Source organism: Mycobacterium sp. WMMD1722 (assembly GCF_049315205.1).
In the GTDB taxonomy this organism is placed as follows: Bacteria; Actinomycetota; Actinomycetes; order Mycobacteriales; family Mycobacteriaceae; genus Mycobacterium.
The window spans coordinates 3,591,242-3,705,680 of the sequence record NZ_CP186056.1 but is presented as its reverse complement, the minus strand read 5'-3'; the positions used below and the strand labels follow the sequence as shown (position 1 = coordinate 3,705,680).

Sequence of the window (114,439 nt, the reverse complement as noted above, 5' to 3'; positions counted from 1 at the left end):
ACTCTGCACACGATAGCGAGGGAACCCTCACCACGCCAAGGCCAATAGGACGGCGCGAGTGACGCTTTGCGAAGCGTGAGGGTGACAGATGAGGTGGACCACCGTCGTGGTGGTCCGGGAAAGACGCGCTGGCACAAGATCAGTCGTCTCCGACGCGTCTCGGTTCGCGACCATGCGGCACGAGTGACGTCGCCAGGCCGGCGACAGCCACGTCCACGGCCGCGTCGAGCCTGGACTGCGGCGCTTTAGCCGCGGCATTCACCGCAAGCCCCTGTCCGATCGTCACGGCGAACCCCGCCAGCGCCGCGGTATCGATGTCTGACGCATCGTCAGCCGCTGCGAGCGCTTCGGCGATGGCGTCCTCGATACCCTTGCGATACTCGGCGAGCAGCTGCGGAATGCGCGCGTTGTTCGGCCCGCAGGAGATGCCGCCTTGAATGGATAAGCACCCCAGCACATTCCCGGCACGCACAGCCCTGGCGGTGTCACGCAGATACGCCTCGAGGATGTCATAAACGCGGGATCTCGACAGCACCTGACGCAGATGCTCGTGGTAGCACTGGCCGTAACGCTCTAGGGCACGGACGAAGAGTTCCTCTTTACTTCCGAACACGGCATACAGGCTCGGCTTGTTGATGCCCATGGCCTCGGTGAGTTCGGCCAGTGACGCACCTTCATAGCCGAGACGCCAGAAAACGTCGATGGCCCGATCGAGCGCCTGACCCTCGTCGAATGAGCGTGGCCGGCCTCCCGGGTGCCGTTGCTCTGCGCCCATGCGGACCATTCTATCGCCGGACGCCGGCCGGCCTACCAAGCGGTACAAAACTGGTATGGTCGGGCGCAACCGTTTGGTACAAAACTGGAGGACTGAATGTCGGACCTGACCGGAAAGACCGCCCTGGTCACTGGAGCCACCTCCGGGATCGGCCTCGCCGGAGCACGGGCGCTCGCGAAGCAAGGGGCCTATGTCTGCCTAGTCGGGCGTCGCCAAGACGCGCTCGACGAAGCCGTCTCCTCCATCGGCCCTGCTCAGTCTCAGGCCATACGCGCCGACGTGACCGAGCAGGCCGATCTCGACCGTATGGCGGCGACCATCGAAGCGACGGGACGGCGGCTGGACATCGTCTTTGCCAATGCGGGCATCAACGAGTTCGCGACCTTGGGCAATCTCACCTGGGGGCATCACAGGAAGATCTTCGACACCAACGTCGGCGGTGTGATCTTCGCTGTGCAGTCCGCCCTTCCGCTGCTCAGCGACGGCGCGTCGATCATCCTGTGCGGCTCCAACGGCGACGTGAAAGCTGCCCCCGGAGCCAGCGTCTACGCGGCATCCAAGGCCGCTCTCCGATCCCTGGCCAGAAGCTGGGCCGCGGAAGTCGTCGACCGCAAGATCCGCGTCAACGTCGTCGCCCCGGGTCTCACGGAGACACCGGGCCTGACCGACCTCTTCTCCGGGTCCGACGACGCCCTGGCCGACTTGACCGCCACGGTGCCCATGAAGCGCCGCGCGCGCCCAGAGGAGATCGGTAGCGTGGTCGCCTTCTTGGCCTCCGACGCGAGTTCCTTCATGACCGGCTCAGAGGTCTACGTCGACGGTGGCGTCAGTCAGTTCTGACACCGCGTCTCGGTGCACTTACCGCCCTACTCGAACGAGTTCTCAGGAGTATCTGATGTCAGGAATCGCCGATAAGGCCGTCCGCCACTGGTTGGTCACCGGAGGGTCGAGCGGTCTGGGCCGCCGTCTCGTTGAACACGTGTTACGGCAGGGAGATCGGGTCACCGCGACCGTGCGTCGCGCCGGCGCGTTGAGCGACCTGGCGGAGGAGTTCGGCGGCCGCCTGAGTGAACAAGTTCTCGATCTCACCCGGCTCGACGACGTCGACCAGGTGATCCACCGGCTGATTGCCACCGATCCGGTGGACGTGGCGGTCAACAACGCTGGTTTTGCCGTGGTCGGCGCTGCGGAGGAGATGAGCGTGGAGCAGATCCGTGGGCAGCTGGACGTCATGTTTATGGCGCCGCTGCTCATCACGCACGCCCTTCTGACGCCGATGCGCGAGCAAGGTGGCGGCCGGATCATTCAGATCTCCAGCATGGGCGGTCAAGTCGCCATTCCCACGCACAGCTCCTACCACGCCGCGAAGTGGGGTCTGGAGGGGTTCACCGAGAGCGTCAATCAGGAGGTGTCCGGATTCGACGTTCACTTGACGTTGGTCGAACCCGGCGGTACACGAACGGGTTTCAAGAACAATCTGACATTCGCCTCCGAGTTGGGCGTGTATCGCGGCACTCCGGTGGATCAGGTCAGACGCCAGCTCCAGGACGCCGATGCGAACGCCATGGCCGGCGACCCGGACAAGATCGCCGCCGTGGTCTTCGACACCACCCGTCAGAACCGCCCGCCGCTGCGTCTGACCCTCGGCCAGGATTCCTACGACGCCGTACACGCGGCATTGACTGGCCGTTTGGCCGCTTTGGAGGAGCAGCGCGCGGTGGCTGAGTCGGTCAGCTTCGGCCGCTGAGCTTGGTGATCGGCCAGGCCGGAGACCGCGTCCCGAACCTCAGCGCAGCGTTGCGGCGGCTGCACCGAGTCGACGCAATGCCTGGTGGCTGAGTTCGGTGAGTGTGTGCGGATTGTCCGGCTGCAGCCAGTCCCGGTAGGCGGCATTCATTGCCAGGGCGCCGATTTCAGCGGCCAGGCCTGCGATGGGCTCGCTCACGCCGCGCCGGCCCAGCGACTGGGCCATCGCGGCGGTCAGCGCGGCTCTCTTCAGCAGTTCGCGCTCTTGGAGATCGGTCTTGCCGTCGATGATGACTTGACGCTTGGCGAGGACGTCTCGCCGTTCTTCTCCCAGCTCCGCGGCGAACGCCGCAAGTGCGGCGCTGATCGCCTCGAGCGGCTTCGCGGACGGGGGCGCACTGGCGATCGCATTGGCGAACACTTGGCGATGAGCATCTTGTCCACCGAACAGAATCTCGCGCTTGTCGGCGAAATGGCGGAAGAACGTCCTCTTCGTCAGGCCCGCGCGCTGCGCAATCTCGGTGATGGTCACGCGGTCATATCCCCGCTCGAGGAAGAGATCTACCGCGGCTGCCACGAGCCGCTCCGGCGCGTGGGGCTCCCACCGACTCATTCCTCCACCTTAAGCCGCATGCGGAGGTGATGACACCGAGTGCCGTCATATCGTAGAGTGATGGCACCTGGTGTCATGCTCGCAGTATTGGTCGACTCGACAGGATTTGATATGACGAACTTCCGCAGTACGTACGGCCGATACGCCGTGGTGACGGGGGCTTCCTCGGGTATCGGAGAGGAATTCGCGCGTCAGCTGGCAGGCGCAGGCGTCGACCTTGTTCTGGTGGCACGTCGAAAGGACCGGCTCGAGGCGTTGGCCGCCGAGCTCTCCCGCGTGCACGGCGTCACCGTCGAACCCGTTGTCCTAGACCTCCTTAACGATGGTGCGGTCGATGAACTCTTGCGCCAGGTGCACGATCTCGATGTCGGGATGGTCATCGCGAATGCCGGTGTCTCGTCCGTCGGACCGTTCCTGCAGCATTCATCGGCCGAAGAGGTCGACGTTCTCACCTTGGACGGGGCCGTGCCGTTGCAGCTGGCGCATGGATTCGGGCGGCGATTCGCGCAGCGCGGCCGCGGAGCGATTGTGTTGGTGTCCTCGACGATCGCCGGCAGCGCCGTGCCCTATCTGGCCAATTACGCCGCGGTGAAGGCCTACGTCTTGTCGCTGGGTCAGGCGCTCAATTACGAACTGAAGAAGGATGGTGTCGACGTGCTCGTGGTGTCCCCGGGCCCCACGCGGACACCGGGGCATGACAACGCGGGAATCGATGTGCGTGGAGTGCCGCTGATGGCACCCGAACAGGTTGTCCGGGCAGCGCTGCGCAGCCTCGGCATCCGAGCACATGTGATACCTGGCGCCACGAACGCCGCCATGGACCTCGTCGGCAAGTTCCTCATGCCGCGATGGCTGTCGGTCAGGTTCTACGGCAGTCTGTTCGGTCGTGCGCTGACCCGGGACGCGGCATGAGCGGTCCAGTGCTCGAGAATCGTCGGAAACCACACGGAGGCCCGAAGGTTCAGGCGATGGCACTCGGTGCTACGGGGGGCGCACAGTGCGCGCGGTCCGGATAGGAGCCTTCGGCGGATCCGAGGTGCTCGACGTGCATAACGTCGTCGAGCCGCATGCCGGTCCGGGACACGTCAGGGTCCGAGTGCGCGCCGTCGGGCTGAACCCAATGGACTGCGCGTTGACCTCGAACCAGGCCGTGGCGCAGGCAATGGGCGTCTCGCTGCCGTCGGGCTTCGGCTGTGACTACGCGGGTGTCGTCGACGAGGTGGGAGACGATGTCGACGCGGTGAGCGTCGGAGACCGGGTATTCGGCGCGGTGATCGCCAGAACGGCGGCCGACTGGGTGGTTATGCAGCCTGGTGTGGACTCGTTGCTGCGCACTCCTGCCGGTGTTGACGACGAGGTCGCGGCCACACTCTGCGTTGCCGGCAGTACCGCGGATGCTGCGTTGCGCGTGATCGGTGTGGGGCCCGGGGACACGGTGCTGATCGGCGGCGCCGCTGGAGGTGTCGGCGTATTCGCCGTGCAGTTGGCCGTGCTCGCCGGTGCACGCGTCATCGGGACCGCTTCGGGATCGACCTTTGGCTTTTTGCGAGGGCTGGGAGCCGAACCCGTCGCCTACGGCGACGGCATGGTCGCGCGTGTTCGGGCGATCGCCCCGCAGGGGGTCAGCGCGGCGGTGTCTCTGGTGGGTACCGACACCATTGGTGCGGCCTTGGAGCTTGGAGTGGCGCCGCAACGAATCTCATCGATCGCCGCCGGGCCGAACCCACCACGCGGCGTACGGGCCACCGGCGCGACGGAGGCGACCCCTGGTGCTGTCGACCGCATCGCCGCCCTGGTCGCCGCGGGGCGTCTCACCGTCCCCATCGCCGCAACCTATCCCTTCGAACGAATCCGGGACGCGCTCGACGAGCAGCGCACCGGCCACGTTCACGGCAAGGTCGTGGTTCGCTTCTGACATGCACAGCGTCGCGCGACACACCGCGGCGCCCGGTGCGACGCCGCGATCAACGCAGCGGTACGGGTGCTGGCGCAACCTCACGGGTCACGCTCACCGGCATTGACTGCCGGAAGCCGGCGCGCCATGTTAGAAGCATGTCAACAGGCGTGCGGAAGCCGACCCCTACAGATCTGTTGGAGGACACCGGGTCCGGTTTGGACTACGGCACCAATCCGGTAGGCATGCTGTCGGACATCACCCCGAACGACAGATTCTTCATTCGCAGTCACGCACCGACACCCGAGATCGAGGCGCGGAGCTGGGCGCTGCGGATCGAGGGTGACGGAATCCGGCATGCCGTCGAGTACAGCTACGACGATTTGACCACCGCGTTCCCGGTCGTGTCGGTGGTGCGAACCCTCGAATGCGCGGGCAACCGGCGCGTGCTCTTCGGCGACGAGATCGGACGGACCTTCGACGGCACCCAGTGGGGACGATCAGCGATCAGCACCGCCGAGTGGACCGGCGTCCGTCTGCGTGACCTCCTGGAACCGGCTCACCTCACCGAGCACGCCCGGGACGTGATGCCCGAATCCCTGGACGCCATTCGGGCGCGCCGGCCGCTGCCGTTGGTGAAGGCATTGGCGGACGACACCGTGGTGGCGTTCGCGATGAACGGCGAGCCGCTACCTCCCGATCACGGCTACCCGGCCCGCCTGATCGTCTCGGGGTGGCTGGGCGCAGCGAGCATCAAATGGCTGGGCCGCATCGAGGTCTCCACCACTGCTCTCTTCACACCGTGGAACACCGAAGATTACGTCCTGATCGGGCCCGACTACCCAGCGGTCGGGCCGGCCCATGGCCGGCCGATCACCGAACCGGCGCTGTCGAGTCTGGTCGAGTTGCCCTGGCCCGCCGTTCTGAGTCCGGGGCCGCACCTGATCCGGGGCAGGGCCTACGCCGGTGAAGGCCGGGTGGTGGCGGTGGAATACCGAATAGACGACGGACCCTGGCAGGAGGCGGACCTGACCTCACCCGGGGCACCCGGCGTATGGGCGCGCTGGCAGCTGCGTTGGGACGTCGAACCCGGAGACCACGAGTTGCGGGTGCGTGCCCGCGACGACCGCGGTCGCGTGCAACCGGATTCCACGCCGCCCAATGAGCTCGGCTACAACCACCAATCCGTTCTGGCGCACCCCATTCGGGGCGTGGCCATCACTCGGCCGCCGCGCTGAGTGTCTCCATCTGTTCGGTAGTCAACTGCACGTCGGCGGCCATGTTCTCCTCGAGATGCGTACGGCATGATGTGCAACGCCGGGAGTATCGAATCTGCTCATGGGTTCTCCGCTCACCGGACGTCGCTCGTGGCCTCATCCAACGGTGGACACCCATCGCGAGCCGGCACAAGCGTGGTTTCGTCAGGTGAAACCGAGGGGATGAGCGGTGTACGGGTAGCTCGTCACATCAATGGCTCGGGGGTGAACGTGACGTCGACGCCACCCACGGTCATCGTCACCTGCCCCTCGATCACCATGACCTGCGCCGTGACTCGTCGATCGACGGTTTCAGCCAGCTGCTGCACCGGTTCGTGGGGTATGCGCAGTACCGACAGGTTCGGCAGCCCCGCCACTTTGGGGCCGACGGTGCGCCACCAGGTGGCCACTCCGGTGGCGAATGGGAACATTCGCACCTGTTCGGCCTGGCCGGCCGCCTTGCCCAAGACGCGTTCGTCGGGTTGGCCGACGTTGATCCACTCCAGGATCCGGCCCGTATAGTCGGCCAACCGCAGGTCCGGTACGCCCGGGGTGGACAGGCCCGCGCCGAATGCCAACTCACCGTCGACGTCGCCGAGCCGGTGTGCACGCAACCCGAACGCCAACAATCGCACCACCATCCGCTCATCGGTCTCGCTGGGATGACGGGCCACGGTCAGCGAGTGATCGGCGTAGTAGCCATGATCGACATCGGAGACGCCGAGTTCGACTTTGAACACCGTTGCAGAAAGGGCCACGTCCTAGTGTCCACCCGGGTGCTGTGCCCGGATCAGTCGGGTTGCCATCACGTCTCGCCGGCAGGGCCGTACGCATTCACCCAGGCCATCTGCCAAGCTGCTCGGCAGCGATTGACGGAGGAGGACGATGTCGGCACCACAGGACGCAGCCGTGCTTGAAACCCGGGGTGCGCATTCGCCGGCTCGCGCATGGACCGCGGTCGTGGTGCTCGCCGCCGTCGGCACCCTCAACTACGTCGACCGCTTCCTGCCGGGCGTACTGGCCGAGCCCATCAAGCAGGATCTGGCGCTGTCCGACACCGCGATCGGCGTCATCAACGGGTTCGGTTTCCTCGTCGTGTACGCGGTGGTGGGCATTCTGATCGCACGGATCGCCGACCGCGGCCTGTTCGGCGCAGTCATCGCCGGATGTCTGGCGTTGTGGGGCTCGATGACCATGTTGGGTGGTGCGGTCCAGTCCGGTCTACAGCTCGCGCTGACCCGGGTCGGTGTTGCCATCGGCGAAGCGGGCAGCACACCGGCAGCACATGCGTATGTGGCGCGCAATTTCGTCGCGGACAAACGGTCGGCGCCGCTGGCGGTCACCACCATGGCGATTCCGCTCGCCAGTGCCGCGAGCCTGCTCGGCGGCGGTCTGCTCGCCGAAAACTTGGGCTGGCGGGCGGCTTTCGTGGTCATGGGTGCCATCAGCATTCTTCTGGCACCGTTGGTGCTGGGGGTGGTCGGCAGCCGGCAGAGCCTGCCCGCCCCGCCACCGCGGCGCGCCGCCGCACTGAACTGGTGGGATCTCCTGCGCAAGCCCAGCTTCCTTGCCATGGTGGCCGGTACTGCGCTGGTGTCGGCGGCCGGCTACTCCCTGACCACCTTCGCCCCCGCCTTCCTGATCCGCACCCAGGGGATGTCGCTCGGGGAGGTCGGTATCGAGTACGGGCTTGCTACGGGCGTTCTTGGGGTCCTCGGACTGCTGATCGTGGGGCGGATCGCCGACCGGCTGGCCGCCCGCGATCCGCGCTGGTTGTTGTGGATCGTGGTCATTCTGATCGCGACGCTGCTGCCGGCGTCCGCACTGGCGTTCATCGTCGAGAAACGCATCTGGTGTGTGTTGCTTCTGGCCTTGGCCTACGTCATCGGCATCGCCTATCTGGCGCCGTCCATTGCGGCAATTCAACGTCTGGTGCTTCCAGAGCAGCGGGCGACGGCGTCGGCCATCTTCCTGTTCTTCAACGCGACCCTGGGTGCGGTAGGGCCGTTCCTGACCGGGGTGATCAGTGATTCACTCACGGGTGAACTGGGCCCACAGGCCCTGGGACGTGCATTGCTGCTCCTGGTGCCGACCATGCAGCTCGCGGCGATCGGCTGTTACGCGCTTGCCGCGCAGCGCTATCGGCGGGACATCGTCGCCGAGACCTGAGTGGTCCGCCGTGGCTGAAGTGCTCGAGAAACACCTGCAACGCCGGTGGCATCTGCCCGTACAACCCGTCATGCACCGTGAAGTCGCCGTACGGCCGGCCGCGCGAGTAGCGTCAAACGTATGGCCGAACGTCTCACCGTCACCGACGCGGTCGATCTGGCCCGGGATCAAAGCGGGCTGGCATCGGTCGCGACCACGCGTGCGGACGGGACGATCCAGGCATCCGTCGTCAACGTCGGCCTGCTCGCCCATCCGGCGACCGGCGAGCAGGTCCTGGCGTTCGTGAGTCCCGGTGGGGCACACAAACTCAGGTTCCTGCGCGCCCGCCCTCAGGTGGCGATCACGTTTCGGCACGGCTGGCGCTGGGCCACCGTGGAGGGGCGCGCCGAGATCGCTGGGCCGGATGATCCGCAACCCTGGCTCGATGCAGAGAATCTCCGCATCGTGCGCCGCGATGTCTTCACCGCCGCCGGCGGCACACACGATGACTGGGATGAGTACGACCGGGTGATGGACGCCGAGAAACGCGCCGTGGTGCTCGTCGCCATCGACCGTGTGTACGGAAACTGACGGATTTCGCCGTCAGCGCAAACCTTCTCAGGCTTTCCGCGGTCCTGCTCTCAGTGCGATCTCAGCAGGAAACGGACGATGGTGAACATGACGACACCTCCGGGGTACCGCCCCGTGCCGCCCACTTCCCACGGCTGGTCCCATCCGCACTACGCGCCTGCACCCCCGCGACCGCCGGTGCGGACACCCCGACGCGGGCCGCTGATCGCCGCTGCCGCCGCGCTCGCCGTGGTGAGTGGCGGCACCGGAGCCGCCGCAGCGCTGGCCGTCGGCGACACCCATCCACCCGCGGCCGTCAACTCCCCGGTCGGTGCGTCGCCCGGACTGCAAGCCGGCGCGACCCGTCCGGTGGGCTCGGTGGAGAAGGTGGCTGCCAAGGTGATGCCCAGCGTCGTGCAGCTGTCGGTCAAGCAGGGAGACCACGGTGGTGAAGGTTCCGGTGTGGTGCTCAGCCAGGACGGTCTGATCCTCACCAACAACCACGTTGTTGCCGAAGCCGCCGGCGATCCCTCCGGCGTCACGGCCAGTGTCCGGTTCTCTGATGGCCGTTCAGCGCCCTTCTCCGTGGTCGGCACCGATCCGACCGGGGACCTGGCGGTGGTGCGGGCCCAAGGTGTCTCGGGGCTGACACCGATAGCCATCGGATCGTCGAAAGACGTCGAGGTCGGGGAACCGGTGGTGGCCATCGGCTCTCCGCTGGGCCTGCAGGGCACCGTGACCTCCGGCATCATCAGCGCACTCAATCGACCGGTGTCGGCCGGCGACGGTTCCGGCGGTGACGTCTCGGTGATCGAGGCGCTGCAGACCGACGCGGCCATCAACCCCGGCAACTCCGGCGGCGCGCTGGTCAACATGGAGGGCGAATTGATCGGCGTGAACTCAGCCATCGCCAGCCTGGGCGGAGCCTCGAACTCGGGTGGCGGACAACCCGGTTCCATTGGCCTGGGCTTCGCCATTCCGTCCGATCAGGCCCAGCGCATCGCGAACGAGCTGGTGTCCACCGGTACCGCCAGCCACGGCTCACTGGGCGTGCAGCTCAGCGCCGATGCAGCCGACGGTGCCACCGTCGCCGGCGTCGCGGCGGGCGGTCCTGCGGCCGAGGCCGGAGTGCCGACGGGTGCGCTGGTGACCAAGGTCGACGATCAGGTGATCGACGGATCCGAGGCGCTGGTCGCCGCCATCCGTTCCCGGGCGCCGGGTGACACGGTGTCGCTGACCTACCTCGACGGGGCGGGCGCCGCCAAGACCGCTCAGGTCACGCTCGGAAAGGCGGAACCGGTCACCGCTCGGGAACAGTAGGCGTTTCACCGCTCGGTCATCGGCAGCTCTTGGGTCGCCGCCCACGACGCGAGCAACGCGAGACCGTCGGCCGACGGAGTACCCGCGGCCGCGGTGTAGACGTTCAGGCGCAGATGGGGTTCTGCGGGCAGCTCGAGGGTCTCGACGTCCAGATCCAGTTGGCCCACGACGGGATGGCGGACCCGCTTACGGCCGGACCGGTGCAGCCGCACGTCCTGAGACGCCCACCGTTGCCGGAACAGCTCACTGCGCGTGGACAACTCGCCGACCAGAGCGATGAGCTCCTCGTCGTGTGGATTACGGCCCGCTTCCATGCGGAGTTTCGCGGCGGCGTCGCGGACGATCTGGTCGTAGTCGACGAAGAAGTCCTTCGCGGCCTCGGGTTGCAGATACACGAAGCGCGCGGTGTTCGCGGGTCGTCGTGGATCGGCCAGCACCGGCGAGTACAGCGCGCGAGCAAGCTGATTCATCGCCAGCACGTCGTATCGGCCGTTGCAGATCCAGGCCGGCGCATCAGCGATGGCGTCGAGCACCTGCTGCAGCGTCGGGCGCACCGCTGCGGCCGGCTTGGGTCGACGCGGGCTGCTGGGCGCTGCCGACCGGCGGGCGAGGTGGAACAGGTGATCGCGCTCGGCTTCGTCGAGCTGCAGGGCGGCGGCCAATGCGTCGAGCACACCGTCGGAGGCGCCGGCGAGGCTGCCGCGCTCCATGCGCACGTAATAGTCGACCGACACCCCGGCCAGGAGCGCCACTTCTTCACGACGGAGCCCTTTGACCCGGCGGTTGGTGCCATAGGCGGTCAGCCCCGCCTGCTCGGGGGCGATGCGGGCGCGACGCGAGCCGAGGAACTCCCGGATCTCGGCGCGCAGATCCGTCGTGGCCATCCCCCCACCGTAGGTGGGACGCGCCGGCCGAGGGAGGTACTGCTGGTACCCCGACCGCCGGCGGTCCCGCCGCTCACGTCCCCGACGCGGTCGTGGCGATACCGCCGTCGACCGGGACGATCGCGCCGGTCAGGTACGAACCGGCCCGGCTGGCCAGGAATACCGCGACACCGGCCATATCGTCGTCGCGGCCGAGCCGGCGCAGCGGCGCCGACTCGATGATGGCGTCGCCCATGGCTTCGATGGCCGACGCCATCATCTGCGACGGGAACGGCCCCGGCGCCACCGCGTTCACCGTGACGTGGTGCGGGCCCAGTTCCCTGGCGAGAACTCTGGTGAGTTGATGCAGCGCCGCTTTACTGCTCGCATACGAATAGTTGGGCGACTGGGCGACGTGGATGGCGGCGATGCTGCCGATGTTGATGATCCGCGCGGGATCATCAGCGCTACCCGCCCGGCGCAGCGCCGGAAGGAGCGCCTGGACCAGCCAGAACGGCGATTTGAGGTTGACATCGAGAACGGCGTCCCAGGCCTCCTCGGGGAACGTCGCCAGCGGTTCGCGCCACATGGCGCCGGCGTCGTTGACCAGGATGTCGAGGCGCTGCGAGTCCGACGTCACGAGCCCGGCGAGGCGTTGGCACTCGGCGTGGCTGGACAGGTCGGCCGGAATCGCGTCGACATCGCCGTAGCTCGCCAAGTGTTGCTGGGTCTGCGCGCACGCGTCGGCACTGCGCGAGCTGATGGTGACGCGGGCGCCGGCCTGCAGCAGACCGCGGGCGATCATCCGCCCGATGCCCCTACTGCCACCGGTGACCAGCGCATGTTTGCCGGTCAGGTCGAAAAGGCCAGTGTGCGAGGTGAAATCGTTGTGGTCCATCGTCACCAGGTTGGCAGGACGACCGGAGCGCGGGGAGACCCTGACGATACCGGTACCCGCAGAGCCACCCCGGTTGCGGACGCTCGAACGTCACGCTGCGGCGTCGATCGCCTTGATGGTGATGGTGAACGGGCCCTGCTGTTTGTCGAGGATGTACACCGATATCTGGTCGATGCTCGACGGGTCGAGCGTTCTCGGCGCGTCCGGTGCCGGCGCCAGCCGCATGCCCACCGGTTCGAAGCTCGCGACGGGTAGTTCGTATATCCGCTCCACGGCGGCGTCGGTGGAGAAGCGCTGGATGTAGGACCATGCCTGCTCGGCGACGCCGACCTTCAACAGATAGGTCTTACCGTCGCCGACGGCACGCACGCGTAGTGCGGTGGCCCCTGCCGCCCGTTGTCCGATACCCGGATCCTGTGGGCTCTGGGCCGAGGCGAATCCACCGTTGTTCGCCAGCGAAACCGTTCCGGAGAACACCAGATCACCATCGCCGAACGTGACGCTCGAGGTGGACGTACCGCCCATGACGGGGTCGTTGACCGTCGTCCAGGCGGCCACCTCGCGGGCATCGGTGAGGTCGACGAGGTTCTCGCCGGCGGGAGCCGACCGAGCGTCGCCACACGACACCGCGGCGAGCGTCGAGCACGCGGCGACGATCGTCACCGGCAATCGTATCGACATCAACAGCGGCCCGGACCATCGGTCATCTCGCGGCTGCGCATGGGCATACCGTCGATCACGGCATAGACGGTGTGGAGGTCCGGTACATCGTCGATGCGCAACTTCTCGCCACCGTCCTTACCGATCAACACTGCTGTGAAGGCGCTGTCGTCGATCGCGTACCGGTCCTTCAACCGACGTGACTGGTCGGCGCTGAGCGCACGACCGTCGAGGGTGCTGGTTCCCTCGGTCACCACCACACCGATCACCATGTCGCGATCGTCCACGTCGCATCGGTCGACCTCGATGCGGTTCAGCGTCTCCGCGAGCCGGGGGTCGCGGTCGGTCGGCGCGAACAGCAGCAGCGGACGGCGCTGCCAGAGGTAATCGTCGAGTTCGGTGGCCGCCGCGGTCGCTGGCCCGAGGGCGCCGCCCGAGACCAGGACGGCGAGGAGGAACGCCAGGTGGGCAACGCCGCGGGTGAGGGCCATAGTACTTCTCGAGCTTACCGACCCGCGCCCGGCCGGCGGCCGTCGTCGCGTCCGGGACCGCCGTGGCCACGCTGCTACAGTCGACGGGTTGCCGCCACCGATACGAACGCAGTCCATGAAACGCCGTAGTGCCAGCTCCGCCCCAGAATCCTCCTCGGCGGCCGCTCTTCCCCCGCTCGACATCGTCGGCTCGGACATCCTCCCCCCGGTCGATCCCCGTACTCGCCGACTCTTCGGCGTGCTCGAACGGTGGGCTCCCGTGATCGGGTCGCGCTGGGCGGTGGAGTTGTGGTGCACCCCGCCGGTCATCGAGTCGAATCTGAAAATGCCTCCCGGGGTGGCTGCGGGCAGACCGATCGACGCCCACTGGGGCGGTCACCGCGTCGTCGGTGAGGAATGGGGTGAGGGGCCTCCGATCTATCTCGTGCACGGCTGGGGCGGTCGGCGGCCGCATCTGGCGATGTTCGTCAAACCCCTTGTCCAAGCGGGCTTTCGCGTCGTCGCCTTCGATTTGCCCAGCCACAACGAATCCGATCCGGGTGCACTGGCACCGGGGCGCACGACCCTGGTCGAATGTGCCGAGGCGGTCGCGGCCATGATCGCCGCGCACGGGGCCGCCCACGCCGTGGTGGCGCACTCGCTCGGGGCGAATGCGACAGCGTTGGCGGCCGCCCGTGGCGCCCGCGTCGGCCGGTTGGTGTTCCTCGCACCGATGGGTGAATTCCCGCTCTACCTGGATCTGTTCGCGGCCCGGCACGGGTTCGGCCGGCGCATCCGCAAAGGCCTGCACCGCCGCCTGGAGAAGCGCATCGGCATGCGGTTATCCGACACGAACCTGACCAACCTGGGACGCCGGGCCGGGTACCCGCCCCTGCTCGTCATCCACGACCCGGACGATCCGGACAGCCCCTGGGCGGCTAGCGAGCAGGTGGTCGCGGCATGGACCGGTGCGCGCCTGCTCACCACAAAGGGATTGGGTCGGCTGGCTCATTACCGGATGCTGCGCCATCGACCGGCCATCACTGCCGGCGTCGAGTTCATCGGTCAACCCGCCGCCGGCGACTGAACGTCGTCGGTCCTCGGGTCACCGCACACTGCGAGGTCCGAGCAGGTCACCTCGGACACTGCCGTGGACGGTGCGCGTCGCTACCAGGCACCAGGTGCCGAGCAGGCACACGTACCCGATGGCAGCGGCGATGCGCAGCGCCGGCAGGCCGGTGTGCACCGCCAACTGGGTGGTCCCGGTGACGAAGGTGCCGACCGGGAATGTCAGGCTCCACCACGTCAAGGCGAACGGCATGCCGCGGCGCAGCGTCCGAATGGTGAGGGACGTGGCCAGCACGATCCACAGCACGGCGAATCCCCATACCGGAACGCCGAAGAGCACGGCGAAGATCTGCAAGCCGTTGGCCACCTGCGGATCGACGGCCGCTGCGGCGTTGCCGCCCAGCAGCCCGGCAGCGGTGATGGATTGGCCTAGGGGGCCGAGCACGATCCACAGGGTGGCTACCCGCGCGGTGCCAGAGGTGCCGTAGTGGACGAGCCTGCTCCAGATCATCGTGGTGATGATCAAGGCGGCGATCATCGACAGACCGAACATCGCGAAACAGGCGTACAGCATCGTGGCCCGGCCGGTGTCGGTGCCGATGTGCGGAATCAGCAGGGCCCCCGTCGCAGCGGACACCATCGGCGGCACCACCGGCATGAGCCAGCCACCGAAGGCGGCGTCCGGGCCGACGTCGTGCTGGGTGACCATCAGGAACGGGATGGTCGCCGCGGTGAACAGTCCGCCTGCCGTGCCCAGGATCCACAGTGTCCAATCCAGACGCAGCGCCGCGTCCGCGCCGATGACGTCACCGCCCACCAGCAGTGCCCCGGCGCCGACGGTGAGCAGCGCCATCGGTGCCGCACCGTAAAAGTGCGCCATCTGGGCGTTGTGCGCGTGGCTGCGCGCGACGGTGGGATGACGTAGCCAGAACGAGCCGACCAGCACGACCAGTACCGCGAGCATCGCTGCGGCGAGGACCCAGACCACCTCGGCGAAGCCGCGTAGGCCCGGCGCCTGAAGCGGCAGGCCGGCGGCGGCGGTGGCGACGATCCCGGTACCCATGACCGAGGCGAACCAGTTAGGGCCCACATGGTGAAGCCGGCGGCGCGAGGGGGCGAGAACCGGGGCGGTCTCGGGCGCCGCGATGGCGGACTGCTGCATGATTGTCACGTTACGGAGCTCATGAACTGCAAATTAGTGCTCGAGACACAACCAAAGTTTGTGAGTTGATCACTGCCTGCGGTGGCGGCGCACCGCGGCGATGTGGCTCAGCAGGTCGCGTACCGCCCCCGCGGGGGGAGTGCTGGCGCCCACCCACACCGCCCGCAGCGCGCGGTGCAGCTCGAGGTCGGCGACCGGCACGACGCGCAGGCGGCCGAGCTCGAGATCGTCGGCGACGGCCAGCTTGCTCAGCACCGCCGGACCGGCTTGGGCGAGCACCGCGGCGCGGACGGCAGCGGCGCTGGACAGCTCCAGCGCGGGCGGTGCCTGCTGAGCGTGGATACTGCGGTTGAGCGCCGCAGTCAGGAATTCCCTTGTACCCGAACCCTTCTCGCGCGTCACCAAAGCGGTGGCGGCCAGTTCCTCGGCGGTGATGGGTTGCGGTCGGCGGGCCCACCGGTGCGTCGGCGGTACCACGAGGACCAGCTCGTCGTGCGCGACAGTGGTGCTGCGCAACTGGCGAGGCACCCCGGGGCTCTCCACGAAGCCCAGATCGGCGTGGTCATCGCGGATGGCCGAGATGACCTGCTCGCTGTTGGCCGCGGTGAGGATCACCTCGGCCGGCGCTGCGTGCTGCCGGGTGACGCTGTCGCGCCAGCTGACCAACCAGCGGGGCAGCAGCTGTTCGGCGATCGTCAGGCTCGCGGTGATGCGCAACCGGGTCTTGCTGTCGTCGCGCAGGCTGGCCATGCCCGCATCCACCTCGTGCGCGACGCTGAGCAGGCGATCGGCCCACTGTGCGGCCACCGCGCCCGAGGGGGTCAGGCGGGAGCCGGTCTTGGTGCGGATGACCAGCCGCACACCGGTCTGCCGCTCCAGGGCAGCGACACGGGCGGATACAGCCTGCTGAGTGAGCCCACACTCGCGTCCGGCGCCACTCAAGCTGCCGGTTCGGGCGATCGCGAGGAGGACCTCCAACGATCTGAGGTCGGGCATTCTCCCGCTGAGCTGCACACGGCTGACCTTAAGGCCGTCGCGGCGTCGTTGTGGCCAGGTGGGCCTAGCAGCGGACGACGCACGCAACCTGGGTGCAGTCCACCCAGGATCCCCGGCGTCCGGGCGACTAGCGTCGACGGCACAGCGTCCGCGGCGACGAACCGTCCATCGCAGAGGATCAGTGATGAAGCGAACCGCTCTCGGTGGTCTCGAGGTGTCAGCCCAGGGTCTGGGCTGCATGGGGATGAGCGAGTACTACGGGGCGACCGATTGGGACACCAGCATCGCCACCATCGGCCACGCGATCGACGTGGGTGTCACCTTCTTCGACACCGCCGACCAGTACGGCTCGGGCCACAACGAGGTGCTGCTGGGCCGCGGGATCGCCGGACGGCGCGACGCCGTTCAGATCGCCACGAAGTTCGGCATCGACCGCAGCGGTGGTGACGACGCCCGGGTCCACCGGGGCGACCCGCCCTACGTCAAGCGGTCCTGCGATGCCTCGCTGCTGCGGTTGGGTGTCGATCACATCGATCTGTACTACCTGCACCGACCGCCGCAGAACGCCGAGATCGAGGACACCGTGGGCGCGATGGCCGAGCTGGTGCAGGCAGGCAAAGTGCGGTATCTCGGTCTCAGCGAGGTCAGCGCCGAACTGCTGCGCCGCTCCCACGCCGTGCATCCGATCGCCGCCGTGCAGAGCGAATACTCGCTGTGGACCCGGGAGGTCGAGGAGGTGACCCCGGTGATGGCCGAGTTGGGGATCGGCCTGGTCCCCTACGCACCGCTGGGGCGGGGATTCCTCACCGGCACGGTGCAGACGGCGACGTTGGATCCCAACGACTTTCGCGCCCGCAATCCCCGCTTCACCGGAGACGCCGGGCGCGACAACCAGGTCATCGCCGACACGGTCCGCGCCGTCGCCGAGCGGCTCGACGTGCTGCCGGCGCAGGTCGCCCTGGCCTGGGTGTACGCCCAGGCGCCGCGATTGGGTGTGCCGGTGGTGCCGATTCCGGGGACCCGGCGCAGCGACCGGCTCGATCAGAACGTCGCGTCACTGGCGGTCGAACTGGACGCCGACACGCTGGCGCAGCTGCAGCCGCTGAGCGACCTGGTGGCCGGCGGCCGCTACGGGAACCGGGGGGTGCGCTGAGACATCGCCGAGGCGATGGCGTGCGGTCAGCCCAGGAGCGGAATGCGCCGCGCCGTCAGGGTGTCGAGCCGAGCCTGCATCGCCGTGCGCACACGCTCTGCGAGATCCTCGGGGGATTCCTCGGCAGCGGGCACGATCTGAGGCAGCACTGCGGTGACCAGTTTGGTGGGCAACGGCAGATACGGCAGCAGGCCGACCACGCCGAAGCTCAAACCCCACGGTACGGACAGACTGATCGGAAGAGCTTTGACGCGGAGCGATTTCCGTAGTCGGAGCGCCCGGGCCGTGGCCTGCCCGTCGCTGAGCACGAGCAGAGACTCGCCTGTCCCGGCCGTCACCACGGGCACGATCGGAACCCCATGTTGCTGTGCCAGCCGGGCGAAGCCGGCTCCGTGGAATTTGATGAGATTGCGGTCGCGCCATGACTTCCCGGCGTCGACGTCGCCGCCGGGAAAGACCAGGACGTTGTGCCCGGCCTGGAACGCCTCGTCGGCAGCGGCTGGGCTGCCCGGTACCCCGCCCAATCGTTCGACCAGCGAACCGACCCCCAGCGTCCACGCGATCTGATGGACCATCGCGGTGGTGGGCCGGGCCACACCCGCCGCCTGACGCGCCGCGACGAAGGCCCCGACGTTGAGGTCGATGACCCCGCCGAAGCCGTGATTGCATACGAAGAGCACCGGTGTGTCGGGCACCGGCGCGTCGACGTGAATGTCGTGGCGGTGGTAGACGCGCAGGTAAGTCTGTATCGCTGTCGACAGCCAACCTGGTGGATCGATCTCAGGCTGCTCTGTCATGCCGGACGCCGGTAACGGTCCCACTGGCTCTGTCGCTGCTGGTGTGGCGGCGCGCCGATGCGCATTCAGACTCCTCGGCTCGGACACATGGTGTGCGAACGCTACCAAGAACGAATCCGCCCGTGGCCGGGAAGCGTTCAGTCGCTCGGAGTCGGTGGCGTCGTGCTCGCGCCCGGTCGGCAATAGGGGCTCACCGGATATCGAGTGCGGCGCGGACGATGCTGTCGGCGTCGATGCCGTGATGGCGATACACGGCGTCCAGATCGCCGACCTGTCCGAAGGTGCTGACCCCCAAGGATGCGTTGCGCACCCGGTTGATCGTCGCCAGGAAGGTCAGCGTGTGGGGATGCCCGTCGAGAACGGTGACCATCGGTGCAGCGCGTTCGGCGGGGAAGACCTGGTCGAGGATCCAGGACGACGCCCCGACGAGTCCGCCACGGGCCTGGAGTGCGCGGAAAAGCAGGTCTGGGCTCGTCACACAGACGACTTCGGCATCCACACCCATGTCGGCGAGCCGATCGGCGGCCTCGACGGCCTCGCTGACGATGGCGCCCATCGCCACGAGGCAGACCGCCGGCGCCACGCGGTGTCGCAATGTGTAGGCCCCGGCAATCACCTGTCGGCGACGCCGATCACGCGCCGCGGGGTCGGTGGGGATGTCCGCCAGCGCTTGCCGGATGGGCCGGGTCGACAGCCGCAGATAGGACGACGTGCCGTCGGGACGACCCAGCTGGCTGAGGCAGTGCAGCAGGATCCACTCGACCTCGGCCGCGAAGGCCGGCTCGTAACTGGTACAGCCGGGCTGCTCCAGGCCGATGGACGGCGTCTTGATGGACTGGTGCGCACCGCCCTCGGCGGCCAGGGTGACCCCCGACGGGGTGCCGACCAGGATGGATTGGCCACCGGCGTAGATGCCGAATGACCATGGCTCCAGGGCGCGTTCGACGAACGGGTCATAGAGGACTCCGATAGGGAACAGGGGTTGACCCCACCGGCTCCAGGTGGCTCCCAGTTCACCGAGCAAGCCCACGAGATTGACCTCGGCGATGCCGAGCTCCATGTGTTGCCCGGTCGGCCGCTCCCGCCAGTGCATGAGGGTGTCGGCGTCATCAGCGAACCAGTCGGGGCGTTCGGAAGGTGACCACACGCTGACTTTGTTCAGCCATCCGGCGAGGTTGGTGCTGGAGCTGACGTCCGGACTCACGGTGACGACGCGTCGAGCCACCTCGGGGGCCTGGCGGGTCAGATCGAGCAGCGTCCGGCCCAGCGCACTCTGCGTATTCGACACCGCCGGGGGAGTGCGGCCGAGATCGGCCGGCACCTGCGGCGGCGTGACGGCGTGAAAATCATTGCGCCGCAACCGTTCGGCGGTCCGTAGGCAGAGCCACCCGGGCGATGAGTCGGGATCGAAACGCCGGAAGGGCTGCTGCGGATCCTCGCCGAGCGCACCGGCGAGTTGCGCGAACTGCTCATCGGTCAGCAGCGAGGAGTGATTCTGCGGGTGACCCTGAATGGGCAGTCCGTAACCCTTGATCGTGTACGCGAGAATGACCGTCGGTCGCGAGTCGTCGATCTGACGGTAGGCCTCCTGCAGGGCGGTGATGTCGTGGCCGCCGAGGTTGCCGATGGCCTGCAGCAGCGTGGCGTCGGGCAGATCGGCGATGAACTCCGCCACGGCGGCGGCCGTGGTGCCGTCGCCCGGAAGACGGGAGCGCAGGTCTGTTGCAGAACAGCGCAGCAGTCGTTGATATTCGGGGTTGGGCATGGTCAGGATCCGGGTGCGCAGGGCGTCGCCGCCGGGGCGGCGGAACAACCCTTCGAGCAGGGCTCCGAATCTCACCGTCAAGACCTGCCATCCCGCTGCACCGAACATGTCGTGCAACCGGCCGGCGGCGATGTGGGGTACCACCCGATCCAGCGACTGGCGGTTCATGTCGACGATCCAGACGATCTCGCCCAGCTCCTGCACCGTGGGATCCATGACGGCTTCCCAGATCGCACCCTCATCCAGTTCGGCATCGCCGACCAGGGAGTACTGGCGGCCGGTCCCGGCGCCGCCGAATACGGTGTCGACATAGCGCCGCGCAAAGGTGGCCCACAGTGGCGCGGTCGCACCGATTCCGACCGATCCGGTGGAGTAGTCGACGGGGTCGGGATCTTTGGTGCGACTGGGGTAGCTCTGCAGACCGTGGAATTCCCGCAATGTGGTCATGTAGTGCTCATCGAGGGCGCCGAGCAGGTAGTTGATGCTGTGCAGCACCGGTGAAGCGTGCGGTTTGACCGATACCCGGTCCCCGGCTTCGAGCTGATCGAAATACAGCGAGGTCATGATGCCGACCATCGACGCTGACGAGGCCTGATGGCCCCCCACCTTCAACCCGGTCGGATTGGGGCGAATGCGGTTGGCGTGGTGCACCATTGCTGTCGACAGCCACAGCACGCGCTTGGCGATCACGTCCAGATCCGACACGTCGGCGCGATCCTTCTCACGGGCAACGGGCTCCGGTGGGTGAGCAATCGTCACGGCGTGTCACCTGTCCTTCGGGTTACGCGGAATGTTGATCGACATCGGCGCGCGCATGTGGATAGACGTCCACCCAGACGCCGTCGACGAATGCCCGCAGCCGGTCGGCATCGCGCGGACCGGTGCGGGTGCGCCACACCACGTGGCCGTCGGGGCGCACCACGACCGCACCCTGCTCGCCGACTTCGAGGAGTTCGTGGACCCGACGGGTCTCGCCGGTGGAGGCCGTCAGGGCCACCATGACCAGCGGTACCGCCAGCGGCGTGCGGGCGAGAGCTTCCGACCAGCCCTGCGGATCGGCGGTGAAGAGCGTCAGACCTCTGCGCGCGACGGCGTCGTGGGTCGACATCTCCGCGTCGCCGTCTCCGCAGATGGTCGCGTGCGGCAGGCGTGCACCGGGATGGGTGGTGGGGTGGTAGAGGCCGACATCCCCGTCCGGGCAGCGGCCCTCGACGTCGTCGATCAACGGGCTGCTGTAGGTGTAGCCGAACTCCAGGCCGCTGGCCACGAAGTGCTCCTCTTGCCCGGGTATCGCAGCAGCCATCCGCCGACGTAGCCGGCGGCTTCGGGCGGTCCGTCGCAGCAGCTTTCGCGTGCGCGACAGCTGAAGGTCGGTCAGCGCGTCCGCGACACGAGCGATCACCGGATCGGGCACCGAGCCCAGCGGCAATCTGCCGATGAGTTCGGTTGCCTTGTGCAGCGAGCGGTTGGTGACGCCCAGGGGCTTGGTGACGTCATCGAGGGTGAAGTGGTTGTGGGTGCTCTGTTCGGCGAACCGCGTGACGACCGGGCGCCGCTCGGTCTCGTAGGTGTCCAGCAGCTCCCCGGAGGCCCCGTCGCGCAGCACCGCGGTGAGCTTCCAGGCCAGATTGTGGGCGTCCTGCACACCGCTGTTGAGTCCGAAGCCACCGGTATGGGGAAAGCGGTGGGCGGCATCGCCGATCAGCAGCAGCGGTCCGCTGCGGAACCGCTCGGCGATCTGCTTGGTCATCGTCCAGGTTCCGGTCGACCGGATCTGGTAGTCGACGGCTCCGATCACCTCGGGAAGGACGCGGTGCCAGTAGCGCCGGCTGTCGCTCGCGATCGGCTGGGCGGCGTGCAGATACGGCGTCATCAGCACGTAGTCGTCGTCGGCATGGGCGATCATCACCCCACTGAAGCGGGGGTGGTAGATCCAGCTCAGCAGAGGTCGGGTGGCGTCGTTCGGGTACAGCTCGGGCGCGTGGAAGAAGACGCTGCCCATGTTGGCCAGTACCGGACCGGTCATGCGGATGCCTGCGGCGTCGCGCAGCGCACTGTTCGCCCCGTCCGCGGCGACGACGAAGCGCGGCGCGGCGAAATCGGTCTGCTCTTCCGGCGAGCGAAGGGCAAGCCGCTCGCCGGTGAGTTCGGCACGCCAACCCCGCCGGAAGTCGATGAGCGGCTCGCGGTCGAGAGCGTTCCACAGGTTCGGCATCAGCAGATGCTGGCCGATATGTGAGATGAGGTGGGCGCTGTGCGTGCGGACTTCGGCAAGTCGGTCGGGTTGGGAGAGCAGATCGATCTCTCCGATCGGGGCGGATCGCACGTCTGTGCACCAGCGGATGATGTTGACCGTGTCGATGGCCGGCGTGATGGTGTCCAGCGTCCGTCCCAGTTCCGGCGAAGCCTGGTTCCAGATCTCCAGGGTGCGAGCGTTGACCACGTGCGCCGCCGGGTGCAGACGGGTATCGCGGCGTTCTTCGACAACCGTGCAGGGGACGCCGTGGCGGGCGAGTAGTAGCGCGAGGGTGGATCCCGAGGCGCCGGCGCCGACGATGACGACTTGTTCGGTATCCATGCGTCACAACGTCTTCCAGGTGATGGCGCGCTTGTTGGAGCGGGGTTTGGTGCCGGGACGGGTCCCGGCGCCCCGTTGCAGCAGCTGCTCGCGCTGCACTCCCGCGCGGAGCTGTTCGAGCAGGTAGTCCGGATCGATGTCGGTGCCGATGGGGTTCTCGGCGAAGTCGGAACTGTTGAAGTACTCGGCGGTCCCCTGAGCAGTGGGGAAGTTCTCCGTCTGGAACTCCAGCCGGATACCCTCCGGGTCTTCGTAGTAGAGGCTTGTCGTAGGTCCGTGGTTTATGGACCACACCGGGCGGATGCCGACCTTTTTGAGCCGTTCGTAGGTCAGCAGCAACTTCTCCACCGAGGTGAACGTGAACGCGAGATGGTCGATGCCGTAGGTCTTGCGGCGCCAGCGCGACAGCGGGAAGGCATATCGCACCGGTGGAGGCAGTTTGACCAATGCCAGCCGGTGACTCTCGTGGTCCCAGGTGAGAAAGGCGATCTGGTTGTCTTCGTGCACCACACGGGCGCCGAAGACGTGTCCGTACCACTCGATCATCTCGGCGCTGCGCGCGGTTTTGACGACCCAGTGGGCGATGAAGTCGGGCACCAGTCGGTCGGGAAGCCGGTCGAGATCCGGAGCGGCGGAGGCAGAGTCGGCGTTCTGCGGGTCGGACGGTTGCAGAGGGCTCGGTGTGGCGCTCATGAACGGCCTTTCCTACTCAGTGGGTGGGGGCGACGATGGTGTTGCGCTGTGTGCCGAGGTCGAGCGATCCGGCGGCGTTGCGGATCGAGGCGGTGACGACGTCACCAGGCTGCAGATAGGGCTTGCGCTGGTTGAGCTTGACGAACGCCGCCCACAGCTTGTCCTCGGGCAGAAGCGCCGTGGCCAGCCGGCGGATGACGGGGGGTGGTGAGCCGGCCACGATGCCGTGTGGTGTTCCGGTCATCAGGACGTCGCCGGATGTCCAGTTGCAGAATTCGCTCAGTTCGGTCAGCGTCTCGGCGGGCCGGTACAGCATGTTTGCGGTGTTGTCGGCCTGCCGTGGTGACCCGTTGACCTCGAGTCTGAGTTCCAGATCGTCGAGGAGGCCGAACTCGTCGGGTTCGAGGACCGCCAGCACCGGCCCCAACGGACAGAACCCGCGATAACTCTTGCCTTTCAGGAACTGGCCCTGCGGCAGTTGGATGTCGCGGGCGGACAGGTCGTTGCCGATGGTCACCCCGAAGACGTACTCGTGCAGGTTCTCGGTCGTGATGGTGGTCGGGGTGTCGACCGGGCCCCGCAGCACCAGCGCCAGCTCGATCTCGTAGTCGAGCAGGCTGACGTGGGCCGGGCGGGTGATCGGGTCACAGGGGCCGGTCACGGCAGCGTCGGTCTTGTCGAAGAACAGGTTGAACTCGCGCTTGTCCGGGTCCATTCCGGACTCGATGGCGTGTTGGCGGTAGTTGGCGCCCTGGCACATCACCCGGCACGGGACGGTGACCGGCGTGAGTAACTCGACATCGGCGAGCCTGACGGCACCGTCCTGCGCTGCTGCCGCCGTCCAATCCGCGATGCCGCGGTCGATGAGGTCGGTGGTGCTGGGGTAGTCGCCGCCGAGAGGCGAGATGAGGTCCCCCTTCAGGACACCCCACGAGGCAAGGTCAGCGTGCTCGTATCGGACGAGATGGACGACCATCGACAACTCCCGCGTCTGCCGGTCGCTCGACCGGCTCAAGGTCGAGTCAACTGCCGGGACACCATCACGAGCCTGGATCGAAGACCGAAAATCCCGGCACGGGTGTGGTCTTCAGTCCAATTATCGCCGAGCCGGCGGCAGGACCGCGCCGCCGAATTCCTCGGCGAGGACGAGGGCGGCGTGCAGCTGGAGCCGGCGAACCGATGCCGGCCGACCGCGGAGTTGCTCGGCGCGCTGCACGCGGTAGGCCACGGTGTTACGCGCGATGTGCAGATCTGCTGCGGTAGCGGCCAGGCTGCGGTCGAGGTCGAGGTAGCGCTTCAGCGTATGGCGAACAGCGGTCACCGATTCTGCGTCGCCGCCCAGATCGCCCAACTCGCGGGCGACCAGCTCGCGGGCGGCCGGTAGGTCGGCGCTGAGCATGGCGACCATGTCGAGATCCTGATAGCAGAACGACCAGGCCTCCCGCATCGACATGGCGCCGACCCGCGCCGCCTCGGTTGCCTGCTGATGACTGGTCCGGAACCCCTCGAGGCCCGCACCCGGTGTTCCGATCGCGATGCGCACACCCGGGGGCGGTGGAGCCGTGGGGACCGCCGCGTACGGTGGCTTCGCGGTTCTCGAGCCCCAGGCCCACACGCGTTGCGCGCCGATGGGAAGGACGAGTGTCGCGGCGCACCCGGCAGCGGCCAGAGTTTCCGATGCCGCGGCCCTGAGCTCGTGCGGTTCGGCGGCGACGGCGCGTGCGCTCCAGACGATCACGGCCAGATGCCACCGACCCAGGTCGTAACCCAGGATGCGCGTCGCCCGGTCCATCGGCACGGATTCGCCGCGCAGCAGATCCTCCACGATCTCCGCGCGCAGAGCCAGCGAACTGGTCAACCATGCTTCGTGTGCGCGGGCGTACTCGTCGGCCATGCGTTTGGTGAGGACGTCGACGATGCCGAACAGGGCCGCATTGATCCGTCGCATCTCGGAGAAGCGTTGCGCCACGGGCACGACGCGTTCGGCGGCGTCGAGCAGAACCTCGACGGCGGTCGCGTGCGCGAGGTGAATGCTGCGCAGCATGTGCTCGATGCCGATGCCGCGGGACACCACTTCCGTCGGACCTGCAAGGACCTCGGACATCGCCTCGAACGGGACGTCATGGTCGAGCGCCAGGGCGGACAGCGCGCCCAACGCGACGGCCTCGCAGCCCTTGGCGACCTCGTCGGCCACGGCATCCACCGCGAGTTCGGGAATCGCGTGGGTGACGGTGGTCGCCATCAGTGCGCCGAGTTCGATGGCCCAGCCCGTCGGACCAGGCCCCAACAAGCCGGCCAGCAGCCGGGCGCGTTCCGGGAGTACGGAATTGCCGGGAATGGTGTGAGGCGTCCGGGGTTCGAGTTCGGCGAACCAGGGACGGGTGCTCATCGCTCCGTCGGGTGTGGGCGCCGGCGCCGGTGCACCACTGCGACGGCCCCCGACGCCGGCGCATTGGTGATCCCGCGCGAGCGAGACTTCTCATCCGGTTCGGAAGTGGGTTCGACTGTGTAGGTGCGCAGCAGCTCTCGCAAGGTGATCAGCATCTCGGTGTTCGCGAATGCCGCACCCACGCAGCGACGGACACCACCCCCGTAGGGAATCCACGCGCTGGTGTCGGGTTTCGTGTCGGCGAAGCGGGACGGGTCGAAGCGCAGCGGATCGGGGTAGTTCGCCGGGGACGTGTGCGACAGCGCGATGCTGGCGATCACCGTGTGTCCGGCGGGCAGAACCCACTCCCCCAGTCGAGTGCGGCGCTTGGTCACCCGCAGAACGCCCGGAATCACCGGGCGGCTGCGCTGCACCTCCCAGACCGTCGCCTGCAACAGATCCGAGCCACCGGCGTCGATGTCCTCGGCAAGCCGGGACAGGATGTCGGGATGGCGGCGCAGCCGCTCGACGGCCCAGGCCAGCGTGGTGGCCGTGGTCTCGTGGCCCGCGGCCAGCAGGGTCTGCAGCTCGTCGATGATGTGGTCGTCGGGGAGAGGTCGGCCTTCGTCGTCGCGGGCGGCGACCAGCATGGCCAGTACATCGGTGCGTTTGTCGAGATCCGGTGCGGTTCTGGCGCGCTGGATCAGCGTGCCGATGATGTCGTCGCAGGTGCGCCGCATCCGTTCCAGGCGGCCCCAGGGGCTCCACGGACCCACGTCGCGGCGTAGGGCTGCAGGCAGCACGGTGAGTCGGGAGGCGAGCAGAACCGCCGGCGGCAGCACCTCGCGCAATGCCGCCAGTTCGGGGCCCTCGGCACCGAACACGGCGCGCAGGATCGCGTTGAGGGTGATGCGCATCATCGAGGGCAGCGTCGCGAAGGGCGTGGCCACGGGCCAGGTGGCCAGCTCGCGGGCCACTTCTTCTTCGATGATCTGCTCGTATACCTGCATCCGCTTGCCGTGCAGAGGCGGCATCAGCAGTTTGCGTCGCGCGAGATGTGCGGCGCCGTTGAGACTGAAGGTGGAGCCCGGACCGATGACGTCTCCGAGGTTGGTGATCGTATCGACCAGATCTCCGGCGGTGAACAGTTCCTTGATCAATTCGGGATCGCTGAGAACGACGCTGTCGCCGAATAGCGGCAGCGAAGCGCTGAACGCCGCGCCGTGGCGCTGGCGGGCCCATTCGAGGGCGCGTGGGCGGTTGACCAGCATCGCCGCGCCCTGGACGATCCGCGGAGCCGTCGGACCCGGCGGTAGTCGTATGGGGTCGTGAGTCGGGTGAGCCATGGAGCCTCCTCTAGTACGCCAATGTACTAGAAGTAGTACACAGGTGTACCAGGCGGCCCGCGGGGTTTTCCGGAGGGCAGTGGCGCACATCGGGTCGCCGCGCCGCCACAGTCGCCGCTGCCGGACCTACCATCGACCTGGCAGAAGGGACGCAGGTTGAACGCAGTGGACGAGCGCGCAAGCGTGCGGCGCGACGCGGACATTTCGCAGATCTACCGTCGCCGCCTTCTCGACGCGATGGCGGATTCGATCGCCGAAGTGGGCTACGGAAGCACGATGGTGGCCGACGTGGTCCGGCGGGCCCGTACATCCAAGTCGAAGTTCTACGCGGTGTTCGAAGACCGCGAGGCCTGCCTGCTGGCTTTGTTGTCGGAGACCAACAGCGCCAACCTCGCCGCAGTCGCTGCGGCCGTCGACCCGACCGCGCCGTGGCAGACCCAGGTCCGGCAGGCGGTCGAGACGTGGTTTGACTGTTCCGAGCGTCGTCGGCATGTGACGCTCAGCTGGATCCGCGATGTTCCCGCTCTGGGTCCGGCCGCGCGGTCGCTGCAGCGCGACGCCATGGACCGCTTCGTTCAACTCGTTCAAACACTGAGCGACACAGCCGAATTGAAGGCCATGGGGATCAGTCCGATCCCACAGGCACGCGCGGTGCTCCTGATCGGTGGCCTGCGGGAACTGACGGCGCACACCGTCGAACGCGACCGGCCGCTGGCCGAGGTCACCGAGGAGGCGGTCCGCAGCAGCATCGCGCTGATCAACCCCGCTGTCTAGGGCGAGACACAAGCCCTACCACCACCCACATCGGGTTTCGCTGCATCGCCTGAGCGGCGTACCGCTGACCCGTCGTCGTTGACAGTGTCGCGCTCCACCGCCTAGCCTTTTGACTACATGCGTTGTCAAAGTGAGCTCCAGGGAGGGTTCGTCATGAAGGTGCCGATCCCCACGCGCCACCCGGACCGTCCGCGACCCGTCCCGGCCGGCGCGACCCCATGACCATGACCGGTGAGCGCTCCGAGAACGCGCTCGACGATGTCGACTTCAATCGTCGCGACCACCCCGACAAGCCGCTGCGGCCCATCCCGCCGGGTCGCGACCACTTCTCCGCCCAGTGGCGGCACATGCGCGAGTTCATGTTCGGGGGATGGATCGACATCGACGAAGAGGTCGAACCCAACGAGCTCACCCGTCTGCGCGACGACTACTTCTGGCAGGGCGACGAATACATGGTCGGCGTCGTCGACGCGTTCGAGCGCATCGGTCACGAGCGGGGCCGCGCCCTGTTCGAGCGGGCACTGACCTCGGGCATCGACACCGTCGAGGACGCTCCGCCCGAACTCGTCGACTTCTTCGAGCACCTCGACCGGCTGCCGGGCCAATTCGATCTGATCGCCGCCGAACGGGGTCGGATGCTCGCGATCTCGAGCACGACGGCGGCGACGACGATCATCCGCGGTTGGGCGTTCTACGAAACCGCGATGACCGGGGACATCTCCGCGGCCACCGGGGCCACCGGCCGATTCGCCGACGACGGTCCGCGTCGATTCATCGAGACCGCGCGGGTGTTCGCGGAGGTCACGCTGCCCGACATCTTCGACCGGAACTCTGAGGCCTTCCAGGACGTGGTGCGGGTGCGGCTGATGCATGCGTTGGCCAGCCGTGGGCTGCGGCGTAAGTGGGGCGACAAGGTCTATCTCAAGTTCGGCGAACCCATCCCGGTGACGTCGCTGTTGGGATTCGGCAGCGGCATGCTGCTCGGCCGGCTGGTCGACCACGCGTTCGGGCGTACCTTGACCCCGCAACAACTCGAGGACCTCGCCGAATACTCGTCGTTCTCCGGCCGCCTGTGGGGCGCGCCGGAGCGGCTCTACTCCCCGAACGGGCGCGAGCTCATCAAGTCGCTGAACTACGTCCTGGCCAGAGGTGGCGAACCCTCCCCGTGGCGAGCCCAGCTGGTGGACGCCATCGCCGGACCCGCGCACATCACCACGCTGACCGAGGCGCTTCCGGGCTGGGCCAAGGCCCTCGTGGCGCGCTATGCCAACCAGATCACCGCGAGCGTCGCACTGGCCCCGGCGGGCGTCGTGTTCGGCCACGAACAGATCGACGCGATGCTGGCCGGCACCCTGTTCGAACCGCTGAGCTACAACTTCGCCCGCCGGGTGCGCATCTTCGAGAACCTCACCCGGCTCAATGTCGGCCTGGCCGTGGTCGCCGACCGGCTCCCGTGGTCGAACCCCATCCGGGAACGCCGGAAGACGACCGGCGCGGCCGCCCGCGAGCGGATCGCCATGTTGAACCGGATCGCCGCGGACCTGCAGGTACCACTGACCTACACCCACCACGACCGATCGACATCGGGCGAGGGGTTCACCGGATAGCGACGGGTGGACATCGCCGGACTTCGTTCGTAGCCTGTCCGAGGACATCGACGGCCGGGCCGATACCGGGTTCCTGCAGCAAAGGATCGTGACCATCCGAGTGACCAGCGTGCGCCGGACTCTTCGGCGATCGGCGTACGGCTCGGCGGTAGCCGTCCTCGCGGTGGTCGGATCGCTGGGCGATGTGAAAGCCGACCCGGCGGCTGACGCGCTGGCGCGGCTCGACGAGCTCTCGCGCCAGGCGGTTCAGAGCCGTGAGGCCGTCACCCACGCTCAGCGCGAGACCGACCAGCGACGGGCCGAGCAGACCGCGGCCGAAGATCGCCACCGCGCCGATGTGGCGATGTTGACCGACGCCAACGCGCAACTGGTTCCGCTGCAGGCCGCGGTCGACCGGGTGGCGGTGATGACCTACACCAGCGGCGGGAGCGGCGAGTTGGCGGCAGTGCTGACCGCCGCGTCCCCGCAGATGGTGATCGATCGGTTGGCGTTGCAACGGGCTGTCGACGCTGCGGTCGCCGATCAACTGGTCGCGTTCCGGGTGGTCCGCGCGCGCGCCGTCGCCGCCGCCGGCGCTTCTCAGAGATCGGCCGCCGACGCCCGCTCCGCCGCCGAGGCGGCTGCAGCCGTGCGGGCAGAGCTCCAGGCCAAACTGAGCGAACTGCTGCGTCAGATGGCGGCCGCCGAGGCGCAGTACGCGGCGCTGACCCCCCGGCAACGGGCCATCGTCGACAGTGCGCCGCCACCGAGTGCTCCCGCCCCGGTCGGCCCGGCGATCGAGGCGGCCCCGGCGGTGCCGCCCGGCGACCTCGCCCCGCCGCCGGCCGTCGTGGCGCAGAGCCCGGAGGCGCTGCCGGTCGGCGTCGCGTCGGAGGCCGGATTGCAGCCGAACACCGTGCTGGCCGCCCGGGCGGTCAGCCAGCAGTTCCCACAGATCGCCGAGATCGACGGGGTACGGCCCGATTCCAAGCCGTGGCATCCGAGCGGGCTGGCCATCGACATCATGATTCCCAACCCCGACAGCCCAGAGGGCATCGCGCTCGGCGACCAGATCATGGCGTTCGCGATGGCCAACGCCGGCCGGTTCGGTCTGCAGGATGTGATCTGGCGCGGCACCTATTACACGCCAGCTGGTCCCCAGGCATCCGGATACGGCCACTACGACCACGTGCACATCACGGTGTTGCCCCGCGGCTAGGTGCACTGACCTGAGAGGTCAGGTACGCAGGAACGACTCCAACTGCCGCGCAGGGGACGCGCCCACTGGGTAACGTGACCGGAGATCGCCCGAGCCGGTTTTCGAGCACAGTGAGGGAATGCCTTGGTCTTCTATGTCTTTCGCTGCGAGACCGGGTGCGCCATCACTCGGCAGAGATATTCGATGCACACCCGTCCGGATGCGATCGAATGCCCCACCTGCGGTGGGCCGGCCCGGCGGATGATGGCCGCGCCGCATCTGGGCGGCGCCGCGATGGCACTGCAGGACGCCACGCGGGCCACCGCCGACCGGCCCGCGGTCGTCAGCTCGCCGCCGCCCGCGGGCAGTGCTGTGCGGCGTCGGGTCAGCACCAACCCCCTGCACCGAAAGCTCCCGCGGCCGTAGAAGGAGATCCCATGCCCGACATCGTCTTTCCGCTCGACTCGACCAGGAAGTTCACCGAGCAGGAGAAGCTCGGCCACAACCGGTGGCATCCCGACATCCCGGCAGCGGTGACGGTCAAGAAGGGGGACTCTTTCCGGGTGCATTGCCGCGAGTGGTTCGACGGGGCGATCGTCAACGACGACTCGGCCGACGACATCCTCAACGCTCCGCTGACCACCGTGCACGTCCTGTCGGGGCCGATCGCCGTCGAGGGCGCCAAACCCGGCGACCTGCTGATCGTCGACATCCTCGACGTGGGTCCGATCCCCCAGGAGGATTCCGGTCCGCTGGCGGGTCAGGGCTGGGGATACACCGGCATCTTCCCGACTCAGAACGGCGGCGGCTTCCTCACCGAACAGTTCCCCGACGCGTACAAGGCGATCTGGGACTTCTCCGGACAGAAGGCCACATCGCGCCACGTCCCCCACGTCGAATTCACCGGCATCGTGCACCCCGGTCTGATGGGCACCGCGCCCTCGGCTCAGCTGCTGTCCACCTGGAACACCCGCGAGGCGGCGCTGATCGCCACCGACCCCGACCGCGTGCCGCCCCTGGCGCTGCCGCCCGAACCCCAGGACGCGATCCTCGGCGGCCTTTCCGGAGATGCGTTCACCAGCGCCGCCGCGGAAGCGGCGCGCACCGCACCGCCGCGGGAGAACGGCGGCAACCAGGACATCAAGAACCTGACCAAGGGCAGCCGGATCTTCTATCCCGTGTTCGTCGACGGCGCGAATCTGTCGGTCGGCGATCTGCACTTCTCCCAGGGCGACGGCGAGATCACCTTCTGCGGTGCCATCGAGATGGGCGGATTCATCGACCTGCGCGTCGACGTCATCCCCGGCGGAATGCAGACCTACGGCGTCAGCGAGAACGCCATCTTCATGCCCGGCAACACCGACCCGCAGTATTCGGAATGGCTGGCGTTCTCCGGCACCTCGGTGACCCTGGACGGTGAGCAGCGCTATCTCGATTCGCACCTGTCCTATCAACGCGCCTGCCTGCACGCCATCGACTACCTGACCAAATTCGGTTACAGCCCCGAACAGGCCTACCTCCTGCTGGGTGCGGCGCCGATCGAGGGGCGGCTCTCCGGGGTCGTGGACATCCCCAACGCCTGCGCCACGGTGTACATCCCGACGGCGATCTTCGACTTCCCGGTGTCGCCGTCAGCGGCAGGTCCGGTGCAGATCGATCCGGGCATCGGAGCGCCGCACTCGGCGTTCTGAGGTCGTCGTCAGCCGATCCGGACGGTGTCGTCCGCCCGGATGGTGCCGCCGCTGACCACCTGCGCGTACACACCTGCACAGGGGAGCGGGCCGCCGAAATCGGGCACCTCCACGCGGTTGTGTTCGAGCACGTAGCGGACCGACTGCGGTGATCGCGCCAGCGGGCCGTGCTCCAAGGTCGGCACCGAGCAGCGCGGCGTGGGCATGGTGGCGCGCAGCACGACCTCACCGAGGTGCACATCCGCTCCCACCCAATCGTTCTCGACGAAAGGTGGGCAGTCACGCGGTGTCTGGATGACGACGTTGGGCCGGTAGCGCAGCGCCTCGCCCTCTCCGAGGCCGATGGCGTCGAGGGTGGCGGTGGTGATCAGGTGCACGGGCGAATGGTCGACGAACGCGCCGCCGGGGGTGCCCTGGGCGATCTCGAGCAGCGCGGCCTCGATCTCGGCGTCGAGTCCGTGGGTGAGCACGTCGATCGGATCGGAGCGTTCCACCACGGCACCCGCGGATCGCTCGTCGGCCAGCAGCACGCTGCGGCCGACCAGCTTCGAGAGCCACGGGGCCGACTCGCCGACGGGAACCGTGCGGCCCCCGGGCAATGTCACCATGACGCCGTCGGCTTCGGTCGCGGCTGAACACTGCAGCAGCCGCCGCCAGAGCCGCGGGTTCTTGGCGGTGGCGACCCGCCCGGTCTCGTCGTCGATGAAGGCGTAGCGCCGGTCGCCGGCCACGCCCAGCGGTGTCACGTCGAGCGATGCGCACGTCTCGCCCAGCATCGACTTCACCGGATAGCGCCGAAGGGTGGACACCCGGCCGGTCGAGACACTGTCCGTCGTCATCACCGGCCAGCCTACGAGGTTGCGGGTTCGCGGCTGGTCAGCGGGCAGGAGCGATCGGTCGAGTGTGTATCGAGGGCGTCGAGTGTGAATACAGGGCGGCGATCGGCGCGATTTCCCGCCAGGAGCTCACACTCGGCGTACTGACCGCACACTCGGCCGGCGTCGCTGCGAGTGTCTTCAGGGATGCAGATTCCACTGGCCGCAGTCCTGAGCCAGAACGTCGTTCACGTCGACTTCGTATCCGCCGACCAGCGGTCCGGGATTCGACTTGGTGGCCACGATGCGCTGATACAGCACGGCGTTGGGATGCACCCGGTTGCCCGACCAGGCTTTGGTCTGCCACGCCCACACCCGCCCCGGGGTCCGGGAATTGCCGATGACGCCGTCGACGGCGGCCCAGTGGCACACGTCGATCCCGCCGTAGACGCCGGTGCGCTGTACGCCGAGCACGGAGTTGATCCCTCGAAACCATTGCAGCGCAACCGTTTGCCAAGTTTCTCGGCTGATGTCCTCGTCGATGGAGAAGAAGATGGGGGCGCTACGTCCCCCGCCGGCCGCGGTGTGCAACTGCCACGCGGCCTGGGCGTCGGCGACACCGCCGGCGTAGCCACGGGTGAAGTCGGAGGGCGCACTTCCGCCGGGTTTGCCGTACTGGTAGTTGCTGATGATCACCAGGCCGGCTCGGGTCAGCGATTCGGCGTAGGGCCGGGTGATCGGTTTGGCGCCGAAGTTCGTTCCGGGGCGCGACAGCGACACGTAGTTGACGACTCCGGCGTAACCCGCCGCGCGGATGTCTTCGGCGGGGATCTGGTGCGCGGCGTAGTCGATCAACATCGGACCGGCGGCCGCTGCGGTGGGTGCGCCGGCGGCCGCTGCGGTGGCGCCGAGACCGGTCAAGGCCGACGCGGCAGCGGCAAAGCGCAGCGCGTCGCGGCGGGTGACAGGGCGCGGAGGCCGAAGGCCGCGAGTCTCCGGCGAGTGCACGGCCCGATGTTAACGATGAGACTGGTGTTGTCCGGGAAACCACGCTGTGCGCGCGTGTCGGCTGCCCTGCGGCCACCTCCACCATAAGCCGTCGAGGGGGGCTTGCGGCAAGACCCCATGGACGGCGGACACTCGTTCGGCCGAGCCGCTTGTGATGGGGGAGATTCCATGCCGCAGAGACCGATACCGTTCGAGGTGTACGAGTCAGGGGAGTACCTGCATGGCACCCGCGCCGACCTGCAGGTGGGCGATCTGCTGCTACCGGGCCGCTTCTCGAACTACGAGGACGGACGCGTCATGAACCACGTCTACATCACCCAGACCTTGGACGCGGCGGTCTGGGGAGCCGAACTGGCCGCCGGGAACGGCCGCTGCCGCATCTTCATCGTCGAACCGCAGGGCCCGGTGGAAGACGACCCGAATGTGACCGACAAGAAGCTGCCGGGCAATCCGACCCGGTCCTATCGCACCCGCCAACCGGTGCGGATCGTGGGCGAGCTCACCGACTGGGTCGGGCACACCGACGACCAGCGCGACGCCATGCGCGCCGGCTTGGCCGACCTCAAGCGCCGCGGACTGGACGTCATCTACGACTGACCCCCGACCGGCGTCCGCGCGATCTGAGGCGAAGGGCACGATGGGCCGGGTGGAGGTTCTGGTGGTGGGGGGCGGACCGGCGGGCGTGGCCCTGGCCGGCGCGTGTGCGCGAAGAGGGCTGGACACCGGGCTGCTCGATCCGGCGCCGCAACGGCCGTGGACGGCCACCTACGGGATGTGGAGTCGCGAGTTGCCGCCCGACCTGCCCGCCGGGGTGGTCGCCGCCCGCGCCGCGGGGCGAGCGATCGCTCTGACCGAACACCGGCTGGGCTGGGAGTACGCCGTCCTCGATGTGCCCGCGCTGCGCGCACACCTGACCGAACAGCTCAGCGGGGTCCGGATGCATACGGGCCGCGCCGTCGGGTCACCGCGCCGCGGGGTCGTCGCGCTTGCCGACGGATCACAGCTGCACGCCTCGGTCGTCGTGGACGCCGGTGGTTGGGCCCGCCCCCTCGATCGGGGTTCGGCCCGCCGCACCCGCGCCGCACAGACCGCGTTCGGCGTGGTGCTGGACGAACAGGACGCCGAGCCGTTGGTCTCAGGTGGCGACGCGCTCTTCATGGACTGGCGTCCGGATCACGGCGAGACGGGCTGGCCCACGTTCCTCTACGTGGTGCCGTTGGGCCGCGGCGAGTTTCTTCTGGAGGAGACCTCGTTGACGCGCCGGCCGGGTTTGTCGCTGTCGACGCTGAGCCGGCGCCTGTACGCCCGCCTCGCCCACCACGGAATCGTTCCGCCGGAAGGTGTTCGCACCGAGCGGGTTTCATTCCCGGTGGACCATCCGCGACACCGCGGTCCCGGGGTGCTGGGGTTCGGGGCGGCCGCCCCGCTGACCCACCCGGCGACCGGTTTCAGTGTCGCCGCCTCACTGAATCTGGCGCCACGGGTGGCCGCCGTACTGGCCGAGCACCTCCCCGACGACCCGGTTGCCGCGCTCACCGCCGCCCAGAAGACGGTGTGGCCGTTGTCGGCCAAGGTGGTCCACGGCTTCCGGCGCATCGGACTCGAAGCGCTGCTGCGGATGCCACCGCAGGACGTACCCGGATTCTTCGAGCAGTTCTTCGCCCTACCGGAACCGCACCGCTGGACCTACCTCACCGAGCGGGAGAACCTGCGCGGCACCGTCGCGGCGATGAATCACCTGTTTCGGCTGTCGAACGGCCAGCTGCGCCGCCATCTCGTCACCTCGGCCTTCGTGCCTCCGGTGCGCTCCAACGACGCCGTCGCGGCGACTGCGCGGCGATAGGCGCGGCAGTCGATCAGACCGTGCGGGCGCTCCATTCGGCGGTGCGCTGCGCTGACGCCTCGGCGAGGGCCCGTCGGGTGTTCTCCGCGTCGAGATCCTTGCCGTACACCGGGGTCCCCGGCTGCTGGCGCCACGACTCGGCGATCGGGCCGGCATCGACGGGGTCGAAACCCAACTGGTCGACGAGATCGTGGACCAGGTGCCGGCCGGGGCCATCCGCGCCGGCGATTGGTAGCGCGATTCGACCCGGTGCGCCACTCGGGACGCCACGTTCGAGCAGATGCTTCCACCAGATGCCGTTGAACACCTTGTACACCGGGGCGCCGATCTGTTCGGCGACCCACGCGCTCTCGACCTGACCGTCCTCGATCGGGGCGATCTCGCCGTCACGCTGCTGCGGGTAGTAGTTGTTGGTCTCGATCACGGGGGCGCCGGGTCTGCGGGCATCGACGATCCCGGCGACGAGGTCGGGCACGTTCTTCTGCGGAATGCTCACGATGACGAGATCGGCGTCGGCGGCAGCGTCGCTGGCCCATACCGCCGTCGCGCCGGTTTCGGCCGCCAATTCGGTCAACGTCTCGGGAGCGCGGGAGTTCGACACGCTCACGTCGTGCCCGAGTTCGCGCAGACGTCGGGTCAGCGTGCCGCCGATCAGTCCCGCCCCGATGATTCCGATTCTCATGGCGTCCTCCGTCGCGTCGTACCTCTTGCGCGGCGCAACGCCCGCTCTCCGGGGGCTATTCCGCCCGTCCCGGGTCTCCGGGCACTTGACCGCAACCTTCCCGCGCGCCTAGCGTGAGGGCAGTCACAGTGTGAAACGTTTCAACACGGGCGGATGTGAACCGCTGTCCAGCTGCGTTGAGCACCACCGGAGACGAAGGAACGGCGCCTTGAAGGTCGCAGCCCGAGCCACCACCGGACCGCCGGCGGTGGCGACATGATCGACGCCAGACTGGACGACCTGGCCATCGAACTGCCCTCCTGGGCGTTCGGCAATTCCGGCACCCGGTTCAACGTGTTCGGCGCCCCGGGCACACCGCGCACCGTCGGCGAGAAGATCGCCGACGCGGCCATGGTGCATCGGTTGACCGGGCTGGCCCCGACGGTGGCGTTGCACATCCCGTGGGACGCCGTCGATGACTACGCCGGTCTTGCCCGCTACGCCGAGGACCTCGGGGTGCGGCTGGGCACCATCAACTCCAACACCTTCCAGGACGACGCGTACAAGTTCGGCAGCCTCACCCACACCGACAAGTGGGTGCGGCAGCAGGCCATCGACCATCACCTCAGCTGTATCGAGGTGATGCACCAGACCGGATCCCGCGACCTCAAGATCTGGCTGGCCGACGGCACCAACTATCCCGGCCAGGGCGACATCCGCGGACGCCAGGACCGCCTGGCCGAATCGCTGGCGACGATCTACCGGCACCTCGGTGACGGCCAGCGAATGGTGCTGGAGTACAAGTTCTTCGAGCCCGCAATGTACATGACCGACGTGCCGGACTGGGGTACGTCCTATGCCCATGTGAGTGCACTGGGGGACCGTGCGAAGGTCTGCCTGGACACCGGACATCATGCGCCCGGCACGAACATCGAGTTCATCGTCGCGCAACTGCTGCGGCTGGGGAAGCTCGGCTCGTTCGACTTCAATTCCCGGTTCTACGCCGACGACGACCTGATCGTCGGCGCGGCCGATCCGTTCCAACTGTTCCGCATCATGGTGGAGGTGATCCGGGGCGGGGCGCTGGACGCCGGCTCCGACGTCGCCCTGATGCTCGATCAGTGCCACAACATCGAGGCGAAGATCCCGGGTCAGATCCGTTCGGTGCTCAACGTCGCCGAGATGACCGCGCGGGCCATGCTCATCGACATCGACGCCCTGGCCGCCGCTCAGGAGGCCGGCGACGTGCTGGGCGCCAACGAGGTCTTCATGGACGCCTTCTACACCGACGTCCGTCCCGCGTTGGCGGGCTGGCGCTCCGACCGCGGGCTCCCCGCCGACCCGATCGGCGCCTTCGCCGCATCGGGCTACCAGGACGTCATCAATGCCGAACGGATCGGCGGAACGCCGTCATCCTGGGGCGCCTGAGAGGACACCATGACCAACGAGACTGTCGCCGAACTCATCTCGCGATCCAACCGGTTGGGCTCCGAGCCGAAGAACACGAATTACGCGGGCGGCAACACCTCGGCCAAAGGCGTCGAGGTCGACCCGGTGACCGGCCGACCCGTCGAGCTGTTGTGGGTCAAGGGCTCCGGGGGAGATCTCGGCACCCTGACCGAAGAGGGGCTGGCAGTTCTGCGGCTGGACCGAATGCGGTCACTGGTCGACGTGTACCCCGGCGTTGACCGCGAAGACGAGATGGTGGCGGCTTTCGACTACTGTCTGCACGGCCGTGGCGGCGCCGCCCCGTCGATCGACACCGCCATGCACGGACTCGTCGACGCCGCCCACGTCGATCACCTGCATCCCGACTCGGGTATCGCGATCGCCACCGCCGCCGACGGGCCGGCGCTGACCGAGCAGATCTTCGGCGACCGGGTGGTCTGGATCCCGTGGCGCAGGCCGGGATTTCAGCTCGGGCTGGACATCGCCGAGATCAAGAAGCAGAACCCGCAGGCCATCGGCACCGTGCTCGGCGGACACGGGATCACCGCGTGGGGTGACAGCTCGGCCGAAGCCGAGGCGCATTCCCTCGAGATCATCGAGACGGCGCAGCGCTACATCGATGAGCACGGCCGCCGCTACCCGTTCGGCGCACCGCTGACCGGGCACAGTGCCCTGCCCGACGCGCAACGGCGGGCCAAGGCCACCGCCCTGGCCCCGTTCGTGCGCGGGCTCGTCTCGACGGACCGGCCGCAGGTGGGACACTTCACCGACGATCCGCGCGTGCTCGAATTCCTCAGCTGCAGCGAGCACCCGAGGCTGGCCGCGCTCGGTACGAGTTGCCCCGATCATTTCCTGCGTACCAAGGTCAAGCCGTTGCTGCTCGACCTCCCCGCCGCAGCCACCATCGAGGACAGCAAGGCCCGGCTGGCCGAACTCCATGAGGCCTACCGCGCCGAGTACCGGGCGTATTACGAGCGGCATGCGGGTCCGGCGAGCCCTGCCATGCGCGGCGCGGACCCGGCGATCGTGCTGATTCCCGGCGTCGGCATGTTCAGCTACGGCAAGGACAAGCAGACCGCGCGGGTGGCGGGCGAGTTCTACCTCAACGCGATCAACGTGATGCGCGGCGCCGAAGCGGTGTCCACCTACGCCCCCATCGACGAGTCGGAGAAGTTCCGCATCGAGTACTGGGCACTCGAAGAGGCCAAGCTGCAACGGATGCCGAAACCCAAGCCGCTGGTCACCCGCATCGCGCTGGTGACCGGCGCGGCGTCGGGCATCGGCAAGGCCATCGCCACCCGACTGGCGGCCGAGGGCGCGTGCGTGGTGGTCGCCGATCTGGACGCCGCGAAGGCCCAGGCGGCGGCCGAGGAGATCGGCGGCGCCGACGTGGCCGTCGGGATCGCCGCCGACGTCACCGACGAGGTCGCGGTGCAGGCCGCGATCGACGCCTGCGTGCTGGCGTTCGGCGGCATCGACATCGTGGTCAACAACGCCGGTCTGTCGCTGTCCAAGGCCCTCCTGGAGACCACTGCTGCCGACTGGGATCTGCAGCACAACGTGATGGCCCGCGGATCGTTCCTGGTGAGCAAGGCCGCGGCCAGGGCGCTGATCGACCAGAAGCTCGGCGGCGACATCATCTACATCTCGTCGAAGAACTCGGTGTTCGCCGGCCCCAACAACATCGCCTACTCGGCGACCAAGGCCGATCAGGCGCACCAGGTGCGGTTGCTGGCCGCCGAACTCGGTGAGTACGGCATCAAGGTCAACGGCATCAACCCTGACGGCGTCGTGCAGGGGTCGGGCATATTCGCCGGCGGATGGGGTGCCAAACGGGCCGCGGTCTACGGGGTCGCCGAGGAAGACCTCGGCAAGTTCTACGCCCAGCGCACCCTGCTCAAACGAGAGGTGCTGCCCGAGAATGTCGCCAACGCGGCCTTCGCCCTGTGCACTTCGGACTTCTCCCACACCACCGGTGTGCACGTGCCGGTCGATGCGGGCGTCGCCGCCGCGTTCCTGCGATGAGCGCTTGCGCGAAGAGCCGAGGACAGCTTGCGGCCGTCGACCTCGGAGCGACCAGTGGCCGGGTGATGCTGGCTGACGTCGGGCGGGGTCTACTCGACATCAGGCAGGTGACCCGCTTCGCCAACGAACCGGTGCATCTGTGGAACGGCGCGCGTGCCGCCTTGCACTGGAACATCGTCGGATTGTTCGCCCAGGTCTGCGAGGGTCTGGCTCAGGCCGGCCGGGACGCAGCGAATCTGATTGGGATCGGCATCGATTCGTGGGCGGTCGATTACGGGCTGCTGCGCAACGGCAGGCTGCTGGCGCCGCCGCACCACTACCGCGACCTGCGCTGCGACGACGGCGTCGAGGCCGTTCACGCGGTGGTTCCGTACCGGGAACTGTACGCCCGCAACGGCTTACAATTCCTGCCGTTCAATACGGTCTACCAGTTGGCCGCCGATGCGAAGGCCGGCACGCTGGGATGTGCCGACACCGCCCTGCTGGTGCCCGACCTCATGGGGTACTGGCTCACCGGCGCCCGCGTCACCGAGCGCACCAACGCGTCGACCACGGGCCTGCTCAGAACCGACGGCACGTGGGACGACGACTTGATGCGGATGCTGGGCTACCCCGGCGACCTGTTCCCGCCGGTGAGCGAGCCCGGCGTCGACCTCGGCCCGGTGCTGCCCGACATCGCTGCCGAGATCGGCCTGGGCCAGGACCAGCGCAGTGGTCCGCGGGTCGGCACGGTGGCCTCGCACGACACCGCGTCGGCGGTGGTCGCGGTGCCCATGGCCGCAGAGTCCGCGGTCTACATCTCCTGCGGGACCTGGGCGCTGGTCGGCGTCGAACTGACCGGACCGGTCCTCGGCGAGGCGGCGCGCGCGGCCAACTTCACCAATGAGATCGGCGCGGACGGCCGCATCCGATTCCTGCGTAACGTCATGGGTATGTGGCTGCTCACCGAGTCGGTTCGGCATTGGCAGCGGGACGGGTCGACCGTCGACCTGGTGCGACTGCTCGACGAGGCTGCCGCCGCCCCACCGCCGCTCGACGTCTTCGACACCGAGGACCCGGCGTTCCATCCGCCCGGCGACATGCCCGGGCGGATCGCCGCCTGGTACACCGACCGCGGCCTGCCGGCGCCCACGAGTGCGGCGGAGATGACCCGCACGATCGTCGAGAGCCTGGCCGCGGCCTTCGCTCGCGGCGTCGCCACGGCGTCGCAGCTGTCCGGGACCCCGGCCGACACCGTGCACATCGTCGGGGGCGGCGCGAAGAACCGGCTGCTGTGCCAGCGGTTGGCCGATCTGGTCGGCGTCCCGGTCGTCGCCGGTCCGGTCGAGGCGACGGCCACCGGCAACGTCCTCATCCAGGCCCGCAGCCACGGAATGCTCGACGGCGATCTCGAGGCGCTGCGGGCGACGGTCGCGGCTGCCGACCTCACCGAGCGCTACCTGCCCCACCGCACCCATGTCGGAAAGGTGTGATCATGCAACGGCGACTGCCGAAGGCCCGCGATCTGGCGCCCCTCATGCAGTTCAAGAAGCCCCAATTCAATGCGAAGACGCGCCGGCTGCAAAAAGCGCTGACCATCGAGGATCTGCGCCGGATCGCCAAGCGCCGAACTCCGATCGCGGCCTTCGACTACACCGACGGCTCGGCCGAGGCCGAACTGTCCATCGCGCGGGCGCGGCAGGCTTTCCGGGACATCGAGTTCCATCCCGCGATCCTGCGCGACGTGTCCGCCGTGCGTACCGGCTGGGACGTGCTCGGTGCTCCGGCGGCGCAACCGTTCGGCATCGCCCCGACCGGCTTCACCCGGATGATGCAGACCGAGGGCGAGTTCGCCGGTGCCCGTGCCGCGGCGCGAGCGGGGATTCCTTTTGCACTGTCCACCATGGGAACCGCATCCATCGAGGACGTCGCCGCCGCGAACCCGCACGGGCGCAACTGGTTCCAGCTCTACATGTGGAAGGACCGGGAGCGTTCGATGGCGCTGGTGGAGCGGGCGGCGGCAGCGGGATTCGATACGCTGCTGGTCACCGTGGACGTGCCGGTGGCCGGCGCACGCCTGCGCGACAAGCGCAATGGCATGTCGATACCGCCGGCGTTGACACTCGGCACGATCATCGACGCCATCCCGCGGCCACAGTGGTGGATCGACTTCCTCACCACCGAACCCCTGTCCTTCGCCTCGTTGGACCGTTGGTCGGGCACCGTGGCCGAGCTGCTGAACACCATGTTCGACCCCACCGTGACGTTCGAGGATCTGGCGTGGATCACGGCGCAGTGGCCCGGCAAGGTGGTGGTCAAGGGCATCCAGACCGTCGGCGATGCCCGCCGCGTCGTCGCCCTCGGGGTGGATGGCATCGTGCTGTCCAATCACGGTGGGCGACAACTTGACCGGGCGCCGGTCCCGTTCCATCTGCTCCCCGCCGTCGCACAAGAGGTGGGGGCAGACACCGAGATCCTGCTCGACACCGGCATCATGTCCGGTGCCGACGTGGTGGCCGCGATCGCGCTCGGTGCCCGGTTCACCCTGGTGGGTCGCGCGTATCTCTACGGGTTGATGGCCGGCGGCGAGGCCGGTGTCGAGCGGGCCATCGAGATTCTCTCCGAAGAGGTCGCGCGCACGATGCGGTTACTCGGGGTCACGTGCCTCGAGGAGCTCGGGCCGCACCACGTCACCCAGCTGGTGCGGCTCGCTCCGCGTCCTCACGTGATAGACCAGGTGAGGAACTAGGCGGGCCACGCCACGAGGAGCGCGTCGATGGCAGCGGGTATCCGGGATGTCGCGGCTGCGGCGTCGGTCTCGGTGGGCACGGTCTCCAACGTGCTCAATGCCCCGCACAAGGTGGCGCCGGCCACCGTCGCGCGCGTGCATGCGGCCATCGCCGAACTCGGTTTCGTCCGCAACGACGCAGCGCGGCAGTTGCGCGCTGCGCGGTCGCGCTGTGTCGCCCTGCTGGTCCTCGACGTCGGCAACCCGTTCTTCACCGACATCGCCCGCGCCGCGGAAGAACGTGCCGCTCAACAAAATCTGATCGTCCTGCTGGGTACCTCCGACGACGATACGGCGCGCGAACGCGCCTATGTCGACGCGTTCGACGAGCAACGGGTGTACGGCCTGCTGGTGACACCCGTCAGTGACGATCTGGCCCGTCTGCGCACGATGCGCTCCCGGGGGACGCCGGTGGTACTCGTCGACCGGGACGGCACTGGAACCGAATTCGACTCCGTAGCCGTGGATGACGTCGCCGGTGCGGAGCTGGCGGTAGGTCATCTGTGTCGAAGCGGGCGCCGGCGCATCGCCGTCGTCGCCGGCCCGACCGATCTGCGCCAGGTGCGCGACCGACTGGTCGGCGCCCAGCGCGCCATCGCCGATCAGCCGGGCGCCCGGCTCGAGGTGATCGAGTGCCCGGCCCTCACGGTCTCCGACGGCCGCGCGGTCGGCGAGACCCTGTGCGCCCGGCCGGCGCGGCAGCGGCCGGACGCGGTGTTCTGCGCGAATGACCTGCTGGCCATCGGTGTCCTGCAGGCGCTGACGCTGACCGCCCGGCTGCGCGTCCCCGACGACATCGCACTGGTCGGATACGACGACATCGACTTCGCCCGGTCGGCGGTGGTTCCGCTGACCTCGGTTCGCCAGCCCCGGCATGCGATCGGTACGACAGCTGTCGACCTGCTGCTCGCGGCGAACGAGGCCGGACTGGATCATGAGCCCAGCCACATCGTGTTCCAGCCGGAGCTCGTCGAGCGGGCGTCGTCGACCGCCCGCTGGTGATGATCAGAGTCGGAACGTCGTGGTTTCGGCGACCGGCCGCCGATCGGCCGGCGGTAGCGGGTCCGGGTTGGGCTGACGGCCGATTCGCAGCAAGGCCTGCGGATAGGCCTCGCCGTCGAAGACGTCACACGCCAGGGCCAGCCGATCACGGGTGTCGCTCAACGGCTCGGTCAGCGGGCAGGTGGCCAGACCCAGAGCGGTCGCCGACAGAGTGAGGTCGCTGAGCGCTTCACCGGCCCGCAGCCGCAATTCGTCGGTATCGCCGCCGGTCGCCAGGACGAGCATGGTGGCGTCGTCGTCGTGGTCGCCCGCGCGCTGCGGGTTGTCGGAGTCGGGATAGCGCAGCGTGACTTCCTGCGCTCCGGTCCGGCCCCATCGGTCGGTCGGAACCACGGCGACCTGGACGCCGACTCGGGCCGCATGGACAACCAGGAGTTCGAGGGTGCCCGCGGGCAGCGCGCCGCGGTACGGTCGCCGATCGGTCCTTCGGCGCGCTATCGCGCCGGCCAGTTCCACGATGCCCTCACCGGGCGCTCGTCGGTCGAGTTCCATCACCGCGAGCACGCCGTCGCCCGGGATGCGACGGATGCGGGCGGCCCAGCCGGCCGCGCCGAGGGCCACCGAACAGTGGTGCAGCACAGCGCCGCAGCTGAGCACCACGTCGCGGCGATCGGAGTCGGTGTCGCCGAGTCGGCGATTCCAGTCCGCCATCAGATGGACACCGCGGCGGTCGACAAGCCACCGCCAGGGCTGAGCATTGCGCGTGGACGGCGAGCGCGCCGCGAGGTCCAGCGCACGCTCGAGCACGGGGACATCGGGGAATGCGGTGGCCATCTCTTCACCTCCGCCCGAAGTCGGCGACCGCAGACAGTCTAGGAGCCACGCAGCGAACCAATTAATGACGCGGGCGGCATTATCTTCGGGCAACCACCTGTGACCGCCGCCACTGACAAGGTATGTTGTCACCGCGCGCAGCGCGGGGCCGAGGGGGACGATGAAGCAGGTCGAGCGAGCGAGAAGCCGTCGAGAGGTCTGGGCGTTGCGCAGCGGCGTCGCGGCAGCTGCCCTGTGCGCGGGCATGGCGTTGGCACCTGCGGCAGGGGTGGCATGGGCGGAGACCGCTGATTCCACGAATGCGGTGTCTGCGTCGGGAGTCTCGGCGGGCCCGGCCGCCACCGGACCGGCCGCCACCGGTTCCGCGAGCCGTACCGGCGTCGAGCGGTCGACCGCGAGCCGCCGAGCGGATCAGACGGAGACGTCGAACTCGGTCTCCTCAGCCGCCGGAGATGCAAAAGAGCCGGACCGCGCGGGTGCCCGCCAAGCGGCTGCCGATCGCGGCAACGAACTTCGGGTCACCGACACCGGCGAGTCCCCGCCCGCCCGGCTGTCGGCGGAACCGACGGCGCCCACCCGGGAAACTCACGTCGAACCGCTGACCGCGAGACGAGCCGACGAACCGGCGGCCACCGCGGTGGGCGTCGTCGACACCAGACCCGCCCCGCCTCAACCGCTGTCACCGATCGCCGAACTGATCGATGCGCCCGGCCGGGCCGTGAACACCGTCCTGCAGGCACTGGACCTGACCGCTTCGACGAGCGGCCCCGAGAGCCCGATCAGTTTTGCGCCGATCAACAGCGTGGTCTTCGGCACCTTCCGGGAACTGGAACGGGCAGTGGGTCTCTGGGAGACGCCCCCGACTCCACCCGCCCTCCCCCCGCTGACCTACACGGGTCCCACCACCCGGCCGACGCCGACCGTTGCCCAATTCCTCGACGCCTCGTCGGCCGCCTACGTCCTGGGATCCACTCCCGGCGGGATGAAGCCGTTCACCGTCAACGGGTTTCAGATGTCGGCCACCAACATCCTGACGGGGATGGCCGCCGACGTATGGGTGACGCCGCAAGCGCAGATCATCATCGCCTATCAGGGCACCACGGGTGGGACGAATCTGCTCTTCAACCCGTTCATCGCGATCAGCCAGATCATCGCGGACCTGCAGATGATCCTCACTCCCACCACCCCGCCGGGGTTCTACTCCGCCCTGGACTTCGCCCGGCAGGTGCAGGCTCAGGCCGCGGTGCTGGGCTACGACCCGGACGATGTGTTCGTCACCGGGCACTCCCTCGGCGGTTGGCAGGCCCAATTCGTGGCACAGCACACCGGACTGGCCGGCATCGGATTCGAATCGCCCGGGATGAACACCACCGTTCCGGGCAACGGTGCGGACGCGATGTTCGTCAACATCGCGACCTACGGTGACACCGCGCCGTTCATGTCGACCGATCTGCCCGGCCTGGAGCCGATCGGGTCCGACTATGTGCCCGGCGGCGGAAACAAGCCGCACTACGGTCCGATCGTCATGATCGGCGACCCGGCCGCCATGACCCCGCTCTACAACGCATCCGCGCTGTGGGGCACGAGCCTGCTCGGCAGCCTGGTCTACTTCGTGGACTTCTTCGGCAATTTCTTCCAGTACCACCTACCGCCGGTGCAGGCCTACTACCTCGGCATCGCGGTCGACCCCACCGTGTTGCCGTGGCTGGGCTCCCGTCGCGGTCCGGTCCTCGCCGGCTATGGGAACTTGACCATTCCCCAGCTGCTCCAGGCGGCGTCGGACGACGGAATCCTGTTCCGGCCCTGACGGCTTGTCGAACGTCAGCCGAACTCGAGCAGCGTGTAGGCGCCGCGCCACTGCTTGATCGCCGGCAGACTCCAGAGTGCGGGGAAGATCTTGTCGAAGAAGAGTCCGCGACCGCTGGGCATCGGGAGGTCGTGGACGGCGCGGATACCCGGCACGGTGTCGACCAGTCCGGCCAGCTGCGCCGGGGTCAGGCTGAATGGCATGGGCGGCACCCGGTAACGCCGCGAGGACCGCATGCCCTTCGGAGCCATCTTCTTCACCAGAACCGGTGGCAGGTCGAATATCATCTGCCCGCCCGGGAATCGCTTCGCGCACTGCGTGATCAGCCCAATGGCCGCTTCGGGCTGTAGATACATCAACAGACCTTCGGCGGTGACGAAGACGCCCTCGGTGGTGTTCACGCGGTCCATCCACGAGTAGTCGAGCGCTGACTGGGCGAGCTGGGTGATCCGCGGCGATGCCGGCAGCAGCCGATCGCGCAGGGCGATGACGGGTTCGAGATCGATGCTCAACCAACGGAACCGCGCATTCGGCAGTGCGTCGTCCAGCCGCCAGAAACTGGTCTGCAGGCCTTCGGCGAGGGCGACCACCGTCGCCGTCGGGTGACGGTACAGATACGCCGCCGTGGCGCGGTCGAACGCCAGTGAACGCAGCGCCATCTCCTGACCCTTGCGGCCGAATTTCTCGAAGTCGAAATCGATCGCCTCGACGAGCCGGATCGCCATGGGGTCGTGGATGATTGCGCGGCGATGGGCAGCCTGATGAGCCCGGCCGTACAGCGTGAGCAGCGCGGTCTCCGAGACGTCGGTCAGCGAGCTGGCGTCGATGCGACCGGGGGTCGGGTCAGTCATCGGTCACCTCCCTCAGGTCGATCCGTGCGGGCACCAACGGTACGGATGACCATGTGAAGCTCCTGGCGGGGTCGAGGCGGGCTCGGTTCCACATTAGGCGCGACGGCGTGCGACACCGCCGCACCGCCCGCCGGTACCAGGACATGACGCTCTGCCGGCCGGCCGGCCGGACGGTCGATGTCGTTGCCTCACAGCAACTTGACAGAAACGCCGGAACGGCGGCCAGGTGTTGTGCTGCCGCGGAGCGTGTCGTAGCGTCAACCAAGTTGATTAGCTTTCCTACCGGGTTTTCGGCACGGCCCGCGCCTGTCGCCGCTTCTCGAAAGGGTCACGGATGCAGCGGTTGTCGCTGGCGCGGCGACTGGGCCGACGGTGGACGTGGGTGGTCGCCGTCGTGGTCCTCGTTGTCTCCGGGTTCGCGGTGTATCGGCTGCACGGCGTGTTCGCATCGCAGGACGTGGTCTCCACGCCCACCGGGGCCGATAGCGACATCGTCCCGTTCAATCCCAAACACGTGGTGCTGGAGGTCTTCGGCCCGCCCGGCACGATCGCCACGATCACCTATCTGGACGTCGACGCCCAGCCGCAGCGGGCCGAGGACGTCACCCTGCCGTGGTCGTACGACACCACCACCACCCAGCCCGCCGTCTTTGTCAACCTCACCGCCCAGGGCGACAGCGATTCGATCGGATGCCGGATCACCATCGACGACGCGGTCAAGGACGAGAGAACGGTGAACACCCTGAACGCGCTGACCTACTGTCTGGACAAGTCCGGATGAGCAGTATCCGCATCCCGGATCTCATCCGCCGGTTCTCGGTTCTGATCGCGCTGTTCTGGCTCGGCCTCGCGGTGGTGACGAACGTGTTCGTGCCACAGCTGGAGACCGTCGCTGAAGCCCACAACGTCTCGTTGAGCCCGCACGATGCGCCGTCGCTGCAGGCCAGCAAGGAGATCGGCAAGAAGTTCGAGGAGTTCGACTCCGACAGCTCGGCAATGATCGTGCTCGAGGGGGATCAGCCGCTCGGCGCCGAGGCGCACCACTACTACGACGGTCTGGTCGACAAGCTCGCACAGGACACCCGCCACGTGGAGCACATCCAGAACTTCTGGGGCGATCCGCTGACCGCGGCGGGCTCGCAGAGCTCCGACGGCAAAGCGGCGCTGGTACAGGTGTACCTCGCCGGGAACCAGGGCGAATCCCTGGCCAACGAATCGGTGGACGCGGTGCGCGACATCGTCGACGACACACCGGCTCCGCAAGGACTGAAGGCCTACGTCACCGGACCCGCGCCGCTGGTCACCGACCAGTTCGAAGTCGGCCGTCAGGGGACCCTGAAGACGACCCTGATCACCCTCGGGGTGATCGCGGTGATGCTGTTGTTCCTCTACCGCCGGCTCACCACGGTGTTCCTCGTGCTGTTCACCGTGATGATCGAGCTGACCGCATCGCGCGGTGTGGTCGCGGTCCTGGCGAACGCCGGCATCATCGAGCTGTCGACGTATTCGACGAATCTGCTGACGTTGCTGGTCATCGCGGCCGGTACCGACTACGCCATCTTCATCCTGGGGCGCTTCCACGAGGCGAGATACGCCGGGCACGACCGCGTCTCGGCGTTCACCACGATGTACCACGGAACCGCTCACATCATCCTGGGCTCCGGTCTGACGATCGCCGGCGCGGTCCTCTGTTTGACCTTCACCCGGCTGCCCTACTTCCAGAGCCTGGGGATCCCGGCGGGTATCGGTGTGCTGGTCGCGGTGGTGGCGGCGCTGAGCCTGGCTCCCGCCCTGCTGGTCATCGGGCGGCATTTCGGGCTGTTCGAGCCGGCCCGGGCGATGCGCACCCGACGCTGGCGGCGGATCGGTACCGCGATCGTCCGCTGGCCCGGCCCGATCCTGGTGGCGACGATCGCGATCGCCCTGATCGGCCTGCTCGCCCTGCCGGCCTACAAGACGAACTACGACAACCGGACCTACATGCCGGCCGACGCCCCGGCCAACGTCGGATACGCCGCTGCCACCCGGCACTTCTCCGAGGCCCGTCTCAACCCGGAGTTGCTGATGGTCGAAGCCGACCACGATCTGCGCAACCCCACCGACATGATCCTGCTCGAACGGGTCGCCAAGGCGGTCTTCCACACCGACGGCATCGCGCAGGTCCAGTCGATCACCCGGCCCCTGGGCACGCCGCTCGACCACACGTCGATCCCGTTCCAGATCAGCGCGAGCAGTGCCTCGCAGATCAACAACCTGCCGTTCCAGCAGGCTCGCGGAACGGATCTGCTCAAACAGGTCGACGTCATCAACAATTCGATCGACGTACTGCGACAGCAATACGCGCTGCAGCAGCAGTCCGGCGCGGTCACCGACGAGCAGACCCGGGCCTTCCAGAACACCGTCGCGACCGCCCAGGACCTCCGGGACAAGATCGCCAACTTCGACGACTTCTTCCGGCCCATCCGCAATTACTTCTACTTCGAGCCGCACTGCTACGACATCCCCATCTGCTGGGCGCTGCGCTCGCTCTTCGACGCCCTCGACGGCATCAACGACCTCACCGACCAGCTGGCCGACGTCGCCGGCAGTATCGCCAAACTCGATGAGCTGCAACCGAAGCTGCTCGCGCTGATCCCACCGCAGATCCAGAGTCAGCAGGCTAACCGCGACCTGACCCTGACCAATTACGCCACCACCTCGGGGCTCAACGACCAGACCGAGGCCGCGTTGCAGAACGCGACCGCGCTAGGCCAGGCCTACGACGCATCGAAGACCGACGACTCGTTCTATCTGCCTCCGGAGGCCTTCACCAACCCGGAGTTCCAGCGGGGCCTGAAGCTGTTCCTGTCCCCGGACGGGAAGGCGGCGCGGATGATCGTCACCCACGAAGGCGATCCAGCCACGCCCGAAGGCATTTCGCACATCGACGCCATCCGGCACGCCGCGCAGGCTGCGGTCAAGGGAACGCCGTTGGCCGGATCCAAGCTGTACATCGCCGGTACGGCGGCGACCTATAAGGACATCCAGGACGGTGCGCGGTTCGACCTCATGATCGCCGGGATCGCCGCGCTCAGTCTGATCCTGCTCGTCATGGTGTTCATCACCCGCAGCCTCGTCGCCGCCTTCGTGATCGTGGGCACCGTGGCGTTGTCGCTGGGCGCGTCCTTCGGGTTGTCCGTGCTGATCTGGCAGGACCTGCTCGGCATCGAGTTGTACTGGATCGTGTTGGCGCTGGCCATCATTCTGCTGCTGGCCGTCGGATCGGACTACAACCTGCTGCTGATATCCCGGTTGAAGGAGGAGATCGGCGCGGGTGTGAACACCGGCATCATCCGGGCGATGGCCGGATCGGGGGCAGTGGTCACGGCCGCCGGTCTGGTGTTCGCGGCCACGATGGCATCGTTCGTTTTCGCCGACCTGCGCATCCTCGGTCAGATCGGAACGACGATCGCCCTCGGCCTGCTGTTCGACACCCTGATCGTGCGATCGTTCATGACCCCGGCGGTGGCAGCGCTGCTGGGCCGCTGGTTCTGGTGGCCGTTGCGGGTGCGGCCCCGCCCGGCCAGCCAGATGCTCCGGCCCTACGGCTCACGGCAGGCGGTGCGTCAGCTGCTGCTCTGGGAGGACGGTGACCCGGTCGCCGGGACGGGGAAGGGTTCGGACTGATCGTCGAACGCGTGGCCGGCGGCGGGCAGCTTCTTCTTCAACCGCGCGACCCGGCTGAGCTGCGCGGCCATGTTCATCGACGTCAGCATGGGAATGCCGCCGATGAACGTACGAAACGACGGATGTCCGCCGTGTAGGTGCAGCACGAACAGGCAACCGACCACGTAGAAGAAGCCCATGGTGAACAGGGCCGCCGGAATCGCGTAGGCCAGCGGGGACCGCGCGTCGGTGACCAGTTCGCGGGCGTAGTCGATTTCGTCCTGCGACATCGGCTCACGTTTGCGGACTTTGGCGAGTACCGCCTTGTGGGCGCCCACCTGATCGCCCAGGGGATGCCCGCCGCGGCGCTCGAGCCGGCTGATGTAGACGAAGACGCAGGTGGCGAAGACGATCTCCAGCACGCCGGCGAGGATCGTCAGATCGCCCCAGGGGCCCAGATTCACCAGAAAAACGTTACCCGAACTAAGTGTTCGGGTCGGAAACTCACAGCAACCCGACAGGTGGGTCAGATCCGGCCGGCGGGAAACATCGTCCTGACGGCCCGGGTGACGGTCTCGCGGGTCTCCGCGGCGTCGTCGGGTTCCAGCGAACTGATGGCCATGACATACCGATGGTCGGAACCGATGGCGCCGGTGGACACGTGCAGCTGGTTGCCACCGTTCCAGCAGCAGAACCAGCCCTGTTTGACCGCCACCGGTTCGGCCGTGAGTGCGTCCGGGATCCCGAAGCGCTGCGGGTAGCCGTCGGCTCCCGTCGGGGTGGATCGGGCGAGATCGCCGATGATGACGCCGGCCTGTTCGGCGGGCAGTCCGCCGGTGCCGTCCAACAGCATGTCGTAGTAGCGGACCAGATCGCCTGCGGTGCTCATCGTGACGTCCCAGTGTCCGTTCGACGGTGCCGTCGTACCCGTCAACCCGTACCGGGCGACGATGCGCTCGATGACCGCGTTTCGACCGCTGCGATCCCAGAATTGTTGTGCTGCAGAATCATCGGAAGAGCGCAGCATGCGGTCCAGCGACGTGCGATCGGCCGCGGAGAGTGTCGTCGTGCCCTGCGCCTCCTGCAGCAGCAGGTCGTCGGCGATGAACAACTTGACCACCGAGGCGATCGGGAACGGGGCGGTGGCCCCGTTGGAGACGATCTGTCCGGTGGCGCGGTCCATCACGGCCGTCTCGATGTCGGCTCCGGACTCCGCCGCCTCGGCGGTGGCCTGACGGACGCGGGCCTCGAGACCGTCGAACGGCGCCGAGGGCGGCGATGCATGAGAGGGGGCGACCGGTCCCTGACTGGTGCGCTGCGTGCTGGGCGGTGCGCCTTCGACCGGTGCTGCACACCCGCCGACCAGCAGTGCGACGCCCAGAATCGCCCATCGCCGCATGTCAGCTCCCGCCAGAGTCCGGTCGTCGGCCCAGCCTAGTCGGCTGGCCCGCACGGTGCCCGCGGTCGGACCAGCGCTGCGCAACGACGGACACGGTCAGCACCAGCAGTCCGGCGACGGTCAGCACCGCACCCGCGGCGGCCGGAGCCGTGTAGCCCAGACCGGCGGAGATCACCATGCCACCGATCCACGCGCCCGCGGCGTTGGCGATGTTGAGCGCCGAGTGGTTGAGCGCCGCCGCCAGGGTCTGCGCGTCGTGCGCCACGTCCATCAACCGGGTCTGCAGGGCAGGGCCGATGGATGATCCCGTCGCGCCGATGAGGAACAGCCCGAGCATGGCCGTCCACGGATTGTGTGCCGCGAAGACGAAACCGGTGAGCACGATGCCCAGCGACGTCAACGAGGCGTACAGCCCCCGCACGACCGACACGTCGGCCATCCGGCCGCCCACCAGGTTGCCGATCACCATGCCCAGGCCGAAGGTCATCAGCCCCAGCGGTACCAGGGCCCGGGACACTCCGGCGACGTCGGTCAGCGTGGTGGTCACGTAGGTGTACACCGCGAACATGCCGCCGAAGCCCACCATGCCGACCAGCAGGGCGAGCCAGACCTGGAGCCGTTTGAGCGCCCCGAGTTCGGTGAGCGGACTCGTCGCCTGCATGCCGCGCATCTCGGGCACCCAGCACCAGATCGCGGTCAGCGTGACGGCGCCGACGCCGACGACCAGGGCGAAGGCGCTGCGCCACCCGAAGTGCTGCCCGAGCCAGGATGCCGCCGGAACGCCGATGACCGTCGCCACGGTGAGCCCGCTGAGCACGTAGGCGACGGCTTTGGCGCGGTTGCGGGGGCCCATCAGCTGAGCGGCCACCAGGGCGGCGATGCCGAAGAATGCGCCATGTGGCAGTCCGGCGATGAAGCGAGCCGCCATGAGTGTGGCGTAGGACGGCGCGAAGGCGGTGGCCAGATTGGCGACGGTGAACAGGACCATCAATCCGAGCAGCAGCGTCTTGCGCGGCATCCGCGCGGTGAGCGCTGCGATCACCGGTGCGCCGATGACGACGCCGAGCGCATAGGCGGAGATGACGTGGCCCGCGATCGGTTCGGTGATGCGCAGGCCGGCGGCGATGTCGGGTAACAGCCCCATTGCGACGAACTCGGTGGTGCCGATGCCGAACCCGCCGAGGGCCAGGGCCAGCACGGCGAGCCAGCGCACGGTCGGGTCGGGCGCGACGACCGCCATCGATCCCGACGGACGCGACATGGTTCCGGTCATCGTGACGACGCTATCGACACTTATGCTCGCGCTCAAGCCGGCTTTTGATTTTCCTATGCGAAAGTGGCGCATCTTACGTCGCTACGGTTCAATCGTGGGGTGGCCAGCGTCGGCGATGTGTTCGCCCTGATCCGGGAACTGCGCGTCACCACCCGCGCAGATCTGGCCGCGCACACGTCGTTGTCGCGGACGGCGGTGACGGCGCGCGTGGCCGCGCTGCTGGATCTCGGGCTCGTCGCCGAGACCGAGCCCGGACCGTCGACCGGGGGCCGCCCCGCCGCGACGCTGAGCTTCGACGCCGATGCCGGCATCGTGCTGTGCGTCGCGATCGGGATCAGCCGCACGCGGCTGGCGATCTGCAACCTCGCCGGTGAGATCGTCGCGAATGCCGACATCGACCAGGAGGTCGCCCTCGGCCCGGACGACCTGCTGCCCGATGTGGTCAAGCGGCTCGACGTGCTGCTGGATGACCGGCCGGACGTCCCCGTGTACGGCATCGGGGTCAGCCTGCCCGGCCCGGTGGACCGCGACCGGGGGTGCAGCCGTGATTCGCCGATCCTGCCCGGCTGGGACGGTGTGGCGTTGCGTCCGTACTTCGAGCGCCTCTCACCCGCACCGGTCGTCCTGGACAACGACGCCAACGCCATCGCCCTCGGTGAGCGCGGCGGCAACCTCGAGCGCATCGACGATCTGCTCGTGTTGAAGGTGTCGACGGGGTTGGGCGCCGGCATCATCGCCGGCGGCGACCTGCAGCGGGGCGCGTCCCAGGCAGCCGGGGAGTTCGGACACAACAAGACCCCGGCCGCCACGGGTCTGGCATGCCGGTGCGGAGACGTCGGCTGCCTCGAAGCGGTCGCGGCGGGATGGGCGGTGGTCCATGCACTGCAGCAGAAGGGCTATGCCGTGCGTCATCTGCGCGACGTGGTGGAACTCGCCCACGCCGGCGACCCGGAGGTCCGCCGCATGCTGCGCGACAGCGGCCGGCACATCGGTGAAGTCGTCGCGGCGGCGGTCAACCTGCTCAACCCGAAGGTGCTCGTCATCGCCGGCGATCTCGCGCGTGCCTACGAGATCTTCGTCGCCGGCCTGCGGGAAAGCCTGTACCGCAACGCGACCGCGATGTCGACGCGTGAGCTGGAGGTCGTGCAGGCCGCCCACGGCGGTCATTCGGCCGCGGTCGGTACCGCCGCCATGGTGCTCGAAGAGGTGCTCAGCCCTCGCGCGGTCAACGAATTGGTGGCCCGGGCGCACTGACGGTGGTCACGGATCGCGTCAGCTGACGCGCTCATCCTGGTCCCCGGCGTTCCTGGCCGCCTCCGCTACGGTGCGTACGACCCAACTCACCGTGGCCAGCGTCTGCGGGGCCAGCTGGGTGAACGGCCAGGTCACCACGCCGGTGACCAGGCTGCAGACACTCTCGCCGACCGACGCCGGAACGTGACGGGGGTCCATCAGGTCGTTCTCGCCCAGCGGGCCCGCCTCGGCCGACACCATGTGGCGGGTGAAGCTGCGCAGTGAGCGTCCCGTGCCGCGCAGGGCGTTCACCGCCCCGAGGAACGATCCGGCGGCGGCCAGCTCGGCGCGGAACACTTCCACCGTCACGCCCAGATGTTCGGCCACCAGGTCGTCGCGAGCCTGGCAGATCTCCTGCCGGACGTCGGCGTGGCGCGGCGATCCGGGCACCGCTTCGAGTGCGACGTCGCATTCGCTGTCGAAGCCGAGCGACCGGTTGTTGAGGTTCGACGAGCCGATCCGCAGCAGCCGATCGTCGGCCACCAGCACCTTCGAGTGCACGTACACCGGTCTGCCGCGCTCAGCCACCGGCCAGTACACCCCCAGCCGGCCGTGCAGGTCCGCGCTCCACAGCAGCCGCAGCAGCCGTTCCCGCGCACTGTCCATCGACTGCTGTTCGAGCCGGCTCTCGGAGCTGCGCGGCAGGATGATGACCACTTCGGGACCGTAGGGCTCGCGCAGCCGCGCGGCGAGCGCCTGGGCGAGACTGCGCGCGGCGAGGTACTGGTTCTCGAGGTAGATGACGTCCGCCGCGGCGGCGATCCCGGCCAGATCCAGCGCCTCGACCTCCCGAACCTCCTCCTCGGCGGGCGGCGCGGGCAGCGTGCGCGCCACCCCCACCTCCACGTCGCGCAGCGGTCTACGCACCGCGGGCGGCCAGAACGTCCGTCCCGTCTCGACGGGAGTGAGAGCCTCACCGGTCGCGGTGTGCCAGCGGTCACGGGCCACCGCGGCCAGCGTCCGCGCGGCGGCGTCGTCGACCACGGTCGCCACCTCGTGCCGCGGCCCGTACCCGCGTCCGGCCGCTGATCTGCGCGGGTCGTCATCCAGGTGAGATCGGGTGTCCCAACGCCCGATGGTCAGGTCGATGCCGCCGCAGAACGCGACCGCATCGTCGACGACGACGATCTTCTGGTGGTGTACGGCGCCGGTCGGATGGGCGCCGTCGACCGCGAAGTGCATCCGGCTGGAGGTGACCCGGTTGACCAGGCTCACCGGCGCCACGCCGAACCAGAATCCGTCGAACGCCGACAGCAGCCGCAGATTGGACTTCAACAGATACACCTCGAGATCCGGACGCCGCCACACCAGCCAGTGCAGGAACGGGCCGAGATGGTTCGGGCCGGGCAGCGTCGCGTCACCGGCTTCGAACGGCGTGCGGTAGTCCAGGTCCCAGCCGATGATCATGATGCGACGCCTGGCGCTGAGCATCGCGGACTTCACGTGCCTGAGGTAGTCGGCTCCGTCGACGATCCGGCTGAAGCGGTCGGCATGCGCGACGCGCCAGCACGTCCGGCCCGGTACCAGCAGCGCGTCGGCGGGCAGCTCACCATGGTCGGTCCCTGCTGCGTCGATGACGGTCGCATCGGAATCCATGGATGTCCCTCGTTTCGGCTACTGAACAGCCATTGTCCCGCGGGTGGCGGGTTCGGCGCCCGGTGTGGGTCGTCACACGCCCCTGACGTGCAGCTACTGACGCGATCGTCATCAAATGATCACATCCACCGTGGTCCGTGCCCGTTGCGCGGCCGTTAGATTGGCTCCGTGCCGGAGAGGGGAAGCTGAGTCGTGCCCGCCGCCACCGCTGTGCACTTCTTTCTGGCCCTGGCCGTGATCCTGGCCGCATGCCGACTCGCCGCGATCGTGGCGCAACGCGCCGGGCAGCCGCCGGTGGTCGGCGAGATGATCGCCGGCGTGGTGCTCGGCCCCTCGTTGCTGGGTCGCATCGCCCCCGGTGTGCAGCAGGAGCTGTTCCCGGCCGGCACGGCGAACGTCGTTCTGTACACGACCGCGCAGATCGGCCTGGTGCTCTACATGTTCGTCGTCGGACTCAACTTCGACGTGAACCATGTCAGACAGCGGGCCGGAACCGCGGTGGCGGTGTCCGCGGCCGGTACGGTCGCTCCGCTCGTGCTGGGCGCGCTGGTCGCCGTGCCGCTGCTGGCCGGCGGCGGCTACTTCGGCGCGACCGTCACCATGCCCACGGCGATGATGTTCCTCGGCGCGGCGATCGCCATCACCGCATTTCCGATGCTCGCCCGCATCATCTTCGAAAAGGGGCTCACCGGAACGCAATTGGGCACACTCGCATTGGCGTGCGGGGCCGCCGCCGACGCCATCTCATGGTGCATCCTGGCGACGGTGGTCGCCGTACACCGGGGCAGCCCGGCCTCGGCCGTCACCGCCATCGTGGGCGGACTGCTGTATGCGGTGCTGGCGCTGACGCTGGGCCGACGGGCACTGCGCCGGCTCGACACCGCCACCGACGAGCAGCGCGGCCTGCCGGGCTGGGCGCTCAGCACCGTGCTGAGCCTTCTGATGGTGTGCGCGTGGTTCACCGAGACGATCGGCATCCATGCGATCTTCGGCGCCTTCATCCTCGGTGCGGCCATGCCGTCCGGAAAATTCGCCCGACGCGCCACCGACGCGCTGGAGCCGGTGACCACGCGGCTGCTTCTACCGCTGTTCTTCGTCTACTCCGGACTGAACACCCAGATCGGTCTGGTCAACACCCCGACACTCTGGGCGGTCACGCTGGGTCTGCTCATCGTGGCCATCGCCGGCAAGGGTGTCGCCTGTGCCGTGGCCGCCCGGCTCAGCAAGGTACCGTTGCGGGACTCCGTCGCACTCGGCTCGCTGATGAACGCACGCGGTCTGATCGAACTGATCCTGCTGAACATCGGTCTCGAGGCCGGGATCATCACGCCCACCCTGTTCACGATTCTGGTCCTGGTGGCGGTCGTCACCACGCTGATGGCGTCGCCGGTATTCGAATTCGTCTACGGGCCCACCCGGAAGGTGGCGAGCCGCGCATGAACGCCTGCCAACGTCGGTCGGCACGTTCCAGAAGGAGATTCGCATGAACGCCCGAACGCAGTTGTCCCAACTCGACCCCGAGGCCCGTGCGGCGCTGGCCCGCCGGATCAAGAGCCAACTGGACCGCCCCGACTCGGCGGCGGCCGATCACGATGTCGCCATCGTCGGCGGCGGCATCGCCGCGATGACCCTCGCGCTCGAGATCCGGGCTGCACGCCCGACCACACGGGTGCTGATCATCGAACCGAACACCCACCCGGTTCCCGAGATCACCCACACGGTCGGCGAGTCCACCGTCGAGATATCGGCACACTATCTGCGGGACCGGATCGGGCTGGCCGATCACCTGAGCGGGGCGCAGCTGCGCAAGATGGGGCTGCGGATGTTCTTCTCCCACGACGACAACACCGATATCTCCCGGCGCGTGGAGCTGGGAGGTTCGTCGTTCGTGCCCCAGGTGACCTACCAGATCGACCGCGGCCGACTGGAGAACGAACTACACCGACGATGCCGTGCGGCGGGCATCGACATCGCGGCGGGGCGGGTGCGGTCGGTGGGCCTCGGGACGCAAGGGGCACCGCACACCGTGCACCGTCAGAGCAGTGACAACGACACCCGCACCACCGCGCGCTGGGTGGTCGACGCCTCGGGCCGGAATCGTCTGCTGCCCCGGCAGCTGGATCTCCAACACGCCAACGAGCATCGATGCAACGCCGCCTGGTTGCGCGTCGGCACCGAGATCGACGTCAACCGCTGGAGCGACGATCCGGAATATCACCATCGATTGGTCGAGGGCGATCGGGCGATGTCCACCAATCACCTGATGGGCGAAGGTTATTGGGTGTGGATCATCCGCCTGGCGTCCGGTGCCACCAGCGTGGGCATCGTCGCCGATCCCGCCTTCCACGCCTTCGAGGGATTCAACACCCTGGAGCGGGCCAGGGTATGGCTGCGGGAACACGAGCCGCAGTGCGCGGCGGTCATCGACGAGAACGAGGACCGGATCCTGGACTTCCGGGTGATGAAGAAGTACAGCCACAGCGTGACCCAGGCCTTCGACGGAGGTCAGCGGTGGTGCCTGACCGGCGACGCCGGGGTGTTCCTGGACCCGCTGTACTCGTCGGGGCTGGATCTGGTGGCCATCGGCAACGGCCTGATCACCGATATGGTCACCCGCGATCTCGACGGCCAGGACGTGCACGCCCGCGCACGGATCAGCGATTCGCTGTACCGGTCGCTCACCGACATGTGGCTCGCGGTGTACCAGGACCAGTACGTCTTGATGGGATCACCGGCGGTGATGTCGGCCAAGGTCATCTGGGACGTGGCCTTCTATTGGGGCTTCATCGGTCTCCTCTATATGAACGACCGCTTCGTCCGGGTCGCCGACGATCCCGGGTTCGTGCCGCATCTCGACGGCCTCATCGCGCTGAGCAACCGGGTGCAGCTGTTCTTCCGCGAGTGGTCCGCCGTCGACAGCGGCGCAGCGTCGGTTCCGTTCGTCGATCTCTACGCGCCGTTGAACTTCATGGTTTCGCTGCACACCGCGATGATGGGATCGAGTCCGGACTTCGACAGGCAATTCGACGCCAATGCCCGGCTGTTGCGGCAGCTGGCAGGTCAGCTCGTCGACACCGTCCTCACCCAGAAGTCGGCGATGTTCGGTGACGACGCGGCGATGCGACAGGTCCAGGCCTGGCAGCGGGATCCGCTGCTGCGGGAACTGCGGTCGGTCTACCGCGAGGAACAACCCGGCAACCCGGTCAGCAGCGGCTGGATCGTCGCCGCAAACCCGGCGCTGCAGTCGAGCTGAGCACGACGATGCCCCAGCACATCAGCGAACACCAACCGTTGGCGATCGTCGGGATCGGCTGCCGCTTCCCCGGCGATGCCGATTCCGTCGATGACTTCTGGAATCTGCTCTGCACCGGCACCGATGCCACCCGCGTCGTCCCGGAAACTCGATGGACCGCTGCCCGGTACCACGACCCGAACCCCGCGAAGGTCGGCAAGATCGTCACCCGCCGGGGCGGCTTCCTCAGCGACATCGACCAATTCGACCCCCAGTTCTTCGGCATCTCGCCACGCGAGGCGCACTCGCTCGATCCGCAGCAGCGACTGCTCCTGCAGGCCACGTGGGAAGCGTTGGAGGACGGCGGAATCCCGGCCTCCACGTTGGCCGGTACCGATGTCGGCGTCTTCGTGGGTGGGTTCACGCTGGACTACCAGCTGCTGCAGAATCAGGGGCGCACCAGCCGCTATCGCTTCAAGTCGCACTCCGCGACCGGGATGATGATGACGATGCTGGCGAACCGCATCTCCCATGCCTTCGACCTGCGCGGGACCAGCATGTCGATCGACACCGCCTGCTCGAGCTCGCTGGTCGCGGTACATCTTGCCGCACAGTCGATCTGGAACGGTGAGTGCACCGTGGCCCTGGCCGGCGGCGTGAACATCATGGTCGGTCCCAACACCGCCATCGCCGAATCCAAGAGCGGGTTCCTCAGCCCGGAGGGCCGGTCCAAGGCGTTCGACGATTCGGCCGACGGCTACGCCCGCGGTGAAGGCGGCGCTGTCGTCGTACTCAAACCGCTGCACCAGGCGGTGGCCGATGGCGACGACATCTACGCCCAGATCCTGGGCAGCGCCGTGTCGCAGGACGGCCACACCGACGGCATCACCGTTCCCCGGGAAGAGGCGCAGGAAGCGGCGATTCGGACGGCGCTGCAGCGCGCCGGCGTCCGAGCCGAAGACGTCGGGTACGTGGAGGCGCACGGCACCGGCACGCCGGTGGGTGATCCGATCGAACTGCGGGCCCTGGCCAACGCCCTGGCCGGTGAACGCCCCGCGCAGCGCCCACTGCTGGTCGGGTCGGTCAAATCCAACATCGGCCACCTCGAGGCGGGCGCCGGCGTGGCCGGGCTGATCAAGGCCGCGCTGGTGCTCAAACACGGTCACATCCCGGCGAACCTGCACCTGCGCACGCCGACCCGGCACGTGTCCATGGAACAGCTGAAGCTCGAGGTGCCTGCGGCCGGCCGGCCGTTCCCCGGCTGCGCCCGACGCATCGCGGGAGTGAACTCCTTCGGGTTCGGCGGCACCAACGCCCATGTGGTCCTCGCCGAACCGCCTGCTCCGCAGCCCACTGAGGTGCATGAGCAGGCGCTACCCATGCTGCTGCCGATCTCGGCGCGCAGTGAGGACGCGCTCGTCGCGGTCGCCGGGCGGCTGGCCGACCATCTGACCGACCACCCCGAGATCACCGCGGCCGACCTGAGCTACACGCTGACCCGACGCCGCGCCCAGCTCAACCACCGCCACACCATCGTCGCCGAGAACGTGTCCGAGGTGCGTGAGCGGCTCCGGGCGCTCGCCGACGTCGGACAGCTCGACACCGAGCGAATCAGCACCAGCGCACCGAAACGCGCGTTCGTCTGCACCGGCATGGGACCCCAGTGGTGGGCTATGTGTCGCGGTCTGCTGGACGCCCTACCCGTGTTCACCGACAGCATCCGGCGAACCGACCGGGAACTGTCGCATCACACGGAATGGTCGCTGCTCGACGAGCTCCGGCGTGACGAGGCGAGTTCCCGCATGTCCGACACCGAGATCGCGCAACCGGCCAATTTCGCGGTCCAGATCGCACTCGCCGAACAGCTCGCCGCCTTCGGCATCCGACCCGATGCCGTGGTCGGCCACAGCGCGGGTGAGGTCGCCGCCCACCACCTGGCCGGCCTGCTCACCTTCGAGCAGGCCGTCGAGGTGATCTACCACCGCAGCCGACTGCAGCAGCGGACCACCGGACAGGGACGCATGCTCGCCGTCGGTCTCGACGCCGACACGCTGCTGCGCACCATCGACGAAAAGGTGCTCGACGAATTCGGCCGTCGCGTCTCGGTGGCCGCGGTCAACAGCCCGTCAGCCGTGACGGTCGCCGGTGACGGCGACGTGCTGGAAGACATCGCCCGCCAACTCGACGAGGCCCAGATCTTCAATCGCTATCTGTCGGTGCAGGTTCCCTACCACACGCACTATATGGAGGCGATCAGGGACGATCTGCTGCGCGCATTCGACGGCCTGTCGTCCAAGACCGCGGCGATACCGCTGTACTCGACCGTCACCGGCGAGCAGCTGGACTCGTACACCGAAGGCGCCGCCTACTGGTGGCAGAACACGCGGGCCGCCGTGCTCTTCGAACCTGCGATGCGGCGCATGCTCGACGACGGCTACACACAGTTCGTCGAGCTGGGCCCACACCCGGTGCTCGCCGCAGCCATCTTCGAGATCGCCGGTCAGCGCCGCGTCTCGACCGCGGCGACGCAGCGGCGCGGTCACGACGATGCGCGCACGTTACTGGAATGCGTCGGTGCGCTGCACTGCGACGGGCACGAGGTCGACTGGGGCGCCGTCCATCCCGGCGGCGGACGCCTGGTCAAGCTGCCGTCGTATCCGTGGCAGACCAAGCGATTCTGGAACGAAACCCAGGAAGCCACCGAGACACTGTTCTACCGCCCCGTGCATCCGCTGCTCGGACAACCGGTGAGCGGCGTCCACCCCACCTGGGAGGCCGAGATCAGCACGTCGCTCAACAGCTTCCTCGGCGACCACCGGGTGCAGGGCAGTGTGGTGCTGCCGGGGGCGGTGTACATCGAGATGGCCCTGGCCGCAGCGGAACTGACCTACGGAACCCGGCACAGCGTCGACAACCTCGTGTTGCACCGTGCCGTGCTGCTCGACGACAGCTGTGATCCGATCCTGCGGACCACGCTCAACCAGGACACCGGATCTCTGGAATTCGCGGCGTTCACGGCGACGGCCGACGGAGACCTCAAGTGGTCGATCACGGCGACGGCCGAACTGAACGTGCTGCCGGCACCGCACGGCAACGCGGACGTTCCGCACGACGACGATCAGATGCGCTCGATCGGTGCGGACGACTTCTACGCCCGCACCGAGGCCGTCGGCTTCGACTACGGCGACGCCTTCCGTCCGGTGCGCGGCGTGACCGCCGGGCAGGACTGGGCGATCGCCGACATCGCAGTCCCGGACGCGATCGGCACCGAATTGTCCGAGTATCGATTCCATCCGGCTCTCATCGACGGCGCCTTCCAAACCCTCTTCGGGGCACCGTTTCTCGGCCAGCAGGAGAGCCAGGACCCGTATCTACCCACCCGGATCCGGCGCTGCGCCGTGTACGGCCCGGCGGAGCAGCGGATGTCGGTGCAGGTGCGCGTGGTCTCGGCCACCAGCGAATCGGTCGAGTGCGACATCATCGTCAGCGGGCGCGCGGGTGATCCGCTGGCGGTGTTCGACGGGTTCGTCGTCCAGTCCCTGAGCGCGTCCTCGCGGATGTCGGCCGAGCACATCGACAAGGGCCTCTACGAGATCCAGTGGATCGAGGCCGGCCCGAGCACGCCCGCCGACCACCCACCGCCCGGTGCGCACTGGCTGATTCTGTCCGACGAGTCCGGTTGCGGCACAGCCATCGCCGAAGAGCTGCGCGGGCGCGGTCAGCGGGTGCAGACGGTGCGGCACGCCGTGGTCGATGCGATCACCGAGCGCGATGGCGATCTCCTTGTCGATCCGGCATCAGACGGGCAGCTCACCGAGCTGCTCTCGGCCCACCTGGCCCGCCACGGCGACCTCACGGGCATCGTCGACTGCTGGGCGCAGGACATGTCGACAGCCGTGCAGCAGCGCGATGATCAGTTGGGGCCGTTCACCGTGCTGCGTCTGGTGAAGACCCTTGCGGCTCAGCCGGACTGTACGCCGCGCCTGCACCTCGTCACCGCCAACGCCCAGCCTGCGCCCGGAACCGCACTGACCGGGGTGGACCAGGCCACGATGTGGGGGCTCGGCCGGGTCATCGGTCATCAGGAACTCGGCGAGTACTGGGGCGGTCTGATCGACATCGACCGCGCCGATGACCGACAGGAGACCGCGTCGCGCATCTGCGATCACCTGCTCGGCGCCGCATCCGAGGATCAGATCGCGATCCGCGGCGCCGCGACGTTCGTGCCCCGGCTGCGTCCCTGCCGCGGCCTGACCAAACCCTTCCCGACCAAACTCACCCCCGACGCCACCTACGTCGTCACCGGGGGAGCCGGAGCCCTCGGCCGCGTCGTGACCAGCTATCTCGCCGAACGGGGAGCCCGCCACATCACGCTGCTCGGACGCAGTGGCCTCCCACCCAGGCACACCTGGGCCGCGTTGACCGAGCGCGACGGCCACTTCGCGGCGGTCGCGGCGATCCGGGCCGCCGAACGGCTCGGCGCGCACGTCCGCACCGCCAGTGTCGACATCACCGACGCCGCGCAGGTGCGCGGGTGGCTGGACGACCACGCGCGCAGCGGCGGCCAGCCGGTCCGCGGCATCGTCCACGCCGCGGGATCGGTCGCCGACCAGCTCCTGGTGAACATGGGCGAGGACGACTTCGCCACGGTGCTGGGACCCAAGGTGACCGGAACCCGGGTGCTGCACGATGCACTGGCCGATCAGAGCCTGGAGTTCTTCGTGATGTTCGGGTCGGCGGGGTCGACGATCGCCGCGCCGGGGCAGGGCAACTACGCGGCGGCCAACGCATTTCTCGACGCGTTCGCCCATCACCGGCGGGCGCAGGGACTTCCGGCGCTCACCATCGGCTGGGGTCCGTGGTCGGTGGGCATGGTCGAGCAGCTCAACCTCGAGAAGATCTACGCCCAGCGGGGGATCGAGCTGATCACACCCGCGGTCGGGTCGAGGATCCTCGACCGTCTCCTGCGCCAGCAGACGGCGAACGTCGTCGCCATCACCGCCGACTGGCGCCGCGCCCGCCAGGCCGGATTCGGCGCCGGCCTGCCGGCGATGTTCGCCGACCTCGACGCCACCGCAGACCCGTCGCAACAACGGGATTCGCCGGGCTCGATCCTCGACGTACTGGCCGCCACCCCCGACGCCGAGCGGCGGGAGGTGGTCGCCGAAGAGGTGCGGCGGATCGTCGCCACCGTGTTCGACACCGCCGTCACCGACATCGGACCCGACGACATGCTCGACGACATCGGGCTGGACTCGATGATGGCCATGGACTTCCGGGTGCGGATCAATTCGGTGTTCTCCATCGATCTGCCCGTGCTCGAGATCCTGCGCGGTGTCAGCGTGAACTCGCTGGCCGACCGCATCCTCACCGACCTCCGGTCGATCCACGGTGCCGATGGGCCGTCCGTGGCCGCGCCGGCGCAACCGGTGCACGAGGGCGACACCGACGAGTTGGACGAGCTGGTCAACGGGCTGTCGGACACCGAATTGCTCTCGCTGCTCGCCGAACTCGAGGACGGGGGAGCGCCGTCGTGACGGCCTCGGCGGTCCGGGTGCGGGCGCTGTCGAAGTCCTACGGACAGGTGGCCGCGGTGCGCGACCTTGATCTCGACGTCGGCTACGGCGAGATCTTCGCCATCCTCGGACCCAACGGCGCAGGCAAATCGACCACGATCGAGATTCTCGAAGGCAACCGGCGGCGCGACGCCGGGCAGGTCGCGGTGCTCGGTGAGGATCCGGGGACGGCCGGCCGGAAATGGCGCGCCCGGATCGGCATCGTCCTCCAGGAGGTGAGTGACGCCGGGATGCTCACCGTCGAGGAGACGGTGCAGATGTTCCGCGGGTGCTACGCCGCGACCCGCCCCGCAGCTGAGCTGCTGGAACTCGTCGGGCTGACCGCTGTCGCCGGCAAGCGGGTGCGGACCCTGTCCGGCGGTCAGCGTCGCCGACTCGACGTGGCTCTGGGCATCGTCGGGATGCCCGAGCTGCTGTTCCTCGACGAGCCGACGACCGGCTTCGACCCGGAGGCCCGGCGTCAGTTCTGGGATCTCATCCGACTGCTGGCCGCCGACGGAACCACGATCCTGCTCACCACCCACTATCTGGAGGAGGCTGCGGCACTGGCCGACCGGGTCGCGGTGATCGCCGCGGGCAGCGTGGTCGCCGTCGATTCCCCGGTGAAGCTGACCGGCCACCTGGGCGGCGCGGCAACGGTGCGGTGGATGGAGGGCGACGACCTGCACGTCGAGCACACCGACTTCCCGACCGAGCTGATCCGCCAGCGGAGCGCCGACGGCCGGGAACTGAGTCAGCTGACCGTCACGCGTCCCACGCTGGAAGACGCGTATCTGCATCTGATCGGCCAGGCCTGATGTCGGTAGGGCACGCCGCGGCGCAGCTCCCCTCGGCCGTGCAGATCGGCTTCTCTCGCGTCGTTCCCGAGTTGAAGATGTTCTACCGCAGGCCCGAACAGATGGCGCTGACGTTCTCGATGCCCGCGGTGATCTGCCTGCTGCTCGGGTCCATCTTCTCCGAGCGGCTGCCGGGCAGCGACATCAGCACCGGCGCCGTCATCGCGGCGAGCATGCTCGCCTACGGAATCCTGTCGACGTCCTTCATCAACCTGGGCATCAGCATCGCCGCCGACCGGGACACCGGGGCGCTGCGGCGACTGCGCGGCACCCCGACCACCGCGGCGTCGTATTTCATCGGCAAGATCATGCTGGTCGCGATCGTCAGCCTCGCCGAGGCAGTGATCCTGCTGGCGGTCGGTGTCTTCGTCTTCCACTTGCGCCTGCCCGCCGACCCTTTCGGATGGTTCACCCTCGGATGGGTGTTCCTCCTGGGCATCGTCAGCTGTTCGCTGCTGGGCATCTTCATCAGCAACTTCGCCGGCAATGCCCTCTCCGCCGCCGTCATCACCAATGGCCCGGCTGTGAGCCTGCAGTTCCTGTCCGGGACCTACGTCCCGATCACGATCCTGCCGACCTGGATGCTGATCATCGGTTCCCTGTTTCCTGTCAAGTGGATGGCGCAGGGCTTCCGGTCGGTGCTGCTACCGCCGGAGATGGTCGCGTTCGAACCGGCCGGCAGCTGGGAGCACTGGCGGATCTTCCTCGTGCTGATCGCGTGGAGCATCGGTGGCCTGATCGGTTGCCTGGCGGTGTTCCGGTGGTCCGACCGCAACTGAGGCGTCACGATTCGGTCAGAATGGCCGCACGGCTGCGGGGTATCTCGGAAGCGTGGGACGGGACACGCCCGTCCCGGAGACGGGGTGAACGATGGCCGATGGCGTGGCGACGGTGTGGGTGCCGGTGGACGACATGGAGCGGGCAGTGCAGTTCTACGGTCAGACGCTGGGTCTGGACGTGAAGAAGAACAGCGACGAGTGGACCGAACTGGATGCGAACGGACTGTCCATCGGACTCAATGCGCGCGAAGGCACCGGGAAGGGACACGGTGGCGGCGCGGTGATCACCTTCCAGCCCGAGGGGGAAATCGGCGAGGAGGTGGCCCGCCTCAAGGAGGCCGGCGTCGCGTTCTCCGGCGACATCAGCGAGCATCCCTGGGGACGGATCGCACCGTTCAAGGATTCCGAGGGCAACGATCTGCAGCTCTACGCGCCGCCGAAAGCGTAGCCAGATGCGGTCCGTATCGCCACGCTGGGAGAACGCTGTGAACTAGTCTCGGCGGGTGGGCACCTCGAGCAGTGAATCCGGAGACTATCTGGCCAAGCGGACTCTCAAACAGGGCAGCGCAGGCTGGGTTCTGCTGGCCGGACTGGGAGTCGGCTACGTCATCTCGGGTGATTACTCGGGTTGGAATTTCGGTCTCGCCGAGGGCGGATTCGGTGGGCTGGTCATCGCCGGGCTGATCATCGCGGGCATGTACCTCGCGATGGTGCTGGGCATGGCCGAGATGTCCTCGGCGTTGCCCGCCGCCGGCGGTGGCTACACGTTCGCGCGCAGCGCGCTCGGGCCGTGGGGCGGCTTCGCGACCGGGACGGCGATCCTGATCGAATACTCGATCGCGCCGGCCGCGATCGCGACCTTCATCGGAGCGTATGTCGAGTCGCTGGGGCTGTTCGGTATCACCGACGGCTGGTGGGTGTATCTGGTCGTCTACGTGCTGTTCATCGCCATTCACCTCAGCGGGGTAGGTGAGGCTCTGAAGGTGATGTTCGTCATCACCGCAACCGCATTGGCCGGCCTGATCATCTTCGCCATCGCAGCCATCGGCCGTTTCGACGCCGCGAACCTGACCGACATCCCGGTCAGCGACGCCGCCGGTGCCTCGGCGTTCCTGCCGTTCGGCTATCTCGGCATCTGGGCGGCCGTACCCTTCGCGATCTGGTTCTTCCTCGCCATCGAGGGTGTGCCGCTCGCGGCCGAGGAAGCCAAGGAACCCGAGCGCAATGTGCCCCGCGGAATCCTGGCCGCAATGGGCGTGCTGCTGCTCACGGGCAGCACGGTTCTGGTGTTGGCCGCCGGCGCCGGCGGCGCGGAATTGATCAGCGGGTCGGGCAATCCGCTGGTGGAGGCGCTGGGCGAATCGACCATGGCGAAAGTCGTCAACTACATCGGTCTGGCCGGCCTGATCGCCTCATTCTTCTCGATCATCTACGCGTATTCCCGCCAGCTCTTCGCTCTGTCCAGAGCCGGGTATCTGCCCAAGATCCTGTCGGTCACCAACTCCCGGAAGGCGCCGGTGCTGGCCCTGGTGGTACCGGGCGTCATCGGATTCGCCCTCTCGCTCATCGGCGAGGGCGCGACGCTGCTCAACATGGCCGTCTTCGGCGCCGCGCTGTCCTACGTCCTCATGATGGTCAGCCACATCGTGCTCAGGATCCGGCGACCGGATATGGCGCGCCCGTACCGCACCCCGGGTGGCATCGTGACCACGTCCTTCGCACTCGTCGTCGCGGCGCTGTCGGTGGTCGCCACCTTCCTGGTCGACAGTGTGGCTGCGGCATGGTGCCTGGCGGTCTTCGCCGCGTTCATGGTGTATTTCGCCGTCTACAGCCGCCACCACGTGGTCGCCAATTCGCCGGACGAGGAGTTCGCCGCGTTGGCCGCCGCGGAGGAGGACCTCGAGCGGTGAACCGCCGCGCCCATCAGGAATGGTGGGCGTCAGGAATGGTCGGCAATGTATTCGTCGGCGTCCTTGTCGCGGTTGTCGATTCCGGTGGTCGTCTCGTGGTCGGCGTAGAACTGCAGCCACTGCATGCCCAACTGATGGCGTAGCTCCAGGGTTGCGCTCTTGATGAAGTCCGGCATCGCCTCCCGCTCTTCCTCGTCGAGGTGCTTACCGTTCTCGGTGCGCGCCTTCAGCACCGCCGCGAACCACTCGTCGCTGCCCGGGCGGTGCTGTCGCGACAGCCGAACCGCGTCGCGGATCGCATTGTGGTCGGTGATGGCGTCCTCGGTCTCGTCCTCCGGGTCGCCCTCGGGATTGCCGGGGTCGTCGGCACCGCCGTGTTCCAGCAGCGCCGGGTAGAACACCGTCTCCTCGGCTTCGGCGTGCGCGTCCAGACGCGCACTGAGCTGATCCCAGATCGCGGCGAGCTCCTCGTCCGAGCGGGCGTCGTCCAGTCGGAAGAACTGGCGCCGCAGCCAGTCGTGATCGGCGTAGACGAGTTCGATGATGTCGGCCATGAGCGGGATCTTCCCCGCTGCTCAACGCCCGAAACGGAAGGCAAGCCTCAGCTGAACCGCACATTCAGGGTGGCCAGGCCGAAGATCTTCTTACCGCCGGCCTTGGCGCCGACGATGACCACCCCGGAGCGGGTCTGCGGGTCCAGCGACTTGATCCGGCCGGTGAACTCGATGTCGGCGCCCTCCTTGGCGGAGACGACGGCCGGCTGGGACAGCCGGATGGTGTATCGGGTGGCCGCGCCGGGGTCCCCCGACCATGCGGACGCGAACCCCGCTCCCAGACCCATCGTCAGCATGCCGTGGGCGATCACGTCGGGCAGCCCGGCCAGCTTCGCGATGTCCTCGTCCCAGTGAATCGGATTGGCGTCACCGGCGACGCCGGCGTAGTTCACCAGATCGCCGCGCGACAGGCGGGTGTGGTGGACCGCCAGCTCCTGGCCGACCTGCACATCGTCGAAAGACGGGGTGCCCGGTGTCCTGGTCAGGCCCCCGTCGGAAATCCGGACGTCGCCGTCGGGGCGGACCGCCTTCTCGTAATCGGCGTCGAGCGATCCGACGCCGGAGAAGTCCACGTCGTGCATCATCGCGTTCTGCACGGCGGTCTTCACCCCGGCGTCGATATCGTCCGCGGTGACCCCGACCACGGTGGTGTGCAGGGTGTGCACCCGCTCGCCGTCAGCGTCGGTGAAGGTGTTGGTCACGGTGATGAAGTCCCGGCCGGCCGTCCTGCGCACCGAGGTCAGCTCGACGTCGATGGTCAACTCGTCACCGGCCACGATCGGACGGTGCTGCTCGAAGACCTCCTCGGTCTGCAGGTAGGTGTCGTAACCGACGACGATCGACTCGAACATGCGGCGGTTGCACTGCATACCGGGTGCGGAGGTGAACGTCAGCGGCGCCACCACATCCGGGTAGCCCAGCTTCGCGGCGGCGGCGACATCCCAGTGCGCGGGGTGGTAGTCCTGTACGGCGCGGGCGTATTCGCGGATCTTCTCCCGGCCGACGAGGTACGTACCATCCATCTGATACCAGTGGCCGACCCGCGCTTCGAGCGGCGACGCTTCTGCTGCGGTCACCCCAGCACACTAACGCGCGCCCGCCGGGGCGCTGCACACCGTGGGCCGGGGCGAGCGCCTCGCAGATTCAGATCGGCCGCAGGCGGGTAAGCGCAACGGGGCGTTTTCCACCCGCGTCCGCAGCAGGGACAGAGGAGAATCCGTGACCCGACCGACCACCGCCGAGGCCCCGCCCGCCGAGGCGGCGCCGCCGCCGGTCAGCATCCGGCAGCGGAACACCATCTTCGTCGCGGTCGTGCTCGGGATGTTGCTGGCCGCGCTGGACCAGACGATCGTGGCGACCGCGCTGCCCACTGTGGTGGCCGATCTCGGCGGTGCCGGGCACCAGGCGTGGGTGGTCACCAGCTATCTGCTCGCCTCGACGATCGTGACGGCGATCGTCGGCAAGCTCGGCGACATCTTCGGTCGTAAGAAGGTCTTCCAGGTCGCCATCCTGCTGTTCCTCGTCGGCTCCGTGCTGTGCGGGCTGGCCGAGTCGATGACCATGCTGGTGGCGTCGCGGGCGCTGCAGGGCATCGGCGGCGGCGCCATCACCGTCACCGCCGTCGCGGTGATCGGCGAGGTGATCCCGCTGCGCGAACGGGGCCGCTACCAGGGCGCCCTCGGCGCGGTGTTCGGGGTCACGACCGTCATCGGACCGCTGCTCGGCGGGTTCTTCACCGACCACCTCACCTGGCGGTGGGCGTTCTGGATCAACGTGCCGGTGGCCGTGGTGGTGATCGGCATCGCCGCCGTCGCGATCCCCGAGCTGGGCCGCACCGCACGGCCGGTCCTGGACTACGCCGGCATCGTCCTGGTCGGGGCGGGCGCGGCCGGGCTGACGCTGGCGACCAGTTGGGGCGGCACCACCTACCCGTGGTTCTCGGCGACCATCATCGGCTTGTTCGTCGCCTCGATCGCCGCGCTGGTGGCGTTCGTGTTCGCCGAACTGCGGGCGGCCGAGCCGATCCTGCCGATCCGGCTGTTCGGCAGTCCCGTCTTCACGGTGTGCTGCGTGCTGTCGTTCGTGGTGGGTTTCGCGATGCTCGGTGCGCTGACGTTCCTGCCGACCTTCATGCAATTCGTCGACGGTGTGTCGGCCACCGAATCCGGTCTGCGCACGCTGCCAATGGTCCTGGGTCTGCTGGTCACCTCACTGGGCAGCGGCGTCATCGTCGGCCGCACCGGCCGCTACAAGATCTTTCCGATCGCCGGCACCGCGATCATGGCGCTGGGCTTCGTTCTGCTGTCCCGCATGGACGAGCACACCTCGACGCTGCTGCAGTCACTGTTCCTGCTCGTGCTCGGCGCCGGCATCGGGCTGAGCATGCAGGTGCTCATCCTGATCGTGCAGAACACCGTGGACTTCACCGATCTGGGCGTGGCCACCTCCGGGGTGACGTTCTTCCGCACCATCGGAAGCTCCTTCGGGGCAGCCATCTTCGGCTCCATGTTCAGCAACTTCCTCGAGGACCGGCTGCCCGGCGCGATGGCCGCCTCCGGCGCGCCACCGGAGGCGGCGACCTCACCGCAGGCTCTGCATGCGCTCTCGGGCGAGGTCGCAGCGCCGATCATCGCCGCGTACGCCGACTCGCTCAGCAAGGTGTTCCTGCTGGCGGCGCCGTTCGCCCTGGTCGGGCTGGTGCTGGCCTGCTTCCTCAAACAGGTGCCGCTGCGGGATGTCGCGGCCAGCGGCAGCACGGACCTCGGCGAGGGCTTCGGCATGCCCACCACCGAATCGCCGGAGAAGCTGCTGGAGATGGCCGTCGGCCGGCTGTTGCGCCGGACCCACGGCATCGACTTCGAGGCACTGGCCCGGTCCCGTAACGGACGCCTGGACGCGGCCCGGTTGTGGGCGTTGATGCAGATCTACCGACACACGTCGGTGACCGGTGCGGCGGACCTCAACGCGATCGCCGACCAGCGCCAGGTGCCGCGGCAGATCCTCGAGCCGACCTTCGACCGGCTGGTGAGCACGGGCTTCGCCACCCGGGACCGCGATTCGTTCGCGCTGACCCCGGCCGGGGCGTCGGAGATCAGCCACGCCCGCGACGTCATCTCCAGCTGGATCACCGACACGCTCGCCGAACAGCCCGAGTTCTCCCAGCGGCCCGATCGCATGCAGGTCCAGGGGGCGCTCGAACGGGTGGCGCGCGGCGTACTGCTCGACCGCGAGGACAGCAGCGACACGTCGCGGATGATGAAGCTGGGTGCCACGGCGACGATGGACAGCGCCCCGACCACCCGGATGCGTGCACCGGCCACCGCGGCGTGGGCCTCGGCGCCCACCAGGCCGTTCCAGGCGCCCCCCACCATCCGCCGCCGGCCAGGCCCACCCGGACCGGGTACACCACGGCGCTGACGCCAGTGGGCTCAGTCCCCGACGATCGCCAACAGGCGTAGATCGTCGAGCGCGGTCGAACCGACGGGCGGGACCAGGATCACCAGACGCTGGCCGCCGTTGTCGTCGAGCACCTCACAGTCGAGCGTGATCGGCCCCACCCGGGTGGCGAACGTCTTGCGACGGGCCGGGGTGACCGCCACCTCGTGGTGCGTCCAGAGACCGGCGAATTCCGCGCTGCGCTGCAGCAGGCCGTCGACGAGTGCCTCGATGTCGCGGTCGCCGCGGCGGCGGGCCCAGGTCGCGCGCAGATCGGCGACGATGCCGCGGGAGTGCTCCGCATGGTCGGGCTCGGGCATGATCGCGCGGCTCTGCGGGTCGGCGAACCAGCGCCACGCCGTGCCGTTGCGCGGATCCAGATCCGAGGCGATCGACTCACCGAGCAACGCCCGCGACAGATCGTTCTGAGCGAGCGTCACATAGGTGTCGGTGCAGACGAACGCAGCTGCGGTCGACAGCTGGTCGAGCACGAACAACAACGCGGGCCGGACGTGCGACGACGTCCGGCGGCGGTCGGGTACGGCATGGCCGGCCAACCGGTGGAGATGGTCACTCTCGTCATCGGTCAACCGCAGCGCACGAGCCAGCGCCCGCACCATCTGCGGTGAGGGCTGGGTGCTGCGCGCCTGTTCGAGCCGGCTGTAGTAGTCGACCGACATTCCGGTCAGCTGGGCGACCTCCTCACGTCGCAGACCCGCGGTGCGCCGCCGCGCGCCGGACGGCAGTCCGACCTCGCCGGGCAGGTTCGCGTCGCGCCGTCGCCGGAGGAAGTCCGCAAGCGCGTGGCGATCCATGACGTCATTGTCGTCGAGGTCGCGTCGGTCAACCAGGGACCGCCGGTCCCTGGTCCACGGCGTCCTTCCGGGTGTGCGCCGGCCGGGCCACGGTGGTGGCATGAAACCACACAGTGCCCACCAGCCCATCGGAAGCCCGTTCACCGCCGAGTCCACCGCGGACGACGTGGTGGTCGGTCGTGACCTCACCGGACGCACCGTCATCGTCACCGGGGGGCACGCCGGCATCGGCCTGGAGGTCACCCGCTCCCTGGCGTCGGCCGGCGCCGCGGTGACCGTCGGCGCCCGCGACCCCGAGCGGGCGCGTCGGGCGGTCGGGGGTATCGACGGCGTCGAGGTCGCCGAGCTCGATCTGGTCGAGCCCGGCTCCGTCGACGCCTTCGCTGCGCGCTGGCTGCGCACCGGTCGACCACTGCACATGCTGATCAACAACGCGGCGGCACCTCCGACGGCAGCAGCGCGACGTGACCGGCGTGGATACGAGATGCAGTTCGCCACCGGCCATCTCGGTCACTTCCGGCTGACGCTGGCGTTGCGGGAGGCGCTGCGTGCCGCCGGACACGCGCGCGTGGTCAACGTGTCGTCCGGAGCCCAGCGGTTCGGTGAGATCAACTGGGACGATCCGCACTTCCAGAACGGCTACGACGCCGGTGCCGCCTACGCCCAGACGAAGAAGGCCAACGTTCTGTTCGCCGTCGAACTGGATCGGCGCTGGGCCGCCGACGGGATCCGCGGATACGCGGTGCACCCGGGAGTGGTCGCCGGAACGACGCTCAACAGCGCTGCCGGTGCGGCGGCACTGCGGCAGATGGGTCTGATCGACGACGCCGGGCGACCTGTCGTCGATCCGCGCCGCGGGAAGAAGACGCCCCAGCAGGGCGCCGCCACGGTGGTGTTCGCCGCTACCAGCGAACTGCTCGAGGAGGTGGGCGGCGTCTATCTGCTCGACAACGACGTGTCACCGATCGTCGATGACCTGGTGGAGGTCACCTCCGAGCACATCCCGGCCTATGTGACCTCGAGTTCGATCGATCCCGAGCAGGCCCGGCGGCTGTGGACACTCAGCGAGCGACTCAACGCCTGAGGCGACCGTGGATCACAATTTGAAACCTGTTGCGTTGCAGTACGTGACAGGGCGGTTTGCGCTCCGGTGCCCGGCACTATGGTCGCGGTGGTGCACCGCCGAACCGCGCTCAAGCTTCCGCTGTATCTGGCGGCGGCCGCTGCACTGACCAAGCTGCCGCTGGCGACCGGGGCGCAGACCGGCCGATGGTCGGCCGAGCGCGCCAATGCCTGGTACCAGGCGCAAGGCTGGCTGGTGGGTGCCAACTACGTGCCCTCCACCGCGGTGAACCAGATCGAGATGTTCCAGGCCGGCACCTACGACCCCCGCCGAATCGACGGAGAGCTCCAACTGGCCCGCAAGATCGGCTTCAACACCATGCGGGTGTTCCTGCACGACCAGCTGTGGGCCACCGACCAGGCCGGGTTCGCGAGCCGGCTCAGCCAATTCGTCGGAATCGCGGCGGCCCACGGCATCAAGCCGATGTTCGTCCTGTTCGACTCGTGCTGGGATCCTGCACCCCGGGCGGGCCGGCAGCGCGCCCCGGTGGCCGGGGTGCACAACTCCGGATGGGTGCAGGGCCCCGGCGCCGCACGGCTGGAGGACCCGCGCTACCTGCCCGTGCTGCAGAGCTACGTCACCGGGGTGGTCGGCATGTTCCGCAACGACCCCCGCGTGCTGGCGTGGGACGTCTGGAACGAACCGGACAACCCGTCCAAGGATTACCGCAAGGCCGAGCACCAGGACAAACAGGAACTCGTCGCCGCATTCCTGCCGCACGTGTTTCAGTGGACCCGCGCGGCGAATCCGTCCCAGCCGGTGACAAGTGGTGTGTGGCAAGGGCATTGGCGTGATCCCGGCAGCCGCAGCGAGGTCTGCAGCACCCAGCTCGAACTTTCGGACATCATCAGCTTCCACAGCTACGGTGATCCCGACGAATTCGAGTCCCGGATCGACGAATTGGCGCCGCTGGGTCGGCCCATCGTGTGCACCGAGTATCTGGCCCGGGAGTTGGGCAGCACGGTCGAGGGCATCCTCCCGGTGGCCAAGCGGCGCAACGTGGGCGCATACAACTGGGGCTTCGTCGCCGGGCGGACCCAGACCTATCTGCCCTGGGACTCCTGGAAGAAGCCCTACACCGCACCGCCGGATCCGTGGTTCAGCGATCTGCTGCATCCAGATGGCCGGGCCTATGACGACAAGGAGATCCAGGTCATTCGCACACTGTCCGCCACCACCCCCGCCGCCGCCACCGGACGCGGCTGAGTCTGCCCGCTCCCGCCCGCTTGACCCACCTCACCGCCGACGCTCAGGTGTCGATGTGAAGCGGACGGGTCATTTCACCCACCTCTCGCATCACCTCGTCGGCGAGTTCCTCGAAGGAGCGGTTCTCGCCGGCACGGATCCATCGGCCGAAGGTGATGCCGAAGACCACAACCCCGGTCTGCGCGCAGACGGCGGCGGTGAGTTCGTCGACGTCGCGGTCCCGCAGTGCGTCGCCGAGTGCGTCACCGAGGAGCATCAGCTTGAGCGCTTCGCGTTCCTGCAGGGCCGGGTTGTCGTCGATCACCCGCTGACGGGTCCGGGAGTGTCTGCGCTTGTCCTCGGGGAAGAACCCGGCCGCAGATCGAACTGCGTTGCCGGCCAACAGGATCGGAGCCATACCGAGCGGCGCGTCACGGACCCCGGAGACGAACGCGTCGGTCAGTGACTGCTGGCCGTAGAACAGCACCTCGCGTTTGTCCGAGAAATGCCGGAAAAACGTCCGTTCGGTGACCCCGGCCGCCTGGGCGATCTCGGTGGCGGTGGTCTGCTCGTAGCCGCGGGCGGCGAAGAGGTCCAGCGCCGCGCGCTGCAACCGCTCGGGTGTGTCCGGAACCCACCGCACCATGTCGGCAAGTGTAGTGATGACAGGAACTGCCATCGAGCGTACCGTCGTTTATGTCAGTCACTGACATAAACGAGGAGATTCGCATGCTTGTCTTCATCACCGGAGCGTCCGGCTGGATCGGATCCGCGGTCGTCGACGATCTGCTCGCCGCGGGCCACCAGGTCACCGGCCTGGCCCGCTCGGACGCTTCCGCGGCCCGGCTCGAGGCCAAGGGCGCCGGGGTACGTCGCGGCGACCTCGACGACCTGGGCGCCATCCGCGCCGGTGCGCACCAGGCCGACGCCACCATCCACCTGGCCAACAAGCACGACTGGGCCGACATGGCGACGACCAACGCCGCCGAACGGGCGGCCGTCCAGACGATCGGGGACACCCTGTCCGGTAGCGGCAGGCCGTTCCTGCTGGCCTCGGGATTGTTCGGCCTCGCGACGGGCCGGCCGGCCACCGAAGCCGACGCCGCTCCCTTCCACGGCCCCGATTCGATGCGCGGGGGCAGCGAGAACCTGGCCCTGGACTTCGTCGAGCGCGGCGTGCGCTCGGTGAGCCTGCGGTTCGCGCCCACCGTCCACGGCACCGGCGACCACGGTTTCATCGCCCACCTGGCCGGGATCGCCCGCGAGCGCGGCGTATCGGGCTACCCGGATGACGGTGCCAACCGCTGGGCGGCGGTGCACATCGCCGATGCCGCCCGCATGGTCACCCTCGGCCTGGAGCAGGCGCCCGCCGGTACCCGGTTGCACGCCGTTGCCGAAGAGGGCGTGCCCACCCGGGTCATCGCCGAGGCGATCGGCCGGGCGTTCGACCTTCCTGTCGCCTCCGTCCCGGCCGAGCGGGTCGACGAGCACTTCGGGTGGATCGGTCGCTTCTTCGCCGCCGACCTGACCACGAGCAGCGAGGCCACCCGGCGGCTCCTCGGCTGGACGCCCGCCGGACCTACGCTGATCGACGACATCGACGGGGGCGCCTACCGGGTGGGCGCCGACCGGGCCGACTCGGTTTGGCGCTGATTTCTCCAGGCCGCTAAGTTGCCAGGGGTGATGTCCTCAGTGGCCGGCGCCGTCGCCCGGTGGATCTCCCCTTTCCTGGCTGTCGCCACCGTGGCCGGTGTGGGTCTGATCGCCGCACCCGAGTTCGCTGCGCAGGAGCCGGCGGTGCGCCTGGTCAGCGATGCGAACCCGCTGGTCGGGCGGCCGTTCTACGTCAACCCGAACTCGAAGGGAACGCGGGCTGCGGCGGGCAATCCGGACCCGCTGCTGAACGCGGTGGTCAACACGCCGACCGCCTACTGGATGGATCATCTGTCCACACCGGCCGTCGATGCGAAATACATCGCCGACGCCCAGGCGGCCGGCACCATCCCGATCCTTGCGCTCTACGGGATCCCGAACCGCGACTGCGGCAGCTTCGCCGCGGGCGGGTTCGGCTCCGGTGATTCCTACCGCGCGTGGATCGACGGCGTCGCCGGCGCCATCGGCGGTGGGCCCGCCGCGGTCATCCTCGAGCCCGACGCGCTGGCGATGGCAGACTGCCTGTCGCCCGATCAGCAGCAGGAACGCTTCGACCTGATCCGCTACGCCGTCGACACACTCACCCGCAACCCGGGCACCGCCGTCTACGTCGATGCCGGCCACGCCCGCTGGGTGCCCGCCGATGTCATGGCCGGCCGGCTGAACCAGGTCGACATCCAGAAGGCCCGCGGCTTCAGCCTCAACACCGCGAACTTCTTCACCACCGAGGAATCCGTCGGATACGGCAACGCCGTGTCCGGCATGGTCGGCGGGAAGCCGTTCGTCATCGACACCTCGCGCAACGGCGCCGGTCCGGTCGAGGGTGACCCGCTGTACTGGTGTAACCCGAGCGGCCGGGCGCTGGGCGTCGCACCCACCACCAACACCGGCAATCCACAGGTCGACGCCTTCCTGTGGGTCAAGCGGCCCGGCGAGTCCGACGGCTCGTGCCGTGGCGCGCCCAGTGCGGGCACCTTCGTCAGCCAGTATGCGATCGATCTGGCCCGCAACGCCGGCTGGTGACGCCCGCGGGCAGCATCGGCTCGAGGACCTCGAATTCGCTCCTGCTCACCCACGACGGGTTGGCCTGTTGCGGTGAGCGGAACACCTCCATGCCGGCCAGTGCCGGCACGGTGGCCAGTTCAGCGGCCGTCACCGGCGACCCGAACAGCCGAACGGCAACGGGCACATGCAGATTCCCGTCGTCGGCTGTCACCGCGCCGGTGACCTCGCCCGCACCCCAGATGCCGCGCTGCGGATGCGCCACCACCCAGAACAGCACGCGCTGACCGGGTCGCATCAGCCGGGACCGGTAGTTGTCGGCGACACACCAGGACGGTTTCGCCGCGCCCGCGGCCACCATCGGCGCCAGCGGTGTCCGCCGCGGGTTGCACTTGATCACCCACGCACCCAGCACGTCCAGGGACACCATGCTGCTCACCTGCGGTGAGCTCAGCCGGCCGCCCCGTCGCCCGGTGTGTTGAGTCGCTCGGCGACGAAGGCGGCGGCCTGATCGGCCATCCCGTTGCTCTTGTAGGCGCTGTGGGCGGCGCGGTCGAATCCGCCGGGGAAGCACACGGGATCCCCTGGGGCGCACAGCTGGATCGTCTTCGCCGAGTAGAGCTGACCCACGGTGATGGGCGGTGCAGCCCGGTCGACCAGGTTGAGGAACCAGTTGTCCGGCGTGCCGAACAGGGCCACCGCGGCCACGTGCTGCGCCGTGGCCGGCGGCATCGGGCCGGTGATGCCCGGGGGAAGGGCCAACCCGGGCGGCACCGCATCGAACGTGGTGTAGGCGGCCACCGCGGCGCCCTGGGAGTAGCCACCCAGCACGATCTTGGTGTCGGGGCATGTGGCGGCGATCGCGTCGATTCTTCGGCTGGCATCGACGACGCCGTCGGCTGCCGCCGGGAAGTCCAGCGTCGCAGGGTAATTCACCGGATAGACGTCGACCGGAGTGCCGCCCATGCGGGCGTCGAGGGCGTCGATGAACGCCTGGCCGGTGGCGCCCACACCCGGCGCCTCGAAGGTGCCCCGGGCGAACACCACCTCGACAGCGGGGCACGGCCCGGAAGGTTCGGCCGCCGCGATGCCCGCAGCCTGCGGTCCCATCGCGGCGAGGACGGACACGGCTGCCGCGGCGCAGCCGCCGAGGATGCGGGCCCGGTCACTGAAGCTCTTGCTCGAGGTGGTCATGGGCACAACCCTTCCGCAGCGTGCACGACAAAGCATCTCTGCTGGCGCCCACAGTATTCGCACAGCCCGCTGCAAGCGGACATACCTGCTAGCTGGTAGTGCTAGTCGCGCTCCTGCACGTGCGCGGCGACCCACTGGGCGGCGAGCTTCACCAATCCCGACTGTGGATAGCTCACGTGGGCGTCGAAATCCTCTCCCATCGAGCACACCGGATCGTTGGTGTTGCAGAGGTCTGCGGTGCGGGCCCCGAAATCCGGGCTCAACCGGGTCAACGGCTGCCCGAGGCGCGCGGACGGATTACCGAAAACAGTGATGGCGGCGATATGGGGGATGGCCGCGGCCGGCAACGGTGCGCTGTAGCCCATTCCTGCGACCGGGGACGTCGCGACGATGTCCACGACCGCGGCGCCCTGAGAGTACCCACCGAGCACTATTTTGGTGTTCGGGCACCGGGCGGCCGTCGACTGGACACGCAGGCTGGCGTCATTGGCGCCGGCCGCGGCCTTGAGGAAGTCCCACGACGCCGGGTACTTCACCGCATAGGTCGTCACGGACTGACCCTTGACCATCGGCTTGAGCGTGTCGACCAGTGCCTTTCCGACCGCTCCGATGCCTGGTGGCTCGTCGGTGCCCCGGGCGAAGATCACCTCGATGTCGGAGCACTTGTCCGCCGCGTTCGCCGTCGGAACCCCGGACAGCGCGGCTGCCGCCAGGGCGGCGGACAGCGCGATTGCCCGCGCCACGGTGCCGCGCCGGATCACGTCGATGGACACGGCCCCTCCTCGACCGGAACAATTTCGCAATATGTCTACCCAATAGTCCCAGAAGTCACTCCAGTCACAAAGGGCCATTCGTCCCTAGCCCTGTGACCAGCTGTTGCGGGCGGGTCAGCTGCTGCCGTAGTCGGGCAGCGGCACCCTGGCACCGGCGATGTCGCCGACGCCGCGGCCGGCCGCCGCGGTGACCGCCCGGCCGACCGGGCTGGCGGCCAGCCGGGCGCCCGTGTGTAGCAGCCGGATGCCGACGGCCGAGCGCGGATTCGCCATTCGCAGCGTGCGCTCGCGGACCCGGGGCGCGGTCTGCACGAAGGGCTGCATCGCGCGCTGGTACCGATCGAGGGCGACGCCGACGTCGGCGCCGGCGGAAATCTCCCCGGCCAGGATGTAAGCGCCGATGAGCGCGAGGCTGGTCCCCGCACCGCCGAAGGTCGCGTTGCAGAACGCCGCGTCGCCGAGCAGCGTGACCCGGCCGCTGCTCCACCGGGACGGATGGACCTGTCCGACCGCGGAGAAGTACATCGGCGCGCCGTCGCGTAGTTCGTCGATGATGCGGGGGGCGGCTCCGCCGACATCGGCGAAGGTGCGCTGCAGGATCGCGATCTGATCGTCGCGGGTGAGGGTTTCCAGACCGCGGACGTCGGCCATGAAGGTCAGCACCGCGCGGGTGGTGCCCAGATTGTCCGGGCGCAGGTGCACCGCGCGTGACCGGGTCACGTGCTGCCAGGTCCACCAGCGGTCATCGGTGCCGATGCGGGGCAGGGTCACATAGGCGAAGTACATTCCGAGCGGCTGCACCTCGGCCGCGGTGACGAACCGGCGCGAGCGTGAGTGCAAACCCTCGGCGATGATGACCAGATCGGTGTCCAGCTCGGTGCCGTCATCGAGCACGGTGGTGACATGGCTGCCGCGGTCGGCGAGATCGGCGATCCGGCGGTCGAAGAGGTAGTCGGTGTCGGTGGCGGTCCGGTCGATGAGGATGCGGGAGAGCTCACCGCGCAGGATCTCCAACTCCGCTGTGGGACCATCGGTTCCGCCCGGCTCGCCGACCGGGAACGAGGCCGCGGCGCTGCCGTCGGCCCGGACGAAGCGGGTGCCGATCTCGCCGGTGTTGGCCGCGCGGACGTCGCCGTCGATACCCATTCGTCGCACCACCTCCCGCGCGGCGCCCCGAATGTCGACGTTCTGTCCCTCGTCACGCCGCTGGGGATGGCGCTCGACGACGGTCGTCCGCCAGCCCCGCTGTGCGAGCTGATGGGCCGCTGCCGGGCCCGCGATCCCTGCGCCGGAGATCAATGCGTGTCGGGTCACCGCCATACGACGGCGGATACCCCGATTGCCTGCGGCCCTGATCGGACCGACGGACGTGGTCACGCTTCCGTCACAGGCGTGGGTGCGACGATGGGGCCGTGACCGCAACACTCGTCGCGAAGAACGTGGCCGGCGGCTTCGCCCACCGAACCCTCTTTGAAGGCGTCGACCTCACCGTGGCCCCCGGCGACGTGATCGGGGTGGTCGGCGCCAACGGCGCCGGTAAGAGCACGCTGTTGCGGATACTGGTGGGCGATCTCGACGTGCTCGAAGGCACGGTCAGCCTGGCGCCGGCGGACGCCTTCGTCGGCTGGCTGCCGCAGGAGCACGAACGCGTGCCGGGGGAGACGGTCGCGGCCTACATCGCCCGCCGCGCGGGCTGTACCGCCGCCACCGTGGCCATGGAGGCCGCCGCGGCGGCGCTGGCCGACCCGCACCCCGCCGCCGGTATGGATCCCTCAGCCGAATACGCGGTGGCACTGGACCATTGGCTGGCCACCGGAGCGGCGGACCTCGACGAGCGGTTGCCCGCTGTGTTGGCCGATCTCGGCCTGGACTCCGAGGATGTGCAGCCGGATTCGACACCGATGAGCGCCCTGTCGGGCGGGCAGGCGGCCCGGGTGGGGCTGGCCGCGCTCCTGGTGTCGCGATTCGACATCGTCCTGCTCGACGAACCGACCAACGATCTGGATCTGGACGGGCTGGAACGTCTGGAGCGATTCGTCCGCGACCTGCGCGGGGGCGTCGTGTTGGTCAGCCACGACCGGGAGTTCCTGTCGCGCTGTGTCACCCGGGTGCTGGAACTCGACCTCGCGCAGAACCGCAGCACGGTCTTCGGCGGCGGATACGACAGTTATCTCGAGGAGCGTGAGGTGGCCCGCCGGCACCGGCGCGAGCAGTATGACGAATTCGCCGAGAAGAGGGCCGATCTGGTGACCCGCGCCCGCATCCAGCGGGAGTGGTCGAGCCAGGGCGTGCGCAATGCGATGCGCAAAGCGCCCGACAACGACAAGAACCGGCGGCGGGCGCAGACCGAGTCGAGCGAGAAGCAGGCGCAGAAGGTGCGGCAGATGGAGAGCCGGATCGCCCGCCTCGAGGAGGTCGAAGAGCCCCGTAAGGAGTGGACCCTGCAGTTCACCATCGGCGCGGCGCCGCGCTCGAGTGCGGTGGTGGCCACCCTCGACAACGCCGTGGTGCGTCAGGGCGATCACGTTCTCGGCCCGGTGTCGTTGCAGGTCGACGCCGGCGAGCGGATCGGGATCACCGGACCCAACGGGGCCGGGAAGTCGACGCTGCTGCGGCTGCTGCTCGGGCACCGCCGACCCGAGGAGGGGCGGGCGAGCCTCGGCGCCAGCATCGCGGTCGGTGAGATCGACCAGGCGCGTGCGGGTTTCACCGGTCACGACCCTCTGGTCGAGCGTTTCGAACAAAACCTGCCCACCTGGACCACAGCCGATATCCGCACGCTGCTCGTCAAGTTCGGCTTGCGTGCCGATCACGTCGAGCGCCCGGTCGACGACTTGTCTCCCGGCGAGCGGACCCGGGCCGCGATGGCGCTGCTGCAGGCGACCGGGACCAATGTGCTGGTGCTCGACGAGCCGACCAACCACCTCGACCTGCCGGCGATCGAGCAGCTCGAGGCGGCCCTCGACGCCTATCAGGGAACGCTGCTGCTGGTGACCCATGACCGCCGGATGCTGCAGAACGTCCGGCTGGACCGCAGATGGTCGGTGGTCGGCGGCCGGGTCAGCGAGCTCTGAGCTGGTAACCGGCGCCGCACGGACTGTCACCCACCCGCGGGGTCCCACCCCTGCATCGCGGCATCCATCCGGTTCTCGTCGAGCGCCTCGACCTCGAGCGGGCGCTGTCCCTGACACTGGCGCATGCCGTCGAGCAGGAGCGCCACATAGCGCCGCCAGAGCTGAGGTTCCACCTGACCGGCCCATTCGCTGACCGTCCCGGCGAGCAGTCCGAGGACCGGCATGTCGGTGGACTCGACATCGGGTCGTAGATACCCGTCGGCGCGGGCTCGCTCGACCAGTTTCTTGATGTGCGGGACGAGACGATCACGCGACGACGCCACCCGCTGGCCGCCGTAGCACTTGCTGTAGACCATTTCCCGCAGGCCGCGATCGGTGGCGGTCAGTTCACACAGCTGCTCGACGAACCACACGAATCCGTCCCACGAATCGTTGTGGCGCAGAGCGGTTTCGGCGAAGCACACCAGCTGGTCGATGGCATCCTCGAAGATGGCCTCGACCAGTTCCTCTTTGGTTGCGAAGCGCCGGTAGACGGTACCGACGCCGACGTTGGCGTATTTGGCCACATCGTTGAGCGTGGCCTCCATGCCCCGGGCGGCGAACAGCTCGCGCGCCGCCATGAGGACGCGCTGCCGATTACGTTCGGCGTCCTTGCGCAGTCCGCGGCAGGGTTTGTCAATCACGCGGCCAGTTTAGTGATACGGCTAACTCACCGTCGATAACCGGATTGACTCTATCCACTTTCGGACTTAGGTTACCTATCTAGATCAGCCGGAGTTGTTCAGCGCGGCCGGCACCCGCTCGAAAGGCACGACGTGACCGCAGTCTTCGCGATGCTCAAACGTGTCTGGTTGCCGTTGTTGTTCGTGGTCGCCCTGGCCGTCGGTGCGGTGACGGTGTCCCATCTGCGGTCGGTGTTCGGCTCTGACGGCGCGGTGGTCACCCCGGTGGGCAACGACACCGCCGACAACTTCAACCCCAAGGTCGTCGTCTACGAGGTGTTCGGAAGCGGCAACACCGCGGTGATCAACTACACCGACCTGGACGGTCTGCCGCAGCGCACCGGTGAGGTCAGCCTCCCCTGGTCGCTGCGGTTGGAGACGACGGTGCCGTCGGTGATGCCCAACCTCCTCGTCCAAGGTGACGGCCAGTCCATCGGCTGTCGCGTCACCGTCGACGACGAGGTGAAAGACGAGAGGACGGCTCAGGGAGTGCACGCGGCGACCTACTGCCTGGTGAAGGCGGCATGAGCGAACCTTGCGAGCGGATCGAGCGCAGATGACCACCGTCACCGACGACACCCCGACCGACGCGATTCCACCGGCACCGCACGCCGCCCGACCGCGGCTGGCCCGGTTCATCCGCACGTTCGCCGTGCCGATCGTGCTGGCGTGGGTGGTCATCGTCGGACTGCTCAACACCGTTGTGCCGCAACTCGAAGAGGTCGGCAAACTGCGGGCGGTGTCGATGAGCCCGAACGACGCGCCCGCGCTGGTGGCGACCAAGCGGGTCGGTGAGGTGTTCGAGGAGTACGACACCAACAGCAATGTGATGATCGTGCTCGAAGGCGAGGATCCCCTCGGCGCGGACGCCCACACGTACTACGACGAGTTGATCCGCGAGATGCGCGCCGACACCGTCCACGTGCAGCACGTCCAGGACTTCTGGGGCGACACCCTGACCGCAGCCGGTGCTCAGAGCATCGACGGCAAGGCTGCGTACGTCCAGGTCTACATCGCCGGCGACCAGGGCGAGGCGCTCGCCAATGAATCCGTGGAAGCCGTGCGCGCAATCGTCGACCGTGTCCATCCGCCGGACGGAGTACGCGCCTATGTGACGGGTCCGGCGGCGACGACGACCGACCAGAACGCCGTCGGCGACGCCAGCATGAAGACCATCGAGATGCTGACGTTCGCCGTCATCATCGTGATGCTCCTGCTGGTGTACCGGTCGGTGGTGACGGTGGCGATCACCATGGTGATGGTGGTCGTCGGGCTGATGTCCGCGCGCGGAATCGTGGCCTTCCTCGGATATCACGACGTGTTCGGCCTCACCACGTTCGCGACCAACATGGTCGTCACCCTGGCCATCGCCGCGGCAACCGACTACGCCATCTTCCTGATCGGCCGCTATCAGGAAGCGCGCCGGAACGGCGAAGACCGGGAATCGGCCTATTACACGATGTTTCACGGGACGGCGCACGTCGTCCTGGCGTCCGGTCTGACCATCGCCGGGGCCACGCTGTGCCTGCACTTCACCCGGCTGCCCTACTTCCAGACGATGGGCTTCCCGCTGTCGATCGGCATGGCGATCGTGGTCGCTGCGGCGCTGACCATGGGCCCGGCGCTCATCTCGATCACCAGCCGGTTCGGGCGGGTCCTGGAGCCCCGGCGCTGGGGGCGGGCCCGCGGATGGCGTCGGATCGGCGCGGCAACGGTGCGCTGGCCGGGTGCCGTGCTGGTGATGGCGGTCGTCCTGGCGCTGGTCGGGTTGCTCACTCTGCCCGGTTACCACACCACCTACAACGACCGGATCTTCCAGCCCGCCGACGTGCCGGCGAACATCGGCTACGCCGCAGCCAATCGGCACTTCTCCGAGGCGAAGATGAACCCCGAGCTGGTGATGGTGGAGGCCGACCACGACCTGCGCAACCCCGCGGATTTCCTGGTGATCGACAAGATCGCCAAAGCGATGGTCCGGGTCCATGGCATCGCCCAGGTGCAGACCATCACCCGGCCTGACGGCAAACCGGTCGAACACGCGTCCCTGGCGTACACGATGAGTCAAAGCGGCACCGGCCAACTCATGAACAACGACTATCAGCAGACGGTCCTGGCGAACACCCTCAAACAGGCCGACGAGCTGCTGACGACCATCGCCTCGATGGAGAAGATGCAGTCGATCACGCTGCAGATGGCCGACGTCACCCGGCGGATGTCCGACAAGTTCTCCAACACCTCGGCCGACACCCAGGAGATCCGCGACCATCTGGCCGACTTCGACGACTTCTTCCGCCCGATCCGCAACTACTTCTACTGGGAACCGCACTGTTTCGACATCCCGATCTGCTGGTCGCTGCGGTCGCTGTTCGACACCCTCGACGGCATCAATACGCTCTCGGATGACTTCCAGGATCTGGTGCCCGACATCCAGCAGCTCGCCGAGCTGACCCCGCAGCTGGCGGCGCTGATGCCGGCGATGATCCAGACGATGAAGAACCAGAGGCAGTATCTGCTCAACCAGTACCAGGCGCAGAAGGCCCAGCAGGACCAGAACATCGCCACCCAGGAGGACGCCACCGCGATGGGCAAGGCGTTCGACGCCGCCCAGAACGACGACAACTTCTACCTGCCCCCGGAGGCGTTCCAGACAGCCGACTTCCAGCGCGGCATCAAGCTGTTCCTCTCGCCCGACGGACATGCCGTGCGCTTCACGGTGTTCCACCAGGGCGATCCGCTGACCGAAGAGGGCACCGCCCATATCGAACCGCTGCGGATCGCGGCCGCGGACGCCATCAAGGGCACGCCGCTGGAAGGCTCGACCATCTACGTCGGCGGTAGCGCGGCGATGTTCAAGGACATGCAACAGGGTGCCGACTACGACCTGCTGATCGCCGCGGTGTCCGCGCTGATCCTCATTTTCCTCATCATGGTCGTCCTCACCAGAGCGATCGCGGCGGCAGCGGTGATCGTCGGCACCGTCGTGCTGAGTCTGGGTGCGTCGTTCGGATTGTCGGTGTTGTTGTGGCAGCACCTGATCGGTATCCCGCTGCACTGGATGGTGCTGCCGATGTCGGTCATCGTGCTGCTCGCGGTCGGCGCGGACTACAACCTGCTACTGGTGTCCCGCATGCGCGAGGAGATGCACGCCGGGTTGAACATCGGGATCATCCGGTCGATGGCCGGAACGGGATCAGTGGTCACCGCCGCCGGACTGGTGTTCGCCTTCACCATGATGTCCATGGCGAGCAGCAAGCTCATCGTGATCGGACAGGTCGGCACCACCATCGGCCTGGGCCTGCTCTTCGACACCCTCGTGGTGCGGTCCCTGATGACGCCGTCGTTGGCCGCGCTGCTGGGCCGCTGGTTCTGGTGGCCGCAGAACGTGCGCCGTCGCCCGAAACCACAGCCGTGGCCGCAGCCCCTGGCGCCGGCCGAGTCGGGCTGAGCGGCCGGGCCTTCAGAACTGGTGCTCGCCGCCGTCGATGTCCAGATTCGCCCCGTACATGAAGCTGCTCTCGTCGGAGGCCAGGAACGCAACCGCGGCGGCCACCTCCTCCGCGCGGCCCAGCCGCCCGATCGGGACCCCCTCGGCGAGTTGGGCTTTGAAGGCCGCACCGGCCTCGGCCCCGACGACCTTGTCCACCGCCGGGGTGTCGATCGAGCCGGGCGAGATCGTGTTGACCCGCACGCCGCGGTCTTTGAGCTCGTTGGCCCACGTCCGCGCGAGGGACCGCACCGCGGCCTTCGACGCGGCGTAGAGCCCGAAGTTCTTCCAACCGTCGTCCGCGCGGATGGAGGAGTTGAGAATGACCGACGCGGCCGGGTTGAACAGCGGGACGGCCTTCTGCACGGTGAGCCACGTTCCCCGGACGTTCACGCCGAAGTTCTGGTCGTAGTGCTCCTCGGTTGCCTCCGCCAGCGGCGCGAGCACCGCGAGACCGGCGTTGGCGAACAAGGCGTCGATCCCCCTGCCGCGGGCCCGCACGGCGTCGTAGAGCCGATCGAGGTCGTCAGCCGAGGAGATGTCGCCCACCACCGTCGTGCACGCGGGTCCGATCGACTGCGCGGCGGCCTCGAGTTCGGCTTTCCGACGCCCGGTGACGAACACGTGGGCGCCCTCGTCGGCCAGTCGGCGCGCGGCCGCGAACCCGATTCCGTCGCTGCCGCCGGTGACGACCGCGGTGCGCCCCTCGAGTGATCCCATGCCGCCGCTCCTCCACTTCAGTATCGATCGGTACGAAAAGGACGTTAGCACTTCTGTATCGATCGGTACACAACGGTAGGATCGAGGTGCCATGGACGCCACGACAGCGAAGTCCCTCGGTCGACCCCGGGGCTTCGACACCGACGATGCGCTCGAGCGCGCGATGGTGGTGTTCTGGGAGCACGGGTACGAGGGCGCAAGCCTCACCGATCTGACCGATGCCATGGGCATCACCCGAACCAGCATGTACGCCGCATTCGGCAACAAAGAGGCGCTGTTCCGGGCGGCCCTGCAGCGCTACCTCGCCGGGCCGGGCGGCTACCTCATCCGCGCGCTGCAGGAGCCGACAGCCCTGCGGGTGGCGCAGGCCTTCCTGCTCGGAGCGGTTCAGACGACCACTCGGCCCGACACGCCGCGGGGATGTCTGGTGGTGCAGGGATCGCTGGCGGCCGGTGCGGCCGGGTGGGCGGCCCGCCGGGCATTGACCGACTGTCGGGAAGACGCCTGGTTGCGGCTGCGCGGCCGCTTCGTCGAGGCGCTCGACGCCGGGGATCTCCCCCCGGAAACCGATCCGGGCCTGCTGGCGCGCTATGTCATGGCCGTCGCCAACGGGATCGCCGTGCAGGCCGCCGGCGGCACGGATGCCGCGGTCCTGCAGCGCGTGGCCGACGCGGCGCTGCGCACCTGGCCGCCCATCTGAGCGGTCCGACTCTTGAGGGTGGTGCGGCCGCCCCGATCGTGTGAGGCGGGCGAAACATGCCGGAAACATGATCGCCGTTTCGTTGAAACGCGCGGCCGACATTCTCGTTCGGGACCGTCGAAGGAGACCGGACATTGCCCGACATCGATACCGCCGCCACGGCCTGGCTGCTGATCAGCACCGCCCTCGTCCTGCTGATGACTCCGGGGCTGGCCATCTTCTACGGCGGCATGGTGCGCACGACCGGCGTGCTCAACATGATCATGATGAGCTTCATCGCCATCCCGCTGGTCACGGTGTCCTGGCTGCTGGTCGGGTACAGCCTGGCGTTCACCGGTGAGGGCGCCGGAGGCTTCATCGGCGGTCTCTCGCACATCGGTATGAGCGGGATCGGGCCGGACACCGTGCACGGTGGACAGGTCCCCGAGTTGTTGTTCGCCACCTTCCAGCTCAGCTTCGCCATCATCACCGCGGCGCTGGTCAGTGGCGCGATCGCCGACCGGGCGAAATTCGCCGCCTGGGTGGTGTTCGTGCCCGTCTGGGCGGTGGTGGTGTATGCCGTTGTCGCGCATTGGGTCTGGGCGCCCGGCGGATGGCTGTTCCGGCTGGGGGTGCTCGACTACGCCGGTGGTCTGGTGGTTGAGATCGTCTCGGGCGCATCGGCTTTGGCGCTCGCCCTGGTGCTCGGACCGCGCATCGGGTTCAAGAAGGAGGCCATGCGGCCGCACAATCTGCCCTTCGTTCTGCTCGGCGTGGGTCTGTTGTGGTTCGGGTGGTTCGGCTTCAACGCCGGATCGGCGTTGGCCGCCAACGGCACCGCTGCCGCGATCTTTCTCAACACGCTGGTCGCCGGTTGCCTGGGAATGCTGGGCTGGCTCACCGTCGAGCAGGTGCGTGACGGCAAACCCACGACGTTCGGCGCGGCGTCGGGCGTGGTGGCCGGCCTGGTCGCGATCACCCCTTCGTGCGGGACGGTCAACACCCTCGGTGCGGTGGTCGTCGGGCTGGTGGCCGGCGTCGTCTGCGCCTTCGCGATCGGACTGAAGTTCCGCCTCGGCTACGACGACTCCCTCGACGTGGTCGGCGTGCACTTCGTCGGCGGGGTGGTCGGCGTGCTGTTGATCGGGCTGCTTGCCACCGACGTGATGACCGGCGGCCCCCGCGGACTGCTCTACGGGGGCGGACTCGGCCAGCTCGGCAAGCAGGCATTCGCCGTCCTGGTGGTGGCCGCATACGCGTTCCTGGCGTCCTTCATGCTGGCCAAGCTGATCGACCGAATCATGGGATTCCGGATCAGCGCCGAGGACGAGACCTCCGGCGTGGACTTCTCGCAGCACGCGGAGACCGCCTACGCCGAGGGTGTGCACGGTCACGGAGCACCTCGACGACCGGGCGCGCCGACCTGATCGAGGCGTGATGTGGGTCACTTCGCCCACCGCAGGAATTCGCAACCCGGCCGGGGCGACCCGTACGGTCGAGTTCATGGATCTACATGCGCTGGCATTCGAATGGACGGAGACCAATCGACACTGGCTCATCGAGGTTCCGGTGCGAATCGCGGTGTATATCGTCGTGGCGCTGATCGCGCGGTTCATCCTGCACCGGATGATCGACCGAGCCACCGGCCGGCGCCGCAAGGACGACGAGGCGGCCGCGGCCGAGCCGGCGCAGAAGTCGTCGCTGTTGCGCCATGTGCGCGCCCGGATGCCTGCGGCCGGCGAGCAGAAGACCGCCGAACGGCGGCTGCAACGAGCGCAGACCATCGGGTCGGTGCTCAAGTCGACCGTGTCGATCATCCTGTTGATCTGGATCAGCCTGTCCATCCTCAGCGTGCTGGGCGTGAACATCGCACCGTTCATCGCGTCCGCCGGGGTGATCGGCCTGGCCATCGGCTTCGGGGCGCAGAACCTGGTGCGCGACTTCGTCACCGGTGTCTTCATGCTGCTCGAGGACCAGTACGGGGTGGGGGACACCATCGACCTCGGTGAGGCCGTCGGTGAAGTCCAGAGCGTCGGCCTGCGCATCACCACGCTGCGCGATATCGACGGCACCCTCTGGTACGTCCGCAACGGTGAGATCGCCCGCGTGGGCAACATGAGCCAGGGTTACGCCGTCGCCCGTGTGGAGGTGCCGGTCGCACCGACCGCCGATGTCGAACGCGCCGAACAGGTGGCCATCGAGGCGGCCGAGGCCGCGCTGGCCGATCCCGCGCTCTCGGAGAAGGCGCTGGGCGCTCCGAAGATGCTGGGGGTGCAGGAGTGGTCCCCGGACATGCTCAAACTGCGCATGACCGTGAAGACCAGCCCGAACGCGCAGTGGGCCGTGCAGCGGCGGTTGCGTCGAGAGATCCTGCGCGCCTATGACGAGCACGGTATCGAGTTGCCCTTCCCGGCCGGCCGGCTGGCGGCGATGGTCGCGGAGTGAACCCGGTCAGCGGACAGCCCTGACCGCGTCCCGCGGCTCAGACCGGCCGCCGCTCACCCCCGCCCGCCGAGGTGGCGTCCCAGGAACCGCGCGACCGCGCCCCACATCTCGATGACGTTCTCCGGATTGACTGCGCCGTGGCCCTCGTCGGTCTGTAGCAGGTACTCGACCTCGACCCCGCGGGCGCGCAACGCGTTGACGAGGTTGTCGGACTCGGCCTGCACCACGCGAACGTCGTTGGCGCCCTGAATGACCATCAGCGGAGTGCGGATCCGGTCGACCCTGGTGATCGGTGATCGGGCCATCATGTCGGCGAGCTGATCGGGGTCGTCGGGGTCGCCGACGTACGCGTGCCAGTTGTTCGCCAGGTGTGGCCGGGCGATGGCGGGCAGCGTGCGCATGAAGTTGGCCAGATCGGAGATGCCCACGTAGTCGACGGCCGCGGCGAAGACGTCGGGGGTGAAGGTGACGCCGACGAGCGCGGCGTATCCGCCGTAGGACCCGCCGAGGATGGCGACGCGATCGCGATCGACGTAGCCCTGATCGACGGCCCAGTTCACCCCGTCGATCAAATCGTCGTGCATCTTGCCCGCGAATTCACCCACCGCCGCGCGCAGGAACGCTTTGCCGAATCCGAGCGATCCGCGGAAGTTGACCTGCAGCACCGCGTATCCGCGGTTGGCCAGCAGCTGGACGTGCGGGGCCCACTCCCAGCTGTCGCGGTACCACGGGCCGCCGTGCACCACGAGCACCAGCGGCAGATTCGTCGGCTCCACGCCTACCGGGAGCGTCAGATACGACTGCAGTGCCAAGCCGTCACGCGAGGTGATCGTCACCGGCCGCACGGGGGCGAGCTGTTCGGGGTCCAGGTGTGGCAGCGGCCGGAAGAGGAGTCGGCTCCGGCCGGTGCTGTGGTCGTACAGGTACGTCGCCCCCGGGTCGCGGTCGTGGTTGAACGCGACGACCCAGCGGTTGCCGCTCTCGTCGGACGACAGGCGTCCGATGTCGCCGTCGGACAGCTTCTCCAGGTTGGCCAGGACGTCTGCGAAACGGGGCTGCAGCGCGCGGATCTCCTGTCGATCACCGAGGTAGCGGACACCGAGGAGCTCGCCGGTGCGCCGGTCCTGGATCAGCGGCGGGGGCATCGTCGGGCTGACCGACGCCCGCGGATCGAGATCGAACTGCGGGTGGCTGTCCACCACGGTCTCCGCGCCGGTGTCCAGATCGATGCGAACCAGGCGGCTGCGGTCACTGTGGCGATGCGATCCCATCCACACGCCCGTGCCATCGGGCGTGATCACCGTCGGGTGGATGCCGATCGGGAAGTCGGTGCCGTCGAACTCGGCGATGCGTTGCAGCCCAGTGCCGTCCCAGCGTGACAGCTGCAGATCACCGTCATCGGTCATCGAGGTGGCGAAGATGTCGCCGCGGTCGCTGGTGAGCCATCCCATGACATGGCCGGGATTCTCGGCGAGCAGAGTGAGTTCGCCGGTGGCGACGTCGAGCTCGTGGATGTCGAAAAGCGTGGGCTGCCTGTTGTTCACCATCACGGTGGTCCGGCCGCCCCTGATCTCGCGCAGAGGTGCGGCCATCGCCCCGGGAAAGGGGGTCAGGTCCACTGCGGCCGATCCGGGATCGTCGAGGTCGACCCGGTGGATGTGCCAGTTCTCGTCCCCGACGGTGTCCTGCAGGTAGATCATCCACCGCGGATCGTCGGTCCACTCGAAGTGCAGGACGCTGCGGTTCTCGTCGGCGGTCACGCAACGCGCTCGGGGGGATTCGGCGTCGAGGTCCTCCACCCAGACGTTGAGGCGGTTCTTCCACGGTGCGAGAAAAGCGATCCTGGTGCCGTCGGGCGAGATCGTGGCCGCCGCCCGGACGGGCGGATCGAACAGTTCCTCGACGGAGAGCAACGCGGCGGGTGCCATGGGAGATCCTTTCCAAGGTGTTTCGGGACAGCGGGTCCCGCCGCCGAGGCAGTGCTGCCGGCCGGCGGGGTGGTGAATGTGTCTGAAGTCAGTGCGTGACGGGTCCGCCGAGGCGGCCGTTGGTGGCGTCGTGGATGGCGCGGTCGACCAGCGTCAGCGCCTCCTCCTGGGTGACCTTCTCCTTCTCGAGGATGGCGCGACGTCCGACGTCCTCGTCGACGACGCGGAACGCCCCGGTGACGGCGGCCGCGCACAACCGCACGGTGAGATCGTCCTCGGGCAGGCGCAGCCGCCTAGCGACGACAGGGATGAAGCCGCGCTCCATCTCGTCGTGCACCATCAGATAGGCCGTCCGCAGAGCCGGTTCGGTCAGGGACATGGTGCCGATCCGTAGTGCGGCCCGTTCATCGGCGATCTCCCCTTCGGTGAGCGGGTGTCGGGCCATGTCAATCTTCATGTGGTCGGCCAGGGACAGTTCGTCAGGCCACCGGTTGGCCAGCGCGATGAAGCGTTGAACCGATTGCGCGAGAACAGGTTCGACGCAACTCTCCTTGGTGCGGAAATAGCGCCATATCGTCCGGGTTGACAGCCCGGCCGCCGCAGCGATGTCGTCGCCGCTGGTGGCGGAGACGCCGCGCTCCCAGAACAGCTCACAGGCATGCCGGGACACCTGCAGGCGCGCCTGGGCCTGCTTGTCGCCGGGGTCGGGCCGGCTGCTGATTGCTTCACCTCCTGTCACTTAGTGACATCCACCAATGTGTCACTAAGTGACACTGCGGTCAAGTGCTTTCTTCCGCTTGCCGACGCCGCGTACGGGGTACCTACCGCGGTACGACCGCACGGAGGGGGGAGCGCTTGTCTGTGGCCGGGACGTGTCCGAAGCGGATGGAGTTCGGGCCGTGCGGTGGGGTGCGTCCCGACGGGCAGTGCGAGATGCGTTCCGGGCCATGTGCCTTCGACGGCGTGGTGTCCTGGTCGGGTCTGATGCCCCCATCGGCGCCGCCGCCGGAGGTGCCATTGGTACTGACCGATTTCAGTTGCGCCCCGTTCGACGAGGCCGATGTGGCAGCCACCGCGGCGATCGTGGGGGCGTCCTGCGACGCCGTTCTGGTCGGCGAGCACCAGAATCGTCCCGACTTCCCGCCGACGCTGATGGGCGGGCTGCTGCTCGAGGCGGGGGCGACGCCGTGGATCACGCTGTCGTGCCGGGACCGCAACCGGGTGGTATTGGAACAGGAGTTGCGCGGTCTGGGCAGCATCGGCGTGCGGACGGTGTTCTGCGTGACCGGTGACGGCCGGGCCTACGACGTGCGCCCCGACGTCACACAGACATTCGACCTCGACGGCCCGCGGCTGGTGGCACTCGCGGCCTCGGTGGGCATGGTGCCCGCCGTACCCGAGACGCCCACCGCGCCGCCGGTGGCCGGGCGGCCGACGCGGCTCGTCGAGAAGCAGCGCGCCGGCGCCGCGATGGGCGTGCTCAACCATGTGCCGTTCCCGGCCATGGTGGCCGACTTCATGAACAGCGCTCACTCCGCCGGGCTCACCATGCCGGTCATCGCCGCGGCCGCGGTGTTCACCGATGTGGTGTCCGCGGCCGTCCTGCAGGGTCTGCCGGGATTGGAACTCGACCAGCGGGTCGTCGAGGAGGTGCTGGGCGCGGCCGATCCCGTCGCCGCCGGCATCGACGCGGCGGTGGCCGAGGCGCGGGCGTTGCTGGCGATCGACGGTGTGGGAGGGGTGAACCTCTCGGGGTCCGCCTCGGCGTCCGGTACCCGGGTCGGGGCCGAGATCAAAGCGGAGGTCGGACGCCGGATCAAAGAGGAGTTGTCGTCATGAGCGAAGCCATGGACGCCGAGTTCGACACGGTCGCCGAGTGGACGGCGCGGGTCGCGTTGGATCTGGGCGAGGACTACTATCTGCCGGCTGCGTGCCGGGGCAGCGGCAGCCCACCGGGGCTGCAGTGGCTGATCGACCAGATGGGCCTCGGCGCAGAAGTGTCGCTGCTCGACTGCGGTGCCGGGGTGGGCGGTCCGGCTGCCTACGCCGCGCAGGCGGTTTCGGCGCGACCGGTTCTCGCTGAGCCGGAGGCGGGCGCCTGCCGGGCGGCGCGGCAGCTCTTCGGCTTCCCGGTGGTCCAGGCGGTCGGGTCGGCGCTGCCGGTGCCCGACGAGAGTTTCGACGCCGCTTGGGCGCTGGGCGTGCTCTGCACGACCACCGACCAGTTGACGGTTCTCACCGAGATGCGCCGGGCGGTGCGCGCGTCGGGTCCGATCGGGCTGCTCGTGTTCATGGCCCATGACGAGGAGGCCGCCGACCGCCTGGAGACCAATCACTTTCCGACCAGACCCGAGCTGACCGCGCTGGTGGAGCGATCCGGCCTGCGTGTCCGAGCGTGGCGCAGCACCGTCGATCTGCCGGCCATCGCCGAGGACTGGAAGGATCGCACGGCACTGGTCACCGAGGAGCTGAACATCCGCTACGCCCATACCCGGGAATGGCAACTGGCCGAACGTCAGAGCGGTGCGATCTCCGATCTGCTGAGGCAGCAGGCGGTGACCGGGGAGATGCTGGTGCTCACCCGCGCCTGAACGCCGCGGTGATCTCGGCGACGCGCGGGTCGGCGCGCAGCTCTTCGAGCGTCTGCGGCAGGGGCAGCCGCCAGTTCGGGTATTCGTCCACCGTGCCGGGCAGATTCGGCTGACGCGGCTCCGCGACGACGTCGTAGGGCGAGATCAACTTCAGGCGGCTCGGCGTCGCTGCCAGCAGTCGGTGCATCGCGGTGATGACCGCTGACTCGTCGTCGGTGTTTTCGCCCAGCAGACCCTCGGATCGCAGCAGCTCCACCCACTCCGAGCGCTCCTTGTCCGCGTTCTCCTGCTCGGCGCCGACGTCGTCGAGCAATCCGAGGTCGGCGCGGGCGCGCACGTGCTCGCCTCGCAGGAAGCCAGCAGCCGTCGGCAGATCGTGGGTCGAGATGCTGGCCGCCGCTCGGGTCGGCCACTCCGCCGGTGCCAGCAGCGGTTCCCCGGCCGCCGATTCGTCGCGGGTGAACCACGCCACCGCGCATCCGAGCATCTCGTTGTCGGCGAGTGCCTGGGTGACCTCGGGTTCGACGGTGCCCAGATCCTCACCCACCACGATCGCTTGCGCCCGGTGGGCTTCGAGCGCCAGCACCGCCAGCATGGTGTCGGCGTCGTAGTGCACGTACGTGCCGCGATCCGGACCGTCGCCCGGTGGAATCCACCACAGACGCCACAGACCCGCGACGTGATCGATGCGCAACCCGTCGGCATGACTGAGCACCGCACGCAACATGTCCCGCAATGCGGCATATCCGGTCGCCGCCAATCGGTCCGGCCGCCACGGCGGCAGCCCCCAGTCCTGGCCGCGCGGCGTGAAGTTGTCCGGTGGCGCCCCGATGCTGACGCCGCCGGCGAGCACATCGGCCAGCGCCCAGGCGTCGGCGCCGTCGGCGTCGACCCCCACCGCGAGGTCGTGCAGGACGCCCAGCTCCATTCCGGCGTTGCGCGCCGATGCCCGTACGGCGGTCAGCTGCTCGGCGCACCGCTGCTGCACCCAGGCGTGAAAGGCTAACCGGGGAGCCAGCTCTCGGCGCGCGTCGGCGACGGCGGCCCCGGAGACGTCGCGCAGCGGTTCCGGCCACCGGCTCCACCGACCTCCGTGTCGCTCGGCCAGCGCGCAGTAGGCGGCCCAGTCCCGCAGTCCCTCCGATACGCCGTCGTCGCCGAGCGGATCGGGTCGCCCTTCGGCGCGCCACAGCAGTTCCAGCGCATCTCGTTTCGCGGCCCACACCAGATCGTGGTCGATGCGTTCGGTGGTCGCCGAGACCCGCAGGGCGTCCACCTCGGCCCGGAGGCCGGCATCTGCGCGGTAGTAGGCGTCGATGTCCTCGATGCGCAGGGCGAGCGGGTTGGCGAAGCGCCGGCTCGACGGGGTGTACGGCGACGGCTGCACGGGATGCGTCGGTCCGGGTGCGTGCAGCGGATTCAGCAGCACCGCCCCGGCGCCGTGTTCGGTGGCCGTCCAGTCGACGAACTCGCTCAGGTCGCCCAGATCCCCGATGCCCCACGACCGAGCCGACCGCAGTGCGTAGAGCTGAAGCATCCATCCCCAGGTGTCCGGCGCCCGGGGCACGGTGGGCGGGGCGGCCACGAGGGTGCATTCCTGGCCGTCCCGCGTGTGCAGGCGGTACCAGCCGGGCGCCAGGTCACCCGGCGTCTCGTCGTGCAGCTCGATCTGCGTACCGTCCTCGGCAGTCAGCCCGGCGGCGCCGGCAACGGGGTGCGGCCGTCCGTCGAGCCGGACGGCGATGGTGGGTGGTAGCGCACCCGCGCTGTCCAACTCCGCGAGCCGGTCGAGTTCGCGGCCGCGGTCCGCCTCGGTGTCCGCCGCCACGTCGAGCAGGCCGAGCACGCGGATCACCACCTCGGCGTCCACCTCGACGGGTTCGCGGCGCTCGTTGCGGTAGGAGGTGGCCACCCCGTGGGCGGCGGCCAGTCGGCGCAGATCCTCGGGCACGGCTTCGGGGCGAGAGCTCACCGCGCTTCTGTACCCGGGTCACGATCTCTTACACCGCGCCCCCGCGCGACGCCGGTGAGCGTCGCGCCGCCGGCGGCGCCGACGACAGCGGCCAGCACCAGGAAGCCGATCGGCACGGTCGTGGCCGCCGCAACGCCGGCGACCAGCAGCGGACCGGCTGCGTCGCCGCATTCCCGGCCGATCTCGGCGGCGCCCATCGTCTGTCCGAGATTCTCCGGCGGGGTGGAGCCCGCCAGCACGGTGAAGGCCAGCGGTGTGATGATCCCGCAGCCCAGGCCGATCACGACGGCAGAGCACAGCAGCCCGAGCACCCCGGGCAGCAGGGCGGCGGCCAAGCCGGTCGCGGTGACGGCGATTCCGGCGAGCATGCCGGGCACCGCCGCCACCCGGTCGGTGTCCAGCGCGCGTCCCGCCAGCGGCTGGGCGATCGCCGTGGTCAGGGCCAGCGCCGAGACCACGGCCCCGGTGACCACCGGCGACAGCCCCGCCTGGGTGCCGATCAGCGGGAGGAAGCCGACGCCGACCGAGAGGGCGGCCGTCGCGGCGGCCAGGGCGAGCGTGGGGACCACGAACGCGGAGTGGGAGAACCGCCGGACGGTGTCCAGCAGGGTCTGACGGCGCCGGGGGATCGGTGTCACGACGGGGACGGCGATACCGGCCCATCCGGCCACCACGATGGCGAGCCCGGCCATGACCGCGAACAACGCCTGCATGCCGCCGGCGTAGGCGACGATCAGCCCGCCCAGCAACGGTCCCAGGGTGTATCCGATCGACTTCACCGATCCGTAGGACCCGAAGGCCCGGCCGTGGGCGTGGGCCGGGGTCAGCTGCGCCACCAGCGCCGAGGCGGCGGGGGAGAAGGCCGCCGCGCCCACGCCCTGGCCGAAACGGCCCGCCCACAGCCATGCCCCGTGGTCCGCGACGGCGTATCCGGCGGAGGCGGCCGCGAACAGCACCAGTCCGGCGATGAGGACCGGTGGCGCGCCGATGCGGTCGGCCAGCGACCCGAACAGCGGCTTGAGCACCACCTCGGCGCCGTCGTAGATGGCCAGCAGGGCGCCGAGCGTCAACAGTGACGACGCGGTGCCCGTCGTGGTGGTGCCGAGCGTCCCGGCGACCGCATGCGCGCCGAAGGCCGTGGTGAAACCCGCCGCCAGGAGAGGGGCCCGATCGCGCATGGCTCAATCTATGACGGCGGCTCGGCTGTGGCGTTGCTCACGTACCAGGCGCTGAAAGCGCAGGCCGGTGTGAGACCGGGGTGGTGCGCCCTCGACGCCGCTTGTACCGTCGGGCGTTACTTACCCGAAAGTCACTGAGATTCAAAGGAAATCGCCTGTAACGAATGCCGTCCGAGAAACGATACGCGCTGCGCCGCCGCGCCGCCCTCCGGGTTCCTCTGCTGCTCGCGGGAGCCGCAGCGATCGCTGCGCCACCGCGCGCCGCCGCGCAGTCGGGCCGCTGGTCGGCGGACCGCGCCCACGACTGGTACGGCAGGCAGGGCTGGCAGGTGGGTGCCAATTTCATCACCTCGAACGCCGTCAACCAGCTCGAGATGTTCGAGCGCGAGAGCTACGATCCGCGGCGGATCGATCGTGAGCTGAGGATGGCGCGCGACATCGGTCTCAACACGGTGCGGGTCTTTCTCCACGACCAACTGTGGGCGCAGGACAGCCTGGGGTTCAGCAGCAGGCTCTCGCATTTCGTGGCGACCGCCGCCTACCACGGCATCAAGCCGCTGTTCGTTCTGTTCGACTCGTGTTGGGATCCGGTACCCAGGCCGGGGCGCCAGCGGCCGCCGGTACCCGGGGTGCACAATTCGCGTTGGGTGCAGAGCCCGGGCACCGAGAATCTGCAGGACTCCCGCTATCACCGCATCATGTACGACTACGTCACCGGCGTGGTCGGGCGGTTCCGCGACGACGAGCGCATCCTGGGGTGGGACGTCTGGAACGAACCGGACAATCCGGTTCCCGAGTACCGGCGTCTGCAGCGCAGGAACAAGCAGCAACTCGTCACGGCCGTGCTTCCCCACGTGTTCGAGTGGGTGCGGTCGGTGAATCCCGTGCAGCCGTTGACCAGTGGCGTGTGGCAGGGCTCCTGGGCAGACCCGGCGCGCCGCAGCGCCATCGCCGACATCCAGCTGACGCAGTCCGATGTGATCAGCTTCCACAACTACGGTGATGCCGGCGAATTCGAGCGTCGCATCGACGAATTGGCGCCGCTCGACCGGCCGATGCTGTGCACGGAGTACATGGCCAGGACGAGGGGAAGTACCGTCGAAGCGGTGCTGCCGGTCGCGCACCGACGGGGCGTCGGCGCCTACACCTGGGGGCTCGTCGCGGGACGGACGCAGACGTACTTCCCGTGGGACTCCTGGGACCGGCCGTACGACCGCCCGCCGCAGGTGTGGTTCCACGATCTGCTGCACGGCGACGGACGGCCGTACCGCGACAGCGAGGTCGCCACCATCCGTCATCTCGCCGGCACGGCCCGGCCCAACTGAGGCGTCAGGGCATCGCGTAGCGGCTGACCTTCTCAGGGTGGATCACCAGCCGCGCCCAGTCCTCGGCCAGGATCCCGGCGAGGTCGTCGGCGCGGCGCGGATCGTCGAGCTCCCAGTACCGTGCGGCCAGACGCGCCGCCAACTCGCCGGCACCATCGGGTTCCACGGTGGTGCGGCCGGTGACCGACACCCACCGTTCACGTTCGCCGACCGGCGCGGCCACGACGATGGACGCGCGCGGCTCGGCGCGCAAATGCCGGATCTTGGCGGTGTGGGGGCCGGTGAACAGCTCGACCGTGCGCGCCTCGGTCACCTCGAACCACACCGGACGCGGCTGCGGCGGGATCGGGCCCGCGGCGACGGTCAGGAACCCGTACAGCGGCCGCTGGAGCAGGGTCAGGTCGTCATCGGTGATCACGTCGGTGGTCACCGCGACCACGCCCCGGCCGCGGCGACCCCCGCGACGTAGTCCTCGAACGTCCGGGGCGCCCGGCCCAGGACGGCGGCCACCCCGTCGGTGGTGTCGGCGAGCAGTCCGCGCTCCATCATCACGAACATCTCGGCGATGTGGTGGGCGTCGTCCCGGCTCAACCCCTGTTCGATGAGCACCGCCCGGTATTCATCCGGCGAAATGCGTCGGTAGGTGATAGGTCTCCCGGCGGCGCGGGAGATCAACGCCACGGCTTCGTCGAAGGTGATCGATCGCGAGCCGGTCAACTCATAGACCCGACCGGCGTGGGGGCCGGGATCGGTGAGCACCCTGGCCGCGACGGCAGCGACGTCCTCGAGGTCGATGAAGGGTTCCGGGACGTCCCCGGCGGGTAGTGCCAGTTCGCCCTCCAGGATCGGGGCATACCAGAGCTCCTCGTCGAAGTTCTGGGCGAAGTTGTTGGGCCGCAACACCGTCCAGGCCAGCGCCGAGTTACGCACCGCGTCCTCGGCATCCCGCATGTCACGGCCGAAGTCGGAATCGCCCCAGGTGTCGGCGCCGCGACCGGACAGCAGGACCAGATGCCGGACCCCGGCCGCCTCAGCGCGGGTGACGAAGTCGTGAACCGGCCCGGGGACACCGGGTGCCACGACGTAGGCGGTCGAGATGCCCTGGAGGGCGGTGTCCCAGCCGGTGGGATCCGACCAGTCGAAGGAGGTGGCGCTCGATCGGGACGCCGGCCGCACGGGTGTGCCCTGCATCCGCAATCGGGCGACGATCCGGCGGCCGGTCTTACCGGTGGCGCCCAGGACGAGTGTCGTGTCGTTGCGCATGCCTTCATTGAACGGATGCGCCTCGGACAGTTCCATGGGTGAAAGGCCGAGAAACCTGTCCAATCGTCTAACGTCGAGGTGTGGATGTCTTCGGCGACCTGTTTCGCGACGTACGCGCGCACGGTTCCCTGTTCGGCAGTTCGACGCTGTCCCCGCCCTGGGCGCTGCACTTCGTCGACGGCGCGCCGTTGACGTTGTGCACCGTGCTCGGCGGTGCGGGGTGGATCGTTCCGGAAGGCGGCACGCCCGAACCGCTGGGCTCCTACGAGACGGTCGTGGTGCGGGGACCCGCGACGTTCACCTTCGTCGACGAGATCGGCACCTCGGCGCCGCCGGTGGCGTGCGGTGAATTCTGCGCGACGCCCGAGCTGGGCGGTACGCGACACCGCGTCGGTTGGCATGACGGTGGCGAAACAGCCGGTCGCGAAACAGACGGTGCCGCAACGACGCTGATCGTCGGCGCCTATCCGGTGCGTGGCGAGATCAGTCATCGGCTGCTCGACGCGCTACCCGTGGTGCTCCGCGTCGAATCCGGCGGCACCGGCGACGCAGTGCTGGACCACCTTGCCGCCGAGGTCGCGCTCGACATCCCCGGCCAGCAGGTCGTGCTGGACCGGCTGCTGGACTGGCTGCTGGTATGCACACTGCGGGAGTGGTTCGACCGGCCCGGCGGTGAGCCGCCCGCCTGGTGGAGCGCCCAGCGCGATCCGGTGGCCGGCGATGCCTTGCGGGTGCTGCACGCCGAACCGGCGGCACCGTGGACGGTGGCCTCGCTGGCCGACCGGATCGGGGTGTCCCGCTCGACCCTGGCCAAGCGATTCGCCGATCTGGTCGGCGAGCCCCCGCTGACCTATCTCACCCGCTGGCGGATGACCCTGGCCGCGGACCTCCTGGTGGAGCGGCAGACGGCGACGATCGCCGAGATCGCCCGTGCGGTCGGCTATTCCGACCCCTTCGGCTTCAGCGCGGCGTTCAAGCGGGTCCGCGGCGTCAATCCCACCGAGCATCGGCGCACCGTCTCCCTAGCCGGCTAGTGGTCGCGAGCGTGCGCATAGTGCTCGCTTCGGAGCGGCGTGTCGCGTGCAGACGCGCGCGCTCGCGGTGGCGGTCAGCCGGACAGCCCCAGCAGCGGCGGCACCAGATAGCGGCGGGCGAACGCCCGCGCCGCCTCGTCGTCACCGAGCGCCACGTTCTGTGACGGCGTGAGCACGAACGACACGATGATGCGCACGGTCACCTCGGCGACCTCGAGCAATTCGAGCTGGGTGCGGGTGTCGCCGGGCAGCGCCACGGCGAGTTGGTGGGCGAGAAATGATGACGCCGTACGGATCACGCCGTCTCCCTCGACGGTGAGGAACGGCAGCATCGTTTCCGGTTCGGTCGCGAGCAGCCGTTGCAACAGCGGGTGCGCGCGCAGGGTGGTCAGCGTGAAGACGAAGCCTTCGACCAGCTTGTCCTCGGCTCCGCGGTAGCGCCCGGCTTCGGCGGCGAGATCGGACAGGAACCGCTCGAGCTCCCGCAGCAGTACCGCCTCGACGATCGCGTCCTTGTTGGCGAACGTGCGATACAGGGTGACCCGCGCCAGACCCGACCGCCGCGTGATGTCCTCCACGGTGGACCGGCGGATCCCGAACAGCTCGAACTGCTTCAGCGCAGCATCGAGTATCCGCTCAGCGTTCCCCTCGGGGGTCGGCGACCCAGAGCGCTGCACGGCCTTGGCGAGGAGACCGCTGTATTTCATCGAGCGCAGTCTATGGTCCAGGGTGCTATTGATACAGACGAACTGAAAATGTATCTTCGGTTTCGGTGTCCGTCAGGGCGCACCCGCCAGTCAGCAGGAGGTCTCGATGACCATGACCACGCGCGACGACTTCTCCGAGCGGCTGCTTCGCGGCTCGGCCAAGAAGTCCTACGCCCCCGTCGTAGACATCGACTGGGAGGCGCCGGTCGATCCCGACCGGTTCTTCCTCCCGCCGCGGGTGGTGACGCTCTACGGCACCCCGATGTGGGATCAGATGACCCGCCGCGAACAGATCGAACTGTCGCGCCAGGAGTTCATCAACCTGCTCTCGGCGGGGATCTGGTTCGAGAACATCCTCAACCAGGCGCTGTTGCGCGGACTCATGCACGCCGACGTGACGTCGCCGGCCACCCACTATTCGCTCACCGAACTCGGGGACGAAACCCGGCACATGGTGATGTTCGGACGCGCGATCAGCTACGTGGACGGAAAACCGTTTCAGCCCAAGCGATTGCAGCGCGCGATCATCAACGCGCTGCCGCTGGTGTTCCAGAACTCGGTGCTGTGGGTTGTCGCACTGGTCGGCGAAGAGATCTTCGATGCGCTGCAGCGCCAGATCCTCGACGACCCTGAGCTGCAGCCGATCGTGCGACGGGTGATGCGCATCCACGTCACCGAGGAGGCGCGGCACATCCAGTTCGCCCGCGACGGCGCTCGGCGTGCGGTCCCGCAGATGCGGCCGCTCAACCGCTATCTGCTCGCCACGGTGCACGGCGCCGGCGGCCCGTTCTACCGCTTCCTGTTCACCAACCGTGCCACCTATCGCCGCGCGGGCCTGGACGGGCGGGAGGCCCGGCGCCAGGCCCGGGCCAACCCGCACTTCCATGCGGCGCAGGTGCAGGGGTTCGCGCCGTTGGCCGCGTTCCTGGAAGAGGTCGGCCTGATGAGCCGGCTCGGTCGGTGGATGTGGCGCCGGAGCAACTTCCTGTGACCGAGGATGGCGTGTTCGACGGGGACGCCCAACTCGACGTGGCGGGAACGCGCTGTGGGGTCCGTGTCCGGCTGGCCGGCCACCTCAGCCCGATCGACGGTCGGTACCACTGGCAGGGCCTGGTCTACGGGGCACCCGACGATCTCGCGGCCGGTGCACCGGCTCAGCTGTGGATCGGGGATCGCGGCGCCGAGGCGCGTCTGGTCGAGCGGGTCCCGTCGGGTCAGCTGATGATCAGCGGAGTCGGAGTACCGCCCTACGATCTGGCCTGCAGCTGAACCGCCAGCTGGTCGAAGGTGTCGATCCAGCCCTGCTGGAAATTGCCGAATTCCGTTGTCGGCAGGAGTGAATGCTCGATCGACATCAGTGTGTCGTCGTCACCTGCGGGGGTGAACGTCACCGCCACGACGCTGACCACCGTCGGGTCGGGCCAATTCGAGTTGCTCCAGGTGAAACGCAGCAGGCGCGGACGGTCGATCTCGAGGAATCGCCCGGTGATGAGTACCGCGACTCCGTCGGCGTCGACGTCGAAGCGCACCGTGCCGCCGACACGGGGTTCGACGGTCAGTCCGACGACGCGACTCGGGCGCGGGCACATCCATTCGGTCAGTGACTCGGGGTCGAGCCATTCGTCGAACACCACCTCCGGTGGCGCGGGCATGACGCGCTGGACGCGGACCGTCGCCGTCTCGCTCATCGGGGATTCCGGGTGCGGCGCAGCCGAGCTTCGAGCGCGTCGGCACGCGCCGACCAGAATTCGGACTGTTCGTTCATCCACTGTTGCGCCGCGCTCAGGCCTTCGGCGCGCAGGGACAGCCAGTGTTCACGGCCGCGAACCTCGCGCTGCACCAGTCCCGCCGATTCGAGGACGGCGACGTGACGTGACGCCCCGGCGAAGCTCATGGGCAGCGGCGCCGCGAGATCGGTGATCCGGGCGTCGCCCGCACGTAGCGTTTCCAGCATCCGGCGCCTCGTCGGGTCGGCCAGCGCGGCGTACGCCCGGTCGAGCACCTGATCTTCAACCATCTTGTTGACTATAGCGTCCCGCCGTGCTCTGCTGAATCGTGAAGTTCAACTGAGCTGTTGAACGAAAGGGGAGTCAGGATGCAGACACCGCCCGTCGTCTCGGCGTCCGAATGGGAGGCCGCGCGCAGCCAGATGCTGGTCAAGGAGAAGGAGTTGACCCGCGCGCGTGACGAATTGGCCGCCATGCGACGTCGAATGCCCTGGCTCGCGGTCGACAAGGCGTACGCCTTCGACGGGCCGGACGGCCGGGTGGATCTGCTCGACCTCTTCGCCGGTCGCCGCCAACTCATCGTCTATCGCGCCTTCGTCGACCCGGGCGTGCACGGGTGGCCCGACCACGGCTGCGTCGGCTGCTCGCTGATGGCCGACCACATCGGCAACCTCGCACACCTCAACGCCCGTGACACCACGCTGGTGTACGCCTCGCGCGCACCGCAATCCGACCTCGCGCGGATCACGGCGAGGATGGGCTGGAACATCCCGTGGTACACCATCGTCGACGACTTCGACACCGACTTCGGCGTCGCGCAGTGGCACGGCACCAACGCATTCATCCGGGTGCCCGGCCCGGACGGCGACCGCGTCTACCGCACCTACTTCATCGACGCCCGCGGCGACGAGACCTTCGTCAACACGTGGGCGTTCCTCGACATGACGGCGCTGGGCCGGCAGGAGACGTGGGAAGATTCGCCGCCGGGATACCCGCAGACGCCGCCGTACGAATGGTGGTCGTGGCACGACGAATACGGTGTGCGCGAGCCGTCCCGATGGTTCGGGGACCCGGATCCGGACGACCCGCACGACCCCCGGCCGCCCCGCGCCGGCTGACCTCTGGTCAGGCGGTCATCAGGTAGTTCGCGCTGCCCACGTAGACCACGCCGGAGGGATTCGTGGTGTTGACCGACCGGACGATCGCGGCGGCCATGTCGTCGACCGCGGGCAGCGGCCCGCCCAGGTTGGCCGATACCACGGTGAACTGGATTGCGGCGCGGGCGAAGTCCAGCCGCATCGCCGACAGGGCGGTCTCACCGGCCCGGATGCCCGCGGCGACGGCGGCGTACCCCTTGGGCACCGCCTTGTTGGGGAAGAAGTGCGCCTGGTGGCTGGTGGCGAACACGATGCGGCCACCGGCGGGCATCAATGGCATGGCCAGCCGGGCGAGGCGCCGGTGCGCCTCACGGTCGCCGCCGACGGCGTAGCTGACGTTCGCACCCGCACCGAGGCCACCGGAGGCGTCGAGGATCATCGCGTCCAGCCGGCCGAAACGGGCCTCGATCGAGTCCATCATCGCCGCCGTGGCGGCGGCATCGGAGATGTCCGCAGCCAGCGTGGAGGCGTTGCCACCGGCCTCGCGGATGGCCGCCGCGACCGCCTCGGCGGCGGCGACGTTGCGCCGGTAGTGCACGAGGACATGGGTGTCTGCGTCGGCCAGTCGGCGGGCGACCTTGGCGGCCACGCCCCTGGACGCGCCGGTCACCAGAACGATCCGCGCGGGGTCCTGTCGCATCTCGAGTTCCTTCCGTCGCTGGCTGTGAACCCCACCGTACAACAAAAAATAAGGAAAATAAGGACTACGTAAGGTCACAATAAGGTGGCGTCTTCGTCAGGACTCCGAGCCGACGCCGCCATCCACCACAAACTGACGGGCCAAATCGCGTAGCGAGTCGGGCCACTTCGCGTACAGATCGGCGCAGACGGGCTTTTCCGGCTGATCCGGATGGTCGAGCTTCATAAAGTCGGGCGGTTGGCTGGCTGCTGAGAGGACCGAACCCGGCGATGACCGATGCTCGACCCGATGAATTGGATCGACTCGAGAGTGCGGCCGACGCCATTGAGTCTCTGTTGTCTCTCGTCGCCGCCGAGGAACCCCTCGACGACGCCCTGCAGCGGGTCGCGTCCTCGGGTGCCGGCGCCATCCCCGACGCCGATGCGGTCAGCATCAGCGTGCTGACCGGCGAGGCGCCCCGCACGGCCGCCCATACCGACGACCTGCTCCTGCGGCTGGACGAGGAGCAGTACGCGTCCGGACGCGGGCCGTGTCTGGAAGCTGCCGCCCGGGGTCGACCGGTCCGCGTGGCCACACGCGCCGACGATCAGCGCTGGCCGGAGTTCGTCATTGCCGCCCAGTCCTGTGGGATCAGCGCGACGCTCTCGGTGCCGTTGCTGGTCGAGCGGGTGGACGACGACCCCGAACTGGTCGGGTCGCTGAACATCTACAGCCGGACCGCGACCGCCTTCGACCCCTTCGACGAGACGCTGATGCGGCTGTACACGGTCTCGGCCGGGCACGCCATCGCCACCGCCCGCCGCCTGCAGCGCTACCGGGACACCGTCGACCAGCTCAACGGTGCGCTCACCTCTCGCTCGGTCATCGACCAGGCCAAAGGTGCACTGCGGGCCATTCACGGCTGCAGCGAGGATGAGGCCTTCCAACGGCTGGTCACCCAGTCTCAGCACAGCAACGTGAAACTGCACACCGTGGCGGCGGTCTTTCTCGACTCGCTGAACCAGGACGCCCGGTAGCGGTCCACGCACGAGTCGGGGCGCCCCGGATGGGGCGCCCCGACTCGGCTCATTCAGCGGATCTTCCGCGTCAGCGGACGTTGACGTAGGCCACGTGGTCGTCGGTGTCGAAGCGCACCGAGGTGACCGAGGCCTGGTCGAGGGGGCCAACGGCGCCCTGGCGGTTGATGATGACGCGCACGCCGCGGTCCTGCAGCTGGCTGATGGTGTCCTGGGCGTTGGAGGGGCCGGTGGGGGCGGCCATCGCGGGGGCGGCCAGCCCGAGGAAGGCGGCGGTCAAAGTGGTGGCGGCGGCGGTGGCGAATCCGTAGGTGTTCATGGTCGTACCTCTTCTTGTCTTCTCGTGCCTGTCGGTCTGGAAGGTTTCCCGGCCGGTCTGACAGGGTCAACCAGCAGGTCAGAGGTGTTCCATCCCGCTGGCAGTGATTGACCGCCGGCTGGCAGGAACTGATTCATCGAGGCCCGCGGACTCGGCGGCACTTCTCCAGGACCTCCTGACAGGGGACGCCGGCACCCGTACCGTCGCGGCCATGGATCGGGTTGTGGTGATCACCGGTGGGGCGGGCGGAATGGGGGTGGCGACGGCGGAGATCGTCGGCCGCGATCACCACGTCGTCCTGTGTGACGTGCGGCGCGAACGTCTCGATGCGGCCGTGGCGAAGCTCGACGGGATCGGGGTATCGGCGACGGGCGTGTACGGCGATGTGACCGACCGGTCGGCGGTGGACGACGTGTTCCGTGTCGCGGGCGACGCGTTGTCGGCAGTGATCCACGCAGCGGGCGTGAGCCCCAGCATGGGAGACGCGGATTTCGTGATGCGCACCAACGCGATCGGCACGGTCAACGTCAACGAGGCGTTCTACGCGACCGCCGACGAGGGCGCCGCGATCGTGAACGTGGCGTCGATGGCGGCCCACCTGCTGCCCGAGGAGATCATCCCGACAACCCGCTTCTCCATGGCGCTGACGGATCAGGACGCCTTCCTCGCCGAGATGTCGGCCGTGTGCGCCGCCGCGCCGGAGCAGGCGCGTTCAGGTCTGGCGTATGCGGTGAGCAAGAGCTTCGTCCGGTGGTACAGCACCGCACAGGCCGAGCGGTTCACCGCGCGGGGGCTGCGGGTGGTGTCCGTGTCGCCCGGATCCGTCGACACCGAGATGGGCCGCCTCGAGGAACAGGCCGGCGCCGGGACGATGGTCACCGATGCCGCCGTGCCGCGCTGGGGCAGGCCCGAGGAGATGGCCGAACTGTTCGCCTTCTGCGCGAGTCCCAAGGCCGGCTACCTCACGGGCACCGACATCCTCAACGACGGTGGCGTCGTCGCCTCGATGAGGGAACGGGCGAGGGTGGCTGCTCAGACTCCGCAGAGCTGACCGAGCCGGTCACCGAGCGTGTCGAGTTCTTTCGACAGCGCTTCCTGCCCGGGATCGGTGTTCTGCACCCCGGCGGTCGCGGCCGCTCCGAAGTCGAGCAGCTTGTTCGCGAATTGCCTTGTCGTGTCCGCCAACTCAGGCGGCGTCGCCGGCTCCAGCCGGGCCAAGAGGTACTGTCCGCCGTTCATCAGGGCTCCGCGCGCATTGGCCGCCGTCGCGAGCGCACCCGTGACGTCCACGGCCCCACCCGGCGGCTGGAGATGGGTATTGGTCGCCACGGCGGTCCGGACCGACGTGAACGCCCCACAGACGGCCGCCTTGGCCGCCGACCGCTGCTCCTCGGAATAGGACGGCTCCGTCCTCGATTGCCACCACGTCCAGCCGGACACCGCGAGTGCGGCGGCGGCGAGCACCAGGGCGAGCGCGGCCAGCACAGTGGAGCGACCGGACCGGACATCGTGCACATGATCCGGCGCAGGCATGCGTCGATCCTAATGAGGCACAATGTCAGCTCACCATGCACCGTCGCCGTCACTGCCAGACCCTCGTCCCGGCCGCCGCCGTCATCGCCGCCGGGCTGCTCTTCGGCGCGACCACCGCCGCCGCCGACCCCGCCGCACCCGGCACGGATGACGCACTGATCGGCCCCACCGCCGCCGGTCCGCCCCAGGACACCCCGCCGTTCTCCCTCGGGCCCGCGGCGACCGACACATTCGGCGGCTACCTCCCCGACGGGGACACCCTGTCCGCCTACGACGTGTCCGATCCGGTGATCGGCCGGCTCGACCCGGCACTGCTGGCCGCGGTGCAGAAAGCCACCGACGCCGCCGCCGCGCAGGGAATCACCGTCGAGATCAACTCCGGTTGGCGCTCACCGGGTTTCCAGCAGCGATTGTTCGACGACGGCGTGCAAACCTACGGCAGCCCCGAGGCCGCAAGTCAATTCGTCGCGTCCCCGCAGACCTCGATGCACGTACAGGGCAAGGCCGTCGATGTCGGCGGCCCCGACGCCGCCGCGTGGATGTCGCGCAACGGGTCCCGGTTCGGCCTGTGCCAGGTCTACGCCAACGAGCTCTGGCACTACGAGTTGACCGCCGACGCCGGCGGCAACTGCCCGCCGATGAGGCCCAACGCCGCGGGCTGACCGCCGGCGGTCGTCCAGGCCGCGAGCGCCTGCAGCCACCCCGATCGGTCTGACGAGCGGCCGGCCCACGCCAGGTAGCCGTCGGGCCGCACCAGCACGGCGGGACCGCCATCGGCGCGTTCGACCTGCAGCAACCCCGGCGCGAACACCGGATCGCACCCACGCTCGCGGACGAAGACAAAACCGGGGGTCCGTTGCACCTCAGTCAGCCGACGCCCCACCAGGGGGACCTGGGTGGCACGGGTCCCGACCAGCGGGCTCTCGCCGACGGCGTGCGGGTACCGCAGGGTGGTGCCGGCGAAGCTCCCCGCGACGGCGTCGCGCACCCGCGGCGCCCGCAGCAGCCGGGGCGCCAGCAGATCGCGTATGGCCCGCAGGCGACGCGGGCGCAGCGTGATGCCCCGCGCCATCAGTCCGGACTGCAGCAGCACCCGCCGGCCGACGGGGTGCCGCTCGGCGTGGTAGGTCTCCAGGGCCGCCTCCGGCCCGCCGCCGAGCGCCGCGTCGAGCTTCCACGCCAGATTGACCGCGTCCTGGATCCCGGTGTTCATCCCCTGTCCGCCCATGGGGGAGTGCACGTGTGCGGCGTCCCCGGCCAGGAACACCCGGCCGTGCCGGTATCGGTCGACCTGCCGTTCGTCGCAGTGGAAGCGCGAGGCCCAGCCCAGCTCGACGAGCCCCGGGTCGGTACCCATCGCCTGGGTCAGCACGCCGGTGACCTCGGCGCGGTCCACCGGCGCGCGGTCGGGGCGCTGGTCAGCGCGGTTCCACACCATCGTGCGGAACCAGGAGCCGCCGGCGTAGGGGACGAGGAACGCGAACAGATCACCGGTGCTGTAGAGGCTCAGCCCGCTGCCGGCCGGACCGTTGGACAGCAGCACGTCGGCCAGCACCATCGAGGACAGCAGGGTCCGGCCGGGGAATTCAGCCCCGATCAGCCGGCGCACCGCGCTGTGGGCGCCGTCGGCTCCGACCAGAAACTCTGCGCGCCAAAGTGTTCGGTGACCGGCCGGATCGCGGGCGGTCACCGTCACCCCATCGGTGTCCTGGGCCACGGCGTCCACCTGCGCACCCCGGACGACGCGGGCTCCGTGGGCGCGGGCGTACCCCTGCAGTGCGCGGTCCACGTTGACCTGCGGTGTCACCGCCACGAACGGGTAGGGCGAATCGAGGTGTGTCAGGTCGATGCGGGCACCACCGAACACCGTGACGCCGGGAGCGCGGTGCGCCCGGGTGAGCAGATCGTCGGCCAGCCCGCGCGCGTCGAGCAGTTCGAGGGTGCGCGCCATGGTGGCGAAGGCCCGGCTGGATGGATTCATCGCCGGGCGACGCTCGAGCACGACGACCGAGCGGCCCGCTCGCGCCAGATCGCCGGCGACGGCCAGCCCGGTCGGCCCGGCCCCGACCACCACGACGTCGGCCTCTCCGACGCTCATCGAGTCACCGTCTCGGGACGGGGGAACCAGCGCCGGATGTCCTCCGGTGTCGCCACCGCGGCGCGGTTGAACACGAAACGGCAGCCGGGTTGGGTCAGGTGTGCGGCATTGACGATCGCCTCGAACAGCAGCGTGTTGCCGGCGACCAGGCGAATGCCGGCGCCGATCAGCACGGCGTCGTAGTGCCCGGCGTCGAGCCACTGCCGGGCTTTCTCGGCGCCGGCTCGTCCCGCGGGAATCAGACAGTTGTCGACGCGGTAACCGGCCTCGCGCAGGCCGGCGACGTTGTCGTCGTTGGCCTTGCGCAGACTCTGCCTGGACAGCCCGGCGAATTGCGCGAAGTCCGGCGCGGAGTAGTCGATCAGATCCGGATCCAGTCCGATCTGGATGGCGGTGACGGGCATGGCGCCTCTCTCCGAACGATGTCAACAGTTGGTGACGTCGACGATATGCAATGCACCGGTTCATGTCAACGTCTGTTGACTTCGCGGTGGCGACGGCGGGATTTGTTTGATTCGGCATGCGTCGAGAACCCTGGGGCGGTGACCACCGCTCCTCTCGCGTCCCGCCGGACCGATACACCGACCGGGATCGCCGTCGTCGGGGTGGCGCTGGCCATCATGCTGGTGGCGGCCAACCTGCGGCCCGTGGTGGTCGCCGTCGCCCCGCTCGTCGGCGACATCAAGGCGGAGACGGGCTGGAGCAGTGCGGTCGTCGGGCTGTTGACCACCCTGCCGGTGCTGGTCTTCGGGCTCGTGGCACCGCTCGCGCCGCGGGCGGCGGCCCGGTACGGCATCGAGCGCACCGTGTTCGGGGCGCTGGCTGTCCTGGTTCTCGGCGCCGCCGTCCGGTTGCTGCCCGACTCGTCGGCTCTCTTCGCCGGTTCGGCGCTGGCCGGCGCGGGTATCGGCGTCTGCAACGTGGTGCTTCCCTCGTTGATCAAACGGGACTTCGCGCACCGCTCCGGCCTGCTGACCGGTCTGTATTCGATGACCCTGACGGGTGGCTCCGCGGTGGCCGCGGCGGTCACCATCCCGGTCGATCAGGCCCTGGGCGGCAACTGGCGACTGACGCTGGCCAGCTGGGCTGTCTTCGCGCTCGTCGCCATGCTCGCCTGGCTACCGCTGTTGCGGCGGGTGCACCGGATGGACGTCCAACCACGTCGAGAGCCTCTGTGGCGCAATGCGATCGCGTGGTCGATCACCATCTTCATGGCCGCGCAGTCGCTGATCTTCTACACGTTCACCGCATGGCTGCCGGACTACCTGGTCGACCGGGGGATGTCGGCGGCCGGAGCGGGGGCGGTGCTGGCGTCGGGTCAGGTGGCGGCCTTGCTGATGTCGCTCGCGGCGCCCATCGTCGCCGGCCGGTTCGCCGACCAGCGACCGGTCACCTTCCTGGCGCTACTGGCGACCGCCGTCGGATTCGCCGGTCTGCTGGCCACCGATTCGGTACCCACCCTGTGGGTCCTGCTGGTGATGGCCGGACCCGGCGCCTCGATCAGCTTGGCGCTGCTGTTCATGGTGTTGCGCAGCACCTCGACCGCCCAGACCGGCCAGGTCTCGGGAATGGCGCAGAGCGTGGGCTATGCCCTAGCCGCGGTAGGCCCGGTGGCCATCGGCGCCTTGCACGATCTGAGTGGATCGTGGACGGTGGCCATGTCCGCCCTGGCGCTGGCCCTGATCCCACAGGCGGCCTCGACCGTGCTGGCCGGCAAGGACGTCACGATGACCCGGACCCGACCTCCGCGGGGATAGCTGCATCGACTCGGGGCGGCGTCACAACCGGCCTGCGTCGACGACCCGCAGCACCGGTGCGCCCTCCTCGTCGGAGGCGTCGAGATCCACCTCGACCGAGATGCCCCAGTCGTGGTCACCGGCCGGGTCATCGAGGATCTGGCGCACCGCCCACACCCCGGGTCTGCGGTCGAACAGCAGCAGCGCGGGCCCACGGGCATCGGCGCCGGTGCCGACCTCGTCATGCTCGTCGAAGTACGCGTCGCCGATCTGAGCCCAGCGCTGCGCGGTCCAACCCGAGCCGGCGTCCAGGTCGCCGAGTTCGGCCCAGCGCTCCCGGGCGAACAATTCGACCCGCCGGAACAACG

General features: G+C 68.5%; 104 protein-coding genes and 1 pseudogene (1 of these 105 only partly in view). 55 read left to right on the top strand and 50 right to left on the bottom strand.

Annotated elements, in window-relative coordinates; genetic code table 11:
• Positions 1-139: 139 nt before the first annotated feature.
• The gene (locus ACN27E_RS17685; protein ID WP_422743410.1) at positions 140-775 is read right to left on the bottom strand and encodes a TetR/AcrR family transcriptional regulator; all 636 of its coding nucleotides are present in this window, start codon (positions 773-775) and stop codon (positions 140-142) included.
• Positions 776-871: 96 nt separating this feature from the next.
• Here ACN27E_RS17685 and ACN27E_RS17680 point away from each other — a divergent pair, with 96 nt between their 5' ends.
• Positions 872-1,615 carry an SDR family NAD(P)-dependent oxidoreductase gene (locus tag ACN27E_RS17680; RefSeq protein WP_422743409.1) on the top strand — a complete coding sequence of 248 codons (744 nt, stop codon included), beginning with the start codon at positions 872-874 and terminating at the stop codon, positions 1,613-1,615.
• Positions 1,616-1,670: 55 nt separating this feature from the next.
• Positions 1,671-2,522, top strand: a complete 852-nt coding sequence (locus tag ACN27E_RS17675) for an SDR family oxidoreductase (protein ID WP_422743407.1) — start codon at positions 1,671-1,673, stop codon at positions 2,520-2,522.
• A 39-nt stretch (positions 2,523-2,561) separates the two neighbouring features.
• Here the strand turns inward: ACN27E_RS17675 and ACN27E_RS17670 are convergent, their stop codons facing one another.
• Positions 2,562-3,134 carry a TetR/AcrR family transcriptional regulator gene (locus ACN27E_RS17670; protein ID WP_422743405.1) on the bottom strand — a complete coding sequence of 191 codons (573 nt, stop codon included), beginning with the start codon at positions 3,132-3,134 and terminating at the stop codon, positions 2,562-2,564.
• Positions 3,135-3,194: 60 nt separating this feature from the next.
• Here ACN27E_RS17670 and ACN27E_RS17665 point away from each other — a divergent pair, with 60 nt between their 5' ends.
• The 3 genes from ACN27E_RS17665 (at position 3,195) to ACN27E_RS17655 (ending at position 6,266) form a co-directional block, all read left to right on the top strand.
• Complete coding sequence (locus ACN27E_RS17665) at positions 3,195-4,046, top strand: SDR family NAD(P)-dependent oxidoreductase (RefSeq protein WP_422743404.1); 852 nt, start codon at positions 3,195-3,197, stop codon at positions 4,044-4,046.
• An 85-nt stretch (positions 4,047-4,131) separates the two neighbouring features.
• A complete protein-coding gene (locus tag ACN27E_RS17660; protein ID WP_422743402.1) occupies positions 4,132-5,049 on the top strand; it encodes an NADP-dependent oxidoreductase in 918 nt (305 codons plus the stop codon).
• 137 nt (positions 5,050-5,186) lie between these two features.
• The gene (locus ACN27E_RS17655) at positions 5,187-6,266 is read left to right on the top strand and encodes a sulfite oxidase (protein ID WP_422743400.1); all 1,080 of its coding nucleotides are present in this window, start codon (positions 5,187-5,189) and stop codon (positions 6,264-6,266) included.
• Between the two features lie 224 nt (positions 6,267-6,490).
• Here the strand turns inward: ACN27E_RS17655 and ACN27E_RS17650 are convergent, their stop codons facing one another.
• Positions 6,491-7,042 carry a YaeQ family protein gene (locus ACN27E_RS17650; RefSeq protein ID WP_422743399.1) on the bottom strand — a complete coding sequence of 184 codons (552 nt, stop codon included), beginning with the start codon at positions 7,040-7,042 and terminating at the stop codon, positions 6,491-6,493.
• Positions 7,043-7,169: 127 nt separating this feature from the next.
• Here ACN27E_RS17650 and ACN27E_RS17645 point away from each other — a divergent pair, with 127 nt between their 5' ends.
• From ACN27E_RS17645 to ACN27E_RS17635, 3 genes are all read left to right on the top strand, one after another.
• Complete coding sequence (locus tag ACN27E_RS17645) at positions 7,170-8,453, top strand: spinster family MFS transporter (protein WP_422743398.1); 1,284 nt, start codon at positions 7,170-7,172, stop codon at positions 8,451-8,453.
• 120 nt (positions 8,454-8,573) lie between these two features.
• Positions 8,574-9,023, top strand: a complete 450-nt coding sequence (locus tag ACN27E_RS17640) for a TIGR03618 family F420-dependent PPOX class oxidoreductase (protein WP_422743396.1) — start codon at positions 8,574-8,576, stop codon at positions 9,021-9,023.
• Between the two features lie 78 nt (positions 9,024-9,101).
• Positions 9,102-10,322, top strand: coding sequence for a S1C family serine protease (locus ACN27E_RS17635; protein WP_422743394.1), 1,221 nt, complete (start codon positions 9,102-9,104; stop codon positions 10,320-10,322).
• A gap of 5 nt (positions 10,323-10,327) precedes the next feature.
• Here ACN27E_RS17635 and ACN27E_RS17630 read toward each other — a convergent pair whose 3' ends face one another.
• The 4 genes from ACN27E_RS17630 to ACN27E_RS17615 form a co-directional block, all read right to left on the bottom strand.
• On the bottom strand, positions 10,328-11,206 hold the full coding sequence (locus ACN27E_RS17630; protein WP_422743393.1) for a helix-turn-helix domain-containing protein: 879 nt from the start codon (positions 11,204-11,206) through the stop codon (positions 10,328-10,330).
• Between the two features lie 73 nt (positions 11,207-11,279).
• On the bottom strand, positions 11,280-12,083 hold the full coding sequence (locus ACN27E_RS17625) for an SDR family oxidoreductase (protein WP_422743392.1): 804 nt from the start codon (positions 12,081-12,083) through the stop codon (positions 11,280-11,282).
• A gap of 90 nt (positions 12,084-12,173) precedes the next feature.
• Positions 12,174-12,746 carry a CIA30 family protein gene (locus ACN27E_RS17620; protein WP_422743390.1) on the bottom strand — a complete coding sequence of 191 codons (573 nt, stop codon included), beginning with the start codon at positions 12,744-12,746 and terminating at the stop codon, positions 12,174-12,176.
• Positions 12,747-12,763: 17 nt separating this feature from the next.
• Positions 12,764-13,234 carry a DUF4174 domain-containing protein gene (locus ACN27E_RS17615; RefSeq protein ID WP_422743388.1) on the bottom strand — a complete coding sequence of 157 codons (471 nt, stop codon included), beginning with the start codon at positions 13,232-13,234 and terminating at the stop codon, positions 12,764-12,766.
• Between the two features lie 115 nt (positions 13,235-13,349).
• On the opposite strand from ACN27E_RS17615, the gene ACN27E_RS17610 reads away from it, so the two are divergent.
• The gene (locus tag ACN27E_RS17610; RefSeq protein WP_422743386.1) at positions 13,350-14,300 is read left to right on the top strand and encodes an alpha/beta fold hydrolase; all 951 of its coding nucleotides are present in this window, start codon (positions 13,350-13,352) and stop codon (positions 14,298-14,300) included.
• An 18-nt stretch (positions 14,301-14,318) separates the two neighbouring features.
• Here the strand turns inward: ACN27E_RS17610 and ACN27E_RS17605 are convergent, their stop codons facing one another.
• Both ACN27E_RS17605 and ACN27E_RS17600 read right to left on the bottom strand, forming a co-directional pair.
• A complete protein-coding gene (locus tag ACN27E_RS17605) occupies positions 14,319-15,443 on the bottom strand; it encodes a TDT family transporter (RefSeq protein ID WP_422743384.1) in 1,125 nt (374 codons plus the stop codon).
• 69 nt (positions 15,444-15,512) lie between these two features.
• Positions 15,513-16,457, bottom strand: coding sequence for a LysR family transcriptional regulator (locus ACN27E_RS17600; RefSeq protein WP_422743382.1), 945 nt, complete (start codon positions 16,455-16,457; stop codon positions 15,513-15,515).
• Positions 16,458-16,623: 166 nt separating this feature from the next.
• On the opposite strand from ACN27E_RS17600, the gene ACN27E_RS17595 reads away from it, so the two are divergent.
• Positions 16,624-17,592: an aldo/keto reductase gene (locus ACN27E_RS17595; RefSeq protein ID WP_422743380.1), complete on the top strand. Its 969-nt coding sequence runs from the start codon at positions 16,624-16,626 to the stop codon at positions 17,590-17,592.
• Between the two features lie 26 nt (positions 17,593-17,618).
• On the opposite strand, the gene ACN27E_RS17590 is transcribed toward ACN27E_RS17595, so the two are convergent.
• The 7 genes from ACN27E_RS17590 to ACN27E_RS17560 form a co-directional block, all read right to left on the bottom strand.
• Positions 17,619-18,389: a 1-acyl-sn-glycerol-3-phosphate acyltransferase gene (locus ACN27E_RS17590; RefSeq protein ID WP_422743378.1), complete on the bottom strand. Its 771-nt coding sequence runs from the start codon at positions 18,387-18,389 to the stop codon at positions 17,619-17,621.
• A gap of 190 nt (positions 18,390-18,579) precedes the next feature.
• Positions 18,580-20,859 (bottom strand): transketolase-like TK C-terminal-containing protein, encoded by a 2,280-nt coding sequence (locus ACN27E_RS17585; protein ID WP_422749951.1) that lies wholly within the window; start codon positions 20,857-20,859, stop codon positions 18,580-18,582.
• 76 nt (positions 20,860-20,935) lie between these two features.
• Complete coding sequence (locus ACN27E_RS17580) at positions 20,936-22,732, bottom strand: FAD-dependent monooxygenase (RefSeq protein ID WP_422743376.1); 1,797 nt, start codon at positions 22,730-22,732, stop codon at positions 20,936-20,938.
• A 3-nt stretch (positions 22,733-22,735) separates the two neighbouring features.
• Complete coding sequence (locus tag ACN27E_RS17575; protein ID WP_422743375.1) at positions 22,736-23,425, bottom strand: VOC family protein; 690 nt, start codon at positions 23,423-23,425, stop codon at positions 22,736-22,738.
• A gap of 16 nt (positions 23,426-23,441) precedes the next feature.
• Positions 23,442-24,401 (bottom strand): fumarylacetoacetate hydrolase family protein, encoded by a 960-nt coding sequence (locus ACN27E_RS17570; RefSeq protein ID WP_422743373.1) that lies wholly within the window; start codon positions 24,399-24,401, stop codon positions 23,442-23,444.
• A gap of 120 nt (positions 24,402-24,521) precedes the next feature.
• Positions 24,522-25,814 (bottom strand): PucR family transcriptional regulator, encoded by a 1,293-nt coding sequence (locus ACN27E_RS17565; protein ID WP_422743371.1) that lies wholly within the window; start codon positions 25,812-25,814, stop codon positions 24,522-24,524.
• On the bottom strand, positions 25,811-27,139 hold the full coding sequence (locus ACN27E_RS17560; RefSeq protein ID WP_422743369.1) for a cytochrome P450: 1,329 nt from the start codon (positions 27,137-27,139) through the stop codon (positions 25,811-25,813). The genes ACN27E_RS17565 and ACN27E_RS17560 overlap by 4 nt, the downstream gene beginning before the upstream one ends.
• 165 nt (positions 27,140-27,304) lie before the next feature.
• Between ACN27E_RS17560 and ACN27E_RS17555 the strand changes: the two genes are divergently transcribed.
• The 5 genes from ACN27E_RS17555 (at position 27,305) to fmdA (ending at position 32,388) form a co-directional block, all read left to right on the top strand.
• Positions 27,305-27,913 carry a TetR/AcrR family transcriptional regulator gene (locus tag ACN27E_RS17555; RefSeq protein WP_422743367.1) on the top strand — a complete coding sequence of 203 codons (609 nt, stop codon included), beginning with the start codon at positions 27,305-27,307 and terminating at the stop codon, positions 27,911-27,913.
• Between the two features lie 218 nt (positions 27,914-28,131).
• Positions 28,132-29,520: an oxygenase MpaB family protein gene (locus tag ACN27E_RS17550; protein ID WP_422743366.1), complete on the top strand. Its 1,389-nt coding sequence runs from the start codon at positions 28,132-28,134 to the stop codon at positions 29,518-29,520.
• Between the two features lie 100 nt (positions 29,521-29,620).
• Entirely contained in the window at positions 29,621-30,718 is a 1,098-nt protein-coding gene (locus ACN27E_RS17545; RefSeq protein WP_422749949.1) for a glycoside hydrolase, read from the top strand.
• A 183-nt stretch (positions 30,719-30,901) separates the two neighbouring features.
• Positions 30,902-31,123 (top strand): zinc ribbon domain-containing protein, encoded by a 222-nt coding sequence (locus tag ACN27E_RS17540; RefSeq protein ID WP_422743364.1) that lies wholly within the window; start codon positions 30,902-30,904, stop codon positions 31,121-31,123.
• An 11-nt stretch (positions 31,124-31,134) separates the two neighbouring features.
• Positions 31,135-32,388: a formamidase gene (fmdA, locus tag ACN27E_RS17535; protein ID WP_422743362.1), complete on the top strand. Its 1,254-nt coding sequence runs from the start codon at positions 31,135-31,137 to the stop codon at positions 32,386-32,388.
• Between the two features lie 8 nt (positions 32,389-32,396).
• On the opposite strand, the gene ACN27E_RS17530 is transcribed toward fmdA, so the two are convergent.
• Both ACN27E_RS17530 and ACN27E_RS17525 read right to left on the bottom strand, forming a co-directional pair.
• Complete coding sequence (locus tag ACN27E_RS17530; RefSeq protein ID WP_422743360.1) at positions 32,397-33,227, bottom strand: MOSC domain-containing protein; 831 nt, start codon at positions 33,225-33,227, stop codon at positions 32,397-32,399.
• Between the two features lie 177 nt (positions 33,228-33,404).
• Complete coding sequence (locus ACN27E_RS17525) at positions 33,405-34,211, bottom strand: DUF1906 domain-containing protein (RefSeq protein WP_422743358.1); 807 nt, start codon at positions 34,209-34,211, stop codon at positions 33,405-33,407.
• Between the two features lie 168 nt (positions 34,212-34,379).
• Here ACN27E_RS17525 and arr point away from each other — a divergent pair, with 168 nt between their 5' ends.
• Both arr and ACN27E_RS17515 read left to right on the top strand, forming a co-directional pair.
• Positions 34,380-34,808 carry an NAD(+)--rifampin ADP-ribosyltransferase gene (gene arr / locus ACN27E_RS17520; RefSeq protein ID WP_422743357.1) on the top strand — a complete coding sequence of 143 codons (429 nt, stop codon included), beginning with the start codon at positions 34,380-34,382 and terminating at the stop codon, positions 34,806-34,808.
• Between the two features lie 40 nt (positions 34,809-34,848).
• Complete coding sequence (locus tag ACN27E_RS17515) at positions 34,849-36,054, top strand: lycopene cyclase family protein (protein ID WP_422743356.1); 1,206 nt, start codon at positions 34,849-34,851, stop codon at positions 36,052-36,054.
• A 13-nt stretch (positions 36,055-36,067) separates the two neighbouring features.
• Here the strand turns inward: ACN27E_RS17515 and ACN27E_RS17510 are convergent.
• Positions 36,068-36,745, bottom strand: a pseudogene (locus tag ACN27E_RS17510) (NADPH-dependent F420 reductase); the annotation flags it as partial.
• A 246-nt stretch (positions 36,746-36,991) separates the two neighbouring features.
• Between ACN27E_RS17510 and rhaI the strand changes: the two are divergent.
• Genes rhaI through ACN27E_RS17485 form a run of 5 tightly spaced genes read left to right on the top strand, consistent with a single transcriptional unit; the run spans position 36,992 to position 43,958 of the window.
• Complete coding sequence (gene rhaI, locus ACN27E_RS17505) at positions 36,992-38,143, top strand: L-rhamnose isomerase (RefSeq protein ID WP_422743355.1); 1,152 nt, start codon at positions 36,992-36,994, stop codon at positions 38,141-38,143.
• Between the two features lie 9 nt (positions 38,144-38,152).
• Positions 38,153-40,189, top strand: a complete 2,037-nt coding sequence (locus ACN27E_RS17500) for a bifunctional aldolase/short-chain dehydrogenase (protein ID WP_422743353.1) — start codon at positions 38,153-38,155, stop codon at positions 40,187-40,189.
• Complete coding sequence (locus ACN27E_RS17495; protein WP_422743352.1) at positions 40,186-41,661, top strand: rhamnulokinase; 1,476 nt, start codon at positions 40,186-40,188, stop codon at positions 41,659-41,661. Before ACN27E_RS17500 ends, ACN27E_RS17495 begins: the two co-directional genes overlap by 4 nt.
• Before the next feature lie 2 nt (positions 41,662-41,663).
• A complete protein-coding gene (locus ACN27E_RS17490; protein ID WP_422743351.1) occupies positions 41,664-42,917 on the top strand; it encodes an alpha-hydroxy acid oxidase in 1,254 nt (417 codons plus the stop codon).
• Between the two features lie 27 nt (positions 42,918-42,944).
• Entirely contained in the window at positions 42,945-43,958 is a 1,014-nt protein-coding gene (locus tag ACN27E_RS17485) for a LacI family DNA-binding transcriptional regulator (protein WP_422743350.1), read from the top strand.
• Positions 43,959-43,961: 3 nt separating this feature from the next.
• Here ACN27E_RS17485 and ACN27E_RS17480 read toward each other — a convergent pair whose 3' ends face one another.
• Complete coding sequence (locus ACN27E_RS17480) at positions 43,962-44,792, bottom strand: nitroreductase (RefSeq protein ID WP_422743349.1); 831 nt, start codon at positions 44,790-44,792, stop codon at positions 43,962-43,964.
• A 160-nt stretch (positions 44,793-44,952) separates the two neighbouring features.
• On the opposite strand from ACN27E_RS17480, the gene ACN27E_RS17475 reads away from it, so the two are divergent.
• Positions 44,953-46,599, top strand: a complete 1,647-nt coding sequence (locus ACN27E_RS17475; protein ID WP_422743348.1) for a hypothetical protein — start codon at positions 44,953-44,955, stop codon at positions 46,597-46,599.
• 14 nt (positions 46,600-46,613) lie between these two features.
• Here the strand turns inward: ACN27E_RS17475 and ACN27E_RS17470 are convergent, their stop codons facing one another.
• A complete protein-coding gene (locus ACN27E_RS17470; RefSeq protein ID WP_422743347.1) occupies positions 46,614-47,450 on the bottom strand; it encodes a class I SAM-dependent methyltransferase in 837 nt (278 codons plus the stop codon).
• A gap of 334 nt (positions 47,451-47,784) precedes the next feature.
• Here ACN27E_RS17470 and ACN27E_RS17465 point away from each other — a divergent pair, with 334 nt between their 5' ends.
• Together ACN27E_RS17465 and ACN27E_RS17460 are read left to right on the top strand one after the other, a co-directional pair.
• Complete coding sequence (locus tag ACN27E_RS17465) at positions 47,785-48,231, top strand: MmpS family transport accessory protein (RefSeq protein ID WP_422743346.1); 447 nt, start codon at positions 47,785-47,787, stop codon at positions 48,229-48,231.
• On the top strand, positions 48,228-51,116 hold the full coding sequence (locus ACN27E_RS17460) for an RND family transporter (RefSeq protein WP_422743345.1): 2,889 nt from the start codon (positions 48,228-48,230) through the stop codon (positions 51,114-51,116). Before ACN27E_RS17465 ends, ACN27E_RS17460 begins: the two co-directional genes overlap by 4 nt.
• On the opposite strand, the gene ACN27E_RS17455 is transcribed toward ACN27E_RS17460, so the two are convergent.
• From ACN27E_RS17455 to ACN27E_RS17445, 3 genes are all read right to left on the bottom strand, one after another.
• Positions 51,056-51,559, bottom strand: coding sequence for a hypothetical protein (locus ACN27E_RS17455; RefSeq protein WP_422743343.1), 504 nt, complete (start codon positions 51,557-51,559; stop codon positions 51,056-51,058). The genes ACN27E_RS17460 and ACN27E_RS17455 overlap by 61 nt on opposite strands.
• Before the next feature lie 62 nt (positions 51,560-51,621).
• A complete protein-coding gene (locus ACN27E_RS17450) occupies positions 51,622-52,494 on the bottom strand; it encodes a hypothetical protein (protein ID WP_422743342.1) in 873 nt (290 codons plus the stop codon).
• A gap of 1 nt (position 52,495) precedes the next feature.
• Positions 52,496-53,767: an MFS transporter gene (locus ACN27E_RS17445; protein ID WP_422743340.1), complete on the bottom strand. Its 1,272-nt coding sequence runs from the start codon at positions 53,765-53,767 to the stop codon at positions 52,496-52,498.
• 99 nt (positions 53,768-53,866) lie between these two features.
• Here ACN27E_RS17445 and ACN27E_RS17440 point away from each other — a divergent pair, with 99 nt between their 5' ends.
• Complete coding sequence (locus ACN27E_RS17440; protein ID WP_422743339.1) at positions 53,867-55,021, top strand: ROK family protein; 1,155 nt, start codon at positions 53,867-53,869, stop codon at positions 55,019-55,021.
• A gap of 18 nt (positions 55,022-55,039) precedes the next feature.
• Here ACN27E_RS17440 and ACN27E_RS17435 read toward each other — a convergent pair whose 3' ends face one another.
• Positions 55,040-56,656, bottom strand: a complete 1,617-nt coding sequence (locus ACN27E_RS17435; protein WP_422743337.1) for a phospholipase D-like domain-containing protein — start codon at positions 56,654-56,656, stop codon at positions 55,040-55,042.
• 192 nt (positions 56,657-56,848) lie between these two features.
• Between ACN27E_RS17435 and ACN27E_RS17430 the strand changes: the two genes are divergently transcribed.
• The 7 genes from ACN27E_RS17430 (at position 56,849) to eat (ending at position 68,989) form a co-directional block, all read left to right on the top strand.
• Positions 56,849-58,096: a cation:proton antiporter gene (locus tag ACN27E_RS17430; protein WP_422743336.1), complete on the top strand. Its 1,248-nt coding sequence runs from the start codon at positions 56,849-56,851 to the stop codon at positions 58,094-58,096.
• Positions 58,097-58,139: 43 nt separating this feature from the next.
• A complete protein-coding gene (locus ACN27E_RS17425; RefSeq protein WP_422743335.1) occupies positions 58,140-59,909 on the top strand; it encodes a tryptophan 7-halogenase in 1,770 nt (589 codons plus the stop codon).
• Positions 59,910-59,917: 8 nt separating this feature from the next.
• Positions 59,918-65,425: a type I polyketide synthase gene (locus tag ACN27E_RS17420; RefSeq protein WP_422743333.1), complete on the top strand. Its 5,508-nt coding sequence runs from the start codon at positions 59,918-59,920 to the stop codon at positions 65,423-65,425.
• Positions 65,422-66,261: an ABC transporter ATP-binding protein gene (locus ACN27E_RS17415; RefSeq protein WP_422743331.1), complete on the top strand. Its 840-nt coding sequence runs from the start codon at positions 65,422-65,424 to the stop codon at positions 66,259-66,261. The genes ACN27E_RS17420 and ACN27E_RS17415 overlap by 4 nt, the downstream gene beginning before the upstream one ends.
• Entirely contained in the window at positions 66,261-67,079 is an 819-nt protein-coding gene (locus ACN27E_RS17410; protein ID WP_422743329.1) for an ABC transporter permease, read from the top strand. Before ACN27E_RS17415 ends, ACN27E_RS17410 begins: the two co-directional genes overlap by 1 nt.
• A 91-nt stretch (positions 67,080-67,170) precedes the next feature.
• Positions 67,171-67,527 (top strand): VOC family protein, encoded by a 357-nt coding sequence (locus ACN27E_RS17405; protein ID WP_422743328.1) that lies wholly within the window; start codon positions 67,171-67,173, stop codon positions 67,525-67,527.
• 55 nt (positions 67,528-67,582) lie between these two features.
• Complete coding sequence (eat, locus tag ACN27E_RS17400; protein WP_422743326.1) at positions 67,583-68,989, top strand: ethanolamine permease; 1,407 nt, start codon at positions 67,583-67,585, stop codon at positions 68,987-68,989.
• A 29-nt stretch (positions 68,990-69,018) separates the two neighbouring features.
• Here eat and ACN27E_RS17395 read toward each other — a convergent pair whose 3' ends face one another.
• Positions 69,019-69,543, bottom strand: a complete 525-nt coding sequence (locus tag ACN27E_RS17395; RefSeq protein ID WP_422743324.1) for a hemerythrin domain-containing protein — start codon at positions 69,541-69,543, stop codon at positions 69,019-69,021.
• Positions 69,544-69,590: 47 nt separating this feature from the next.
• Entirely contained in the window at positions 69,591-70,619 is a 1,029-nt protein-coding gene (locus ACN27E_RS17390) for a fused (3R)-hydroxyacyl-ACP dehydratase subunits HadA/HadB (RefSeq protein WP_422743322.1), read from the bottom strand.
• A 142-nt stretch (positions 70,620-70,761) separates the two neighbouring features.
• On the opposite strand from ACN27E_RS17390, the gene ACN27E_RS17385 reads away from it, so the two are divergent.
• Complete coding sequence (locus ACN27E_RS17385) at positions 70,762-72,960, top strand: DHA2 family efflux MFS transporter permease subunit (protein ID WP_422743320.1); 2,199 nt, start codon at positions 70,762-70,764, stop codon at positions 72,958-72,960.
• An 11-nt stretch (positions 72,961-72,971) separates the two neighbouring features.
• Here the strand turns inward: ACN27E_RS17385 and ACN27E_RS17380 are convergent, their stop codons facing one another.
• Positions 72,972-73,793 carry a helix-turn-helix transcriptional regulator gene (locus tag ACN27E_RS17380; RefSeq protein WP_422743318.1) on the bottom strand — a complete coding sequence of 274 codons (822 nt, stop codon included), beginning with the start codon at positions 73,791-73,793 and terminating at the stop codon, positions 72,972-72,974.
• A 100-nt stretch (positions 73,794-73,893) separates the two neighbouring features.
• Here ACN27E_RS17380 and ACN27E_RS17375 point away from each other — a divergent pair, with 100 nt between their 5' ends.
• Together ACN27E_RS17375 and ACN27E_RS17370 are read left to right on the top strand one after the other, a co-directional pair.
• Complete coding sequence (locus ACN27E_RS17375) at positions 73,894-74,877, top strand: SDR family NAD(P)-dependent oxidoreductase (RefSeq protein ID WP_422743317.1); 984 nt, start codon at positions 73,894-73,896, stop codon at positions 74,875-74,877.
• Positions 74,878-74,967: 90 nt separating this feature from the next.
• A complete protein-coding gene (locus ACN27E_RS17370) occupies positions 74,968-76,122 on the top strand; it encodes a 1,4-beta-xylanase (protein WP_422743315.1) in 1,155 nt (384 codons plus the stop codon).
• Between the two features lie 43 nt (positions 76,123-76,165).
• Here the strand turns inward: ACN27E_RS17370 and ACN27E_RS17365 are convergent, their stop codons facing one another.
• Positions 76,166-76,747, bottom strand: a complete 582-nt coding sequence (locus tag ACN27E_RS17365) for a TetR/AcrR family transcriptional regulator (protein ID WP_422743313.1) — start codon at positions 76,745-76,747, stop codon at positions 76,166-76,168.
• Between the two features lie 83 nt (positions 76,748-76,830).
• On the opposite strand from ACN27E_RS17365, the gene ACN27E_RS17360 reads away from it, so the two are divergent.
• Positions 76,831-77,754: an SDR family oxidoreductase gene (locus tag ACN27E_RS17360; protein ID WP_422743311.1), complete on the top strand. Its 924-nt coding sequence runs from the start codon at positions 76,831-76,833 to the stop codon at positions 77,752-77,754.
• A gap of 30 nt (positions 77,755-77,784) precedes the next feature.
• A complete protein-coding gene (locus ACN27E_RS17355) occupies positions 77,785-78,777 on the top strand; it encodes a glycoside hydrolase family 6 protein (RefSeq protein ID WP_422743309.1) in 993 nt (330 codons plus the stop codon).
• Here ACN27E_RS17355 and ACN27E_RS17350 read toward each other — a convergent pair.
• The 4 genes from ACN27E_RS17350 to ACN27E_RS17335 all read right to left on the bottom strand — a co-directional run bounded on the left by ACN27E_RS17350 (position 78,734) and on the right by ACN27E_RS17335 (position 82,043).
• Positions 78,734-79,186, bottom strand: coding sequence for an EVE domain-containing protein (locus ACN27E_RS17350; protein WP_422749948.1), 453 nt, complete (start codon positions 79,184-79,186; stop codon positions 78,734-78,736). The two genes, ACN27E_RS17355 and ACN27E_RS17350, sit on opposite strands and share 44 nt — an antisense overlap.
• Positions 79,187-79,206: 20 nt before the next feature.
• Entirely contained in the window at positions 79,207-79,950 is a 744-nt protein-coding gene (locus ACN27E_RS17345) for a cutinase family protein (RefSeq protein WP_422743307.1), read from the bottom strand.
• Between the two features lie 101 nt (positions 79,951-80,051).
• Positions 80,052-80,723, bottom strand: a complete 672-nt coding sequence (locus ACN27E_RS17340; RefSeq protein ID WP_422743306.1) for a cutinase family protein — start codon at positions 80,721-80,723, stop codon at positions 80,052-80,054.
• A 114-nt stretch (positions 80,724-80,837) separates the two neighbouring features.
• Complete coding sequence (locus ACN27E_RS17335; RefSeq protein WP_422743304.1) at positions 80,838-82,043, bottom strand: FAD-dependent monooxygenase; 1,206 nt, start codon at positions 82,041-82,043, stop codon at positions 80,838-80,840.
• A 92-nt stretch (positions 82,044-82,135) separates the two neighbouring features.
• On the opposite strand from ACN27E_RS17335, the gene abc-f reads away from it, so the two are divergent.
• Positions 82,136-83,797 carry a ribosomal protection-like ABC-F family protein gene (gene abc-f, locus ACN27E_RS17330; protein WP_422743302.1) on the top strand — a complete coding sequence of 554 codons (1,662 nt, stop codon included), beginning with the start codon at positions 82,136-82,138 and terminating at the stop codon, positions 83,795-83,797.
• A gap of 26 nt (positions 83,798-83,823) precedes the next feature.
• Here the strand turns inward: abc-f and ACN27E_RS17325 are convergent, their stop codons facing one another.
• Positions 83,824-84,480, bottom strand: coding sequence for a TetR/AcrR family transcriptional regulator (locus tag ACN27E_RS17325; RefSeq protein WP_422743300.1), 657 nt, complete (start codon positions 84,478-84,480; stop codon positions 83,824-83,826).
• Between the two features lie 150 nt (positions 84,481-84,630).
• Between ACN27E_RS17325 and ACN27E_RS17320 the strand changes: the two genes are divergently transcribed.
• Together ACN27E_RS17320 and ACN27E_RS17315 are read left to right on the top strand one after the other, a co-directional pair.
• A complete protein-coding gene (locus ACN27E_RS17320; protein ID WP_422749946.1) occupies positions 84,631-85,047 on the top strand; it encodes an MmpS family transport accessory protein in 417 nt (138 codons plus the stop codon).
• A gap of 28 nt (positions 85,048-85,075) precedes the next feature.
• On the top strand, positions 85,076-87,964 hold the full coding sequence (locus ACN27E_RS17315) for an RND family transporter (RefSeq protein WP_422743298.1): 2,889 nt from the start codon (positions 85,076-85,078) through the stop codon (positions 87,962-87,964).
• Between the two features lie 12 nt (positions 87,965-87,976).
• Here ACN27E_RS17315 and ACN27E_RS17310 read toward each other — a convergent pair whose 3' ends face one another.
• A complete protein-coding gene (locus ACN27E_RS17310; RefSeq protein ID WP_422743296.1) occupies positions 87,977-88,723 on the bottom strand; it encodes an SDR family NAD(P)-dependent oxidoreductase in 747 nt (248 codons plus the stop codon).
• 91 nt (positions 88,724-88,814) lie between these two features.
• On the opposite strand from ACN27E_RS17310, the gene ACN27E_RS17305 reads away from it, so the two are divergent.
• The 3 genes from ACN27E_RS17305 (at position 88,815) to ACN27E_RS17295 (ending at position 91,847) form a co-directional block, all read left to right on the top strand.
• Positions 88,815-89,423 carry a TetR/AcrR family transcriptional regulator gene (locus ACN27E_RS17305; RefSeq protein WP_422743294.1) on the top strand — a complete coding sequence of 203 codons (609 nt, stop codon included), beginning with the start codon at positions 88,815-88,817 and terminating at the stop codon, positions 89,421-89,423.
• A 134-nt stretch (positions 89,424-89,557) separates the two neighbouring features.
• The gene (locus tag ACN27E_RS17300) at positions 89,558-90,829 is read left to right on the top strand and encodes an ammonium transporter (protein ID WP_422743293.1); all 1,272 of its coding nucleotides are present in this window, start codon (positions 89,558-89,560) and stop codon (positions 90,827-90,829) included.
• A 76-nt stretch (positions 90,830-90,905) separates the two neighbouring features.
• Positions 90,906-91,847 (top strand): mechanosensitive ion channel family protein, encoded by a 942-nt coding sequence (locus ACN27E_RS17295; RefSeq protein WP_422749944.1) that lies wholly within the window; start codon positions 90,906-90,908, stop codon positions 91,845-91,847.
• A 53-nt stretch (positions 91,848-91,900) separates the two neighbouring features.
• Here ACN27E_RS17295 and ACN27E_RS17290 read toward each other — a convergent pair whose 3' ends face one another.
• Both ACN27E_RS17290 and ACN27E_RS17285 read right to left on the bottom strand, forming a co-directional pair.
• Positions 91,901-93,775 (bottom strand): alpha/beta fold hydrolase, encoded by a 1,875-nt coding sequence (locus ACN27E_RS17290; protein WP_422743291.1) that lies wholly within the window; start codon positions 93,773-93,775, stop codon positions 91,901-91,903.
• Between the two features lie 88 nt (positions 93,776-93,863).
• Entirely contained in the window at positions 93,864-94,445 is a 582-nt protein-coding gene (locus ACN27E_RS17285) for a TetR/AcrR family transcriptional regulator (RefSeq protein ID WP_422749942.1), read from the bottom strand.
• Between the two features lie 215 nt (positions 94,446-94,660).
• On the opposite strand from ACN27E_RS17285, the gene ACN27E_RS17280 reads away from it, so the two are divergent.
• Together ACN27E_RS17280 and ACN27E_RS17275 are read left to right on the top strand one after the other, a co-directional pair.
• On the top strand, positions 94,661-95,614 hold the full coding sequence (locus ACN27E_RS17280; protein ID WP_422743289.1) for a methylenetetrahydrofolate reductase: 954 nt from the start codon (positions 94,661-94,663) through the stop codon (positions 95,612-95,614).
• Positions 95,611-96,366 carry a class I SAM-dependent methyltransferase gene (locus tag ACN27E_RS17275; protein WP_422743287.1) on the top strand — a complete coding sequence of 252 codons (756 nt, stop codon included), beginning with the start codon at positions 95,611-95,613 and terminating at the stop codon, positions 96,364-96,366. The genes ACN27E_RS17280 and ACN27E_RS17275 overlap by 4 nt, the downstream gene beginning before the upstream one ends.
• Here ACN27E_RS17275 and malQ read toward each other — a convergent pair.
• Together malQ and ACN27E_RS17265 are read right to left on the bottom strand one after the other, a co-directional pair.
• Positions 96,353-98,338 (bottom strand): 4-alpha-glucanotransferase, encoded by a 1,986-nt coding sequence (gene malQ, locus ACN27E_RS17270; protein WP_422743286.1) that lies wholly within the window; start codon positions 98,336-98,338, stop codon positions 96,353-96,355. The genes ACN27E_RS17275 and malQ overlap by 14 nt on opposite strands.
• Entirely contained in the window at positions 98,335-99,516 is a 1,182-nt protein-coding gene (locus ACN27E_RS17265; protein ID WP_422743284.1) for an MFS transporter, read from the bottom strand. Before ACN27E_RS17265 ends, malQ begins: the two co-directional genes overlap by 4 nt.
• Positions 99,517-99,704: 188 nt before the next feature.
• Here ACN27E_RS17265 and ACN27E_RS17260 point away from each other — a divergent pair, with 188 nt between their 5' ends.
• Positions 99,705-100,841, top strand: coding sequence for a 1,4-beta-xylanase (locus ACN27E_RS17260; protein WP_422749941.1), 1,137 nt, complete (start codon positions 99,705-99,707; stop codon positions 100,839-100,841).
• Positions 100,842-100,845: 4 nt separating this feature from the next.
• Here ACN27E_RS17260 and ACN27E_RS17255 read toward each other — a convergent pair whose 3' ends face one another.
• Both ACN27E_RS17255 and ACN27E_RS17250 read right to left on the bottom strand, forming a co-directional pair.
• Positions 100,846-101,271 (bottom strand): pyridoxamine 5'-phosphate oxidase family protein, encoded by a 426-nt coding sequence (locus tag ACN27E_RS17255; protein WP_422743282.1) that lies wholly within the window; start codon positions 101,269-101,271, stop codon positions 100,846-100,848.
• The gene (locus ACN27E_RS17250) at positions 101,268-102,104 is read right to left on the bottom strand and encodes an NAD(P)H-binding protein (RefSeq protein WP_422743280.1); all 837 of its coding nucleotides are present in this window, start codon (positions 102,102-102,104) and stop codon (positions 101,268-101,270) included. Before ACN27E_RS17250 ends, ACN27E_RS17255 begins: the two co-directional genes overlap by 4 nt.
• 80 nt (positions 102,105-102,184) lie before the next feature.
• Between ACN27E_RS17250 and ACN27E_RS17245 the strand changes: the two genes are divergently transcribed.
• Complete coding sequence (locus tag ACN27E_RS17245; RefSeq protein WP_422743278.1) at positions 102,185-103,138, top strand: AraC family transcriptional regulator; 954 nt, start codon at positions 102,185-102,187, stop codon at positions 103,136-103,138.
• A gap of 74 nt (positions 103,139-103,212) precedes the next feature.
• On the opposite strand, the gene ACN27E_RS17240 is transcribed toward ACN27E_RS17245, so the two are convergent.
• The gene (locus ACN27E_RS17240) at positions 103,213-103,845 is read right to left on the bottom strand and encodes a TetR family transcriptional regulator (RefSeq protein ID WP_422743276.1); all 633 of its coding nucleotides are present in this window, start codon (positions 103,843-103,845) and stop codon (positions 103,213-103,215) included.
• 106 nt (positions 103,846-103,951) lie between these two features.
• On the opposite strand from ACN27E_RS17240, the gene ACN27E_RS17235 reads away from it, so the two are divergent.
• Both ACN27E_RS17235 and ACN27E_RS17230 read left to right on the top strand, forming a co-directional pair.
• On the top strand, positions 103,952-104,836 hold the full coding sequence (locus ACN27E_RS17235; protein ID WP_422743275.1) for an AurF N-oxygenase family protein: 885 nt from the start codon (positions 103,952-103,954) through the stop codon (positions 104,834-104,836).
• On the top strand, positions 104,833-105,114 hold the full coding sequence (locus ACN27E_RS17230) for a DUF4873 domain-containing protein (RefSeq protein WP_422743274.1): 282 nt from the start codon (positions 104,833-104,835) through the stop codon (positions 105,112-105,114). Before ACN27E_RS17235 ends, ACN27E_RS17230 begins: the two co-directional genes overlap by 4 nt.
• Here ACN27E_RS17230 and ACN27E_RS17225 read toward each other — a convergent pair.
• Together ACN27E_RS17225 and ACN27E_RS17220 are read right to left on the bottom strand one after the other, a co-directional pair.
• Positions 105,093-105,533, bottom strand: a complete 441-nt coding sequence (locus ACN27E_RS17225) for an SRPBCC family protein (protein ID WP_422743272.1) — start codon at positions 105,531-105,533, stop codon at positions 105,093-105,095. The genes ACN27E_RS17230 and ACN27E_RS17225 overlap by 22 nt on opposite strands.
• Complete coding sequence (locus tag ACN27E_RS17220) at positions 105,530-105,862, bottom strand: ArsR/SmtB family transcription factor (protein WP_422743270.1); 333 nt, start codon at positions 105,860-105,862, stop codon at positions 105,530-105,532. The genes ACN27E_RS17225 and ACN27E_RS17220 overlap by 4 nt, the downstream gene beginning before the upstream one ends.
• Before the next feature lie 78 nt (positions 105,863-105,940).
• On the opposite strand from ACN27E_RS17220, the gene ACN27E_RS17215 reads away from it, so the two are divergent.
• On the top strand, positions 105,941-106,690 hold the full coding sequence (locus ACN27E_RS17215) for a DUF899 domain-containing protein (RefSeq protein WP_422743268.1): 750 nt from the start codon (positions 105,941-105,943) through the stop codon (positions 106,688-106,690).
• A gap of 7 nt (positions 106,691-106,697) precedes the next feature.
• Here the strand turns inward: ACN27E_RS17215 and ACN27E_RS17210 are convergent, their stop codons facing one another.
• Positions 106,698-107,369 carry an SDR family oxidoreductase gene (locus ACN27E_RS17210; protein WP_422743266.1) on the bottom strand — a complete coding sequence of 224 codons (672 nt, stop codon included), beginning with the start codon at positions 107,367-107,369 and terminating at the stop codon, positions 106,698-106,700.
• A gap of 269 nt (positions 107,370-107,638) precedes the next feature.
• On the opposite strand from ACN27E_RS17210, the gene ACN27E_RS17205 reads away from it, so the two are divergent.
• On the top strand, positions 107,639-108,385 hold the full coding sequence (locus ACN27E_RS17205) for an ANTAR domain-containing protein (protein WP_422743265.1): 747 nt from the start codon (positions 107,639-107,641) through the stop codon (positions 108,383-108,385).
• Positions 108,386-108,455: 70 nt separating this feature from the next.
• On the opposite strand, the gene ACN27E_RS17200 is transcribed toward ACN27E_RS17205, so the two are convergent.
• Positions 108,456-108,704, bottom strand: a complete 249-nt coding sequence (locus ACN27E_RS17200) for a hypothetical protein (protein ID WP_422743263.1) — start codon at positions 108,702-108,704, stop codon at positions 108,456-108,458.
• 211 nt (positions 108,705-108,915) lie between these two features.
• Between ACN27E_RS17200 and ACN27E_RS17195 the strand changes: the two genes are divergently transcribed.
• Entirely contained in the window at positions 108,916-109,755 is an 840-nt protein-coding gene (locus ACN27E_RS17195; RefSeq protein ID WP_422743261.1) for an SDR family NAD(P)-dependent oxidoreductase, read from the top strand.
• Here ACN27E_RS17195 and ACN27E_RS17190 read toward each other — a convergent pair.
• Complete coding sequence (locus tag ACN27E_RS17190; protein ID WP_422743260.1) at positions 109,737-110,237, bottom strand: hypothetical protein; 501 nt, start codon at positions 110,235-110,237, stop codon at positions 109,737-109,739. The two genes, ACN27E_RS17195 and ACN27E_RS17190, sit on opposite strands and share 19 nt — an antisense overlap.
• Positions 110,238-110,272: 35 nt before the next feature.
• Between ACN27E_RS17190 and ACN27E_RS17185 the strand changes: the two genes are divergently transcribed.
• Positions 110,273-110,899, top strand: a complete 627-nt coding sequence (locus ACN27E_RS17185) for a M15 family metallopeptidase (protein WP_422743259.1) — start codon at positions 110,273-110,275, stop codon at positions 110,897-110,899.
• On the opposite strand, the gene ACN27E_RS17180 is transcribed toward ACN27E_RS17185, so the two are convergent.
• Positions 110,836-112,335, bottom strand: coding sequence for an FAD-dependent oxidoreductase (locus tag ACN27E_RS17180; RefSeq protein ID WP_422743257.1), 1,500 nt, complete (start codon positions 112,333-112,335; stop codon positions 110,836-110,838). The two genes, ACN27E_RS17185 and ACN27E_RS17180, sit on opposite strands and share 64 nt — an antisense overlap.
• A complete protein-coding gene (locus ACN27E_RS17175; RefSeq protein WP_422743251.1) occupies positions 112,332-112,739 on the bottom strand; it encodes a hypothetical protein in 408 nt (135 codons plus the stop codon). The genes ACN27E_RS17180 and ACN27E_RS17175 overlap by 4 nt, the downstream gene beginning before the upstream one ends.
• Positions 112,740-112,955: 216 nt before the next feature.
• On the opposite strand from ACN27E_RS17175, the gene ACN27E_RS17170 reads away from it, so the two are divergent.
• On the top strand, positions 112,956-114,092 hold the full coding sequence (locus ACN27E_RS17170) for a CynX/NimT family MFS transporter (protein ID WP_422749939.1): 1,137 nt from the start codon (positions 112,956-112,958) through the stop codon (positions 114,090-114,092).
• 21 nt (positions 114,093-114,113) lie between these two features.
• Here the strand turns inward: ACN27E_RS17170 and ACN27E_RS17165 are convergent, their stop codons facing one another.
• A protein-coding gene (locus ACN27E_RS17165) for a DEAD/DEAH box helicase (protein WP_422743250.1) crosses the window boundary here: on the bottom strand, positions 114,114-114,439 show its final stretch. It continues 2,203 nt past the right edge of the window; only the last 326 of its 2,529 coding nucleotides appear in the window; its start codon lies off the right edge, out of view; the stop codon is at positions 114,114-114,116.

Coding starts and splice junctions, on each gene's coding strand:
- ACN27E_RS17190 (WP_422743260.1), bottom strand. CDS start 110,237: ATGCCTGCGCCGGATCATGTGCACGATGTCCGGTCCGGTCGCTCCACT.
- ACN27E_RS17645 (WP_422743398.1), top strand. CDS start 7,170: ATGTCGGCACCACAGGACGCAGCCGTGCTTGAAACCCGGGGTGCGCAT.
- ACN27E_RS17580 (WP_422743376.1), bottom strand. CDS start 22,732: ATGGATACCGAACAAGTCGTCATCGTCGGCGCCGGCGCCTCGGGATCC.
- ACN27E_RS17500 (WP_422743353.1), top strand. CDS start 38,153: ATGACCAACGAGACTGTCGCCGAACTCATCTCGCGATCCAACCGGTTG.
- ACN27E_RS17195 (WP_422743261.1), top strand. CDS start 108,916: ATGGATCGGGTTGTGGTGATCACCGGTGGGGCGGGCGGAATGGGGGTG.
- ACN27E_RS17375 (WP_422743317.1), top strand. CDS start 73,894: ATGAAACCACACAGTGCCCACCAGCCCATCGGAAGCCCGTTCACCGCC.
- ACN27E_RS17485 (WP_422743350.1), top strand. CDS start 42,945: ATGGCAGCGGGTATCCGGGATGTCGCGGCTGCGGCGTCGGTCTCGGTG.
- ACN27E_RS17410 (WP_422743329.1), top strand. CDS start 66,261: ATGTCGGTAGGGCACGCCGCGGCGCAGCTCCCCTCGGCCGTGCAGATC.
- ACN27E_RS17320 (WP_422749946.1), top strand. CDS start 84,631: ATGCTCAAACGTGTCTGGTTGCCGTTGTTGTTCGTGGTCGCCCTGGCC.
- rhaI (WP_422743355.1), top strand. CDS start 36,992: ATGATCGACGCCAGACTGGACGACCTGGCCATCGAACTGCCCTCCTGG.
- ACN27E_RS17405 (WP_422743328.1), top strand. CDS start 67,171: ATGGCCGATGGCGTGGCGACGGTGTGGGTGCCGGTGGACGACATGGAG.
- fmdA (WP_422743362.1), top strand. CDS start 31,135: ATGCCCGACATCGTCTTTCCGCTCGACTCGACCAGGAAGTTCACCGAG.
- ACN27E_RS17450 (WP_422743342.1), bottom strand. CDS start 52,494: ATGCGGCGATGGGCGATTCTGGGCGTCGCACTGCTGGTCGGCGGGTGT.
- ACN27E_RS17310 (WP_422743296.1), bottom strand. CDS start 88,723: ATGGGATCACTCGAGGGGCGCACCGCGGTCGTCACCGGCGGCAGCGAC.
- ACN27E_RS17635 (WP_422743394.1), top strand. CDS start 9,102: ATGGTGAACATGACGACACCTCCGGGGTACCGCCCCGTGCCGCCCACT.
- ACN27E_RS17180 (WP_422743257.1), bottom strand. CDS start 112,335: ATGAGCGTCGGAGAGGCCGACGTCGTGGTGGTCGGGGCCGGGCCGACC.
- ACN27E_RS17365 (WP_422743313.1), bottom strand. CDS start 76,747: ATGGTGCGGTGGGTTCCGGACACACCCGAGCGGTTGCAGCGCGCGGCG.
- ACN27E_RS17470 (WP_422743347.1), bottom strand. CDS start 47,450: ATGACTGACCCGACCCCCGGTCGCATCGACGCCAGCTCGCTGACCGAC.
- ACN27E_RS17445 (WP_422743340.1), bottom strand. CDS start 53,767: ATGACCGGAACCATGTCGCGTCCGTCGGGATCGATGGCGGTCGTCGCG.
- ACN27E_RS17610 (WP_422743386.1), top strand. CDS start 13,350: ATGAAACGCCGTAGTGCCAGCTCCGCCCCAGAATCCTCCTCGGCGGCC.
- ACN27E_RS17315 (WP_422743298.1), top strand. CDS start 85,076: ATGACCACCGTCACCGACGACACCCCGACCGACGCGATTCCACCGGCA.
- ACN27E_RS17530 (WP_422743360.1), bottom strand. CDS start 33,227: ATGACGACGGACAGTGTCTCGACCGGCCGGGTGTCCACCCTTCGGCGC.
- ACN27E_RS17490 (WP_422743351.1), top strand. CDS start 41,664: ATGCAACGGCGACTGCCGAAGGCCCGCGATCTGGCGCCCCTCATGCAG.
- ACN27E_RS17425 (WP_422743335.1), top strand. CDS start 58,140: ATGAACGCCCGAACGCAGTTGTCCCAACTCGACCCCGAGGCCCGTGCG.
- ACN27E_RS17475 (WP_422743348.1), top strand. CDS start 44,953: ATGAAGCAGGTCGAGCGAGCGAGAAGCCGTCGAGAGGTCTGGGCGTTG.
- ACN27E_RS17675 (WP_422743407.1), top strand. CDS start 1,671: ATGTCAGGAATCGCCGATAAGGCCGTCCGCCACTGGTTGGTCACCGGA.
- ACN27E_RS17345 (WP_422743307.1), bottom strand. CDS start 79,950: ATGACCACCTCGAGCAAGAGCTTCAGTGACCGGGCCCGCATCCTCGGC.
- ACN27E_RS17560 (WP_422743369.1), bottom strand. CDS start 27,139: ATGGCTCACCCGACTCACGACCCCATACGACTACCGCCGGGTCCGACG.
- ACN27E_RS17170 (WP_422749939.1), top strand. CDS start 112,956: ATGCTGGTGGCGGCCAACCTGCGGCCCGTGGTGGTCGCCGTCGCCCCG.
- ACN27E_RS17335 (WP_422743304.1), bottom strand. CDS start 82,043: ATGGCGGTGACCCGACACGCATTGATCTCCGGCGCAGGGATCGCGGGC.
- ACN27E_RS17280 (WP_422743289.1), top strand. CDS start 94,661: ATGGAGTTCGGGCCGTGCGGTGGGGTGCGTCCCGACGGGCAGTGCGAG.
- ACN27E_RS17350 (WP_422749948.1), bottom strand. CDS start 79,186: ATGGTGTCCCTGGACGTGCTGGGTGCGTGGGTGATCAAGTGCAACCCG.
- ACN27E_RS17380 (WP_422743318.1), bottom strand. CDS start 73,793: ATGGATCGCCACGCGCTTGCGGACTTCCTCCGGCGACGGCGCGACGCG.
- ACN27E_RS17570 (WP_422743373.1), bottom strand. CDS start 24,401: ATGGTCGTCCATCTCGTCCGATACGAGCACGCTGACCTTGCCTCGTGG.
- ACN27E_RS17655 (WP_422743400.1), top strand. CDS start 5,187: ATGTCAACAGGCGTGCGGAAGCCGACCCCTACAGATCTGTTGGAGGAC.
- ACN27E_RS17250 (WP_422743280.1), bottom strand. CDS start 102,104: ATGCGCAACGACACGACACTCGTCCTGGGCGCCACCGGTAAGACCGGC.
- ACN27E_RS17305 (WP_422743294.1), top strand. CDS start 88,815: ATGGACGCCACGACAGCGAAGTCCCTCGGTCGACCCCGGGGCTTCGAC.
- ACN27E_RS17290 (WP_422743291.1), bottom strand. CDS start 93,775: ATGGCACCCGCCGCGTTGCTCTCCGTCGAGGAACTGTTCGATCCGCCC.
- ACN27E_RS17265 (WP_422743284.1), bottom strand. CDS start 99,516: ATGCGCGATCGGGCCCCTCTCCTGGCGGCGGGTTTCACCACGGCCTTC.
- ACN27E_RS17215 (WP_422743268.1), top strand. CDS start 105,941: ATGCAGACACCGCCCGTCGTCTCGGCGTCCGAATGGGAGGCCGCGCGC.
- arr (WP_422743357.1), top strand. CDS start 34,380: ATGCCGCAGAGACCGATACCGTTCGAGGTGTACGAGTCAGGGGAGTAC.
- ACN27E_RS17615 (WP_422743388.1), bottom strand. CDS start 13,234: ATGGCCCTCACCCGCGGCGTTGCCCACCTGGCGTTCCTCCTCGCCGTC.
- ACN27E_RS17680 (WP_422743409.1), top strand. CDS start 872: ATGTCGGACCTGACCGGAAAGACCGCCCTGGTCACTGGAGCCACCTCC.
- ACN27E_RS17665 (WP_422743404.1), top strand. CDS start 3,195: ATGGCACCTGGTGTCATGCTCGCAGTATTGGTCGACTCGACAGGATTT.
- ACN27E_RS17395 (WP_422743324.1), bottom strand. CDS start 69,543: ATGGCCGACATCATCGAACTCGTCTACGCCGATCACGACTGGCTGCGG.
- ACN27E_RS17670 (WP_422743405.1), bottom strand. CDS start 3,134: ATGAGTCGGTGGGAGCCCCACGCGCCGGAGCGGCTCGTGGCAGCCGCG.
- ACN27E_RS17355 (WP_422743309.1), top strand. CDS start 77,785: ATGTCCTCAGTGGCCGGCGCCGTCGCCCGGTGGATCTCCCCTTTCCTG.
- ACN27E_RS17225 (WP_422743272.1), bottom strand. CDS start 105,533: ATGAGCGAGACGGCGACGGTCCGCGTCCAGCGCGTCATGCCCGCGCCA.
- ACN27E_RS17465 (WP_422743346.1), top strand. CDS start 47,785: ATGCAGCGGTTGTCGCTGGCGCGGCGACTGGGCCGACGGTGGACGTGG.
- ACN27E_RS17460 (WP_422743345.1), top strand. CDS start 48,228: ATGAGCAGTATCCGCATCCCGGATCTCATCCGCCGGTTCTCGGTTCTG.
- ACN27E_RS17295 (WP_422749944.1), top strand. CDS start 90,906: ATGGATCTACATGCGCTGGCATTCGAATGGACGGAGACCAATCGACAC.
- ACN27E_RS17205 (WP_422743265.1), top strand. CDS start 107,639: ATGACCGATGCTCGACCCGATGAATTGGATCGACTCGAGAGTGCGGCC.
- ACN27E_RS17515 (WP_422743356.1), top strand. CDS start 34,849: ATGGGCCGGGTGGAGGTTCTGGTGGTGGGGGGCGGACCGGCGGGCGTG.
- ACN27E_RS17240 (WP_422743276.1), bottom strand. CDS start 103,845: ATGAAATACAGCGGTCTCCTCGCCAAGGCCGTGCAGCGCTCTGGGTCG.
- ACN27E_RS17185 (WP_422743259.1), top strand. CDS start 110,273: ATGCACCGTCGCCGTCACTGCCAGACCCTCGTCCCGGCCGCCGCCGTC.
- ACN27E_RS17175 (WP_422743251.1), bottom strand. CDS start 112,739: ATGCCCGTCACCGCCATCCAGATCGGACTGGATCCGGATCTGATCGAC.
- ACN27E_RS17590 (WP_422743378.1), bottom strand. CDS start 18,389: ATGACAGAGCAGCCTGAGATCGATCCACCAGGTTGGCTGTCGACAGCG.
- ACN27E_RS17200 (WP_422743263.1), bottom strand. CDS start 108,704: ATGAACACCTACGGATTCGCCACCGCCGCCGCCACCACTTTGACCGCC.
- ACN27E_RS17235 (WP_422743275.1), top strand. CDS start 103,952: ATGACCATGACCACGCGCGACGACTTCTCCGAGCGGCTGCTTCGCGGC.
- ACN27E_RS17685 (WP_422743410.1), bottom strand. CDS start 775: ATGGGCGCAGAGCAACGGCACCCGGGAGGCCGGCCACGCTCATTCGAC.
- ACN27E_RS17605 (WP_422743384.1), bottom strand. CDS start 15,443: ATGCAGCAGTCCGCCATCGCGGCGCCCGAGACCGCCCCGGTTCTCGCC.
- ACN27E_RS17550 (WP_422743366.1), top strand. CDS start 28,132: ATGACCATGACCGGTGAGCGCTCCGAGAACGCGCTCGACGATGTCGAC.
- ACN27E_RS17540 (WP_422743364.1), top strand. CDS start 30,902: ATGCACACCCGTCCGGATGCGATCGAATGCCCCACCTGCGGTGGGCCG.
- ACN27E_RS17630 (WP_422743393.1), bottom strand. CDS start 11,206: ATGGCCACGACGGATCTGCGCGCCGAGATCCGGGAGTTCCTCGGCTCG.
- ACN27E_RS17275 (WP_422743287.1), top strand. CDS start 95,611: ATGAGCGAAGCCATGGACGCCGAGTTCGACACGGTCGCCGAGTGGACG.
- ACN27E_RS17435 (WP_422743337.1), bottom strand. CDS start 56,656: ATGGATTCCGATGCGACCGTCATCGACGCAGCAGGGACCGACCATGGT.
- ACN27E_RS17420 (WP_422743333.1), top strand. CDS start 59,918: ATGCCCCAGCACATCAGCGAACACCAACCGTTGGCGATCGTCGGGATC.
- ACN27E_RS17360 (WP_422743311.1), top strand. CDS start 76,831: ATGCTTGTCTTCATCACCGGAGCGTCCGGCTGGATCGGATCCGCGGTC.
- ACN27E_RS17210 (WP_422743266.1), bottom strand. CDS start 107,369: ATGCGACAGGACCCCGCGCGGATCGTTCTGGTGACCGGCGCGTCCAGG.
- ACN27E_RS17480 (WP_422743349.1), bottom strand. CDS start 44,792: ATGGCCACCGCATTCCCCGATGTCCCCGTGCTCGAGCGTGCGCTGGAC.
- ACN27E_RS17565 (WP_422743371.1), bottom strand. CDS start 25,814: ATGAGCACCCGTCCCTGGTTCGCCGAACTCGAACCCCGGACGCCTCAC.
- ACN27E_RS17625 (WP_422743392.1), bottom strand. CDS start 12,083: ATGGACCACAACGATTTCACCTCGCACACTGGCCTTTTCGACCTGACC.
- ACN27E_RS17640 (WP_422743396.1), top strand. CDS start 8,574: ATGGCCGAACGTCTCACCGTCACCGACGCGGTCGATCTGGCCCGGGAT.
- ACN27E_RS17575 (WP_422743375.1), bottom strand. CDS start 23,425: ATGAGCGCCACACCGAGCCCTCTGCAACCGTCCGACCCGCAGAACGCC.
- ACN27E_RS17220 (WP_422743270.1), bottom strand. CDS start 105,862: ATGGTTGAAGATCAGGTGCTCGACCGGGCGTACGCCGCGCTGGCCGAC.
- ACN27E_RS17495 (WP_422743352.1), top strand. CDS start 40,186: ATGAGCGCTTGCGCGAAGAGCCGAGGACAGCTTGCGGCCGTCGACCTC.
- ACN27E_RS17595 (WP_422743380.1), top strand. CDS start 16,624: ATGAAGCGAACCGCTCTCGGTGGTCTCGAGGTGTCAGCCCAGGGTCTG.